This window comes from Ruegeria sp. HKCCA6837, assembly GCF_013034475.1.
Classification (GTDB): domain Bacteria; phylum Pseudomonadota; class Alphaproteobacteria; order Rhodobacterales; family Rhodobacteraceae; genus Ruegeria.
This window is the reverse complement of sequence record NZ_WQGD01000008.1, coordinates 1-115,343: the sequence shown is the minus strand read 5'-3', so window position 1 is coordinate 115,343 and position 115,343 is coordinate 1. Positions and strand designations below refer to the sequence as shown.

103 protein-coding genes (1 of these 103 running past the window's edge) are annotated in these 115,343 nt (G+C 56.2%); 36 read left to right on the top strand and 67 right to left on the bottom strand.

What is annotated here, in order from left to right; translation table 11 throughout:
- Positions 1-599, bottom strand: the 5' portion of a protein-coding gene (locus GOV91_RS12940) for a LysR substrate-binding domain-containing protein (RefSeq protein ID WP_171235820.1). It extends 298 nt beyond the left edge of the window; only the first 599 of its 897 coding nucleotides appear in the window; the start codon lies at positions 597-599; its stop codon lies beyond the left edge, outside the window.
- A gap of 221 nt (positions 600-820) precedes the next feature.
- Between GOV91_RS12940 and GOV91_RS12935 the strand changes: the two genes are divergently transcribed.
- Positions 821-2,173 carry an MmgE/PrpD family protein gene (locus tag GOV91_RS12935; RefSeq protein WP_171235819.1) on the top strand — a complete coding sequence of 451 codons (1,353 nt, stop codon included), beginning with the start codon at positions 821-823 and terminating at the stop codon, positions 2,171-2,173.
- Between the two features lie 239 nt (positions 2,174-2,412).
- Positions 2,413-3,960 (top strand): trimethylamine methyltransferase family protein, encoded by a 1,548-nt coding sequence (locus GOV91_RS12930; RefSeq protein WP_171235818.1) that lies wholly within the window; start codon positions 2,413-2,415, stop codon positions 3,958-3,960.
- A gap of 32 nt (positions 3,961-3,992) precedes the next feature.
- Here GOV91_RS12930 and GOV91_RS12925 read toward each other — a convergent pair whose 3' ends face one another.
- The 6 genes from GOV91_RS12925 to GOV91_RS12900 form a co-directional block, all read right to left on the bottom strand.
- A complete protein-coding gene (locus GOV91_RS12925; RefSeq protein ID WP_171235817.1) occupies positions 3,993-4,733 on the bottom strand; it encodes an Asp/Glu racemase in 741 nt (246 codons plus the stop codon).
- Positions 4,730-5,797: a histidinol-phosphate transaminase gene (locus GOV91_RS12920; protein ID WP_171235816.1), complete on the bottom strand. Its 1,068-nt coding sequence runs from the start codon at positions 5,795-5,797 to the stop codon at positions 4,730-4,732. The genes GOV91_RS12925 and GOV91_RS12920 overlap by 4 nt, the downstream gene beginning before the upstream one ends.
- The gene (locus tag GOV91_RS12915; RefSeq protein ID WP_171235815.1) at positions 5,794-7,461 is read right to left on the bottom strand and encodes a hydantoinase B/oxoprolinase family protein; all 1,668 of its coding nucleotides are present in this window, start codon (positions 7,459-7,461) and stop codon (positions 5,794-5,796) included. Before GOV91_RS12915 ends, GOV91_RS12920 begins: the two co-directional genes overlap by 4 nt.
- A complete protein-coding gene (locus GOV91_RS12910; RefSeq protein WP_171235814.1) occupies positions 7,458-9,554 on the bottom strand; it encodes a hydantoinase/oxoprolinase family protein in 2,097 nt (698 codons plus the stop codon). Before GOV91_RS12910 ends, GOV91_RS12915 begins: the two co-directional genes overlap by 4 nt.
- A gap of 218 nt (positions 9,555-9,772) precedes the next feature.
- Positions 9,773-10,294 (bottom strand): LuxR C-terminal-related transcriptional regulator, encoded by a 522-nt coding sequence (locus tag GOV91_RS12905; protein ID WP_171235813.1) that lies wholly within the window; start codon positions 10,292-10,294, stop codon positions 9,773-9,775.
- 55 nt (positions 10,295-10,349) lie between these two features.
- Entirely contained in the window at positions 10,350-10,625 is a 276-nt protein-coding gene (locus GOV91_RS12900) for a PepSY domain-containing protein (protein ID WP_171235812.1), read from the bottom strand.
- A 13-nt stretch (positions 10,626-10,638) separates the two neighbouring features.
- Here GOV91_RS12900 and GOV91_RS12895 point away from each other — a divergent pair, with 13 nt between their 5' ends.
- On the top strand, positions 10,639-10,839 hold the full coding sequence (locus tag GOV91_RS12895; protein ID WP_171235811.1) for a hypothetical protein: 201 nt from the start codon (positions 10,639-10,641) through the stop codon (positions 10,837-10,839).
- A 30-nt stretch (positions 10,840-10,869) separates the two neighbouring features.
- Here the strand turns inward: GOV91_RS12895 and GOV91_RS12890 are convergent, their stop codons facing one another.
- From GOV91_RS12890 to GOV91_RS12825, 14 genes are all read right to left on the bottom strand, one after another.
- The gene (locus tag GOV91_RS12890; RefSeq protein ID WP_171235810.1) at positions 10,870-11,631 is read right to left on the bottom strand and encodes a Phenylacetic acid catabolic protein; all 762 of its coding nucleotides are present in this window, start codon (positions 11,629-11,631) and stop codon (positions 10,870-10,872) included.
- Between the two features lie 13 nt (positions 11,632-11,644).
- A complete protein-coding gene (locus GOV91_RS12885) occupies positions 11,645-12,718 on the bottom strand; it encodes a 2Fe-2S iron-sulfur cluster-binding protein (protein WP_171235809.1) in 1,074 nt (357 codons plus the stop codon).
- Between the two features lie 13 nt (positions 12,719-12,731).
- Positions 12,732-13,190, bottom strand: a complete 459-nt coding sequence (gene paaD / locus GOV91_RS12880) for a 1,2-phenylacetyl-CoA epoxidase subunit PaaD (protein ID WP_171187695.1) — start codon at positions 13,188-13,190, stop codon at positions 12,732-12,734.
- Between the two features lie 6 nt (positions 13,191-13,196).
- A complete protein-coding gene (gene paaC / locus GOV91_RS12875; RefSeq protein ID WP_171235808.1) occupies positions 13,197-13,964 on the bottom strand; it encodes a 1,2-phenylacetyl-CoA epoxidase subunit PaaC in 768 nt (255 codons plus the stop codon).
- Positions 13,964-14,248: a 1,2-phenylacetyl-CoA epoxidase subunit PaaB gene (gene paaB, locus GOV91_RS12870; protein WP_170404692.1), complete on the bottom strand. Its 285-nt coding sequence runs from the start codon at positions 14,246-14,248 to the stop codon at positions 13,964-13,966. The genes paaC and paaB overlap by 1 nt, the downstream gene beginning before the upstream one ends.
- A gap of 18 nt (positions 14,249-14,266) precedes the next feature.
- The gene (paaA, locus tag GOV91_RS12865) at positions 14,267-15,244 is read right to left on the bottom strand and encodes a 1,2-phenylacetyl-CoA epoxidase subunit PaaA (protein WP_171176652.1); all 978 of its coding nucleotides are present in this window, start codon (positions 15,242-15,244) and stop codon (positions 14,267-14,269) included.
- Between the two features lie 15 nt (positions 15,245-15,259).
- Positions 15,260-16,462, bottom strand: coding sequence for a 3-oxoadipyl-CoA thiolase (gene pcaF, locus GOV91_RS12860; RefSeq protein WP_171176650.1), 1,203 nt, complete (start codon positions 16,460-16,462; stop codon positions 15,260-15,262).
- A gap of 221 nt (positions 16,463-16,683) precedes the next feature.
- Positions 16,684-17,499, bottom strand: a complete 816-nt coding sequence (locus tag GOV91_RS12855) for a PaaX family transcriptional regulator C-terminal domain-containing protein (RefSeq protein ID WP_171176648.1) — start codon at positions 17,497-17,499, stop codon at positions 16,684-16,686.
- A 61-nt stretch (positions 17,500-17,560) separates the two neighbouring features.
- A complete protein-coding gene (gene paaZ / locus GOV91_RS12850; RefSeq protein WP_171235807.1) occupies positions 17,561-19,591 on the bottom strand; it encodes a phenylacetic acid degradation bifunctional protein PaaZ in 2,031 nt (676 codons plus the stop codon).
- Positions 19,592-19,708: 117 nt separating this feature from the next.
- Entirely contained in the window at positions 19,709-20,896 is a 1,188-nt protein-coding gene (locus GOV91_RS12845) for a cytochrome P450 (protein ID WP_171235806.1), read from the bottom strand.
- The gene (locus GOV91_RS12840) at positions 20,896-22,248 is read right to left on the bottom strand and encodes a TRAP transporter large permease (RefSeq protein ID WP_171235805.1); all 1,353 of its coding nucleotides are present in this window, start codon (positions 22,246-22,248) and stop codon (positions 20,896-20,898) included. The genes GOV91_RS12845 and GOV91_RS12840 overlap by 1 nt, the downstream gene beginning before the upstream one ends.
- Positions 22,248-22,751 (bottom strand): TRAP transporter small permease, encoded by a 504-nt coding sequence (locus tag GOV91_RS12835; protein ID WP_171176640.1) that lies wholly within the window; start codon positions 22,749-22,751, stop codon positions 22,248-22,250. The genes GOV91_RS12840 and GOV91_RS12835 overlap by 1 nt, the downstream gene beginning before the upstream one ends.
- A 57-nt stretch (positions 22,752-22,808) precedes the next feature.
- On the bottom strand, positions 22,809-23,828 hold the full coding sequence (locus GOV91_RS12830) for a TRAP transporter substrate-binding protein (protein ID WP_171235804.1): 1,020 nt from the start codon (positions 23,826-23,828) through the stop codon (positions 22,809-22,811).
- Between the two features lie 70 nt (positions 23,829-23,898).
- Positions 23,899-25,932 carry a 3-hydroxyacyl-CoA dehydrogenase NAD-binding domain-containing protein gene (locus GOV91_RS12825; RefSeq protein ID WP_171235803.1) on the bottom strand — a complete coding sequence of 678 codons (2,034 nt, stop codon included), beginning with the start codon at positions 25,930-25,932 and terminating at the stop codon, positions 23,899-23,901.
- A 103-nt stretch (positions 25,933-26,035) separates the two neighbouring features.
- Between GOV91_RS12825 and paaG the strand changes: the two genes are divergently transcribed.
- From paaG to GOV91_RS12805, 4 genes are read left to right on the top strand one after another with little or no spacing between them, the layout of a single operon-like run.
- Entirely contained in the window at positions 26,036-26,821 is a 786-nt protein-coding gene (gene paaG / locus GOV91_RS12820; protein ID WP_171176634.1) for a 2-(1,2-epoxy-1,2-dihydrophenyl)acetyl-CoA isomerase PaaG, read from the top strand.
- Positions 26,822-26,823: 2 nt separating this feature from the next.
- Positions 26,824-27,249 (top strand): hydroxyphenylacetyl-CoA thioesterase PaaI, encoded by a 426-nt coding sequence (paaI, locus tag GOV91_RS12815; RefSeq protein ID WP_171176632.1) that lies wholly within the window; start codon positions 26,824-26,826, stop codon positions 27,247-27,249.
- A 24-nt stretch (positions 27,250-27,273) separates the two neighbouring features.
- Positions 27,274-28,584 carry a phenylacetate--CoA ligase PaaK gene (gene paaK / locus GOV91_RS12810; RefSeq protein ID WP_171235802.1) on the top strand — a complete coding sequence of 437 codons (1,311 nt, stop codon included), beginning with the start codon at positions 27,274-27,276 and terminating at the stop codon, positions 28,582-28,584.
- Between the two features lie 3 nt (positions 28,585-28,587).
- Positions 28,588-29,184, top strand: coding sequence for a TetR/AcrR family transcriptional regulator (locus GOV91_RS12805; protein ID WP_171235801.1), 597 nt, complete (start codon positions 28,588-28,590; stop codon positions 29,182-29,184).
- A 24-nt stretch (positions 29,185-29,208) separates the two neighbouring features.
- Here GOV91_RS12805 and GOV91_RS12800 read toward each other — a convergent pair whose 3' ends face one another.
- From GOV91_RS12800 to GOV91_RS12765, 8 genes are all read right to left on the bottom strand, one after another.
- The gene (locus GOV91_RS12800; protein ID WP_171235800.1) at positions 29,209-29,799 is read right to left on the bottom strand and encodes a hypothetical protein; all 591 of its coding nucleotides are present in this window, start codon (positions 29,797-29,799) and stop codon (positions 29,209-29,211) included.
- 252 nt (positions 29,800-30,051) lie between these two features.
- Positions 30,052-31,107 carry an aldolase/citrate lyase family protein gene (locus GOV91_RS12795; protein WP_171235799.1) on the bottom strand — a complete coding sequence of 352 codons (1,056 nt, stop codon included), beginning with the start codon at positions 31,105-31,107 and terminating at the stop codon, positions 30,052-30,054.
- An 11-nt stretch (positions 31,108-31,118) separates the two neighbouring features.
- Positions 31,119-31,919: a 2-oxo-hept-4-ene-1,7-dioate hydratase gene (gene hpaH, locus GOV91_RS12790; protein ID WP_171235798.1), complete on the bottom strand. Its 801-nt coding sequence runs from the start codon at positions 31,917-31,919 to the stop codon at positions 31,119-31,121.
- On the bottom strand, positions 31,916-32,770 hold the full coding sequence (locus tag GOV91_RS12785) for a fumarylacetoacetate hydrolase family protein (protein WP_171235797.1): 855 nt from the start codon (positions 32,768-32,770) through the stop codon (positions 31,916-31,918). The genes hpaH and GOV91_RS12785 overlap by 4 nt, the downstream gene beginning before the upstream one ends.
- Complete coding sequence (locus GOV91_RS12780) at positions 32,767-34,164, bottom strand: pyridoxal-dependent decarboxylase (protein ID WP_171235796.1); 1,398 nt, start codon at positions 34,162-34,164, stop codon at positions 32,767-32,769. Before GOV91_RS12780 ends, GOV91_RS12785 begins: the two co-directional genes overlap by 4 nt.
- Positions 34,165-34,273: 109 nt before the next feature.
- Positions 34,274-35,116: a 3,4-dihydroxyphenylacetate 2,3-dioxygenase gene (gene hpaD / locus GOV91_RS12775; protein WP_171095184.1), complete on the bottom strand. Its 843-nt coding sequence runs from the start codon at positions 35,114-35,116 to the stop codon at positions 34,274-34,276.
- A gap of 57 nt (positions 35,117-35,173) precedes the next feature.
- Complete coding sequence (gene hpaE, locus GOV91_RS12770) at positions 35,174-36,682, bottom strand: 5-carboxymethyl-2-hydroxymuconate semialdehyde dehydrogenase (RefSeq protein WP_171176615.1); 1,509 nt, start codon at positions 36,680-36,682, stop codon at positions 35,174-35,176.
- A gap of 3 nt (positions 36,683-36,685) precedes the next feature.
- On the bottom strand, positions 36,686-37,084 hold the full coding sequence (locus GOV91_RS12765; protein WP_171176613.1) for a 5-carboxymethyl-2-hydroxymuconate Delta-isomerase: 399 nt from the start codon (positions 37,082-37,084) through the stop codon (positions 36,686-36,688).
- Positions 37,085-37,189: 105 nt separating this feature from the next.
- On the opposite strand from GOV91_RS12765, the gene hpaR reads away from it, so the two are divergent.
- Positions 37,190-37,630 (top strand): homoprotocatechuate degradation operon regulator HpaR, encoded by a 441-nt coding sequence (gene hpaR, locus GOV91_RS12760; protein ID WP_171176611.1) that lies wholly within the window; start codon positions 37,190-37,192, stop codon positions 37,628-37,630.
- 33 nt (positions 37,631-37,663) lie between these two features.
- On the opposite strand, the gene GOV91_RS12755 is transcribed toward hpaR, so the two are convergent.
- Together GOV91_RS12755 and GOV91_RS12750 are read right to left on the bottom strand one after the other, a co-directional pair.
- Positions 37,664-39,016 carry an aminotransferase class III-fold pyridoxal phosphate-dependent enzyme gene (locus GOV91_RS12755; protein ID WP_171235795.1) on the bottom strand — a complete coding sequence of 451 codons (1,353 nt, stop codon included), beginning with the start codon at positions 39,014-39,016 and terminating at the stop codon, positions 37,664-37,666.
- Positions 39,017-39,050: 34 nt separating this feature from the next.
- On the bottom strand, positions 39,051-39,830 hold the full coding sequence (locus GOV91_RS12750) for an IclR family transcriptional regulator (RefSeq protein WP_171235794.1): 780 nt from the start codon (positions 39,828-39,830) through the stop codon (positions 39,051-39,053).
- A 107-nt stretch (positions 39,831-39,937) separates the two neighbouring features.
- Between GOV91_RS12750 and GOV91_RS12745 the strand changes: the two genes are divergently transcribed.
- From GOV91_RS12745 to GOV91_RS12710, 8 genes are all read left to right on the top strand, one after another.
- Entirely contained in the window at positions 39,938-40,867 is a 930-nt protein-coding gene (locus GOV91_RS12745; protein WP_171235793.1) for a tripartite tricarboxylate transporter substrate-binding protein, read from the top strand.
- A 63-nt stretch (positions 40,868-40,930) separates the two neighbouring features.
- On the top strand, positions 40,931-41,467 hold the full coding sequence (locus GOV91_RS12740; RefSeq protein WP_171235792.1) for a tripartite tricarboxylate transporter TctB family protein: 537 nt from the start codon (positions 40,931-40,933) through the stop codon (positions 41,465-41,467).
- A 7-nt stretch (positions 41,468-41,474) separates the two neighbouring features.
- Entirely contained in the window at positions 41,475-42,995 is a 1,521-nt protein-coding gene (locus GOV91_RS12735) for a tripartite tricarboxylate transporter permease (RefSeq protein ID WP_171235791.1), read from the top strand.
- A gap of 6 nt (positions 42,996-43,001) precedes the next feature.
- Positions 43,002-44,486: an aldehyde dehydrogenase gene (locus GOV91_RS12730; protein ID WP_171235790.1), complete on the top strand. Its 1,485-nt coding sequence runs from the start codon at positions 43,002-43,004 to the stop codon at positions 44,484-44,486.
- Between the two features lie 25 nt (positions 44,487-44,511).
- Complete coding sequence (locus GOV91_RS12725) at positions 44,512-45,750, top strand: Tm-1-like ATP-binding domain-containing protein (RefSeq protein ID WP_171235789.1); 1,239 nt, start codon at positions 44,512-44,514, stop codon at positions 45,748-45,750.
- 261 nt (positions 45,751-46,011) lie between these two features.
- Positions 46,012-47,430 carry a trimethylamine methyltransferase family protein gene (locus tag GOV91_RS12720; protein WP_171235788.1) on the top strand — a complete coding sequence of 473 codons (1,419 nt, stop codon included), beginning with the start codon at positions 46,012-46,014 and terminating at the stop codon, positions 47,428-47,430.
- 4 nt (positions 47,431-47,434) lie between these two features.
- Positions 47,435-49,852 (top strand): FAD-dependent oxidoreductase, encoded by a 2,418-nt coding sequence (locus tag GOV91_RS12715; RefSeq protein ID WP_171235787.1) that lies wholly within the window; start codon positions 47,435-47,437, stop codon positions 49,850-49,852.
- A 5-nt stretch (positions 49,853-49,857) separates the two neighbouring features.
- Positions 49,858-52,272 carry an FAD-dependent oxidoreductase gene (locus tag GOV91_RS12710; protein WP_171235786.1) on the top strand — a complete coding sequence of 805 codons (2,415 nt, stop codon included), beginning with the start codon at positions 49,858-49,860 and terminating at the stop codon, positions 52,270-52,272.
- A gap of 43 nt (positions 52,273-52,315) precedes the next feature.
- Here the strand turns inward: GOV91_RS12710 and GOV91_RS12705 are convergent, their stop codons facing one another.
- The 5 genes from GOV91_RS12705 to GOV91_RS12685 form a co-directional block, all read right to left on the bottom strand.
- Positions 52,316-53,575, bottom strand: a complete 1,260-nt coding sequence (locus GOV91_RS12705; RefSeq protein WP_171235785.1) for an aminotransferase class V-fold PLP-dependent enzyme — start codon at positions 53,573-53,575, stop codon at positions 52,316-52,318.
- Positions 53,576-53,594: 19 nt separating this feature from the next.
- Positions 53,595-54,608: a glutamate cyclase domain-containing protein gene (locus GOV91_RS12700; RefSeq protein WP_171235784.1), complete on the bottom strand. Its 1,014-nt coding sequence runs from the start codon at positions 54,606-54,608 to the stop codon at positions 53,595-53,597.
- Positions 54,609-55,871 (bottom strand): aminotransferase class I/II-fold pyridoxal phosphate-dependent enzyme, encoded by a 1,263-nt coding sequence (locus tag GOV91_RS12695; protein WP_171235783.1) that lies wholly within the window; start codon positions 55,869-55,871, stop codon positions 54,609-54,611.
- A complete protein-coding gene (locus tag GOV91_RS12690) occupies positions 55,868-57,352 on the bottom strand; it encodes an aldehyde dehydrogenase family protein (protein WP_171235782.1) in 1,485 nt (494 codons plus the stop codon). The genes GOV91_RS12695 and GOV91_RS12690 overlap by 4 nt, the downstream gene beginning before the upstream one ends.
- Positions 57,353-57,461: 109 nt before the next feature.
- Positions 57,462-58,838 (bottom strand): aminotransferase, encoded by a 1,377-nt coding sequence (locus GOV91_RS12685; RefSeq protein WP_171235781.1) that lies wholly within the window; start codon positions 58,836-58,838, stop codon positions 57,462-57,464.
- Positions 58,839-58,944: 106 nt separating this feature from the next.
- On the opposite strand from GOV91_RS12685, the gene GOV91_RS12680 reads away from it, so the two are divergent.
- The gene (locus GOV91_RS12680) at positions 58,945-59,871 is read left to right on the top strand and encodes a LysR family transcriptional regulator (RefSeq protein ID WP_171176579.1); all 927 of its coding nucleotides are present in this window, start codon (positions 58,945-58,947) and stop codon (positions 59,869-59,871) included.
- A gap of 11 nt (positions 59,872-59,882) precedes the next feature.
- Here GOV91_RS12680 and GOV91_RS12675 read toward each other — a convergent pair whose 3' ends face one another.
- The 4 genes from GOV91_RS12675 to GOV91_RS12660 form a co-directional block, all read right to left on the bottom strand.
- The gene (locus GOV91_RS12675; RefSeq protein ID WP_171235780.1) at positions 59,883-60,989 is read right to left on the bottom strand and encodes a Hint domain-containing protein; all 1,107 of its coding nucleotides are present in this window, start codon (positions 60,987-60,989) and stop codon (positions 59,883-59,885) included.
- 136 nt (positions 60,990-61,125) lie between these two features.
- Complete coding sequence (locus GOV91_RS12670; RefSeq protein ID WP_171235779.1) at positions 61,126-62,922, bottom strand: cobalamin-dependent protein; 1,797 nt, start codon at positions 62,920-62,922, stop codon at positions 61,126-61,128.
- A gap of 71 nt (positions 62,923-62,993) precedes the next feature.
- Entirely contained in the window at positions 62,994-64,253 is a 1,260-nt protein-coding gene (locus GOV91_RS12665) for a Xaa-Pro peptidase family protein (protein WP_171235778.1), read from the bottom strand.
- On the bottom strand, positions 64,250-65,041 hold the full coding sequence (locus GOV91_RS12660) for a 2OG-Fe(II) oxygenase (RefSeq protein WP_171235777.1): 792 nt from the start codon (positions 65,039-65,041) through the stop codon (positions 64,250-64,252). Before GOV91_RS12660 ends, GOV91_RS12665 begins: the two co-directional genes overlap by 4 nt.
- Positions 65,042-65,101: 60 nt before the next feature.
- Here GOV91_RS12660 and GOV91_RS12655 point away from each other — a divergent pair, with 60 nt between their 5' ends.
- On the top strand, positions 65,102-66,031 hold the full coding sequence (locus GOV91_RS12655; RefSeq protein ID WP_171235776.1) for a LysR family transcriptional regulator: 930 nt from the start codon (positions 65,102-65,104) through the stop codon (positions 66,029-66,031).
- A 124-nt stretch (positions 66,032-66,155) separates the two neighbouring features.
- Here the strand turns inward: GOV91_RS12655 and GOV91_RS12650 are convergent, their stop codons facing one another.
- Positions 66,156-66,971 (bottom strand): IclR family transcriptional regulator, encoded by an 816-nt coding sequence (locus tag GOV91_RS12650; protein ID WP_171235775.1) that lies wholly within the window; start codon positions 66,969-66,971, stop codon positions 66,156-66,158.
- A gap of 210 nt (positions 66,972-67,181) precedes the next feature.
- Between GOV91_RS12650 and bhcA the strand changes: the two genes are divergently transcribed.
- The 4 genes from bhcA to bhcD all read left to right on the top strand — a co-directional run bounded on the left by bhcA (position 67,182) and on the right by bhcD (position 71,603).
- Positions 67,182-68,372 (top strand): L-aspartate--glyoxylate aminotransferase BhcA, encoded by a 1,191-nt coding sequence (gene bhcA / locus GOV91_RS12645; protein ID WP_171235774.1) that lies wholly within the window; start codon positions 67,182-67,184, stop codon positions 68,370-68,372.
- A 10-nt stretch (positions 68,373-68,382) separates the two neighbouring features.
- A complete protein-coding gene (gene bhcB / locus GOV91_RS12640; protein ID WP_171235773.1) occupies positions 68,383-69,357 on the top strand; it encodes a beta-hydroxyaspartate dehydratase BhcB in 975 nt (324 codons plus the stop codon).
- Between the two features lie 12 nt (positions 69,358-69,369).
- Positions 69,370-70,533, top strand: coding sequence for a 3-hydroxy-D-aspartate aldolase BhcC (gene bhcC, locus GOV91_RS12635; RefSeq protein ID WP_171235772.1), 1,164 nt, complete (start codon positions 69,370-69,372; stop codon positions 70,531-70,533).
- An 89-nt stretch (positions 70,534-70,622) separates the two neighbouring features.
- The gene (gene bhcD, locus GOV91_RS12630; RefSeq protein WP_217352031.1) at positions 70,623-71,603 is read left to right on the top strand and encodes an iminosuccinate reductase BhcD; all 981 of its coding nucleotides are present in this window, start codon (positions 70,623-70,625) and stop codon (positions 71,601-71,603) included.
- An 11-nt stretch (positions 71,604-71,614) separates the two neighbouring features.
- On the opposite strand, the gene GOV91_RS12625 is transcribed toward bhcD, so the two are convergent.
- The 5 genes from GOV91_RS12625 to GOV91_RS12605 form a co-directional block, all read right to left on the bottom strand.
- A complete protein-coding gene (locus tag GOV91_RS12625) occupies positions 71,615-72,295 on the bottom strand; it encodes a GntR family transcriptional regulator (protein WP_171235770.1) in 681 nt (226 codons plus the stop codon).
- Positions 72,296-72,423: 128 nt separating this feature from the next.
- Entirely contained in the window at positions 72,424-73,449 is a 1,026-nt protein-coding gene (locus GOV91_RS12620; RefSeq protein ID WP_171176557.1) for a proline racemase family protein, read from the bottom strand.
- A gap of 77 nt (positions 73,450-73,526) precedes the next feature.
- A complete protein-coding gene (locus GOV91_RS12615) occupies positions 73,527-74,777 on the bottom strand; it encodes an FAD-binding oxidoreductase (protein WP_171235769.1) in 1,251 nt (416 codons plus the stop codon).
- A 66-nt stretch (positions 74,778-74,843) separates the two neighbouring features.
- Positions 74,844-75,776 carry a proline racemase family protein gene (locus GOV91_RS12610; RefSeq protein ID WP_171235768.1) on the bottom strand — a complete coding sequence of 311 codons (933 nt, stop codon included), beginning with the start codon at positions 75,774-75,776 and terminating at the stop codon, positions 74,844-74,846.
- Positions 75,767-76,726 carry a dihydrodipicolinate synthase family protein gene (locus tag GOV91_RS12605; protein ID WP_171235767.1) on the bottom strand — a complete coding sequence of 320 codons (960 nt, stop codon included), beginning with the start codon at positions 76,724-76,726 and terminating at the stop codon, positions 75,767-75,769. Before GOV91_RS12605 ends, GOV91_RS12610 begins: the two co-directional genes overlap by 10 nt.
- Positions 76,727-77,374: 648 nt before the next feature.
- On the opposite strand from GOV91_RS12605, the gene GOV91_RS12600 reads away from it, so the two are divergent.
- Complete coding sequence (locus tag GOV91_RS12600; protein ID WP_171235766.1) at positions 77,375-78,517, top strand: aminotransferase; 1,143 nt, start codon at positions 77,375-77,377, stop codon at positions 78,515-78,517.
- A 327-nt stretch (positions 78,518-78,844) separates the two neighbouring features.
- Here GOV91_RS12600 and GOV91_RS12595 read toward each other — a convergent pair whose 3' ends face one another.
- The 4 genes from GOV91_RS12595 to GOV91_RS12580 form a co-directional block, all read right to left on the bottom strand.
- A complete protein-coding gene (locus GOV91_RS12595; protein ID WP_171176548.1) occupies positions 78,845-80,362 on the bottom strand; it encodes a proline/glycine betaine ABC transporter permease in 1,518 nt (505 codons plus the stop codon).
- Positions 80,363-80,372: 10 nt separating this feature from the next.
- A complete protein-coding gene (locus GOV91_RS12590) occupies positions 80,373-81,422 on the bottom strand; it encodes a glycine betaine/L-proline ABC transporter ATP-binding protein (protein ID WP_171176546.1) in 1,050 nt (349 codons plus the stop codon).
- Between the two features lie 62 nt (positions 81,423-81,484).
- The gene (locus GOV91_RS12585; protein ID WP_171235765.1) at positions 81,485-82,453 is read right to left on the bottom strand and encodes a glycine betaine ABC transporter substrate-binding protein; all 969 of its coding nucleotides are present in this window, start codon (positions 82,451-82,453) and stop codon (positions 81,485-81,487) included.
- Between the two features lie 35 nt (positions 82,454-82,488).
- Entirely contained in the window at positions 82,489-84,789 is a 2,301-nt protein-coding gene (locus GOV91_RS12580) for an aminomethyltransferase family protein (protein WP_171235764.1), read from the bottom strand.
- On the opposite strand from GOV91_RS12580, the gene GOV91_RS12575 reads away from it, so the two are divergent.
- Together GOV91_RS12575 and GOV91_RS12570 are read left to right on the top strand one after the other, a co-directional pair.
- Positions 84,713-85,726, top strand: coding sequence for a LacI family DNA-binding transcriptional regulator (locus GOV91_RS12575; protein WP_371732317.1), 1,014 nt, complete (start codon positions 84,713-84,715; stop codon positions 85,724-85,726). The two genes, GOV91_RS12580 and GOV91_RS12575, sit on opposite strands and share 77 nt — an antisense overlap.
- Positions 85,727-86,174: 448 nt before the next feature.
- Positions 86,175-86,363 (top strand): hypothetical protein, encoded by a 189-nt coding sequence (locus GOV91_RS12570; protein WP_171176537.1) that lies wholly within the window; start codon positions 86,175-86,177, stop codon positions 86,361-86,363.
- A gap of 222 nt (positions 86,364-86,585) precedes the next feature.
- On the opposite strand, the gene GOV91_RS12565 is transcribed toward GOV91_RS12570, so the two are convergent.
- Positions 86,586-87,659, bottom strand: coding sequence for a hypothetical protein (locus GOV91_RS12565; protein WP_171235762.1), 1,074 nt, complete (start codon positions 87,657-87,659; stop codon positions 86,586-86,588).
- Positions 87,660-87,851: 192 nt separating this feature from the next.
- Between GOV91_RS12565 and GOV91_RS12560 the strand changes: the two genes are divergently transcribed.
- From GOV91_RS12560 to GOV91_RS12550, 3 genes are read left to right on the top strand one after another with little or no spacing between them, the layout of a single operon-like run.
- Entirely contained in the window at positions 87,852-88,412 is a 561-nt protein-coding gene (locus GOV91_RS12560; RefSeq protein WP_171235761.1) for a PepSY domain-containing protein, read from the top strand.
- A gap of 37 nt (positions 88,413-88,449) precedes the next feature.
- Positions 88,450-89,109 (top strand): response regulator transcription factor, encoded by a 660-nt coding sequence (locus GOV91_RS12555; protein WP_171176532.1) that lies wholly within the window; start codon positions 88,450-88,452, stop codon positions 89,107-89,109.
- A complete protein-coding gene (locus GOV91_RS12550; protein ID WP_171235760.1) occupies positions 89,109-90,437 on the top strand; it encodes a HAMP domain-containing sensor histidine kinase in 1,329 nt (442 codons plus the stop codon). The genes GOV91_RS12555 and GOV91_RS12550 overlap by 1 nt, the downstream gene beginning before the upstream one ends.
- Positions 90,438-90,788: 351 nt before the next feature.
- On the opposite strand, the gene GOV91_RS12545 is transcribed toward GOV91_RS12550, so the two are convergent.
- Positions 90,789-91,820, bottom strand: coding sequence for a LacI family DNA-binding transcriptional regulator (locus GOV91_RS12545; RefSeq protein ID WP_171176528.1), 1,032 nt, complete (start codon positions 91,818-91,820; stop codon positions 90,789-90,791).
- Positions 91,821-91,932: 112 nt separating this feature from the next.
- Between GOV91_RS12545 and GOV91_RS12540 the strand changes: the two genes are divergently transcribed.
- From GOV91_RS12540 to GOV91_RS12520, 5 genes are read left to right on the top strand one after another with little or no spacing between them, the layout of a single operon-like run.
- Positions 91,933-93,444 (top strand): tripartite tricarboxylate transporter permease, encoded by a 1,512-nt coding sequence (locus GOV91_RS12540; RefSeq protein WP_171176526.1) that lies wholly within the window; start codon positions 91,933-91,935, stop codon positions 93,442-93,444.
- A complete protein-coding gene (locus GOV91_RS12535; RefSeq protein WP_171176524.1) occupies positions 93,441-93,896 on the top strand; it encodes a tripartite tricarboxylate transporter TctB family protein in 456 nt (151 codons plus the stop codon). The genes GOV91_RS12540 and GOV91_RS12535 overlap by 4 nt, the downstream gene beginning before the upstream one ends.
- 44 nt (positions 93,897-93,940) lie before the next feature.
- Positions 93,941-94,900, top strand: a complete 960-nt coding sequence (locus GOV91_RS12530) for a tripartite tricarboxylate transporter substrate binding protein (protein ID WP_171235759.1) — start codon at positions 93,941-93,943, stop codon at positions 94,898-94,900.
- A gap of 59 nt (positions 94,901-94,959) precedes the next feature.
- A complete protein-coding gene (locus GOV91_RS12525; RefSeq protein ID WP_171235758.1) occupies positions 94,960-96,381 on the top strand; it encodes an aldehyde dehydrogenase family protein in 1,422 nt (473 codons plus the stop codon).
- A complete protein-coding gene (locus GOV91_RS12520) occupies positions 96,378-97,874 on the top strand; it encodes a class I adenylate-forming enzyme family protein (RefSeq protein WP_171235757.1) in 1,497 nt (498 codons plus the stop codon). Before GOV91_RS12525 ends, GOV91_RS12520 begins: the two co-directional genes overlap by 4 nt.
- A gap of 464 nt (positions 97,875-98,338) precedes the next feature.
- Here GOV91_RS12520 and GOV91_RS12515 read toward each other — a convergent pair whose 3' ends face one another.
- The 4 genes from GOV91_RS12515 to GOV91_RS12500 are packed head-to-tail and all read right to left on the bottom strand — an operon-like array spanning position 98,339 to position 101,809.
- Positions 98,339-98,827, bottom strand: a complete 489-nt coding sequence (locus GOV91_RS12515) for a universal stress protein (RefSeq protein ID WP_171176515.1) — start codon at positions 98,825-98,827, stop codon at positions 98,339-98,341.
- Between the two features lie 24 nt (positions 98,828-98,851).
- Complete coding sequence (locus GOV91_RS12510; RefSeq protein ID WP_171176513.1) at positions 98,852-100,192, bottom strand: TRAP transporter large permease; 1,341 nt, start codon at positions 100,190-100,192, stop codon at positions 98,852-98,854.
- On the bottom strand, positions 100,192-100,734 hold the full coding sequence (locus GOV91_RS12505) for a TRAP transporter small permease (RefSeq protein WP_171176511.1): 543 nt from the start codon (positions 100,732-100,734) through the stop codon (positions 100,192-100,194). The genes GOV91_RS12510 and GOV91_RS12505 overlap by 1 nt, the downstream gene beginning before the upstream one ends.
- A 58-nt stretch (positions 100,735-100,792) precedes the next feature.
- Positions 100,793-101,809, bottom strand: a complete 1,017-nt coding sequence (locus tag GOV91_RS12500) for a TRAP transporter substrate-binding protein (RefSeq protein ID WP_171235756.1) — start codon at positions 101,807-101,809, stop codon at positions 100,793-100,795.
- Between the two features lie 148 nt (positions 101,810-101,957).
- On the opposite strand from GOV91_RS12500, the gene GOV91_RS12495 reads away from it, so the two are divergent.
- Positions 101,958-102,875, top strand: coding sequence for a LysR family transcriptional regulator (locus GOV91_RS12495; protein ID WP_171235755.1), 918 nt, complete (start codon positions 101,958-101,960; stop codon positions 102,873-102,875).
- 379 nt (positions 102,876-103,254) lie between these two features.
- Here GOV91_RS12495 and GOV91_RS12490 read toward each other — a convergent pair whose 3' ends face one another.
- Entirely contained in the window at positions 103,255-104,103 is an 849-nt protein-coding gene (locus GOV91_RS12490; protein ID WP_171235754.1) for an alpha/beta fold hydrolase, read from the bottom strand.
- A 104-nt stretch (positions 104,104-104,207) separates the two neighbouring features.
- Here GOV91_RS12490 and GOV91_RS12485 point away from each other — a divergent pair, with 104 nt between their 5' ends.
- Together GOV91_RS12485 and GOV91_RS12480 are read left to right on the top strand one after the other, a co-directional pair.
- A complete protein-coding gene (locus GOV91_RS12485; RefSeq protein ID WP_217352029.1) occupies positions 104,208-105,083 on the top strand; it encodes a LysR family transcriptional regulator in 876 nt (291 codons plus the stop codon).
- Positions 105,046-106,242 (top strand): trimethylamine methyltransferase family protein, encoded by a 1,197-nt coding sequence (locus GOV91_RS12480; RefSeq protein ID WP_171235752.1) that lies wholly within the window; start codon positions 105,046-105,048, stop codon positions 106,240-106,242. The genes GOV91_RS12485 and GOV91_RS12480 overlap by 38 nt, the downstream gene beginning before the upstream one ends.
- A 269-nt stretch (positions 106,243-106,511) precedes the next feature.
- On the opposite strand, the gene GOV91_RS12475 is transcribed toward GOV91_RS12480, so the two are convergent.
- From GOV91_RS12475 to GOV91_RS12430, 10 genes are all read right to left on the bottom strand, one after another.
- Positions 106,512-106,970 carry a universal stress protein gene (locus GOV91_RS12475; protein WP_371732316.1) on the bottom strand — a complete coding sequence of 153 codons (459 nt, stop codon included), beginning with the start codon at positions 106,968-106,970 and terminating at the stop codon, positions 106,512-106,514.
- A gap of 654 nt (positions 106,971-107,624) precedes the next feature.
- The gene (locus GOV91_RS12470; protein WP_256369236.1) at positions 107,625-108,446 is read right to left on the bottom strand and encodes a DMT family transporter; all 822 of its coding nucleotides are present in this window, start codon (positions 108,444-108,446) and stop codon (positions 107,625-107,627) included.
- A gap of 29 nt (positions 108,447-108,475) precedes the next feature.
- A complete protein-coding gene (locus GOV91_RS12465) occupies positions 108,476-108,814 on the bottom strand; it encodes a tRNA-binding protein (RefSeq protein ID WP_171235751.1) in 339 nt (112 codons plus the stop codon).
- Positions 108,815-108,825: 11 nt separating this feature from the next.
- A complete protein-coding gene (locus tag GOV91_RS12460) occupies positions 108,826-109,890 on the bottom strand; it encodes a tartrate dehydrogenase (RefSeq protein ID WP_171235750.1) in 1,065 nt (354 codons plus the stop codon).
- A 12-nt stretch (positions 109,891-109,902) separates the two neighbouring features.
- Entirely contained in the window at positions 109,903-111,357 is a 1,455-nt protein-coding gene (locus GOV91_RS12455; protein WP_171235749.1) for an NAD-dependent succinate-semialdehyde dehydrogenase, read from the bottom strand.
- 97 nt (positions 111,358-111,454) lie between these two features.
- Positions 111,455-111,946 carry an Lrp/AsnC family transcriptional regulator gene (locus tag GOV91_RS12450; RefSeq protein ID WP_171235748.1) on the bottom strand — a complete coding sequence of 164 codons (492 nt, stop codon included), beginning with the start codon at positions 111,944-111,946 and terminating at the stop codon, positions 111,455-111,457.
- A 20-nt stretch (positions 111,947-111,966) separates the two neighbouring features.
- A complete protein-coding gene (locus GOV91_RS12445; protein WP_171235747.1) occupies positions 111,967-112,689 on the bottom strand; it encodes a haloacid dehalogenase type II in 723 nt (240 codons plus the stop codon).
- A 4-nt stretch (positions 112,690-112,693) separates the two neighbouring features.
- Entirely contained in the window at positions 112,694-114,049 is a 1,356-nt protein-coding gene (locus GOV91_RS12440) for an aminotransferase class III-fold pyridoxal phosphate-dependent enzyme (protein ID WP_171235746.1), read from the bottom strand.
- Between the two features lie 126 nt (positions 114,050-114,175).
- Complete coding sequence (locus GOV91_RS12435) at positions 114,176-114,802, bottom strand: TetR/AcrR family transcriptional regulator (RefSeq protein WP_171235745.1); 627 nt, start codon at positions 114,800-114,802, stop codon at positions 114,176-114,178.
- A 9-nt stretch (positions 114,803-114,811) separates the two neighbouring features.
- Positions 114,812-115,288, bottom strand: a complete 477-nt coding sequence (locus GOV91_RS12430) for a TRAP transporter large permease subunit (protein WP_254440662.1) — start codon at positions 115,286-115,288, stop codon at positions 114,812-114,814.
- Positions 115,289-115,343 lie beyond the last annotated feature (55 nt).

The window sequence follows — 115,343 nt, the reverse complement described above, 5'->3', positions numbered from 1 at the left end:
TCCCAATATGCCGAGCGACCCAGAATGTGGATCAGTTGCGCATCGTGTAATTGCTGGAGATCATTCAATGGTTGATTGCCCACGGTATAGCTCGGAGCGCAGACCACCGTCAGCTTTTCCACCCATAATCGTTCCAGACCTTCGGACGCGTCATCTATATGATTGATCGTAATCGAGATATCCGAAACATTTGGGTCCACATCCGTCCAGATGGTACCGTGTACAGTCACGGAAATATCCGGATGGCTTTCTGAAAATCCCTGAATGACGTTGGGCAGCCAATTTCCCGCCAGGCTAACAGGGCACGAGACGACCACGGTTTTGGTATGGGGCCGCAGCACAAGCGACTGGGTGGCAACGTCAATTTCCTGCAACGCGTGGCGCACTGAGGGCAAGTACGCTTTGCCAACATCCGTAAGGGACAGAGACCGGGGGTGGCGCACAAAGAGCGGGCGCTTCAGAAATTCTTCAAGCGACCGGACATGATTGCTGACAGCTGATTGCGTGCAGTTCAACTCTTCCGCAGCACTTGTAAAACTAAGATGGCGGGCAGCGGCCTCGAAAGAACGCAGAAACGACAGGTGCGGCAGATTCATCATATGCAAATGTCCCGGGCGATCCACCTGTCGAGTATGGCGTAACTGACCCGGCCTCTTGTTCTTTTGCGACACAAAGACTGTTACGTAAGCGACATGTTTGACTTTGGATCCACAAAAATTCCTGTACCATTGCCCAAAGATTGTTTTCGTGCCGCACAAGTGAATTGGCCTACCATTCCCACTAAGACCGGTAACAGACTTCAATTGCAAGCAGGCAAAACGTGGCGGACCGATTTCAGAAAATTGCTCACTTTACCCTTGAAACACGCGCCGAGGATATCCCGGATAGCACACTAAGGGCCGCGGCCCGGATGACGCTGGACACATTGGGTATCACAATCGGTTCCGGGCCCATGTCAGCCGGAGTAATTGCGCGCGAAAGTGCGATGGCATTGTACGGTGCGGGTGACACGGCGTACAGCGCGCGCATGATGTTTGATGGTCGTCGGGTCAGCGCCGCAGGTGCAGCTTATGCCGCCGCAACTCAGACAGACAATTTGGACGGCCATGACGGGTACAACCCAACAAAGGGCCATATTGGTGTCGTGGTCATTCCCGCACTGGCCGCAGTGGCGGAAACGATAAGAGATTTCTCGGGCCCCGAGGCACTGGCAGCAGTTACAGTCGGCTATGAGATCGCCGGACGGGCCGGGGTTTCGCTGCACAACACCGTCAGCGACTACCATACCTCGGGCGCGTGGAACGCCTTGGGCGTTGTGGCCGTCGCTGCGCGTTTGCGTGGGCTGAGTGAGGACCAGATGCGGCAGGCCATGGGGATCGCTGAGTACCACGGCCCCCGCAGCCAGATGATGCGTGAAATCGCCAATCCTACTATGTTGCATGACGGTTCTGGCTGGGGGGCACTGGTCGGGATCTCTTCGGTGGTATTGGCCGAAAAAGGCTTTACCGGCGCACCCGCCATCACCATCGAAGCGGACGATGTCGAGCCATATTGGACGGATCTGGGCCAGTTCTGGCAGATGGAGCATCAATATGTGAAGCCCTATCCGATCTGCCGGTGGGCGCACGCCCCCATCGACGCCACCCGCGCCTTGATGCGGGATCATAGTCTGTCGCACAATGATATTGCGTCGATCCGGGTCAATACCTTCCATGAAAGCGCCTGCTTGTTTCAGGAGATGCCAGACGACACATCAAAAGCGCAGTATTCTCTGCCTTTTGCCGTCGCCACCATTGCCGCCTACGGGCGGATAGGCGTCGAACACATCACTGGGGCCGGGTTGTCGGACCCTCTGGTCGCGTCGATTGTGGATCGTATTTCCGTTTGTGAAACCGAACGACACTCCAGTCGTTTCCCGAAAAACCGAATGGCAGATGTATCCATTACACTAAAAGACGGGCGGGTTCTTGAATCGGGCGATGTTCACGCCCGAGGGGGCCCGGAGTCGCCCATGGAAGATGCGGAAGTGGACGAAAAGTTCATGGAATTTGCTGCCCCTTCCCTGGGCAGCGCCCGCGCATCAGCCATCCGCGATGCCGTGTGGGGACTGTGCCAGCCGGGGTCCAAGTTCTCGCACTTTGCCGCGCTGCTCTATGATGCACCGAAAACATAGTCGAGGCTTTCTTTATGCTGTTGATGGTGGAATGGGCACGACGTTTGGATGTCGATGTGTTGAACTTCGCCTTTGCGGTTTCGGGATTTAGCATCGCCGAACCGAAAGCCCGTCAGGTGGTCTAGGAAGCGAAGAAAGAGACTGCACTGTGAAATCTCCCATTTCCATTTTGCATACCGACAATCCCGTTGCTTCCAAGGCCCTGCTGGCTGCCCGTCACCCCGAACGAGGATACTGACATGGCACGAGAAAGACGCAGCGCGCGGGGAGGCGGTCGACGCGGCAAAAGTGATCGCAGCAGTGCGGCAATTCAGCAGCTGCCCTGGCAGGCTGTAGTCAACACCTCGCCCAAAATGGAACTGCTGAGCGAAGAGCAACTGGATCAGCTGCACGCCACTTCGATGCGTATCCTCTCTGAAGCAGGCATTCGTGTCATGGGTGAAAACGTCTTGGCCCTTTTTGAACAGGCCGGAGCGTTGGTAGACCGAGACACCAAAACCATTAGGATTGACGAAAGCATCGTTAACGAGGCACTGAAAACCGTCCCGAAGACTTTTACCCTAACCGGGCGCAACCCGGACAAGAGGATCACTTTGGGTGACGACCACGTCAATTTTGGCCTCGTCGCCGGTCCCCCGAATGTACACGACTGCATCAACGGGCGACGTCCGGGCAACTATGAAGACTATTGCAACTTCATCAAGCTGGCGCATCACTTTAACGCCATCCATCTGATCGGAAATCAGGTGACCGCGCCGCAGGAAATGCCGGCCAATAACCGGCATCTGGATACCTACAACGCAAACCTCAGCTATTGCGACCTCAGTTTTCACGCCACAGCGATTGGCCGAGGGCGGGCGATAGATGGCATCAACATGATGGCCATCGCTCGGGGAATCTCGTTGGATCAGATGCGCGCCGACCCGGGGCTGATAACCATCATTTCCGTGAACTCGCCCCGCCTGTTTGACGACGCGATGGGCGACGGCCTGATCGCAATGGCCGAGCACGGCCAGCCGGTGACGATCACACCCTTCACTTTGATGGGCGCAATGACCCCTGTCACCCTGCCCGCCGCTTTGGCCCAGCAAAATGCTGAAGCGCTGTTTGGTGTGACCCTGACCCAATTGGTCAATCCCGGGACGCCGGTGATGTATGGTGCGTTCACGTCGAATGTGGACATGCGCTCGGGTGCGCCTGCCTTTGGAACACCAGAAAACACCAAGGCCAACATGATCAGCGGTCAGCTGACCCGCCGTTATGGCATTCCCTATCGAACTTCGAACGCTAACGCCTCGAACGTGGTCGATTTGCAGGCAGCCTATGAGACGATGATGGCCACCTGGGGCGCGGTTCTGGGTGGGGCCAATTTGGTCTATCATGCTGCCGGTTGGCTCGAAGGCGGCCTGACCGCGTCTTATGAGAAACTCGTGATGGATGTGGAAATCCTGCAAAACATGATGGAGTATCTGAAACCACTGAAGTTCGACGAAAGCGAGTTGGCGCTGGACGCGATCAAAGATGTGCCCACTGGTGGCCATTTCTTTGGCTCTGAACACACGATGGAACGCTATGAAACTGCATTTTATGCTCCCATGCTGTCCGACTGGCAAAACCATGGCGCGTGGGAAGCTGCGGGGTCCAAGACCGCGCTGAACCGGGCGACGGAAATCTGGCAGCAGGCTTTGCGCGAATACGAAGAACCGGTAATGGACCCCGCGATCCGTGAGGAGTTGGACGCTTATATTGCCAAGCGCAAAGAAGAAATCGGTTCCGACGAGCCCTAAAGAAAAGGCCGGGTTATCAGCCCGGCCTTTGTTTACAACAGGTCGAACAAGCGCCCCGGCAGTTTTCTTTGTCGGGGCAAGCCCAAAGCCCGCATCAGCGCAAACATCATGGCCTGATTGGACGTCACCACGGGTTTGCCCAGCGTGGCTTCGATCCGGTCAACGGCCTCGACCGCGCGCATGTCGGTACAGCTGAGCACGATGGCTTCGGCTTCGGTGTGGTCAGCCTGACAGGCCAGATTGAACACCTCGTCGGGGGTTAGTTCACCCTGTCCGTAATTCCCAAGCTCACGACCAATATCAGCGCATTTGACTGTTGTGATCTGGTTTTTCGCCAGAAAATCAACTGCCTGCGAGTTAATCTCGCCCAGATAGGGTGACGAGAACCCCACTTTGGTTACGCCCAAAGCCTTGATTGCATGGATCAATGATCCGGCGGCGGTAAAAGACAGTGCGCCTGACCCTGCCTTAATGTCCTGTGCCAATTGCTCATCAAATGACGGGCCGTGTGTCAGAGTGGCAGACGTGCAGCCATAGAGCACCACATCAGGCCGCACACCTGCTATCATCTTCAGATCATGGCTGATGTCCGAAGCCCCAAGACCCGCCATTTGATCCGAGCCCGGAATTTCATCGACGTCATACCCGCCCATGCGCTGGAAATGCACGGTCGTGTCCGGGCAACGCATCAGCATCATGTCTGCCTCAAGGTTGGTGTTGGTGAACGGCACCAGCACACCGATCTTGGCCCGTGTTCGGGTCTCATGGGTCATGACGTCACCTCTTTCAAAACGGTCAGGCACCGATCCATTACGGGTTCTTCACAAATGGTGGCGCGCAGACAATCGCCCAGACCATAGCCCCCCATGCCGCGCATCAGTAACCCTTGGGCACGCAGGGCAGCATCTGCCTTTTGCGCCATCTCCACGTCGGCAAAACGGATCAACACGAAATTCGTATGGCTCAGCGCAACCGCCAGCCCCAGAGCGCAGCACCCATTGGCAAACTGATCCCGAATGGCAGCGGTTTTGGAAACCGTATCCAGCATATGATCCTGATCCCGCATCGCTGCGGTCGCCATGGCCTGCGAAGGGATCGAGACATTGTTCGGGTTCAACAGCTTCCGCACCTCACCGGCGATAGAGTCGGGGAACAGACCCCAACCCACGCGCGCGCCCGCCAATCCGTAGGCCTTGGAAAAGGTTCGCATGACCACAGTGTCGCCGCGATCTACCAGCGCGAAGACTTCGTCCGGGTTTTGATCCTGATCGGCGAACTCGGCATAGGCCTGGTCGACCACCAACAACACGTCCGCCGGCAACGCGTTGCGCAGGCGCAGAATTTCGGCATTCGGGATCAGAGTCCCGGTGGGGTTGCCCGGGTTACAGACAAAAGCAATCCGCGTTTGAGGCGTGACAGCGGCCAATATGTCATCAACCGAAACGGTCAAATCCACCTCGCGCGCTTTCACGTAATCGGCCTGCACTTGCGCCGTTGCAGAAGCAACGTAAGCATAGCCATAATCCGTGCCCAGCACCCGATCGCCCGGCCCGGCGAATGCCCGGATCAGGCATCCGATCAACTCCATCGATCCCGCGCCGCACAGGATGTTCCCGGCCTCAACACCATGGGTTTCAGAAATTGCACTGCGCAGCTCTGGCCAGTCTGGGTCGGGGTAAAGTGGCATTTGATCCAACGCCGCCTGCCCTGCCGCAACAGCCGCGGGACTGGCGGGAAAGGCACTTTCGTTTTGGGCCAGAGACACGGTCTCGGGCCCACCCAAATCCGCCAGCGCGTAAGCTGCCATCTGGCGGACATGCTCGACTGCGCGGATCATGATGACGTGTCTCCATAGGCTTTCGCGCCTGCTTCGGTCACAAGGCCGCGTTTGAGATCCAGCGCCAAGGCCTTTGGATCCCGTTCTGACGGATCGCCAAAGCCTCCACCGCCCGGCGTGTCGAAGATCAGGTAATCATCGCCCTCCACCCGCAGTTCTCCTTTGCCGGGTATATCGTCGTTGCCATCGCGGAACCGGATGCGCCCCGGGGCACCGGGCTGGCCGCCCATTCGGCCCAAGGCTGGGAACTTCAGACGCTCGACCGAGAGGAAAACGATGAAAGGCGCGTTATTGGACGAGGTCATCTCAATCCTTTGTCCGAGACCTCCGCGATATTTACCCGCTCCACCTGAATCCGGCAGCAGTTCCCGCCGCCACATCACGACTGGTGCGACGCTTTCAGTGATCTCGACTTGCGAACCGAACACACCAGAAGGATATGCAGTTGCAGACAATCCGTCTGCGTGGGGTCGCGCGCCGGTGCCACCATTGTGGACTGGTTCGATCGCAAATTCCCGCCCTCCATTGGCCGCCACTTCGGGCGCATGACGCATGGGCAGATCGAACATGCACGATGCACCCTCGGCGGGAACCTGATCCGGCAGTGCCTGGTGCAAGCACCCCAGGACCAAATCCGGTGTCACCTGTCCCAGCGTATGGCGCATCGCAACCGGCACCGGGCGTTGCGCATTCAGGATGCAGCCCTTTGGTCCATCGACTGTGAAGGGCTCTAGCGAGCCAGCATTGTTCGGAGTGTCCGGGCCAACGATGCAGCGCAAGGCAAACACCGTGTAAGCCGTTGCATAGTTCAAAGGAACGTTGATACCTTTTTTCGAACAGCCCGATGTGCCGGTGAAATCCACGTGCATCCCGTCCTTGGTAACGGTCAGCGTGGCGTGCAACTCCAACTCATTCTCGTAGCCATCCATCCGCAGAACGTTCTTATAGACGCCTTCGGGCACCTCGGCGATGGCCTCCAGCGCGCCTTTACGCGAAGTGTCGATGATATAGCAGCCCAAAGTGTCCAGATCGTCGATCACGAACTCGTCCATCATTGCAACCAACCGGTTCACCCCGGCCTCACAACAAGCGATCAGGGCATAAATGTCGCCCTCGTTGGCAATGGGTTCGCGCGAGTTGGCACGGATGATGTCCATCAACAGCGCGTTGGGCGTGCCTTCTTCAACCAGTTTGCAGGGCGGGATCAACAGGCCCTCGTCATAGATGTCCGACCCCTCGGGGCCCATACCCAAACCGCCCAGATCCACCAGATGCGAGGTGCAGGAGGTAAAACCAACAACCTTGCCATCCTTGAACGCTGGCATCATCAGCAGGAAGTCGTTCAGGTGCCCCGAAGCCAGCCAGGGGTCATTGGTCATATAGATGTCGCCGGGTTTCATGTCCTGCACCGCAAATCGCTCGCGCAGGTGAAGAACGGCTTCGGCCATAGTGTTGATATGGCCAGGCGTACCGGTCACGGCCTGCGCCAGCATACGGCCATTGACGTCAAAGATACCGGCGGAAATGTCGCCACATTCGCGTACAATGGGCGAGAAGGCGGCACGGATCAGAGTCTGACCCTGTTCCTCGACCACCGCAAGCAGGCGGTTCCACATCACTTGCAAGCGGGCAGGAGAGAGTTTTGGGGAAAGCTCAGCGCTCATTTTGCGCCTCCTTTCTGATCCTGAATCAAGACAAGATTACCAATGGCGTCCAAATGGGCCGAGAAATCGGCAGAGACCAGCGTCGTCGTTTGCGGTTCATGAATCAGCGCTGGTCCCCGAACGCGGTCACCGGGTTTCAAATCAGCGCGGGCGACAAAAGCTGCGTCCTTCGCAGTTCCATCTACGTCGCACGTGACGGGTCGCGTTTCAGAGACTTTAAACACAGAAGGTTCAGGCGTTTCCGGAACTGGTGGAACGGAACGTTCCGGGGTGGCGACACGAACAGCCCAATTGAGAATCTCGATCTGCATACCCGGGACGGGGCGCGAGAATTGCTTGCGGTATTCTTCCTCAAACGCGGCGGTCAAAGGCGCGATATCCTCGGGCGACAGCGCGCGATCCGGTAATGAGATTTCGATCTCGTGCCCTTGTCCGTTGTAACGCATAAAGGCAGTGCGTAGGACTTCGGTCGGCGCATCACCTGCGCCTTGGGCGACAACCTCTTTTGCCTCGGCAATCATTGTGTCGAACAGAGCATTCACATCGTCCATATCCATGCTGTCTAGCAAAGAATAGCGAGAGCGGACGATCTCAAACGACACAGACGCAAACAGGAAACCAACTGCGGATCCGACCCCCGGATTGGGTGGGATCACGATACGCGACACACCGGCAGAGCGCGCAACCCGGCTGGCGTGCAGCGGCCCATTGCCACCAAAGGCAATCATCGTGCGCGGACCCAGATCTTTGCCACTTTCTACGGCATGCATTCGCCCCGCGCTGGCCATGCTCTCATCCACGATCCGACTGACTCCATCTGCGGACCCAATCGCATCCAGGTTCAACCTCTCACCAATCACGCGTTTCAGAGCCGCCTTTGAGCCCTTGGGGTCGAGCTTGATATGCCCCTCGGCAAATGTGTCCGGGACAATGTAGCCGAGTGTGATGTCGCTGTCGGTGACTGTCGGTTCTGTGCCACCGCGCATGAAGGCAACCGGCCCGGGTTCCGATCCGGCCGACTTCGGGCCAACGGTCAGGCGCCCCAGCCGATCGACGCCTGCAATCGAACCGCCGCCCGCACCGATTTCAATCATCTCGATCACCGGAATACGCACAGGCATGCCCGAACCTTTGATGAACCGCGCGGCGCGCGCGATTTCAAAGGATCTGGAGGTCTGAGGGCGCGCCTTGTCGATCAGACAAAGCTTGGCTGTGGTACCGCCTACGTCAAACGACAACACTTGGTCCAACCCGGACCGCGCCGCAATCCTAGCAGCCAGAATGGCTCCACCCGCCGGCCCGGATTCAACCAGCCGGATGGGGAAGCGTGCCGCGGTTTCCACTGTGCACATCCCTCCGCCCGCAGTCATCATCAGGATTGGGCAATTCACACCCTGAGCTGCAAACTGCTTAATAAACCGGCTCAGGTATGACTCCATCAGCGGCTGAATATACGCGTTCGCGACTGTGGTGCAGAGCCTGTCGAATTCTCGCGCTTCGGGGCTGACGTCGGACGAAATCGAGATTGTAAGATCAGGACGATGCTCGGCCAGAATATCGCGCAAGCGTTGTTCATGCGTGGGGTTGGCATAAGAGTGTATAAGGCAGATCGCCACCGCCTCTGCCCCGCTGGCGTCAAGTTCAGCCAGCAAGCGTTTTACTTGTGTCTCATCCAAAGCGACCAGGACCTCCCCTTCAGCCGACATACGTTCGCGGATCACAAAAGACCGTTCCCGCGGGACCAGAAGATTAGGTTTCTCCAAATTGATGTCGTACTGGGAATAGCGTCGCTCGTACCCGATATCGAGGATATCTCGGAACCCTTCGGTGCAAATCGTGGCTACAACCGCTCCACGCCGTTCAATCAGCGCGTTGGTCGCAAGTGTGGTTCCGTGGATAAACCCGGTGACCTCCATCAGTGACCAACCCGACTGCGCCATGACGCGTTCGGCGCCTTCCATGGCGCCTTCGGCGGGATTTTGATGCGTGGTCAGGGTTTTCGTTGACGCAAGTATCGTCTCATCCCCAGAGACCAGAACTGTGTCAGTAAACGTGCCACCAATATCGATGGCCAGGCGTAACGCGGTTGTCATTTGGTATTCCGTTGTCGTCTGAAATCATGCCGTCAGTACGCCCCACAAGGCGATTACTGGCGCGGCGTTACCAGATCACACCCGGTCGCACGGCGATCTAGTCGATTAGGAATACAAAACCGAGTCATAGTGTTTTGTCTCGTATCGACGAAGAGCATGCTAGCAAGTTTGCGACATGCGCGACCGCCAGCGACACAAACATTTTCACGTCATGAGCGTCAGCTTACATCCATCTCGCGCGCTTGGTGAGTTGGAGTCGCGACCAGGTTGTCGGCAAGCAAGTCATCAACAAAAAGGCTCAAAAGTTGAAGTCGGCCTGATACTCCGGCCTTTCGGTAAATTGAAGCACATTGTGCCTTGATCGTACCTTGTTTCGTGTCCCGGATTTTGGCGATTTCCGCAATCGCAAATCCCTTGATTGCCAGAATAGCGACATCCCGCTCTGCCTGCGTCAATGACCATGACTGAAACCGCGCCTCAAGCACCTCACCGAACGCGCCTGAGGCGACTTTCATTTGATCCTCAAGCTTGGACTGACGGTTCAGCATGCTGCGTAGCTCGAAGGTGGTGAAGGCCAAACCACCAATCAGTGCAACCGTAACCAAAAGTTCAACAAGATCACTTTCCGCCAGAAAGAACGAGGAATTGGGCCAGAAATCCAACACGATATCCAAAAGAAAATAAACGCTGCAAAGAGCTTGCACCGCGAATAAGGACCATAAGAGTGTGGCACGTGTCATAGTTTGGCTTTCGGTTTGTGCGGGGCGCGTCCAAAGCCGGACACGCCCGTTCATGTCAGCTGTCGTCTTCGTCGTCGTCTAGTTCGATTTCAATAACCGCACCGGTTTCGGGAGAAACTTCGATCTCGTAGTTCTTGCCGTTAAGGAAGGCATAGATCTCGATCTCGTCCTGTTCGGTTTCCACCTCGGAAATGGTATATCCTTGGGCCTCCAACGCCGAACGAATGTCAGCTTCTGAGGACCCAAGCACATGGCCTATATTGATCTGCGCCATCGCCAAGCCGGGAGTTACACAAGCCGCCAACACTGCCAGTTTACCAATTTTGTTCATTTGCATTCCTTTCATGGATATCAGCCACCGCGAGACTGCGGTTGCCCTGATCTGTGCGGCTTGCAGGAACAACAAAATTGGACTTTCGGAAGAATTCAACCGGCTTAGGCCAAAGGTTTATGCGAAAAATGCCCGGCCCAAGGTTACAAACACCGTTGCGAAACTTCACAAAAATATAAAAGCTATGAAAATCAAGAAAAAAGCCCCCGTTTGAAACAGGGGCCGAATTCAGGTTCGTCAAGTCTTACGCTGGGGTGGACAGACCCAGTTGTTCAACGACCGCGCTTGCGGATTTGATCCAGCGCTCGCGTAGGGCACTGTTTTGGGTGTGGCGCAAACCGATCGATGACAGAAACGCGAACCGTTTCGGATCATCGCCACCGAAAGACAGTGCAACACGCGGCCACCAATAATCCACAGCGCCTTGCATCTGCCTGGCCTCTCCGCCTTCTGCCAGCTTCATGGCACCTTCTAGCGCCAGGGTGCCGTGATGCGCTTCGACAGGGGCGATTTGACGAAAGACTTCTGCGAGAGGCTGATAAGAAACAGTCGAAAATTCGGCCAGCTGCTCAGCCACAGCGCGGCTCATCAAAAGGTTCATGATCACAGCGTCGGTCCAGCCCGAGATCGGATAATTGAACACAGCAAGGCGCATGTCATGTGCGCTGCGCGTTGCGCCGATATCGTCATCGCGATCCAGTCGCGCGGTCCATGGATGGTGCGTGGCGTATCGTTCGGTATCTGCGCCAAACTCGCCCATTATTTTAAGAACGCGATCTGCATGATCGGTTTTCTCAAGCACTATTTTTGCTGCCGCGATCCGTTCCTTGATGCCCGGCCCCTGATTGATGATATCCGCAAAACCCGCGGCGCCAGCCAATTCGCTGTCCACAAAGGTGGCCATCAGCTTCATCAGTTCGGCGCGGTAGCGTGGTGGCACGTTTGTCGGATTGGTCAGAACTCCGCCTGCGGCCAGATAGCTGTCGAGTGTCATGGCTTCGGTCATTGATCCTCTCCCTTTACTGGTCGTAGTCCACGACCACACGGTCGGTCACCGGATAAGCCTGACAGCTCAGCACATAGCCTTTTTCGACCTCGTAATCCTCGAGCGCGTGATTGGCGAGCATTTCGACTTCGCCTTCCAGAATGCGACAGCGACAGGTGGAACAAACCCCGGCCTTGCACGCGTATGGCGCGTCCATAGCGTTTTCCAAGGCTGCGTCCAAAATGGATTGATCCTTGGGTAGGGTTACTGTCTGGGTCGAACCGTCCAGAGTGATTGAAGCGCTAGTCTGGTTCGCCTGCGTGCCCGCCTCTGCTGCATTTGTCTTGCGCTTGGCCCGCCCAGGTTGGGCGCTGGCAAATAGCTCGAACTTGATCTGGCTGTCCTCAAGCCCGTGATCTCGCAGAGCGGCGGCAATCCCCAGCATCATTGGCTCTGGTCCACAGATAAAAGCCGTATCCACGTTTTTGATGTCGATCCAGTGTTCAAACAGCTCGCCGCATTTTTCCTGCGTCACAAGCCCTGTGAACAAGTCGATCTCCTGCGCGTCGGTCTCAAGAATATGGATCACGTTCAGGCGACCCATATAGAGGTTTTTCAGGTCCTCCAGCTCCTCTCGGAACATGATCGTGTTGATGCCTTTGTTGGCGTAGATCAGCGTGAAGCGGGACTTGGGTTCACGCGCCAGCGTTGTTTTCAGGATCGAAAGGACGGGTGTAATCCCCGATCCGCCAGCAAAGCCGAGATATTGTTTTTCCGCGTCCGCTTCGATTGGCACGTGAAAGCTGCCCATTGGCGGCATCGCTTGAACAACGTCACCAACGCTCAACTCTGCGTTGGCCCAGCTTGAGAAAGCGCCCCCTTCGACGCGTTTAATGCCAACTTGAAGAACGCCGTCATCCTTTCCGGCGCAGATCGAATACGAGCGGCGCAGTTCTTCGCCGTCAAAATCACGCCGGAAGGTCAGGTATTGACCCGCGGTGAAATCGAACTGTTCCGCTGCGCCATTCACAGGCTCAAGCGTCACAACAACCGCATCGCGGATGGTTTTGTGGATGTCGGTGACTTTCAGGTCATGAAAACGTGCCATCCGGTGCTCCTCCTCAGATGCACTTGAAATAGTCAAAAGGTTCCAGACAGTCGGTGCAGCGCCAATGGGCCTTGCATGGGGTCGAACCGAACTGGCTGACTTTTTCAACAGCCTTGCTGCCGCAATGCGGGCACCGTTCTGGCCCACCCGCCGGTTGCGGTGGCGCAATGCCATAGTCTTCCAGCTTGGCGCGGCCTTTTTCGCTGAGCCAATCGGTGGTCCAGGCGGGCGAAATGCTGGTTTCGATCCGTACCTCCGCGATCCCGTGGTCGCGCAGCGCGGTTTCGATATCCATGCTGATGACGGACGTCGCCGGACAGCCAGAGTACGTTGGTGTGACGGTCACAACCAGCGTTCCGGCGTCCCAACGCACATCGCGAACGATGCCCAGATCCACGACCGAGATCACCGGTATCTCGGGATCGGGCACCGCATCCAGCCAGCTCCAGATCTGATCAGTCGAGGATTGCATCCGCTCTTACCACTTGGCTCCGGGATAGGCGCGTTGCAGCCATTGCATCTGCGTCAGTAGATGACCCAGATGCTCGGTATGCATGCGCCCGTCACGCCCGCCCTTATGGGCAAACTGACTTTCGGGAATGCTAAGTGTTGCCTGAGTCAGGATCCTTCCGACCAAAGCGCCATATTCTTCGCGCAGGTCTGTCGGATTGGGTGCGATACCTGCGGCGGCCATCTGGGCGTCGACCTCGTCGCTGGCAAACATCTCACCGACATAGGGCCACAGATAATCAAGGGCTTCCTGCATTCGGGCATGGCTTTCCTCGGTTCCGTCGCCAAGCCCCACAACCGTGTCGCCTGAGCGTTCGAGGTGATAGGCAACCTCTTTGCTGGCTTTGGCAGCAATTGCAGCGACACGTTCGTCCGAGGATGCCATCAAGCGCCCCAGCATGATCGAATGCCAGGCGTCGAACAGGAACTGGCGCATCAATGTGCGGCCGAAATCTCCGTTCGGAACCTCGACCAGCAGTATATTGCGGAAATCCCAAGCGTCGCGCAGAAAGGCCAGATCGTCAGCGCTTTTGCAACCATCAATCTCGCCCGCAAGACCAAGCCACATCTGGGTCTGTCCGATCAGATCCAACGCAGTGTTGGCCAGCGCGATGTCTTCCTCCAGAACCGGCGCGTGCCCGCACCACTCGCTGACCCGGTGGCCAAGGATCAGCGTATTGTCCCCCATCCGCAGCAGGAATTGATGCAAAGCGTCGTTGGAAACAGAAACACTCATTACATCGCCCCCACTTCTTCGGGGATATCGAAGAAAGTTGGATGGCGGTACACTTTGCTTTCGCTGGGTTCGTACAGCGGGCCTTTATCACTGGGCGATGAGGCCGAGATGTTGTTTGCCTCGACAACCCAAATCGAAACACCTTCGTTGCGGCGTGTGTAAACATCGCGCGCGTTCTTGATTGCCATTTCGGCGTCCGGGGCGTGCAGCGATCCAACATGTCGGTGGCTCATACCGTGTTGGCCGCGGATAAAGATTTCCCACAGGGGCCATTCGTTGTTCATCGGGTTTCCTCCTTGGGTTTACTCTGCTGCCAGATTGCCGGATTGCTTCTTGCGGGCGTGCGCCAAAAGACCGTCACGCACCCATTTCCCGTCATCCCAGGCCTTGTTGCGGGCTGCCAGACGATCCACGTTGCACGGCCCGTTGCCTTTGATCACGTCGAAGAATTCCGACCAGTCAGGCTCTGAGAAATCGTAGTGCCCGCGTTCTTCGTTCCATTTCAGGTCTGAGTCGGGAATGGTCAGGCCCAGATACTCGGCCTGCGGCACGGTCTGGTCGACAAACTTTTGACGCAGCTCATCATTTGTATTGATCTTGATTTTCCACGCCATCGACTGGGCAGAATGAACCGAGTCCTTGTCGGACGGGCCGAACATCATCAGGGACGGATACCAGAAGCGGTTCATCGCATCCTGAGCCATCTTGCGCTGCTCGGGCGTACCTTCGGCCATTTTGCGGATCGCGTCGTAACCTTGCCGCTGATGGAAGCTCTCTTCCTTGCAGATACGGATCATGGCGCGCGAGTATGGTCCGAAAGATGTCCGCTGCAGCGGAACTTGGTTCATGATAGCCGCCCCATCCACCAGCCATCCAACAGCACCAATATCGGCCCAGTTCAACGTCGGATAGTTGAAGATCGACGAGTATTTCATACGCCCATCAAGCAGCATCTCGGTGATCTCGTCCCGGCTGACACCCAGCGTCTCAGCTGCACAGTAGAGGTAAAGTCCATGCCCGGCTTCATCCTGCACCTTGGCCAGCAGGATCGCCTTGCGCTCCAACGTCGGTGCGCGGGTGATCCAGTTGCCTTCGGGCAGTTGACCTACGATTTCAGAATGCGCGTGCTGACCGATCTGACGGATCAGGGTCTTGCGATAAGCCTGAGGCATCCAATCTTTTGGTTCGATCTTGATATCGGCATCAATCCGCGCCTGGAACTCTGCCAGTTTCTCCGGATCTTCGTTTGATGCTTCGGATTTAACCATCTGAGCATACATGTCCCGTCTCCTCCGTTACACGCGTTCAAGAATGAGGGCCGCGCCCTGCCCGACGCCCACACACATGGTGCAGAGCGCATAGCGACCCCCGGTTCGCTTCAATTGATAGGCCGCGGTCAGCACCAGACGCGCACCGCTCATGCCCAGTGGGTGGCCCAAAGCGATGGCCCCTCCATTGGGGTTCACGTGGGACGCATCGTCCGGCAGGCCCAACTCGCGCAGGGTGGCAAGGCCCTGAGAGGCAAACGCCTCATTCAACTCGATCACGTCCATCTGTTCGATGCTCAACCCTGCTCGGGCCAGAACCTTGCGGCTGGCGGGCACCGGGCCGATGCCCATGACACGCGGCGCAACACCCGCAACCGACATGCCCACCACACGGGCCATCGGGGTCAGACCATTCTTGACCGCCGCCGTCTCATTCGCCATCAGAATGGCTGCCGCGCCATCATTTACACCCGAAGCATTACCCGCTGTGACGGTCTTTTCCGGTCCGTTCACCCCTTTGAGACCCGACAGCTTTTCTGCTGTGGTTCCCGGACGCGGGTGTTCATCCGTATCCACAATGATCGGGTCGCCTTTTCGCTGTGGCACCGAAACCGGAGTGATTTCATCGCCGAAAACACCCGCCGCATGAGCGGCCGCCCACCGGGCCTGGCTGCGTGCAGCAAAGGCATCCTGATCTTCACGACTGATGCCATAGTCCTCAGCCACGTTGTCGGCAGTCTGCGGCATGGAATCCACGCCGTAGTCCTGCTTCATCTTCGGGTTCACGAAACGCCATCCGATCGTGGTGTCGTGCACCGCGTTGTTGCGAGTGAACGCCGAAGTTGCCTTGGGCATCACAAACGGTGCGCGGGACATGCTTTCCACGCCCCCCGCAATGGCCAGATCGTAATCGCCTGCCTTGATGCCACGGGCTGCCATTCCAACGGCATCCATACCGCTGGCGCAAAGACGGTTTACCGTTGTTCCCGGAACGTCGATTGGCAACCCGGCCAACAAGGCCGCCATTCGCGCAACGTTCCTGTTGCTCTCTCCGGCCTGATTGGCATCACCATAGATCACATCGTCGACACTGGCCCAATCGACCTGAGGGTTGCGTTCTTTCAACGCCGCCAGTGGCAAAGCCGCAAGATCATCCGTGCGAACCGAAGACAGCGCTCCGCCATACCGCCCAATCGGTGTACGCGTCGCGTCGCAAATGAATGCGTCCATGTCCGAGGTCTCCTGTTCGCGTCAGTATTCATTAACCGTCTGGTCGGTTTTTATTAAAGTAACCGATTCGAGGCAAGCTTTATGTTACCTTTCTTTGACCACGTTCACCATTTTTGTAACATATAAAGTCAGAACTTTATCGTTGCGATATTCGGGGCCGCCTAAGGCGGTGATCCAAACAATACTTAGCTGACCGGGCGACGCTCACGTCCCGCTCGGAATCAATCGTCTAAAACGGCTTCCAGCGACGCAAGGTTCGGGCGAGGCAACCTGTCTAACAGCTGCACCACGGACTGTCGGCACTCCGCACCTTTCCAGTCTTCTGGCAGAAAGGCAGGTGGCAAAGGGGGATGGCGTAGGATAAGCCGCCGCCACCCATGAACGATCAGAACACGCAGAACGGCAGTTTGCAGGGGGTCTTCCATCCCCTTGGTGGGCAAATGATGCTCGACGAACTGAAGAGTGGTCCAGAACTGACTGTAAGCGTCTTTCAGAGGTTCAGGCCCACACAAATCTCGCATCCAATCGGGCACTGATATGGCACTGCTTTCAATCCCCAGCAGGTCTTCCAGCCCATCAGGGGCCGGGCCCGGTGCCATGGCCGTAGAGGCATTGACTGAGATATAGTCACCAATGAGCATCAGATCTGACAGTTCTTTGCGGGAACTTTCAGAACCGCTGGCGATCAGCACATGCCAGATGTCCGGCTTGTCGGTCTCACGGGAATAGATACGCGGCGCGGCGGCGGCACTTTGGCTGCGACCAAAATCCGTCAAGCGGTGCACGCTGGTGCGCCCCACCCGCGTACTTTCGATCCAACCTTCTTTCCGCAGCCGATGTAGTGCAACACGCGTCGCCTCAGACTTGATTCCGGCCAGACTGGTGAGCGCCGTGATCAAGCTGCCACTGACCCGGTCCGATCCGCTGGGCGCCAAATCTCCAAATATCGTAACCAGCACTGACCACACCCGCTGTGTGCCGGTGTTGGTCAGTTGACTGACACAGGTTTCGAACCAATCAGGGCTGATGTCTTTCATACACGAAGTATAATCGGACCGAAGGGAATTACCATCCGGCCCATCGCAAGCATCCAAGTGGCTAGTAAGCAACCATCGTCAATAGCTCATATTCTGCGACCTGTTCGTCATCTTGCTGAGTCAGCGTGACGTGCCAACGAACTTCGCCATATTCGTCATTGCGCTTAGTTTTGGCCTTGACCGTCAGGCGCACTTTGATGCTGTCACCGGCTTCAACCGGCTTCATAAAACGCAACCCATCCAGACCGGTATTGGCCAGCACCGGCCCTTCATTTGGTTCGACAAACAATCCAGCGGCAAATGACAGCAACAAATAGCCATGGGCGACGCGACCCGGAAAGAACGGGTTCCGCTCCGCCGCCGCCTGATCCATATGGGCATAGAAGGTATCGCCTGTGAAAGTGGCGAAGTGTTCAATGTCTTCCATTGTGATGGTGCGCGGTTCCGTGTGGATGGTCTCGCCAATCGCAAGGTCATGAAACCTGCGCGTGAACGGATGGGCGGGGCCTTTGACCTCGGTCGCGCCGGGCACCCATCTGTTTCCAATCGCGGTCAAAAGATCAGGTGAGCCCTGAATGGCGGTCCGTTGCATATAGTGTTTAACACCACGCACGCCGCCCATCTCTTCGCCGCCGCCAGCGCGTCCGGGGCCGCCATGCACCATATGAGGCAAAGGTGAACCGTGACCGGTGGATTCTTTCATCGAGTCACCGTTGTTGAAGTACAAACGCCCATGATACGCCCCTGCCCCAATGGCGACCTTAAGCGCCACGTCAGGATCATGCGTGATGACCGACGCCACCAAAGATCCTTGCCCCCGGTTTGCCAGTTCAATCGCATGGTCGAGATCGCGATAGCCCATGACCGTGCTGACCGGCCCAAAAGCTTCGGTATCGTGCACACGCTGCGCCGCGTCAGGGTTGGCACAATGGTAAAGCATCGGCGGTAGGAAGGCCCCTTTTTCAGGATCTGCTCCATCGACCGCAAAATCATCCGGGTTGCCAAAGACACGCTCGGCCTCTTGGCCAATGATCGTCGCCTTTTCCAGAACGTCACGTTTCTGACCATTCGAGACCAATGCGCCCATGCGGGTGGTTTCAAGCCTTGGGTCGCCGATAACGGTTTTGGCCAGCCGCGCGGACAACGCCTCGATCACGGCTTGCACCTGCACCTCTGGCGCGATGATCCGACGGATTGCGGTACATTTCTGACCAGCCTTCGCCGTCATCTCGCGCTGGACCTCTTTGACGAAAAGGTCGAACTCAGGCGTACCCGGCTTGGCATCTGGGCCAAGTATCGAGCAATTAAGGCTATCCTGTTCCGCCACAAACCGCACAGAGTTTTCAAGGATCACGGGGTTGGATCGCAATTTCAACGCCGTATCTGCCGAGCCGGTAAAGCTGACCACATCCTGAAGGGTCAAACGGTCCAGCATGTCGCCCAAACCGCCCGACACCAACTGAAGCGCCCCGGCGGGCAAAATACCGGAATCCAACATCAACCGCACGCACAGCTCGGTCACGTAGCAAGAATTCGTCGCCGGTTTAACGATGGCCGGAACACCGGCCAACAGAGTTGGCGCCAATTTCTCCAACATTCCCCAGACCGGAAAGTTGAATGCATTGATGTGAACCGCCACACCGTGCAACGGGGTGCAGATGTGCTGGCCCAGAAAGGTCCCGTTGCGCGATAGTTGCTCAACATCACCGTCCAGGTAGACATGCCCGTCCGGCATTTCCCGGCGTCCTTTCGAGGCAAAGACAAACATCGTGCCAATGCCGCCGTCGATGTCGATCATGTGGTCCGACTGCGTCGCGCCTGTGTTGAAAGACAGATCATAGAGCGCCTGCTTGTGCTGGCCCAGATGCAGCGACACCGCCTTGAGCATCTTGGCCCGCTCATGAAAGGTCATCTTGCGCAGGGCCGGCCCACCGACGTCGCGCGCGTAGTCCAGCATTCCTTGCACATCCAGTGCCGCGTTGCCCGCAGTTGCAATCACCTCGCCCGTTACGGCGCTGGCAATATTGCGCGCCCCGGCACCAGGCGGCACCCATGCACCGGCGGCAAAGCTGGATATCTGTTGGATGGTCATGAGCGTCTCCTCATCAGTGTCTGGATCCTCACATCATCTAGTCAAACGTGCGAGGTCATATCTTTAACCGTACGGTCGGTCGTTATTTTTGCACAGCAACACCACAAACCGTACCCTTCAAACCTGCGCGGGAAGTCGCGCGAAACCCCGAAACCGGATACGGCCGCCGCGTTCAGCACCATCGGTGATACAGTAATCCGGGAAGCGGGTTAGAAACCGCCCGACCGCCACGCGGCCTTCCATGCGGGCCAGAGTCAGGCCGACGCAGGTGTGTGGCCCGCCAGCAAAGGCGTGGTGTTTATTGGGGCGTCGGTCCAACATCATTTCATCGGGCCGCTCAAACTGTCGCGGGTCGCGGTTGGCGGCTCCGATGCAAAGATGGATATCTGTTCCGGCGGGAATGGTTTGGCCGTGGAAGATGACATCCTCGGTGGTCAAACGGTTGCCGAATTGGTTGGGGCTTTCCAATCTCAGAAACTCGTCCGCGGCTGTGTTTATAAGCTCTGGGTCGGCCAGCAACTCGGCCCGCTTGTCACGGTGCCGGTCCAGCAACTCCAGCGCGTTGCCGATCAGATTGGTCGTGGTCTCATGCCCAGCATTCAGGATGAAAATGCAGTTCTGGTACAGCTCGACCTCGGTCAACCCGCCATCGGTGTCATCCTGCATCAATCGTGTCAGCACGTCCGTTGACGGGTCACCTGGATTGGCGCGACGATCATCTATGATGTGGCGCAGGAATGCCTTGAAGTCAGACACCGCGCGATTTCCCCAGTCTTCTTGTTCCTGGGTTAGCTGAGGCTCCAAAGCGCCCAAAATGGCCAGAGACCAATCCCGCAAGGGGCCGCGCTCGGATCGGGGAATGCCCAGTAAGTTGCCGATAATCTCAATCGGGATGGCCCCGGCAAAATCCTCGATCAACTCAACGGTGCCCTTGGCCTGCATCTGGTCCAGCAAGCCGTCGACCAGCTGCACCAGGCCAGGCTCCATCTGCGCCAGCGCCCGCGGGTTCATCGCACCGACCATCACCTTACGAACACGGGTGTGCAAAGGCGGATCATTGAACACCAAACTGGTCGTGTGATGTTCGTATAAAGGGCTGTCGACCCCGTATTTCGGCCCGAAAACCGCCTTCTTGTCCGAAATGAACCGTGTCGTGTCCCGATACACCAGATACAGATCGTCATAGCGCGAAAGGATGACAGACCCATCGGCTTGAAAGCAGACAGGCGTGTCTTCGCGCAGCGCGGCATAGGCCGGGTAAGGGTCCGCGTGAAAACCGGTTGGAAGTTCGGTCAGAGAGAACATCAGTGACCCATCGCTCCCATATGTTCCGGCAGAACCAGCACCAGCCATGGCACCAGAACGATCAGCGCCAGGCGGAAGATATCCGCCACCCAAAACGGCGTGACGCCCTTAAAGATGGTCCCGGTTGAGACATCCCCCACCACACCTTTCAGAATGAACACGTTCAAACCGACCGGGGGAGTGATCAAGCTGATCTCAGTCACGACAACGACAACGATGCCAAACCAGATCGGATCATAACCCAGCGATGTCACCAGCGGGAAAAAGATAGGCACTGTCAGCAGCAGCATCGACAGCGATTCAAAGACACAGCCCAGAATGATGTAGATCCCGAGGATCATCAGGATCACCATAAACGGCTCAACCTCATAGGCCGTCACCAAAGCGATCAGTGCCTCGGGAAGGCCAGCCAAGTTGATGAAGTTCGAAAAGATCTGAGCTCCGATCAGAACCGAGAACAGCGCCGCGGCGGTGAAACTGGTCTCTTTCAACACCTCAAAGGTGGAACCCAGGGTTAGCCCACCCCGAGACAGCGCAATCAGGAAGGCACCCATTGCGCCCATGCCAGCTGCCTCGGTCGGGCTGAAGGTCAGGTTCAGCGGATAGAAGTCAAACACCCCGTACAACCCGCCGATCACAAGGAAGAACAGCAGTAACACGGCCCAGACCGAGCGCAGTGCCGAAAGGCGTTCGCCCCAGCCATGCCGCTCTCCTGCTGGTCCGGCGTCGGGTCTGCGCCAAACGGTCCAACGCACCGCCAGCAGATAGAACAGGATGCCCAACACGCCGGGAATTATTCCCGCAACGAAAAGCTTGCCAATCGAGGTTTCGGTCAAAAGGCCATAGATTACCAAAATGACCGATGGCGGGATCAGAATGCCCAATGTTCCACCGGCAGCAATCGACGCCGTCGACAACTCATCCGAGTACCCATAGCGGCGCATTTCCGGCATCGCGACTTTCGACATCGTTGCCGCTGTGGCCAGCGACGAGCCACAAATGGCAGAAAACCCACCACAGGCTGCAACCGTGGCCATGGCGATGCCGCCGCGGAAATGGCCCAGGAAGGCGTTCGATACCGCATAAAGTTCACGCGCAAGGCCACCCTTGTTGACGAACAGGCCCATCAGGATGAACAGCGGCACAACAGACAGCCCGTAATCCTGCGCCGTATCAGTGATCTGGCGGCCTACCATGGACATCGCAGCCTTCAACCCACGTTCGGACAGGATGCTGCCGCCGCGTTCATATGCAAAGCCAAGCGTCCCAACGAGCCCCATCGCAAACACAATGGGCAGGCGCAGGAGCACAAGAACAAGGACAAGGGCGAAACCGATCAAAGCTGCAGTCATCAGGAGTGCTCCGACAAGGCTTGGGGGGCAAAAATGTGCAAAATCCCGGTGATGATCATCGCGATAGCAGTGATCGCGGTGAAGGCAGCGATGAACCAACCCACGTAGAAGACAGGAATCGACAGGTATTCGGTGACATCGCCATAGTCCCGCGCCCGCTCTGCCAACACCCAGACGCGCTGAATTGGCCAGATCAGCATGATGCCGGATACCAGATACACAATCGCGTCCCGCACCCGGCTCAGCCGCAGACGTGCGAAAATCCCGTCTGTCAGGTCCACGGCGATCTGTCCGCGTCCGGCCGATATTATGGGCAGGACCGAAAAGACAAGGATCGCCATCAGAATACGTGTCAGCTCAGTCGCAGCCTCGATTGGCGCGTTGAAGACAGAACGCAAGATAACGTCGAAAAAGGTCATCACCATCAGGATAAACAGCGCCACACAGGCCAGCAGCGTCGGAACGACACTGATGCGTCGCGCAAAGGTCACGAGTGAGTGCATGATTGGTCCCCGGCGGGTGAAAAGGGCTGGCGGGTCATGCCCGCCAGCCGGGCTGCATTACTGCGAAGCCATTTCATTTACGATCATGTCATAAGCGGCTTGAGCGTCGATGCCCGCGCCGTTGACTTCGTCAATGACCTTGGCGCGCACGTCGACGGCAATCGTGTTGAATTTTTCAAGATCTTCAGCAGAGGCCGCGTTGATCGCGTTGCCCTCGGTGGTTTCGGTTGCTTCGCGACCGATAGCGTCAATCTCGTCCCAGATTTTGCCAATCTCGCGGCTCAGCGGTTCACCAAAGACGTTCTCTTCCAAAGCAGCCTGCAGATCTTCGGGCAGATCGGCAAAAGTGTCTTCGTTCATGATGAAGGCAAACGATCCGCGATAGAGACCACCTGGAACTTCGTAAACATTCTGTGCCACTTCGGTCAGCTTGAAGCCCTTGCGGGATTCAAAGGGCATCACAACCCCATCAGCAGCTTTCGAGGCCAGGGTTTCATAGACTTTCGGCGCAGGGACCTGAATGCCGGTCGCACCCAGAGCCGTACCAACGTCCCCGCCTACACCACCGGGGATACGCACCTTGAGGCCCGACACCTCATCCAGCGTGGTCACAGGGCTGCTGGAATGTAACTGGGCAGGGCCATGCGTGTGCAGAGCGATCACCTTCACACCGCGATGTTCGTCTGCCTCTTTGAGGAACTTGTCATATGTGCGCCAATAAGCGACCGAGGCGTCCTCGGCCGAGCCCTCGTATCCGGGCAGTTCGATCATTTTGGTGGTGACAAAACGACCGGGTTGATAGCCATGGAAGATGATCGACGCATCAGCTGCACCATCCATGATCAAGTCCATCTGCGCCGGTGGCGGCGCAATGCCCAGCTTGAGTTCTGCCGTAACCTTACCGTCTGTCGCCTCTTCAACCATCTCCACGAATTTCGGCCACATCTTGGCGTTGATGCCATGGGTCGGCGGCGCCCAGCTTGAAATGGTCAGCGTATAATCCGCAGCCAGTGCCACTGTGCCCGAAACGGCCAACGCGGCCGACGCCAATAATGTGCTTAGCTTGGTGAATTTCATGGTTCTGTCTCCTCCCTGTGAAACATGACTCGAGAATGCGTTAATGGTCGCTTTTGTAACCATCAACATATTAAAGATCCCCCGAATGGTCCGCGATCCTCCAAGAGCCGGGGTTTTCGTTCGCAACTGTCAACATCGTTGCACGCGAAATTGCGATGCCGATTTCCTTGCTGTAGTTCATTGGCCCGCCACGCCACCGCGGGAATCCATATCCATGGATTTGCACCATATCGACAGATTCCGCGTTTTCCGCGATGCGTTCCTGAACGATTAAAGCTCCCTCGTTGGCCAGAACCGCTAGAATACGCGAGGAAATGTCCTGCTCTGTAAAGCTTCGGCGGTTTATGCCCTGTTCGGCCGAGTAGGTTTCGATCAACGCCTCAACTTCCGGGTCGCGGACCGGTTTACGGTTGCCATCTTCGTACCGGTACCATCCTTTGCCGGTACGTTGGCCAAGCCGCCCCATCTCACACAATTGGTCGGCGATGGTGACATAGCGTTCATCAGGGTTTCGTGTTTCGGCATTGCGCTTGCGATTGGCCCAGGCGATCTGAAGACCGGTCAGATCCTGCAGCTCATAAGGTCCCATAGGCATCCCAAACGCGCGCATCGCTTGATCCACCTGATAAGGCAGCGCCCCATCGGCCAGAAGATAATCAGCCTCGCGCCGATACGCCGCCAGCATGCGGTTGCCTATGAACCCATCGCAGATACCCGAAAGAACCGACACTTTCCGCAGCTTTCTGCCCAAGGCGAAACCTGTGGCCAAAACTTCGGGCGACGTATCAGGCGTATGTACGATCTCAAGCAGCTTCATCACATGGGCCGGGCTGAAGAAATGCAGGCCAATGCAACGTGCCTTGTTTTCTACGTCCTCAAAGATGTCTACCGGATCTAGGTAGGACGTATTCGTGGCCAGGATTGCATCCCGGTGCATATGGCTGGCAAGCTCCGCAAATACTGCCTGTTTGACGGGCAAGTCTTCGAACACGGCCTCGATTGCCAACTCGGCATCCGCCGCCGCGGTATAGCTATGGGCAGCCTTGAATTTGGACAGGTGGTCTCGCAGCTGCGCCTCGGACAACTTGCCCCGATTAACAGCCCCTTGAAGCAGAGATTCAACCCGCCCCTTCGCCGCCAATGCAGCCTCGGCGTCCTGCTCGATCAAAGTGACCGATAGTCCACCATTCAGGGCGGCCGTGGCAATGCCTGCGCCCATCAGCCCGCCGCCCGCAACCGCGATCCGGGTGATGTCGCGCGCAGTAATGCCCTTGATCAACGCAGGTCTCGACACGGTGCGTTCGGCAAAGAATGCGTGGCGTAACGATCGGCTTTCAGCGCTTTGGCGCAGGCCCAAATGGCGGGCGCGTTCTTTCGGTTGCCCCTCGGCGAATGGCTCAACGGACCAGCCGAGAGCGCTCAGGTTTTCCAGCGGCGACTGCTGCCCTTTGGCGCGTTTCCGCAACGCCAGACGGCTTGTTTCAAACAGATCGGGCGCAAAGTCCGGCACAGTGCGCTGATTGACAGGCAGCGGACGTTCAGGCAAGTCGGCAACAAATCCCGAAACTGCATCCAATAGGTCGTCGGCGATCAAATCAATGCCACCGAGTTCCGCCAGTGCTTCAGCTTTCATGATCTTGCCGGAACACGCCATGTCAATTGCAGCTTGCATCCCCACAAGACGCGGCAAGCGTTGCGTGCCACCTGCCCCGGGGATCAGTCCCACATTGACCTCGGGCAAACCAAAACCGGTATCCGGCGTTGCGATCCGCCACGCACAGGCCATCGCTATCTCAAACCCGCCGCCCAGCACGTTACCGTGCATACAGGCGACAAACGGCACTTTGCTGTCTTCGATCTTCTGAACAACATCCGGTAAATGCGGCTCAATCGGCGGCGCATCAAACTCGGACATGTCACCACCAGCGATGAAGGTCCTGCCAGCGCAACACAACACCGCCACGCGCGCGCCCTGAACCGCATCAACCGCGTCGGACAGCCCCTGTCGAACACCGGTCGAGGTCGCGTTCACTGGCGGGTTGTTGACCGTGACCCAAGCCACGTCACCCTTTAATTCAACACTTACCAGCGACGACTGCAACATCGACAACCCTTTTGATCGGTCCAGATTCGGTACTGGTTCATATATTGACCAACCGTTCGGTTAATGCAATGATTAAGTTGGAACGAGGCCGGAAGAGAACGTCATGAGCGATACAATACTTGTAGAAAACAACGGGAACTGGGTTGAAATTACCCTGAACCGCCCAGACAAGTTGAACGCGTTCAATGAAGACATGCACGCGGCCCTGCAAGACGCATTGAAGACCGCACGCGACAACGGGGCCCGCGCAATACTGCTGACCGGTGCCGGGCGCGGGTTCTGCGCAGGTCAAGACCTGGGCGATCGCGATCCATCCAAAATGGATGGCCCTCCGGATCTGAGCAAAACGGTACGAACGTTTTATGCGCCTCTGGTCCGGTTGATCCGGTCCTTGGAGTTCCCGGTCATCTGTGCCGTAAACGGAGTCGCCGCAGGCGCAGGTGCAAATCTTGCGTTGGCCTGTGACATGGTTGTGGCTGGGGAAAGTGCCAAATTCATTCAGAGCTTTTCCAAGGTCGGCCTGATACCGGATACGGGTGGCAGTTGGCATTTGCCGCGCCTGTTAGGTGAAGCACGCGCTAAGGGGTTGGCTCTGACCGCCCAACCCCTTTCAGCCAAACAGGCAGAGGATTGGGGACTGATCTGGAAAACACTGCCCGACGATCAACTGATGAGTGAGGCACGCACGCTTACCGCGCAGTTGGCGAACGGCCCAACACTTGGGCTGGGCCTGACAAAGCAATGCATTCAATCTGCGGCCACCACATCGCTTTCGGATCAGCTTGAGATTGAAGCGGACGCGATGAAAACCTGCGGGGAAAGCGTGGATTATGCCGAAGGCGTATCCAGTTTCCTTGAAAAACGCGCGCCAAACTTTCAGGGGCGGTGACGATGACACCAAAGGAACGCGCCGAAAAATCCGCCGCTGCAATGTGGGCAAATGACGAGGCAAGCAAATGGTTCGGCATGGAGCTTGTCGAGATTGACGAAGGCCACGCAGTTCTGGCACTGACCGTCGCCAGCCATCACTGCAATGGTCATGGCACATGCCATGGGGGCGTCACCCACGCTCTGGCCGACAGCGCCTTTGCCTTTGCCTGCAATAGCCGAAACAAGGCAACCGTCGCGCAACACACAATGATCAGCTTCCTCGCCCCCGGAAGCAAAGGCGACCGTCTGACAGCCACCGCGACAGAGGTCACTGTGTCCGGACGCAGCGGTATCTATGACGTTCGCGTCACCAACCAAGACAACACTCTGATCGCCGAGTTTCGCGGCATGTCCCGCGCAGTGGGTGGTCAGAATTTTCAAGAATAGCTTCGCGACTGGAGGAGTGACGCGATGGAAGACCTTTCCCCAAACAAAGCGGATCTTGACCCGATCGAGATCGCCTCGATCGACGAAATTCGCGCCACACAGCTTGAGCGACTCAAGTGGTCCGTACGCCACGCATACGACAACGTTGCCATGTACAAACAGCGGTTTGACGAAGCCGGTGTGCATCCCGACGATCTACAGCAACTGTCCGACCTTTCGAAGTTTCCGTTCACATACAAAAACGATCTGCGTGTCAATTACCCGTTTGGTTTGTTCGCAGTTCCGCGCAGCGAGATCATTCGTCTTCACGCGTCCTCGGGCACGACAGGCAAACCGACCGTGGTGGGTTACACCAAGAATGACATCGACAACTGGGCGGATCTGGGCGCACGCTCTCTGCGGGCTTCGGGACTGCGCAAAGGCGACATGGTCCACAATGCTTATGGTTATGGGCTGTTCACCGGCGGGCTGGGTGCCCATTATGGAATTGAACGCCTTGGCGCGACCGTTGTTCCCATGTCCGGGGGGCAAACCGAAAAGCAGGTTAACCTGATCAACGACTTTCGGCCCGACGGGATCATGGTGACGCCGTCCTATATGCTCAATATCCTTGAGCAGTTCCACAAGGCCGGTCTCGACCCCCGAGAAAGCTCTTTGAAGGTTGGTGTGTTTGGTGCTGAACCCTGGACTGATGCGATGCGGGCCGAGGTCGAAGCCGCGTTTGATATGCATGCGGTCGATATCTATGGCCTGTCCGAGATCATGGGTCCTGGGGTGGCCAATGAATGCGTTGAAACCAAAGACGGTCCGGTGATCTGGGAGGATCACTTCCTGCCGGAAATCATCGACCCCGTGTCCGGTGAGGTCCTGCCCGATGGCGAAACTGGTGAATTGGTGTTCACAACCCTGACCAAGGAAGGGCTGCCAATGATCCGTTATCGCACGCGCGACCTGACATGCCTGCTGCCGGGAACTGCACGTTCCATGCGCCGGATGGCAAAGATAACAGGTCGCAGCGACGACATGATGATCCTGCGTGGCGTCAACGTCTTCCCCAGCCAGATCGAAGAACAGGTCATGGCGACGGGGGGTCTTGCCCCGTATTATCAGATCGAATTGTATAAGTCGGGCCGCATGGATGCGATGCGTGTATTTGTTGAATCCTCAACCGATTCCACCGATGAACTCTCCAAAACTGCGGCGGCGCGAATGCTGACCAAGCGGATCAAGGACGTTGTTGGCGTTTCAACGGAAATTGTTGTAGGTGACCCCGGCGACGTCGAACGCTCTCAGGGCAAGGCGAAGCGTGTCGTCGACAATCGCGATAAGGAATAAACCGTGGCCCGAACAATCGCCAAAGACCACGACCAAAAGCGGGAGCAGATCCTGAAAATGGCGGCCAAAGTGTTTGCCGATCAGGGGTTTGATCGCGCATCGATGACATTGCTGGCCAAAGAATGCGGTATCTCGAAGGCCAACATCTACCACTACTACGACAGCAAGGATGCCATCCTGTATGACATCCTTGAAACATACCTGCGCGAGTTAAGAGATCGGATCTGTAACGTGGATCTTAGCGGTTTGAACCCCGAGCAGAAGCTGCGCACAGCGGTGCGCGAAATCCTGTTTGCTTATCAGGGCGCAGATGACGAGCACCGCGTACAGATCAGCGGCATGAGCGCGCTGACAGACGAGCAGCAGAAACTCCTGCGGGGCTATCAGCATGATTTGGTGAATTTTGTGCGCGACATCCTCAAAGAGTTGTCTCCCGAAGCTTTCGACGATGCCAAAGACAAGTTGCGCGGTGCCACGATGTCGGTCTTCGGGATGCTGAACTGGTATTATATGTGGAATACCGGCGCGGGCCCCAAAGCCCGCGAAGACTATGCCGATCTGGTCAGCACGTTGACAGTGCATGGCGTGCAAAAGCTTTAGGCGCACAACGCTGCACACAAAACGTTATGTCGCGGCTTTAGACCGATCCAGATAGGCTTGCTTTGCGATCATGACATCCTCGTCCGTCATGTCTGATCGGTTCAGTTCTAAGAAATGTTCTGCGGCCCCAACCGGTTGAACATTCAGGTTGCGGACGGGTGTCAGATCATCCGACCGTACATTCAAAATCGAAAGCACCTTGGTGACGGGAAACAAACGATCGCTCAGACCCGAGGTGTTCAGAGAGATAACGTCAGCTCGTGAAGACATATGCTCGGCGACCCGAGCCACCACGCCATCAAGGTCCGCGCCCGGGTTCAGCAGTTCAGTATATTCGCAAAGGTCTTCTTGTATTCTGTTTCCGCGAATGTTCTGCCAATACACGCTTTTGATCCAATCAGCAGTATCTCTGGTCGTGTAAAAGAATGTGATCCGCGCCTTGTTGTCTGTGAGTCTGTTGATTTCCTCACAGATAACTTCGGCAAGGATGTGCGTTTGGGCATAGGACCACACACCCTTGCGTCCCGGGATCATGCCTGCAAACTCTTCGCTGCTGATCAGCAACGGCAAGTCAGAGTGGCCATCCAACGACAGCAGAACCTGACGGAATTTCATGCGAAATTTTTCAAGCGTTCTTTCTTCCGGTACCACTGAAAAACGGCGCGCGGCAACGCCAGCGTCTTTCAAATTCCGTGGCACTAGAGCTTTGACTCGGGTCTTTAGCCGGAAACGGTTCCTGTACAGCATCGTTTGCAGGGTTCTGGTTCCGGTCTTGTGAAACCCTTGATGGACAACAACCTTCAGCATCGACCCTTTTGATCTAACCCACGCCTCACATCAGCATTTAGGGTTACCGCATCAAAAACATCAAGCTGTCCAGTCGATGCTCAGGTCTTCTCGAAACGCAAAGCGGATCAAATGCGTCTCGATCACCTGTTGCCAACGACGCAGATCGCCTCGCGGGCCGGTTGTGGCGGTCACCGTCAAAGCGGTTGCATCTGCTTTCAATGTCACCCGATCGCCATCAGGGAAAGATACGCTGCCCTGTGTTCCATCGAAGGAGATCTCGGCCTTGTGCGACCAATGTTTGCAGAGCTGCTGCAGGTATTTTGAGGCCGCGCTCGTTTGCGCAATGCCTGTTGCGGTCTGATCAGGCAACAGGCTCAGACCCGCGACAGCGGCAGACCGGATTGATTTGGCAAACAAGGTCACGTCAATGTTGGTGGCTACGAAAGTTGCGCCAAGGTCCAGACACTTGCGTTGAAGATCCGGGTTCAGTGTCAAAATCCCGGCGGCCTTGCCTGCTGCCACAATACGTTGGATTGCATTCAGCACCGCAGCAACCACATCAGGGTGGTTCGCATCCCCCAGATGGCCCATGTCAGCGGCCAGGTCGGCGGGACCGATAAACACCCCATCCACATCGGTCGCCAGAACATCGTCCAGCGCGTCCATGCCCTTGTTGTTCTCGACCTGCACAAGCAGGCAAATCTGTTCGTCGGCGGTTTTCAAATAGTCCGGGATCGCAGCAAAGCGTGACGCCCGCGCCAACGATGATCCAACACCTCGAACACCATGCGGTGGATACTGAACGGCCCGCACCAGTTCGCGCGCCTGATCGCCGCTTTCGACCATCGGCACCAGAATATTCTGAACACCGGCGTCCAGATATTGCTTGATCATCCAGGTTTCGCCGATCGGCAAGCGTGCAACCGGCACACTGCCGGACCCCTCAATCACGCGCACCTGTTCGAGGATCGATTGCAGATCGTTAGGCGCGTGTTCGCCATCAACCAGCAACCAATCGAACTGCGCTGTGGCAGCGATCTCGACCGCATAGGCATTGGCCAAACCAACCCAGCATCCGATCTGCGGAGAGCCGGCCTTTAACGCAGCCTTGAATGCATTTTGTGGCGCAGGCATTGGTATTCCTTTCAGGCGAAATTGATATCGACCGAGCCAAACGGCCCGAAATCCGCGTGAATTTTGGTGCCCGAGGGGCATTCGACGGGGCGGATGAAACTGCCGGACAAAATAGTCTGCCCCGGTTCGATGCTCTGACCATATTGCGCCATGCGACGCGCCAACCAAACCACGCTTTCAATAGGGTCATTCAACACACCGGCGCCAAGTCCGGTTTCTTCAATCTCACCATTGCGGAATGTAAGCGCCCCAACCCAACGCAGGTCAAATGCACCAACCGCGTGGCGTTCGGCACCCAAAACGATGCCTGCATTGGCGGCGTTGTCGCTGATCGTGTCAAAGACAGTGCGCGCCTTGCCGGTCTCGGAATCCACTCTTTGTATGCGAGTGTCCAGAATTTCCAGTGCAGGGGCGACGTAATCCGTGGCAGCGATGATGTCGTCGCGAGATACGTTTTCGCCACCAACGGCGGACTTCATAACAAAGGCGATCTCGGCCTCAATCCGGGGCTGAATGAAACGGCCTGCCGGAACGGTCGCGCCATTGTCAAACGCCATGTCATCAAACAAAATTCCACTGTCGGGAATGTCGATGTTCAAGGCATATTGCATCGCCTTCGAAGTCAGCCCAATCTTCCACCCGATCACCTTGCGCCCTTCGGCCAGTTTCTGGCGATAGATGGCGTTCTGAATCTCATAAGCGTCATCCATACCCATCTCGGGGTGCCGCAGGCTAAGCAGGCCGATCTGTTCGCGCCTGCGTTCGGCTTGCAACAATTCGGCGGCGGCTCGGGCGTGGTCTTCGGTCGTCATACCTGTTCGTCCTCCACCGTGTTGCGCAGGGTTCCGATACCTTCGACGGACACCTCGACAACATCTCCGGGCACCAGGTACTTCGGCGGGTCGAACCGTGCCCCTGCCCCTGTTGGTGTACCAGTGACAATAATGTCGCCGGGTTGAAGAATCATGAAGGTCGAGATGTATTCAATCTCGCGCCGGATCGGGAACATCATGCGGTTCAGAGTGTCGTCCTGCCGAAGCTCACCGTTCACGCGGGTCTGGATGCGGGCATCATCCAGTTGGGCCGCGTCCGTGAACGGCACCAACCATGGACCAATGGCCCCCGAATTGTCCCAGTTCTTACCTTGCGTGACATTGAACTTTGCGTGTCGCACCCAATCGCGAATGGTGCCTTCATTGCACAAGGTCAGCGCCGCGATGTGGTTGTATGCGTCGTCCTGTAAAATGCGGCGACCAGTCTTGCCGATCACGATGGCCACTTCACCTTCATAGTCCAGAGTGTGGTTTTCCGGTGGCCGGATCAGAGGGCGGTCATGACCGGTGAAGCCGCTAGCAAAGCGCGGAAAAAGCGACATGTACTTGGGCTGTTCGCTGCCGTCCTTGTATTCTGCATTCCGGTCAGGGAAGTTCACGCCGACACACAGGATACGGCGCGCATCTGGCATCACCATGTCATAGGTGAATTCGGTATGCGTGATGGCTTTGCCCTCAGCGGCTTTTGCAAGTCGCTCGAACGCCCCCGCGGCAATCACCTCGTAAAGGCTGTCGTGATCGGGGAACGCTTGGTTCAATGCGATCGCACCGTCGTCAGTGATTGCTCCGAAAAACCGTTCCTCACCCGCTAAGAAAGTTGCAAACTTCATTCAAGTGTCTCCCACACGTCCCGGATCACGTCGGCCGCCATCAGGACGTCATCTCGGGTTGTATCGAACTGCCCGACCTGAAAGCGGATGATCTTGCGGCCGTCGAACATGCCTTGGGTGAGATAAATCCGCCCATCATCGTTCAACGCATCGACCAACCGCTGCTGCATTGCATCGTCTCCCGGACACCGGAACGAAAACAGGCTTAAGATCGGGCCGGTCGTGATCTCGAACCCCTCCATCGCTCCGATCTGATCAGCGAGTTCCTTCGCCCACGTCACGTGATTGCGGATGCGCGTGCGGAGTCCTTCCAATCCGTATGAGCGCAACAGAAACCAGATCTTTAACGCCCGGAACCTGCGCCCCAGAGGGATCGTCCACTCCGAGTAATTCGTCACCTCTGCTCCGGTTGTCTTGAGGTATTCCGGCTCGATCTTCAGCGTGTTGAGCTGTGGTGCTGCATCCCGCAAGAACTGGATGGCGCAATCGAATTGCGCGCCCATCCATTTATGCGGGTTGAAGACAATGCTGTCATAGCGGTCAGCACCCCTCCAAAGGGCTTCGCGAAATTCGGGGCAGATCATGGCTGATCCGGCCCAAGCTGCGTCGAGATGGGTGTAAAGGTCGTGTTTTTGCGCGATATCCGCCACGGCCACCAAGTCATCACAGGCCCCAACACCGGTTCCACCTGTGATCGCAATAATACCGGCCGGAACATGACCGGCTGCGATATCGCTTTTAATGGCGGCTTCAAGTGCAGAGGCATCAATCGCAAAGTTGGAACCCAAGGTCGGCAGCTTGACCAGATTGTCCTGTCCAATCCCCGCGACCCAGCAGGCCCTGTCGATGGACGAATGCACTTGATCCGAGCAATAGATCCGCAGCGCGCCCTTGGTGTTCAAACCTTCGCGGTTGCCAGTGAAGCCCGTGGCCCTTTCCCGCATCGTCAGAACCGCCGATAAAGTGGCGGATGAGGCGCTGTCCTGTATAACCCCGGTCATACCTTCGGGCAGCCCGAGGGCCTGCCGCAACCAGTCGACCATGACACCTTCGACCTCGGTGGCGGCGGGCGAGGTTTGCCACAACATGCATTGCGCCGCGATTGTCGTGACCAGCATCTCGGCCAGCATCGACGGGGGCGCGGCATTGGCTGGAAAATAGGCAAAGAAGCGTGGGTGTTGCCAATGGGTGATACCTGGCATCACGATCCGTTCAAAATCGGCCATGATGGCATCCATCGGCTCACCCGCCTCGGGCGGGGTTGCCACAAGCTGGGCCGCAATTTCCCCCGGTGCGGTCTGCGCGCGCACGGGGCGTTCCGCAAGTGTCTTATGGTAGTCGGCCGCCCATTTCGAAATGTGCTGGCCCCAATGCGAAAACGTGTCCCAATCCATGCGTTAACCTTTTGTTGTCGCTGAAAGATCAGCCCGCCCGGTCCCCGCAAGATGCAGCACAACAACGAGCGAATTTTTTATGTTATAAAACAGTTCCGATTGTCCGATGTCAGACCGAGAAACTGACATTCGCCTGACCGGTGCCGGAACTGCCGAAATATGGGGTATAGATGTCGATTTTGCCCTTGTAGCTACCCCAACCCAGCGCTCCGAACAGCAGGGCGGTGTCGTTCATGGCGCACTCTCCGGTGCATTTCTTGGCGTAGTCAGGCAGCATTTCAAGGAACTCTTCAAAACGGCCCTGTTCCCATAATTCCAACACGCGCATGTCCATCTGGCGGTTGAACTCACCATTCACCGCGTTCAACCCTTCGACCGATCGTTCATTCGGGGTGAAATCATGGCTGAGAGACCCTGATGCCAGAACAGACACGTTGCGGTCAGAACGCCGGATGCCTTCGGCAATAGCCTCACCCCAAACCCGGTTTTCCGCAATCGATGAGAATTGATTGACGGCCACAGGCAAGACCCGCGCATTCACCCCTTCGTTGATGAAATGCATGGGCAACAGGGTTCCGTATTCCATACCCATATCTGGATGCGAATGGCCCAGCGCCCGCTCTCCACGCTCGCGCAGAACATCAAGGATCGTTTCCCCAAGTTCATGATCGCCGCGATAGTCGAACTCCATATCCGCTAACATATGCGGCAGTTCGTGGCTTATGAATCGACCCTTATGGTGCTCTTTCGTGTTCAGGTGAAAGCCCTGATTGGTGATCCAGTGGGTATCGAACACAATGAACGTCTCGACTTCGCGGTCTATCGCGTCCTGACGCAGGCGGGCATACCCATCAATGGCAGATTGCCGGATACCTTTGTATTTCGGCATCGTGTGGGACATCCAGATGCTGGGTACATGCGTTATTTTCGCGGCCTGTACGATCTTTCCCATGACGGTTCCTCCTAATGCGTTCTGGTGGTCCCAGTTCGGGGGAACCACCTGAGGCGATTATTTCCCCAATTGCATGATCTTGTGCTGACCGGTTGCGAAACCGATGTGCTTTTGTTCCATATAGAACTCAAAGCTCCAATCCCCGCCGTCGCGCCCGATTCCAGACGCTTTGACCCCGCCAAAGGGCGTAGGCAGGTGACGCACGTTTTCTGAATTCACCCAAATCATCCCAGCCTCCAGCTTGTCTGTAAAGCGCAAGGCACGGGTCAGGTCATTGGTCCAGACATAACCCGTCAAACCATAGGGCGTGTCGTTGGCAATCTGAAGCGCCTCGTCCTCGGTTGCGAAGGGGATCGAGGTCAGAACAGGGCCAAAGATCTCCTCGCGCGCGATGCGCATCTGGTTGGTGGCGTTGGTGAACAAGGTCGGACGGATAAAGTAGCCTTCATTGCCCACCTTGACCCCACCGGCAGCGACGGTTGCACCGTCCTTTTTGGCGATGTCGAAGTAGCTGGTGACTTTGTTGTAATGCTCCTCGGTCACCAATGGCCCAATCTCGGTCGCCGGGTCCAACGGGTGGCCCACCTTGATGTTGTTCACACGTTGGACCAGCTTTGCCTCGAACTCTTCTTTGATCGTATCCTGCACCAGCAACCGCGAAGATGAGGTGCAGCGCTCGCCATTGATCGAATAGATCATGAAGATCACCGCATCCAGCGCGCGATCCAGATCGGCGTCATCGAACACGATCACAGGGTTTTTTCCGCCCAACTCCAGATGGTTGCGCTTGTGCGTGTCCGCGCCTTGCTTGACGATCAGACTGCCGGTGCGGCTTTCGCCGACAAACGCAATCGCCTTGATCAGCTTATGTTCGCACAAAGCTTTGCCTGCATCAGGGCCAAACCCATTTACCGTGTTCAGCACGCCTTTGGGCAGCCCGGCCTCTTCGGCGATCTCCACCAGCAGGCGGGCCGTCAGCGGAGAGTCTTCAGCAGGCTTGTGAACCACCGTGCAGCCCGCAGCCAATGCTGGTGCGATTTTCCAGGTCGACAGCATGAACGGTGTGTTCCATGGGGTAATCACACCGACCGGGCCAATTGGAACGCGCGTGGTGACGTTCATCAGCGTCGGGGATTTCAGATGTTGCCCGTCGCGCGCCTGAACCACCTGATCTGCAAAATACCGAAAATTCTCTGCCCCGCGCAACGCGGCCTTGGACATGAAGCGAAGAGTCTGGCCCGTGTCCCAGCATTCACACAGCGCGATTTCCTCGGCCCGCGCTTCGATGGCATCAGCAACGCGCAACAAGATGCGGCGGCGTTCGGTGGCAGACATGTCGCGCCATTCAGCAAACGCGGCATGGGCGGCCTTGGCCGCCGCATCAATATCATCAGCCGTGCCATGTGCAACGTCGCAGATCACAGATTTGTCGACAGGCGAAGTGGATTGGAACACACCGCCAGACCCGTCCCGGTCTTCGCCAGCGATACGATTGAGAATGCCGGCTTCCTTGAACCGGGCCAGAAAGCTCGTCAGTTTTTCAATATTCGTATCCAGCGCACTCATATTTCAGGTCTCCTGCGAAGTCGCGGCCAGATGGTCGCGGATCGTGCCGGTCTTGGGCGAAAGCTTTGGGTCAATGTCGCGCATCTCAAGCGACAGAGCGATGGAATGCTGCGAAAGAGCCGGCGCCAGATAGGCTTTGACCGCGTCAAATATACGCCGCGTCGCGTCCTGCTTGACGTCTTCCGACCTCCCTGCACGCAGGCGGATCGAGATATCAACAAACCCATGGCCCGGATTTCCATCCGCAATTGCATAGTGGTCCACGCGCGTTGCGCGCACGCGAATGCCCGGCATCGGAAAGGTGTCGATCTCGGCAGCTGTTGCCCTTATGCATTCGCACAGGCCACCCATGTCGATCTTGCCTTCCAGGTTCCCGGAATATTCGACGTGGAAATGTGGCATGATTCCTCCTCTATTACTTAACATGTTTAGTTTTTTGCCAGCCTCACGTCAAGAGATTGCTTTGTTAATCTTTGCAATTTCCGAACCACCGCTCTAGAAGGCCGCATGACCACTCAAAGCCATACCAAAAGCACCGCCCGATCCCTTCCTATCGCGCTGCTGCGTGCCCGTGAAACCGTCATGGCCCCGATCCGGGATATGCTGCAAGGCATCCAGATAACCGAACAGAAATGGCGCATCTTGCGCGTCCTGGATGAGCTGGGCGAAGTGGAGCAAAGCACTATTGCGCACGAGGCTTGTCTGCTGCTTCCAAGCGTGACCCGCATCTTGCGCACAATGGAGGCTGATGCCCAGATCACCCGCCGCCAGGACAGTGACGACAAGCGCCGTACCATGGTCACGATCACGGATGCAGGCCGGTCGATCCTTAGGGAAAACCTGGCCACGTCACTTGCGATTTCCAGCAATATCGAGGCTCAGATGGGTCGTGAAAAGCTGGACCAATTGCTGGACCTGCTAGAGGAATTGCAGGCGGTTAAAGTCTGACCCTGCCTTCAGTCGACAGGGCAGACCTAAAGCTCAAAGAGTCGACAGACCAGTATCCAACGCTGACAAAATCTTGGACACATCGTCTGAGGTGATAACCAGCGGGGGCGACAGAATGATGTTGTTTCCGGATACTCGTACCATCACGCCATCTTCGTAAGCCGCTTTTTGAACCTGCAACGGCAGGTGCTTAGCGACGGGAGCTTTGGTCGCCCGATCGGAAACCAGTTCCAACGCGCACATTAATCCCTCGCCACCGCGTACGTCGCCGATCGCGTCGTGTTTCTCGGCCAGCTTCCGCAACCCGGCGAATAATTCACCCCCTCGCGCTGCGGCGTTTTCCCAAACCCGCAGCCGGTTGATCTCGGACAGAGCAGCCAGTGCCGCCGCTGCCCCAACCGGATGACCGGAGTAGGTGTAGCCCTGATCGACCGATGCCAGCCCCGTAGTGTCCTTTTCGAAGACTTCAGCGACAGAGCCCGAAATCATTGCCGCGCCGAACGGAAAGTACCCGTTGGTGATCGCTTTTGCTGTTGTCATGATGTCCGGCTGAACGCCCCAATGTCGCGCGCCGCTTTCGCTGCCAGTTCGACCAAATGCGGTAATGATTTCGTCCGAAATCAACAGGATACCGTGTTTGGAACACACCTCGCGCACCATGGGCATGAAGCCTTTGTGCGGTGGGATCACACCCCCTGCCCCCAGAACCGGCTCCATGATAAACGCCGCAACCGTGTTCGCCCCTTGAAAGGCGATCTCGGCCTCTAACGCCTTGACGCAAAGTTGCGCCAGACGCTCGGGGTCCGCCTCATCAAACGGGTTGCGATAGGTCCAGGGTGCAGGCACGTGAAAACAACCCGGCATCATCGGCTCATAGACCGCGCGAAACTTTTGGTTGCCGTTGACCGAGGCGGCCGCGAAATGGGTGCCGTGATAGCCCTGCTTGAGGCTGATGAACTTGGTGCGACCAGCATCGCCCCTCACCTTGTGATATTGCCGTGCAAGCTTCAGCGCAATTTCGACAGAGTCCGATCCACCCGACGTAAAGAACGCGCGGGTCAAACCGTCAGGTGCGAAAAACTGCGCCAGCTCATAAGACAGTTCAATGGCTTTGTCATTGCTGGTTCCGCGAAAGGTCGAGTAATAAGGCAACGCGTTCAGCTGATCGGCAATGGCCTGTTTCACCGGTTCGCAGGAATAGCCCAAATTGACGTTCCACAGCCCCCCCACGGCATCCAGCGCTTTGTGACCATCAACATCAATAATGCTGACACCCTCACCGCCATTCAAAATGGTCGGTGGGTTCTTTTGACTGTCGGCAGGATGCGCCATCGGGTGCCAGAAATAACGGGCGTTGTTTTCCTTCAGAAAGTTCGAGTCTTTCATGGTGCGGGCCTCCGGAAGTATCGTTCACCCTCGGTCACGGGTGGAATTCAGTTGGAAAAGTGTCGGGCAACTGACCGCCAAAATCGGCGGTCAGGTCCGTCGAAAGTGCGTGCAATGCAGACAGAATGGATGGCAGGCGGTCGTCGGTGGCGCGGCCTTCGGGCACAGCAATTGCGATGGTCCCCAGAGCGACTTGATCAATGCCAAAGATTGGCGCGGCGTATCCAAAGACGCCCTCTTCATAGCTGCCGTTGCTGTTGGCCCAACCCGAGACACTGATCTGCGCAACACGTTCTTTGATGAGTTCAGGATCAATGAGCGTGGCGTCTGTGAAGCGGACCTGCTCGTTGTGATCCAAATCTTCCATAAGACTGGTCGGGCCAAAACTGAGCATACAAAGACCCGAAGCCGTTGCATTGATCGGCAGGATCTCACTGGGGTCAAGGCTGACGCGCACGCTGTGCCGCGTTGTTTCAACCACCAATGCGGTTTGCAGCCCGGTCTTTTCCAACAGTGACAGATGCAGGCTTTCCCCAACGTGCTGCATCGCTATTTGCATTTTCTGACGCGCACTTTCGATGCCCGGCCGTGCGATTTCACGCAGCGCTGCCAGACGCAAGGCTGCAGGTCCGATAGCATAAGACTTGGTCATGGGATTCTGCTCGATCAGACCGTACTCTTCAAGCGCACGTAGGTGACGCAGCGCGGTTGCCTTGTTCAAACCGGACAATCGCGCAAAGTGACTCAGCCCGATTTCTGGTCGCGCGCTTGAAAAGTAATCCAGCATTTTTAAGGCATTAAGGGCTGTTCCCATGTGTTTCACTTCCTCTTACTCAGGGAATACTTGACAGAACTAACTTAACAAAGCAACATTATTATTGTTAACGAGGTTCAATTAATGAACCATCTTGGGAGGAGTCAATGAAGAAATTTCTTACAGCTGCGGCTTTAGTGGCATCTGCAACCGCCGCTCTGGCGGAGTACCCTGAAAAGCCGGTCAGCTTTGTGGTGCCGTGGCCTCCGGGCGATCTGGAAGATGTTCTGACGCGGATGATCGCCGATGAATTTCAAGCCATGTATAGCGTTCCAGCCGCCGTCGTAAACAAACCCGGCGGTGGCGGTGGCCCGTTCCCCGGTGCTGTGGAGGTGGCAACCGCCCCCGCAGATGGCTACACCATCGGGTCTTTTGTCATCGGTGTGCCGGTCATTGGTCCCGAAATCGGCATCCCCGAGCTCAACCCCAACCCGTTTGATCCCATCGGGATCTTCCTGACCTATCCCTTCGTGATCGCAGCCAGCAAGGATGCGCCTTTCTCAAGCTGGGAGGAGCTGGCGGAACACGGCAAGGAAAACGACGTCGCACTTGGCCATTTCGGTTCCGTTTTGCCACCGACCCAGGTGACCTTTGCCGCTGCCGTCAGCAGCGGGTTCGACTTTGCCAGCGAAGCGGCGTTTGACGCGCTGGACTGCAACACTCTGGCATCCGGCGATGTCGACGTAATCAACACCACCCTTCAGCTCATCCTGCCGTGTTTGGATCAGGTGAACGTACTTGCCAGCATCGGCGGCGAGCGGATTTCGCTGGTGCCCGAAACACCGACAATCGTGGAACTGAACCCGGATCTGCCTTTGGCCCTGTGGAACGGGTTGTTTGTCCACAAGGACACCCCAGCAGACGCCCGTGAAAAGATTTCGGCGGCGGCACAAAAGGCGCTGAGCTCTGACAGGGCCAAACAATTGGCAGAGGAGACCGGCGCTCTCATTTACTGGCAGGATCCTGATGCCTCCAATGCTCAGATCGAGCAGGACAAGGCCTCTTTTGCCAAGATCGAAGCAATCTTGGGTGAATAAAGCCGAACGGGCCCGGCTATTGCGAAAGACTGCCGGGCCCTTTCTTTCAAGTAGGAGGCCACGATGATTGCAAAGACCTTGCAAGACATGTTCCGGCGCTATCGACGCCCCGGGGACATCGTGTTTGCCACTATGTTCTTTGTGTTCTCGCTGTTCCTCCTCAGCCAGCTCGGCTCTGAAACACAAGTCGTCAAAAGAACAAAGTGGTTTGCGCAGCCTGCTTTGTGGCCAACCATTGCGATCTGGGGCATGGTTGTGTTCAGCGGTCTGCATTTGCTGAGCTCATTCCTGTCACCACGTATTCCCGGCCGATTGCGAGAGATCACGTTTTGGCTGAAGTCGCTCGAATACGTTGTCTATTTTCTGATTTACGTTGTTACGGTTCCATGGCTTGGATACCTGCCCTCGACCATGCTGTTTGCAGCCCTTCTGACGGTACGTTTGGGGTTTCGTTTACCAGGTGCCTTTTGCATTGCCCTTGTCTTTGGCGCTGTGGTCGCAATCGTCTTTCGGGCGCTGCTGCAGGTGAACATCCCCGCGGGTCGCGTTTATGAATACCTGCCCGACGGGCTGCGCGCCTTTGCGCTGACCTATCTATGAGGCCGCAATGGACGATCTGATTTCCGGCTTTGCAATTCTGGCCCAATGGCAGGTCATGGTGGCGCTGATCATCGGCTCTGTCGGGGGCGTCATCATTGGCGCATTGCCCGGCGTGGGCGCCGCCGTGGCCATCGCGATCCTGTTGCCTGCTACATTTGCTTTCGAACCTATCGTTGGGCTGACCCTTCTGCTGGGCATCTACGGGTCGTCCATGTATGGTGGCGCAATCCCGGCCATTCTGATCAACACCCCTGGCACGGCCGTGAACGCCCTGACCACCTATGACGGCTATCCCATGACCAAACGTGGCGAAGGCCATCGGGCCTTGTCGCTGGCCTATTCAGCTTCGTTCTTTGGTGGTATTTTCTCGATCCTTTGCCTGATCGTCCTTTCACCCGTTCTGGCCTGGGTCGCCCCGCATTTCGGCAGTCGCGAGATTTTTCTGGCCGCTTTCATGGGTATTTTGCTGGTGATCCTGGCCCATCGCGGGCAGACTTTTTCCGCTGCGATGCTGGCGTTTTTTGGCATCTTCCTGAACACAGTGGGGCTGGAGCCTGTCAAATACACGCGACGCTTCACGTTTGAACAAACCTGGCTGTCGTCGGGCGTCGATCTTATCGTTGTCGTATTGGGTCTGTTTGCAATCAGCCAGGCACTGCTTTTGCTGGTCGACAAGGAACACGCCCCCGGCGAAGCACATGTTCGCGGCAATATATTTACCGGCTTGAAAGAGCTTTTAGGCCTGAAGCGCATCGCCACTGTGTCGTCATCACTGGGCGTTCTCATGGGCATGGTACCGGGCACCGGCGAATTCACGTCCCAGTTCCTGTCTTACACTTACGCTCAGAAGAGCTCAAAGGACCCTGATGCGTTTGGCAAAGGATCGCCCGAAGGTCTGGTGGCGTCTGAGGCCGCCAACAATGCTGTTCCGGGGGCTGCAATGATCCCGCTTTTGGCGCTGGGTATTCCGGGTGAGGCTCTGACCGCGATGATGCTGTCGGTTTTCTACGTCCACAACGTGATACCCGGCCCGCAACTGTTTGCGGAACAGATGGATTTTGTCATGGCGCTGTATATGGCGCTGATCCTTCTGAACGTGGTCGTTCTGATCTTTCTGCTGTTTTCGACCAATCTGCTGCTGAAACTCATTCAGATTCCAACCCGCTTTCTGGGCATTATGATCCTGACCCTTTCTTTTGTGGGCGTGTACAGCCTGCGAAACTCGATCACGGATTGCGCGATTGCTGCCGGGTTCGGTGTTTTCGGCCTGGTCCTGAAACGCCTGAACCTGCCGATCGTGCCCATCATTTTGGGTATGGTTCTGGGTGGGATCATGGAGGTCAAACTGCGCAGCGCCATGGCTCGGGTGAAATCACCGCTTGATTTCATCGACCGGCCCATCGCGGCAATCCTGTTTGTGATGATCCTGGGGATCATCCTGTTGCACATCCGCTCTCTGATCCAGGAACACAAAGACCGCGTCAAACCGCAACCGGTTCTCGACGAAGACACGACACAGCAAGGATAACGCCTCATGGATCAATCCTCGATTGACGCGCTGCGCACTCAGGAAATCACTCCGCGCGGACATTTCATAAACGGCCGCTTTCAGGATGGTAAAACCGGTGCTCAGCATCAAGCTCATTCACCGATCAACGGTCAGCCGCTGGCGCTGATCGCCGAAGGCAGTGCCACAGATGTCGACGCCGCCGTACGCGCGGCGCGGGTGTCGTTTGAAGATGGGCGCTGGTCACGAATGGCCCCTGCGGGCCGTAAGAAAGTGCTGCTGAAGCTTGCCGATCTGATCGAAGCCCAAGCGCTGAAGATTGCTGTTCTGGGTGTTCGCGACAACGGGACCGAGATCAACATGGCCTATAAAGCAGAGGCGCTCTCGGCTGCGGCAACGTTCCGGTATTATGCCGAAGCCATCGACAAACTGTACGGCCAGATCGCTCCCACGGGCGATGAGGTTCTGGGTCTGATACATCACGCACCCGTAGGCGTTGTCGGCGCGATTGTGCCGTGGAATTTCCCTTTGATGATCGGTAGCTGGAAAATTGCCCCGGCGTTGGCGGCAGGCAACTCCGTGGTCTTGAAACCCGCAGAAAGCGCTTCGCTCAGCCTGTTGAAAATCGCCGAACTGGCAGCTGAGGCCGGGGTGCCAGACGGCGTGTTCAACGTGGTGACGGGGCGCGGGCCAATTGTGGGCGAAGCGTTGGCGCTGTCGATGGATGTCGACATAATTGTCTTCACCGGGTCCGGCGCGACAGGAAGGCGGCTTTTGGAATATTCCGCACGCTCCAACCTAAAGCGTTGTTATTTGGAACTGGGGGGCAAATCGCCGAACATCGTCTTTGCCGATGCCCCGGACCTTGCCGAAGCGGCCAAGGTTTCAGCCGCTGGTATATTCCGCAATTCGGGCCAGGTCTGCGTCGCCGGATCGCGCCTGTTGGTCCAACAGGAAATTTACGAGGACTTCGTCTCCGAAATCACCCACCACGCCTCAGCCTTTCGCGTTGGCGATCCGTTGGACCTGAACATCCAGATCGGCGCGGTTCACAGCCTGTCCGAGTTGCAGGCCAATCTGGATTTCGTGACCAAAGCCGAAGCGGAAGGCGCTGAGCGCCGCACAGGTGGCGCCCGTATTCTGACCGAGACTGGTGGTTATTACATGGCGCCGACCGTCATGGCCGGGGTGAAAGAAACTGACACGCTGTTCCAAAACGAAGTCTTTGGCCCTGTTCTGGCCGTCACGCCCTTCAAGGACGAAGAAGACGCGATCCGTCTGGCAAACGCGACCGTTTACGGGTTGGCTGGTGGGGTCTGGACCTCGAACTTGGGCCGCGCACATCGCATGGTCGCAGGCATTCGTGCCGGGGTTGTCCATGTGAACACCTATGGTGGCGCAGACCTGAGTGTTCCCCTTGGTGGCGTGCGCCAATCCGGCAACGGACACGACAAGTCGCTGCACGCGATCGAAAAATACTTCGACCTGAAAACCGCCTGGATCAAACTCTGATCGCTGAGGGGTAAGGGAGGCACAAATGACAAATAAGACTATCCTGTTGATCGGCACCTATGACACCAAAGAACCCGAAATGCGGTTCATCGAAGAGGCAATTCAAACGCAGGGTGCCGATGTGTTGACGATGGATGTGTCCGTTCTGGGAGACCCCTCTGCGCCAGTTGACATCTCAAAACATGACGTGGCCGCGGCTGGTGACATGACAATTGATGAGGTCATCGCCCAGGGAGACGAAAACAAAGCCTTCCGCATCATGTCTGCCGGGGCCGCTAAAGTGGTTGCGCGGGCCTATGCCGACGGACGGTTTGACGGGATGCTGGCCACCGGTGGCACAATGGGCACCGACCTTGCGCTGGATTGTGCGCAGGCGCTGCCGATGGGTGTGCCGAAATACATCGTCTCAACCGTCAGCTTCTCACCGCTTATCCCACCACATCGGCTGGCCCCCGATATTCAGATGATCCTTTGGGCGGGCGGCCTCTACGGCATGAATTCAATCTGTCAATCTTCGCTCAGTCAGGCGGCTGGAGCCGTGGTCGGCGCGGCAAAGGCTGCCATCGTACCGGACCGTAGCAAGCCGCTGGTTGGCATGACCAGCCTGGGATCATCCTGTCTTCGGTACATGAAGACCCTCAAACCAGCACTGGAAGAGCGCGGTTTTGAAGTGGCCGTGTTCCATTCCACAGGGATGGGCGGCATGGCCTTTGAAAAACTGGCCAGCGAAGGCGCGTTCGCCTGTGTGATGGATTTCTGCATGCAGGAATTCGGAAACCTGATGGCGGGTTCTGTCGTGTCCAGCGGTGAGGACCGGGTTACCAATGCCGGGCGCATGGGTATCCCGCAGATGGTCGCCCCCGGCGCGCTGGACTTGCTGGATTTTGCGGGCTGGCAGGACATCCCCGAACACTATGCCGATCGCCCTTTTCATGAACACAACCGGTTGATCAAAAGCTCGGTCTTCAACGGCGCCGAACGGCGTGCCTGGATTCGGGAACTTGCCAATCGATTGGGTGCGGCCAAGGGGCCTGTGCATTTCTTTTTGCCGCTGCAAGGCATCGAGGCCTGGGACAAGAAAGGCGAAGAGGCGCATGACCCACAGGCCCTGGCGGAAATGATCGACGAAGCTCGCCAAGTGATGCCGGATCAGGTGCCAATGACTGAACTGGAAGCCCATATCAACGATACGGCGTTCTGCGACGCCGTTTTGGCGCTTTTCGATGAGTGGGTCGAACGTGGCATCGTGACATCCTCGCCTTAGCCTTCACGACCAACGCAAGTGCCTAGACCACTGGTTTGATGCAGTTACTCTGGCGATCAGACCCTTAAAGCACGCGCCTACTTTGCATGAAATTCATTCACAAAAATCGGCCAATAATGGAATTGAGCTAAAACTTGACCCTTTCTAAGATGCGCGGGAAAACACCTTATCTAGGACGCGCTTATGCGGCGAACACGATCAAGAAGGGCCCCCGGTTCCGAAACTCCAAAGCTGACAACGCCGCCCGTCGGAGGGCGGTTCATGCCACTGGACAACAGCAAACTGGCCCATATCAACGATACGGCGTTTGATATTCTGGAACGGATTGGTGTGTCCGGTGCGCCGGAGGACATTCGCGTATTGGCGTTGGAGCATAGCGCAACGGAACGGGACGACGGGCGCATCACCTTTTCGCGCTCTTTGGTTGAAGACATAATCGCGGGGGCGTGTAAACGCGTAGAACTGCCCGGTTTCATTCGGGATCGCGGGATCGAGATTGGAGGCGGCCGCGTCCATATCGGTACCGGCGGTGCAGCGGTACAGGTGCTGGACGCCGCTACAAATACGTTTCGCGACAGCACGTTGCAGGACTTGCACAGCCTGATGCGCATCGTTGATGCCTGCGACAACATCCATTATTCCCTGCGTCCCGTTGTGGCGCGAGATCTGGAAGACCCGCTGACGCTGGACATCAACACAGCTTTTGCCGCGATGAAGGCAACCTCAAAACCCATCGGCACAAGCTTTTTCGAGCCCGCCAATGTGACCCCCGTGGTTGAGATGTTTAACGCGGCTTTGGGCGGTGAGGGGACGTTCAAGGCGCAACCCTTCTGCTTTGCGTCCGTCTGTCACGTGGTGCCACCGCTGACACTGGCCGAGGAAGCCTGCGGGGTAATGCGTGAATGCGTGCGGTTGGGGATGCCGTTGCAAATCTGCTCTGCGGCGCAGGCCGGGGCCACAAGCCCGGCCGCGCTGGCTGGCGCCTTGGCGCAGGGTTTGGCGGAATCCTTGGCCGGTCTGGTGCTGGTCAACATGATGCAACCGGGCTTTCCATGCATTCTGGCTTTTCTGCCCTTCATTTCCGATCTGCGCACCGGTGCGATGACCGGCGGGTCGGGCGAGGCTGCGGTCGCCAACGCTGCTGCGGCGCAGTTGCTTTTGAACCTTGGCCTGCCTTCGACCGTGTCTGCAGGTATGACAGATGCCAAGACAGCCGATACACAATCGGGCTATGAAAAGGGATACACTATCGCGCTCGCGGCACAGAGCGGGGCCGATATGATCAACCTGTCTGTTGGTATGCTGGGCTCGATCATGGCCGCCAGCAATGAAGCACTGGTCATAGACAACGACATGTGCGGGGCCATCCTGCGATCGGTGCGCGGCGTGGAAATGTTCGAAGGCTCGATTGATCTGGACATGATCGAACAGGTAGTGACCGGCGAGGGGCACTTCCTCGGCACTGCTCAGACCCTGGATCTGATGACCAAGGAATACGTCTATCCGTCTTTGGGCGACCGCCAGAGCGTCAATGACTGGCTTGAAAGTGGTGCGCAAACTGTCTGGGACAAGGCCATAGCCCGCGTTGCCGAGATCGAAGCACAGCCCGCACCGTCCCATCTGCCCGCCGACATCGAGGCCGCCCTGCGCGCCCGCATGCCTATCCATTTGAAAGACTAAGCACATGAAAAGCCAAGCCAAAGTTGTGATCATCGGGGGCGGCGCGGTTGGTGTCTCGACTCTTTATCATCTGGCCAAAGCCGGTCTGACCGACGCGCTATTGATCGAAAAGAACGAACTGACCAGCGGCTCGACCTGGCACGCGGCGGGCAATATACCGACCTATGCCAACAGCTGGGGCGGCATGCGCGCGGGCAATTATGCTTGGCGGCTGTATAAGGATCTGGCGGAAGAGGTCGATTATCCGATCACCTACCGCCACACCGGCGCGTTCTGGCCCGCCCACACACCCGAACGCATGGACCTGTTCCGCCATCTTGTCGGCATCTCGAAAGGCTTGGGCTATGACATGGCGATGCTCACCCCGTCCGAAATGGATGACATGCACCCTTATTTCAGCTCGGGCGACAGCATCATGGGCGGCATCCTTGATCCCTATGAAGGCGATGTGGATCCTTCGCAAGTGACCCAGGCTCTGGCCAAAGGCGCTCGGGATAAGGGCGCGGCGATTGCGCGGTTCACCACGGTCACCGGCATTGAACGCCGCGCTTCCGGTGAGTGGGAGGTGCAGACCAACAAGGGCAATGTGGTCTGCGATATCGTGATCAACGCAGGCGGGTATTACGGTCGCCAGGTGGGTGAGATGGTCGGCCAGAAACTGCCCGTCGTAACGCTGGAACACCAATATTTGGTCACCGAAAGCCTGCCGGAACTGGAAGCGAACCTGGAAAACTTCCCCCTCGTCCGCGACCCGGACATCATGTATTACCTGCGGCGCGAGCGGAACGGGTTGCTGCTGGGCTCATATGGCCACGAAGGGCGGCCCGCATGGCTGGACGGGATGCCCGATTGCTTTGCCAACCAGCTTTATCCCGACAGCGTCGACGACATCGCCGAAATCCTCGAAGCCGCGCTGGAACATGTGCCGTTATTGGGCGAGGCCGGGGTCAGCCGCTTCGTGAACGGCCCGATACCTTACAGCCCCGATGGCGCGCCGCTCTGTGGTCCGGCCTTTGGTCTGCCGAATTTCTACCACGCTTGCTGTTTCCCGGTGGGTATCACCCACTCAGCAGCAGCGGCGAAAACCCTGACCGAGTGGATTACCGAGGGCGAAACCGAATGGGACATGTCCTTCTGGGATCCCCGTCGTTTTGGCGAGGAATGGGCGACGTTCGACTACACCGTCAAACGATCAAGTGAGTTGTACGAGCATCAATACGCGATCCCTTATCCGCATCGCTTGTGGAAATCGGGCCGTCCCGTGCAGACCACCCCGTTGTATGACAAGCTCAAGGCTAAGGGCGCGGTATTCGGACAGGTCGCCGGGTGGGAGCGCGCCTTCTGGTTTGAAACGGACCAAATCAAGGATGATAGCCAGCTAAGCTTCCATCACGAGGTCTGGCACGATGCGGTCAAAGCTGAATGCGAAGGCGTGCGCGACCGGGTTGGTGTGATGGATAACGGCGGCTTCACCCGGTATGAGGTTGAAGGACCAAAGGCCACCGAGTTCCTCAATCATGTTTTCTGTGGCGCAATGCCCGCCGTGGGCCGCGTCAAGCTGTCCTATATGCTGACCCCCAAGGGCAAGATTTGGTCCGAGGCCACGATTGCACGGCTGGATGAGAACAAATACCTGCTCTGCGGCCCGACTCTGGCCGATCAGCGCGATCACGACTGGATGTCGAAATTCCTGCCGGACGAGGGCGTGACCCTGACCCGAGGCTCTGAGTTTGACGCTGCCTTGATGATCATGGGACCAAAATCCCGAGACGTGCTGCAACCGCTGACCAAGGATGATCTGTCCAAAGAAAACGCCCCTTGGATGTCGGTGCGCGAGATCACCATTGCAGGTGCACCGGTCATCGCGCTGCGGGTATCTTATGTCGGTGAGTTGGGCTGGGAACTGCACATGCGCAGCGCCGATCTGGTCAGTGTGTATACCGCCATCATGGAACAAGGTGCTGATCACGGCATTGTCGAGTTCGGCTCTTACGGGCTGAACGCCATGCGGCTTGAGAAAGGCTATCACGGCTGGGGCGCTGATTTCGGCATCGAATATACTGCCTTTGACGCCGGTCTGGATCGCTTTGTCAGCAAGAAGAAAAGCAGCTTTGTCGGGCGCGACGCGTTTCTGGCGCAGGCTGAGCAGCCGAAAGACTATCACTTCACCGCCTTCGTACTCGACGGCCACGGCGCCGACGCGCTGTCTTCCGACCCCATCTGCCGGGATGGAAAGCCGGTGGGCTATGTCAGCTCGGGCGGCACCGGCTTCCGCATCGGCAAGCGGATCACTCTGGGCTATTTGACCGAGGCGGCGCAGCCCGGTGATTTATACCAGATCGAAGTGCTTGGCGTTCCGGTCAATGCGACTGTATCGACGGTGCCGTTCTACGATCCTGAAAACGACCGGTTGCGGGGATAAGACCCATGGCGAAATCTCTTCCGACGGACGTTCAGGTCGCTATCATTGGTGGCGGCATTGTCGGCTGCGCGACCGCTTATCATCTCGCCAAGGCAGGCTGGTCCGCCGCCTTGTTCGAGCGTAAGAAACTTACCAGCGGAACGACATGGCACGCCGCAGGTCTGGTCAGCGAAACGCAGGGGGTTCCGGTCATGTCGGCGCTGGCGAAGTATGGCCTCGACCTGATGGAAAGCCTTGAGGATGAGACCGGGCAGAAAACCGGTTTCAAGCGCAACGGCTCGATGACCGTGGCGCTTTCCGAGGCGCGTATGGAGGAGTTGCGGCGCAAGGTCGACTATGCCCATGGATGCGGGTTGCGCGCAGAAGAGATCAGCCTGACCGAGGCGCAGGATCGCTGGCCTCTGCTGTCCGTCGACGGTGCAAAGGGCGCGTTCTGGTTTCCCGGCGACGGCTATACCAATCCCATCGACACGACGATGGCTCTGGCCAAGGGCGCGCGGGCCCACGGCGCGCAGGTTTTTGAAGATACCAAGGTCACCCGCGTTGTGATCGAAGGCGGTCGCGTTGTCGGCGTTGAAACCGCCGAAAGTCTGGTCCGCGCCGAACATGTGGTCAACGCCACCGGCATGTGGGCGCGCGAGTTTGGCCTGACTAATGGGGTGCAGATTCCGCTGCATTACACCAACCATTACTACGTTGTGACCGACCCGATTGAGGGCGTGACCGGTGACTTGCCTGTCCTGCGAGTGATGGATGAATACGCCTATTACAAGGAAGAGGCGGGCAAGCTTCTGATCGGTTGTTCCGAGCCAAACGCAACACCGTGGCTGCCCAAGGACGGTTTGCCCGAGACGTTCGAATTCGACGAACTGCCCTGCGATGAGGAACACCTTTTTCCCATCCTTGAAGCCGCGATGGAGCGGGTTCCAGCCTTGGCTGAGTCCGGTATCCGCAAGTTTTTCAACGGGCCGGAGTGCTTTACCCCCGACGCCAAACACTATCTGGGCCCGGTTCCGGATGCGGCGGGCTATTGGGTCGCCGCGGGTTTCAACTCAACCGGAATCCAGAACGGCCCCGGCGCGGGCATGGCGCTGGCCGAATGGATCATGGCCGGTCACATGACCATGGACCTGACCGATGTGGACAGCCGCCGCATCGTGCCGGGCCTGAACGCGCGCAGCTACACCGCGACCAAGGCGGCCGAAACGCTCGGCCATGCTTATGCGATGCATTGGCCCTACTTGCGCAAAACACAGGCGCGCGGTCTACGCCGGACGCCTTACTACACCCACCTGCGCGACGTGGGCGCACAATTCGGCAGCGCCAATGGCTGGGAACGTCCGCTCTACTATGGGCGCGAGATGACGGATGGGTTCGGATGCGAGCCGTGGTTCGACGATTGGCAGGCTGAACATCAGGCTCTGCGCACCGATCTGGGCTGCATCGACCTGACCTTTGGGCGGTTCATCGTCGACGGGCAGGATGCCGAGTCACAGATGCAGCGGCTCTGCGGGGCTAATATGGCCGTGACGCCGGGCGCGCTGGTCTACACCCATATGTTCAACCCGCAAGGCGGGATCGAGGCAGACGTAACCGTCGCACGCCTGAATGCAAACCGCTACATGGTCATGGCCTCGGCCGGGGCTGAGCCGCAGACGGACTACTGGCTGAATACGCAGCTGGCAGGTACGGATGTATCCGTGGTCAACGTGACCTCGTCCGAGGCAACACTGGCCCTGATGGGACCGCGCGCGCGGGACTTTTTAGCCAAGCTGACCGATGCCGATTTGTCGAACGACACGTTCCCTTTCGGAGCATGGCAGGCATTGTATGTCGGTCATGCTCCGATCCGGGCACAGCGGATCACCTATGTGGGTGAGCTGGGATGGGAGTTGCACATCCCTGCCGAGTTCGCCCAGCAGGTGTTCGAAACAATCATGGCTGCGCCCGATGCACCGCGCTTATGTGGCGGCATGTCAGTTGACTCATGCCGCATCGAAAAGGGCTTTCGCCACTGGGGCCACGACATCGGACCACATGACAGCCCGGTCGAAAGCGGCCTTACCTTTGCCTGTGACTTCGCGACCGAGTTCACCGGCAAAGCTGCCATCGAAGCCCGCAAATCTGCGGGGTCTACAAGCCGGTTGCTGTCTTTCCAGTTGGAAAACCCAGGGGCGCTGGTCTTTGGTAAGGAGCCGATACTGTGCGACGGCCAGATTGTCGGGCGTTTGACCTCGGCCAGCTATGGGTGGACCGTAGGCGGTGCAATTGGCATGGGCTATGTCACACGTCCCGACGGGATGGCTATGAAAGAGCTTGCCACACGCAGCTATCAAATCATGGTTGCAGGAAAAACCATCGCCACAACGGCGAGCCTGCGCGCACTTTATGATCCCGGAAACGAAAAGATGCGCGGTTAAGGAACCGCGCATCTCCAATATCTAACGCTGTAAACCTGTGGGGTCAGCCGTCCTGACCCATCTCTTTTACGGCAGCCAGAAGGCGCGCGATCTCTTGTTCGGTGTTGTAATGGCAGAACGAGATGCGGATACAATCCGGCAAACCCAGCGGATTCAGGACGTTGCCGGAATAATGATCGGCCTTGCGCACATGGGTTCGGATACCCTTCGCGTTCAGAGTGGCGACCACATCCTCGGATGAATGGCCATCAACAACGATCGACACCAGACCTTCGCGGGCAGGGTTGTCCGCTCCGGCCAGAATTGTGACGTGATCCATATCGCGCAGACCTGGCAGGTTGCCAGTGCCATTGATGGCAGTGTTGGTCAGATGCGTTTCGTAGGCATGGATGGCTCGACCCGCAGCCTCGATCCGTTTGCGGGGTTCGGTTTCATCCGAAACCTCTCCACCCAGCCAGTCGAAATACGACACGACATCAGAAACAGTAGCATAAGAGCCGGTGTCTCGTGTGCCGAACTCCCAACCGGTTGCAGGAGCGTCGATCAACATGTCGTGCGGAACAGCACTTAGCTTGTTGGAAATCCAAGCAATGCCATAGCCATGGCGTGAGAACACTTTGTACGGTGAAATCGCGTAGCCATCGACATTGTAGGCATCCAGATCCAGCTGCCCATGGGCTGCGTGCTGAATGCCATCCACAATTATCAGACAATCGGGGGCCACCGCACGAACGGCGGCCGAGATTGCGGCAACGTCCATACCCATACCGGTCACGGGCGAGGCATGCAGGATCGTTGCTACCGCCACGTCCGGAGTCATGAGTGCAGCATAGTCCTCGGGCGTGACCAAACCGGTATCGTCGTCATGTGCAACATTGACATAGTCCAGCCCGGCGATCCCGGCCCACCGGCGCGCAGAACTGCGAGTGGCGGGGTGTTCGATGGACGACCCGATCACCTTTGCCCCCTTTGGAGCGGTCAAACAGGCGGTTCGGATCAAGCGGAACAAAAGTTCTGTCCCGCTTTCCCCTGCAAAGAACTGACCCGATGACGCGTTCATGAAGACGGTCAGGTCTTGCTTGGCCTTGTTGATCACGTTCTGGGTGCCCTGCCCCGCCGGGTTGATGCGACCTGGGTTGTCGGGGATTGCGGCATAAAAGGCTGAGGTTTCAACCACGGATTTCAATGTCAGCGCACCACCAGCGTTTTCGAAGAAAATGCGCTCGCCCTGAAACGGGCAGCTGTCGACATGAGCAAAACGGTCACGGATTGCGTCGATAAGGGCGGGATTGTCTTGGATCATAGTTTAGTCCTGTGAGTTGTCAGAGCGCGCGGCTCACGATCGTGCGGCAAAGCTCGGCCACCGCGACATGGCTTTGGCGGGGAAACCCATCGACGCTGTCGTCGACGATCCCTTGGGTTGAATTGATCAGGCCGTTGGCGACCATTGTGTCGAGCAGAAGGGTTTCTCGGTTTGGTGTGTGCAGCAGTTTGGCGTTGCCCGCACGCGCTGCCATGGCAGCAGCAATCGCGGTACAGCCCCAATTGGAACAGGCAGCCGTCACCAATACATCACAGCCTGTCACAGCGCCGATCCCACCACCGCAACCACATTGGCATGTGTCTCCGTAGGGGACATGTGCCTTCACATGGTCGGCGACCTTACCCATCCCGATTTCGTTGCCACCATCGCCAACCGCCACTACTGCGATGCCGCGCTCAAGTGCCAGATCGAACAGGAAATCGACACGCGCGCGACCCATGCCATAGTCGATACCGCGCATTGAGTGATAGACGCCAAATTCATTGCGCCCGACACGCTCGGTCGAGAACAACTGATCAGGGTTCAGCTTGGCCAGAAGGGTCTCGGCCTGCGCCTTCCCGTCCGCATCATCGGTGGCGTAGGGAAGCATAACAATCGTGGCAAGGCTTTTGTCTGCCTTCGCAATCGCCGCCTGTTCCAGCGTGACGGGGAAAAGCCCGGCAGCCTGACAGGTGTTCTGGATCGCAGGCAGCAGAGTTTCCTCGCACAGCATGACGCAGGTCACATTGCGGGCCAGTACCAGCGCACGCGCAATCGCTGCCGCACCCGAGGGGCCATCGTTTTCACCCAGATCAGGCGTGATCCAGGCCCGCGAGACCGATCCGGTAGTCAACACAACTGTTCCACCCTCTGGCACCGCCATCAGCGCATCCGCAGCCGCCCCAACCAGCGACCGGCCTTCCAGCGCACGGGCTGCCTCGAACAGGTGCTCAACGCCGCGTTCGCCCATATCGATGTTCACAAGCTGGTCCAGTCGATTATCCAGCCGGGTGATCAAAGCCGTATCGGCCATTCACGTGTCTCCAAACAGTGTTGCCGCAAACCATGTCTTGTCGTGCAAATGCCGCGCAGTCTGGCGCATTGCCGACATCAAACAGTCAGCCACCGCCATTGCACCTCCAGCCCTCGCCACAGCACCCGATGTCGGTTTGAGCCGAATCGAGACACGCCCGCCGGGTTGCCCATGGGTGTTAACCGTGACAATCCCTTTGCTCTGCAGCATTAACATACCAATGGCCGCGGTCACCTCGGCTGGCACCAATTCTGACCTGTCGGCCCCGGCCATGCCCAGAACAATCTCCATCGCGTCCTGTTCATCGATCTTTGGACCAAGAGCCGACCGGGTGATGCGCCCTTCCCGCAGCACGCTGTCCAGCGCTTCGGCCAGGTCCTGACCATCCCGCGCCTCTTGCAGCAACAGATCGGGGGTAAAGCCTTGCAGACTACGCATTGCACCCACGGCGACGGGGGCACGAGCCTCCATCCCAAGCTCACTCGCTTTCGCTTGCACAGGAACCAGCGCCGCAGCCTCACCACACAGGACACCAGCGCGCGGGCCAGACAGGCCAGCCTTGTCTGCATTGGTGATAACCAGATCAGCCCCAAAGGACAGCGACGCTCCACCGCCGTACAGCACCGGGCGGAACCGCGCGCCATAGGCGTCATCCAGGAACGTGACACAGCCCGCCTTGTTCCCAGCCGTAACGGCATCGCGGATCAGATCATCGCCCAGCATCGACAGTTCCGAGGTGACAGGCGTGATCACGAATAGCGCCGGGTTGTCTTCGGCAAGGGCCTTTTGCACTGCGTCCAGATCATGAACCTCACGCACCGGCACCCCAGCCAGCCGTGCCCCGCGCAGAACCGAGGCATGGCTGCGGTCGCCTGCGGCCACTAAAGAAAGCACCGGGTTGCTCCCGGAATGCGCCAGCACAGTCGCCACGATCCCCGCGCTGGTGCGGTTGATCACTGCCGCCGCCTCATGCCCCTGTCCACCCAGATGCGCGATAGCAGCCTTGCGCAGCTCTTCCCCGAACAGGCCAGGACCAATCCACTCCTCACACAGCAGGCTCAGATCGTCCGGTGTGGCGGGATAAAATCGCAGGTTACCGGTACAGATAGCGATCTTGTCGATGCCTTCGCGGACCACGAAATCTCTGGCCACGCGACCGGCCTGCGCCAACCTGCGCACCTCATCCCCCGAGCCCCGAAGCAGCGCCCCCCGAGCATATCCCACGCCCGGGTCAATTGCATTGCCGAACCGGTCCGTGCTCACGCGCCACCCTCTATATTGATTGTGACGCATTTGCGGTATGTATATGCCTCTAGCGCTCCCTCAATCGAGTATTCGCTACCCATGCCCGATTGCTTTGTGCCGCCATAAGACATGCCAGGGATTTGCCCGCCGCCCTGATTTACCTGAATCCAGCCTGCATCGATAGCGCGCGTCAGGCGCGTTATGCGGCTGACGTCATGGGTGAACAGGAAGGCAGCAAGGCCGTAATGAGTGTCATTTGCCATGGCGATCACCTCCTCTTCGGTCTCGAAGGGGATCGCAACCATCACAGGGCCGAACACCTCTTCACGGGAGATGCGCCAATTGTTATCAACCCCGGTGATGATGGTGGGGTTCGGGCAGAAACCAGCCGGGTCTTCCGCTGGCGTTTCGCCGATGAGGAAGGTGGCCCCTTCTGCCTCAGCCTCGGCCACAAAAGCGCGGATTTCGCCATAGCGTTCAGCGTTGACTACCGCGCCCATATCCACGTCTGGATCCAGCGCATCACCCACTTTCAAAGCTGCCGATTTCTCGGCCACCTTCGGCATCAACTCATCCCAGATATCCTTGTGCACAAACAGGCGCGATCCGGCGGTACAACTTTGGCCCTGCCGCATGAACCGCATCGCATTTGCCACCTGCTGCGCGGTGCTGTCCAGACGGCCATTGGCGATGGCGTCAGGGAAGACGATGGTCGGGGATTTGCCACCCAATTCCAACGTCAGCTTGGCGATGCGGTCGGCGGCGGCATGGCCGATTAACTTGCCCACATCGCTTGAACCGGTAAAGGACACCTTGTCGACACCCGGATGCGAAGCAAGCGCTGCACCAGCTTCCTCTCCCAACCCAGTGACCACATTAAAAACACCCGGTGGAAACAGGCCATCCGCAAGTTCAGCCAGTTTCAGGATTGCCAGGGGCGCATCTTCGGCAGGTTTCAACACCAGGCAGTTGCCGGTGGCAAGCGCCATCGAAATCTTCACCGCACCAAGCTGCAATGGAGAATTCCAAGGGATGATCGAGCCCACAACCCCATGTGGCTCGCGCGTCGAATAGCTCAGCAATCCAGGGCCGAGCGGCAGGGTTTCGCCCTTTTGCTCAACCGCCACACCACCATAATACTTCAGAACGCCCGCCGAGCCCAATGCCTCTCCGCGTGACTGGGTTTTGATCGCATTCCCGCTTTCAGCAGCCAGCACGCGGGCGACTTCTTCGGCGTTCTCTTCCAGGCGACGGCCGAGTTCGGTCAACAGTTTGCCACGCTCGCTTGCCGCCAAAACGCGCCACGCTGGGAGCGCGGCACGGGCGGCTTCGACGGCCAAGTCGACCTCGGTTGACGTGCCACGACCAACCTCGCAGATGGGTGCGCGACGCGAGGGATTTTCGACCACTAATCGCCCTTCGGGCCAGTGCCATGCCCCGTTGATATAGCTTCCGGCCAAACCCGCTTCGGGCAGTTTCGGTTCCAGGTGTGTCGTCATCCCTGTTCTCCTTGGTAGGCTAGAGGTATTTCAGAATAAGTCGCGCCGCCTGGAGGGGGTTCAGCGGCGCAGCGACCGGGTGAGAGCTTGGATCTGACCCTAAAGCAAATCAGATCTTGGTGCGGACCACGGCCCACGCGTCGTCCAACGCGCCCTTGAACCGTTCAGTCGCAACATCAATCTCATCCTCATTGATGATCAGCGGCGGCATAAAGCTCATCCGGTCGCCAATCGCCCGCAAGTACAGACCCCAATCATGGGCAAAGTTCTGCACAAGTTCGCCCACTTTCCAAGAGGGATCGAAAGGTTCGCGGGTTTTGGCATCCTTCATCAGTTCGAAACCGCAGAACAGGCCAACACCCCGCACCTCGGCCACAAGCGGGTGATCCGCCATAGCGTGGCATTTTTCCAGGAACCGGGTCGAGACCCTGCGGACATGGCCGACCAGATCCATCTCGTCGTATATATCCAACGCCTCAAGCCCTACGGCAGCACCTACCGGGTGTCCGGCATATGTGTAGCCATGACCGAACGTGCCAACCTCATCCGAGTTCTTCATCATGTCGGCGTACATCTCATCCTTGAACATCAGCGCCGAGATCGGGAAAAACGCCGCCGACAGCGCTTTGGCACACGAGATCATGTCAGGCTCTAACCCCCAGGTCTGCGAGCCCCACATATTGCCGGTGCGACCAAAGCCGCAAACGACCTCGTCGGCCAGGAACTTGATGTCGTATTTACGCAGAACCGCCTGCATTTCTCGCCAATAGCCTTCGGGCGGCATCAGTGCACCACCGCCTGAGATGGCCGGTTCGGCAAAGAATGCCGCCACGGTTTCAGGGCCTTCCGCTAAAATCAGCTCTTGAAACTTGGCCGCCATTCTGGCCGAGAACTCTTCTTCGCTCTCACCGTCGATGTGGAAGCGGTAGTAGTTTGGCAATTCGGTGTGCTTGAACTCGGGCAGCGGCAGGCCGAATTTGGCATGCATATGCGGTTGGCCCGACAAGGACACGGTGGCTATCGTATTGCCATGATAGCCGCGCGCGCGGCCAATGATCTTGCGGCGATTGGGCTCGCCTTTGGCGGTGTTGGTGTACCACAACAGTTTGATTGCGGTGTCATTCGCCTCGGACCCCGAACACTGGAACATCACCCGGTCCATGTCGACCGGAGCCATGCCAATCAGGCGCTCACCCAATTCCGCAACACGTGGGTGCGAACGGTTGTAGAAGGTGGGCGCAAAAGGCAGAACATCCATCTGGCGTTTGGCCGCGTTGGACAGGCGCTCGTTATGGTAACCCAACGAGACGCAACCCAGCCCGGAAAACCCGTCGATGATCTCATGCCCTTCGCTGTCGTAGATGAAGACACCCTTACCATGGGTGATCATGGTCGGGCCATTCTCGGCATGCTGACGCAAATTAGACTGCGGATGGACGTGATGCGCCCTGTCCTGTTCGATCGCGCGTCGGGCGTCAACGTTCATGGGGGATGCTCCAAAAGAAAACCTGCCGGGACTTCACCTTGTTATTGACTGAATTTCAATTTCGAAGTTTTTTGGTTTTTGTGAATGTTTTTCAGGCTAAAAACACATGAAACCTCTCCTCGATCTGCGCCACCTGCAATTGATCCAAGCCATCAATGAAACTGGCCGGATCACTGATGCCGCCAAAAAGCTGGGCGTGACACCTTCGGCCCTGTCGCATCGCCTGCGAGAGGCCGAGCGCAGACTGGATGTGCCCCTGTTCACCCGAATGCACAAGAAACTGCGCCGGACGCCCGCTGCCGACTACATGGCAATCGTGGCCGAGCGCATCCTGACCGATCTGAGCCGCGCGGAAGAGGACGTGCGGCGCATGAATGCCAACGTACAACATGTCGTACGCCTGTCGGTTGAAGCCTACAGCAACTATCGCTGGCTGCCCTCGTTCATCAAGTTCATGAAGGCGCGCACCGACGGGATTGATATCCAAATCATGGCTGGCGCGCGCAGCGACCCGCTGAGCGGGCTACTAAACCGGCATCTGGACATCGCGATTACCTCTGGCACGGTCTCGCAAGCCGGGCTCAGCAGCATCAAACTGTTTGACGACCCTTTGCTTTACATCATGCCACCGTCACATCGTCTGGCGGATCACCCATATGTGGAAGGGTCTGATATCGTAGGTGAGCCATTTATCACCTATACCAAGATCCCAGAGCCTGACCGCGAATTCGCGCTGTTGTTCCGCCCGACGGACAGCTACCCGAAATGGGCTGCAACTGTCGAATTGCCCGAAGCGATTGTCGAGTTGGTTGCCTCGGATCTGGGTACCAGTGTGCTTTCGAACTGGGCGCTTCAGTCAGCGCTCAAGGAAGGCCGCATCGTTGGCGCTCAGGTTACTCGGGACGGTATTTCCGTGCCGTGGCACGCAGTATTAAGGTCAGAGGATATGGAAGATGGTGATCCGATTTTACAAATCGCCAAGTTGTTGTCGGAATGGTGCAGCCTGCCTGACTGTGGGTTTCACATAACCTGACCGCAATAGGTCTAAAGTGCGATGTCAGCTAATGACACAAGGGGTTTCTCGTTCTTGACATGACGGTCAATGAGTTTCCGTTGCTGTTTGCCCGTCGGGATGAACCCGGCAGGCTCTGGCAACACATCCGTTTGTTTCAGTTCTGGGAACAGCACGAAAATCTCTTCTCGCGCCTCAGCGCTAATCGCCTTGAGCGCTTCGGGCCCGGTAAACAGGCTCTCTGACGGCGCGCCTTCAGCAAAGATGATCTCGTGCCGGTCAAACAGCAGGTGGAAGTATTCGACTTCCTGGACAGTCTTGTCCACGTAAACCCCAGGAAGGCTTGTCAATTTGATAGCCGGGACAAGAACCTCTGGGACGCCAAACATGCGTTCGGCAATGGACGAGCGGACAAGCATTCGATGCTGCCGCGATATCAACAGATCCCTCTGCGGAAATCCGTTTCCCAGAGACCCGGAAAGAATTCGAACCGGGTATAGCTTTGGGTTGGCATGAAGCTCTGATTCAGCGACCCGCCGTCTGCCGATCCATCGCACAGGCTGAGGGCCATGTTGACGTGTAAGGACCAGATCCGACAGTGTAATCTGTTCGACCCGCTCTGGCCCGGTCGTCGTTGAAATCAATGTTGACCCGGTGAAACAAGGTACCAGACTACTCTCATCGACAGGCGGCTGTCCCGAAGACCCTGGCCCTTCTGCGGATGAGATAACCTCCAGTGGAACTCCGCGCGGTGGGAAACTGCCAACAAAGGCCAGCCCTTCGGTTGTGCCAAACGAAGGTGAGGAATTGTTAATGTTGACACCAAGAACCTGATAGGTTTGCCCGGTGCTGTTGTCACGCAGCGTGATGCTGTATTCAGCCTCGATACGCGTCCCATCGGCATAGGTCGTACCATCAAAGCTCTGAGCACCGTTTAAGCGCTGGTTCCCGTCATTGTCGTCAAAATCGGAGTCCGATCCGGCGTCTGACACGTTTAGATCCGTCAGCGGGCCATTGCCGATCGTTATAAATTGACCGACAAGGTTTGACCCATCACCCTGGGTGATACCGCTCAGGCTTTCACCTCCAGTGATCGAGACCTGGCTGGCAGCCAAAGCGTGTACGATATAGTCAGCCATGTCCCCTCAGCTCACTTGCGGAACGCTTTTTCAGGCTAAAGGATTGTCGGCTTCTTGCAAACAGGCACAACAGATAAACATTGACGGATTCGCTATTGACGGACATTTCGCCCAAAGCAGCGCTACGTGAAAAGAGTTACAATCCACGGTCTGGTATGCTGCGGGCAAGCACATTCTCCAGCGCCTCAGCGGCAGCCTCCAGATTAGTGCAGGCAATGACCCCGATCTCGGTCAGCTGATCGGTCACATCCACAGGCAGGCTTGTATTCGTGCCTTCTGGTATCTCGTTCAACCGACCGCCGATCAGAACCGGCACATCCAACCCGGCCTCTTCCAACTTTTGCAACAGTGTTTTTGAGTACCGCAACGCCACGCCATTATACGTGCTAAGTGCAATGGCATCGGCCGCGTTTTGTTTGACCAAGGCCACAATGTGATCCGGGTCGCTTGAAACGCCACCATCTATGACAACAAATCCTGCTTTGCCGAACACGAGATCCAAAAGCATCTTCCCATGCTCGTGCACATCTGTGGTTGCAGTCAGAATACGGGCAGAAGACTTGGCCAAATGGGCCACTGCCCGACCGGCTTCAGAGGACATGAAACGCGCGGCGGCTTCTTCTAGTTCGCGATATGTTGTAGCGCTTACAATGGGAGTTCTGCGACGCGGCGCATCTGGCTTTTCTTCACCTCCGCCAAAGGCTTGCTCCAAAGCGCGCCCACCGATGCGACGCAGGGCCAGCAGCATCTCAAAGGGATCGTCTGTATTGATGCCACCTTTTGACAATCCCGCAAGAACCCGATCTGCAAAACGCTGACTTTCGCGTAGCAGCATATCGCTGATCCGATCAATCTCGGTCATGTCAAACAGGGGCAGATACCCCTCTGCCAGCTCGGTCAACCTGCTCAAATGACATTGTGCGTCGCAAATCTCGGTCACGTCGGGGATGCGCTCATTCTCGCTTACTGGAACCGGGTTCAGCGCGTGCCCGCTTGGTCGCAACCGCTGCGCCACAATATCGGACAAAAGATACGAGGACAGCCCTGCATAGTTTTCGGCACGCGATCCTTTGTAAAGCACCGTTGCGCCATAGATCTGCGACCCCGGAACCCCATCGCTGATCTGCGCCAAGGCGCGTTGAAATGCCAGACGCGTCAGGGGTTCGGTAAAATGATGGCCATAGCAAACAGCATAAGGCGCTCCGATCAGCCCGTTTACAATGTGCTTCTCAAGCAAAGCCTGACCCAAGACCGAGGTCAGGTCCTCGAATACTGCGGCGTATCCGTCATCCAGATTTGAGTGCACCAATACAGGAACAGGTTGCGCGGCAATCAGGCCAAGCGCCTTAACGGTGGCTTTTGTGGTCTCTATATCGTCTTGGTAGCCCGGCAGACGAAACGTGAAATGCTGCCCCAGATTGCCGATCGTTGTGGCCCCAGCCGCAAGTGCAGCGCATGTGTTTTCCAAAGCTGCCGGAAACCCCAGCATGAAATCACCGAAATGCATCGCCGCGGGGCTGGCTTGTGTCAGACGCGCAAACGCGTCCGCGTCCTTTAGGATAACACCTGTTCCACGCACGATTTCGGTTCTTTGATGTCTCGGAAACCCCATCGACCAATCCAGACACATACCAAAGCGATCAACCCGTGCACCGCGCTGGGCGCAGGTATCATACACCCTTCGGATGGCATCAATACTGTGGGACACGTCCCGAAATCCAAGATGCGCATGCTGCATAACCTGCCCGGACCGGATCATGGACTTCTTGTAGTCAATCTCGTTCTTGTACCCGGTCGCGACCTGGAAAGCACTGCTGCCGACACGCCAGTCCGACACCATTTTTTTACCACAGCTCAACAGCTCTGGGCCGCTGATCAGGTCCTGCTCTGGCAGAAGCGCCGCTCTGTCAATTCTGAGGTTTCGATCGTCCATTTCGCCACAATGGCCAATTCAGTGCAGCAGGCAAGTCTATTAACCCCAGCGATTTCCGGTGACGAAGGCACCTAGATACTCTCCCAAGGGAAACTGTCCAACCGTTCAATCCCTGTTTCGGTTACCAGCACCTGAGTTTCCAGTTTGACACTTTCCGACCCCTCCTCCCCAACAAGACTTTCGACGCAGACGACCATTCCCGGCTCGATTACTCCCGACATGGCGGTCTCATCGAAATCGACATGCAACGGGATGACAGGCCATTCATCTGCCATGCCCACGCCATGGACCGCCAGCGAATATCGATAGTCAACATGCCGTTCAGGAATGCGCCAGCTTCTTTCGTTAAACTCGGCAAATGTCATCCCCGGCTTCAACACATCCAGGTTATGGTAGATCTGATCGAGAGCCGTCGCATAGATCCGCCGCTGGGTATCCGTCATCGGGGTATAACCACAGGTCCAACTGCGGCTGAGGTCCGCGCAGTAACCGTACGGGCCAATCATATCTGTATCAAACGATATCATTTCACCCAATCGGCATACCCGGTCCGAACATTCTTTGTACCAAGGGTTTGTATTAGGACCGCAGGTCAAAAGCTTGGTTTCAAGCCAATCTCCGCCCGAACGTGCATTCTCAAAATGAAGATGGGCCCATAGCTCGCGTTCGGTTACGCCGGGAACTGAATGTTCGTAGATACGTGCCATCCCAGCTTCGCAGACGCGAATGGTCCAACGCATCAGTTCGATTTCGTCAGGGGACTTGATCGAGCGCGCGCGCTCCGTCAATTCACCCCCTTCCACGAAAGTTAGACCGCGCTTTTGAAGCGCGTGAAGTCCCGGGCCGTCCAGCCTGTCTGCAGCAAAGCGGCGATTGCCACCACCATGTTGGCGGATTACGTCAGCTATTTCATCAGCCCAACCTTCAACGCCAACAGGGGCTTTGTCGCCCTTTGTCATGAACATCCATGACACGGCGGTTCGAATTTCGTCGATACCGGGCAAACCATTGTTCAGGTGTTCACAGCCCTTGAACTCCCACAGGATTGCTGGGCCGCCCGCCAGGATCATCGCATAACGAACCGGATTGTGGCCCGTCCAAATCTGCATGTTCGAGCTGTCGACCGCATAGCGGATATTAATCGGATCATAGAGCAACAGACCTGCCACATCATGCTGTGCCATCTGCTGTCGCAATCGGGCCAATCGATAGGCACGGGCCGCATCCAGAGTGGCCTGTGGGACTGGGCTGATCAGCGGCTTATCCGCACCGTCGCGGTTCAGGTAGGTTAGCTTGCGCTCATCCTTGAAGGCAGGGCGCACCTGAGTCATGACACGGAACGCCCATAGAAACCAATTTGTTCTTCGGCGGAAAAATAAACGCCAGGGGTCTCATAAAACGAGAAAATCGCGATCACGCGTTCGGTGTCGCCTTGAACAGGTACAACACGGTGCGGTGTATTCACCCCACGGAACACATTAAGCGCGCCGGGCAACGGCATGATCCGTTTTACTTCCGGGTCCTTCCCGGCCAGAACAGCGACAACACCTTCATAGTTTTGGTCATCCGGCGTGCGCAGGTCTTTGCGATACTCAAGCTCACCGCCCACCTCAGGGGCCTGCAACAAGATCGTCGTCGTGAATTCCGAGCGGTCGAAATGCCAGTTCAACCCTTCGCCATCCCGTGTTGCCTGCACGTTCACACGCGCCATGGGGTCATCCATCTGATACAGCTTTTCTTTGCCCATTGTTGCAGCCAGAAAGTCGGCGAAGGGTTGCCATTCGTATACATCGATCACCGGGTTGCCCTCTAGCTGATCGGCGCACAGCGTGTGGTTGACAGTTTTCGATTTGACCATCGCCGGATGCGCATCGTCGATGCCGGGCATATCATCTTTGAAGTAGACGTTGTGTTTGCGCGCATGCCTGAATGAGACTGTGTCCAACGCGGGTTTCGCCGCATCTGCAGCTTGCTGTGCGATGCCAGGCTTAAAAAATCCTGGCAGGTTGAACATGCCGTCAGATGCCAGGTCTGCCCGACACTTTTTCACCAGTTTCTCGTATTCCCGGCTGTCAGGTCTGTGCAAAGGGTATTTTTCAAGATCCAGCAAGTGCTTCATGGCGCGTCCTCCTTTACTTCATTGAAGTTCAGTTTATGACAAAAGCAACCAGGAAAATTATTGGGTATCATAAGTTTTACTATGGGCTATGGGCGCACTCTTCCGCCTCTGACCGCGTTGCGCGCCTTTGAAGCCGCAGCCCGATGTGGCAGTTTCGTATTGGCTGGGAAAGAACTGAGCGTCAGCTCGGCCGCAATCAGTTTACAGATCAAAACCCTTGAGGATCATCTCGGCAAAAAACTGTTTGTCCGCAAAGGCAACCGGATTTCGCTGACGGATGCGGGTGAAATGATGTACCCCAAACTCGCCCGCGCCTTTGAGGAAATGTCTGAAGCCGCTCGGATCGTACGCAGCGATACGTCAACCCGGCAGTTGGTTGTCAGCGTGCTGCCGGCATTGGCTGAGTTGTGGTTTCTGCCCAAAGCCATCACGTTTACCGAAAAAACCGGAATATCGCTGGATGTTCGCGTTCAAGAAGACCCGATCGACTTTGAACGTGAAGCCATCGACATACGTCTGACCTATGGCACGGCGCTTTATCCGGGTTACCGGGAAACTCGCCTGTTTTCAGATGTTGCGATACCGGTCTGCGCCCCCTGGTTCTGTGAAGCATATCCAAACATGGATGAAGCACTGACAAATGTCCCGGACAACAAATTCATCCACAACAAATGGGGCTCAAACTATGCAAGCGAGCCACTTTGGTCGGATTGGAGGCGCCAGGTCGAGTCTGATGCAACGCCGTTTTCTGATGCGGGTTTGACGATCAACGATTTGACCTTCGCCATCGCAACAGCCAAGCGGGGGGCCGGTATCGCGTTGGTGCCTTCCGTCCTTGCCAAAACGGACCTTGCATCGAGGCTACTCGTTATCCCGTCGAAACATGCCTTGAAAATGAAAAAGGACTATGTTTGCGTGATCCCGCATGCGCGTTTCGATACCTCTGCCGTCCGTCAGTTCAGCGCGTATCTGGCACTGAATTGGGCATGAGCGAGCACCGGCACACCGTTAGTTAATCAACGCTTGATCGCTTAGATGATGGTCTTTGCCCAGGGCAAGTCCCTGAGTATTTGTTTCGAATGTCACGTTCATAGCGCACAAAGGCAGAGGCTGCTCAGCGCGGCTGACCACCGATTGCCAATGTAATTTCGTGCGCCGCCTCAAGGACCATTTCGCCAAAGTAAGCAGCGTTCGCTTTGTTGATCCGCGCAGTTGGGCCCGACACGGAAATACCCGCACATGCGACGCCAAACTGGTTTTGAATTGCCGCTCCGGTGCAGGACATACCGTCGTAACGCTCCTCATCATCGAAGGACCAACCGCGTTGTCGGATCAGCGTTAGATCTTCAAACAGCGAAACCGCTGATCTATGCGTGCGATCTGTGTAAGGCTCAAACGTAAGGTCCGATGTCAGCCTGCCCAAGGCATCCTGGCTAAGCTCGGCCAGCAATGCCTTTCCGGTCCCCGACGCGTACATCGGCGTCCGCGCGCCGGGCGGAAAAAAGGCCCTGATCGGATTGCTGGTTTCGATCTGATTGACGAATACCACATAGCTTCCATCTGGCATTGCCATGTTCGCCGTCTCACCCGAGTCGCGCATAAGCCTGCGCAGGATAGGTCGACCAATCTCAACCACGCTGTTGCGGTTCAGATAAGACGCACCGGTCCGATACGCCTCGATCCCGATCATCCATTCCTGGCGTTGCTCATCAAAACTGACATAGCCGCGGTTGGACAGCGTCGTCAGTATGCGATGCGTCGTAGCCGTTGGCACGCCCGTCTCACGGCTGAGGTCGCTCAGCGTGCAGCGTTCCAGCGTCGCCAGGGTTGTCAATGTCTCCAAAGCCCGGTCGAGGGATTGCAGTGTTCCGGCCGAACTTTCCTTGAACAGTGACTTGGGCCTGCCGCGCGGCTTTTTGTGATTCTCCATGGGGATTTTCCTATGTGGTCCACAGGTTACTTTTAGGCTTCGCTGCGGATTTTTTCAAATTTGAAAAATTTCCTTTCCAAAGTGAAAAACGATCTTACCCATGTGTTTCAATGTGCTAAGTAGTTTTTTCGCTATATGAAAAACTTTTTCGAGAAAATTGCAAACCCCAAGCATTGGTAACATCATATTACCAAAGAGGAGGGGCAAGCCATGTCTCAACAAAACCCAGTATTCATCCCGGGGCCCACAAATATCCCCGATCGTCTGCGTCTTGCGATGCAGGTTCAGACACAGGACCATCGTGCGCCCGATTTTGTTGAAACGTTTGCCCCTGTGTTGGAAGACACCAAGCGGGTATTTGGTACGACAAGCGGTCAGATCATCACCTTCCCGGCCAGCGGGACGGGGGGATGGGAAGCAGCCGTCACCAACACGCTTAGCCCCGGTGATACGGTTCTGGTTGCGCGCTATGGCATGTTCAGCCATCGCTGGATCGACCTGTGTCAGCGTCACGGGCTGGATGTGCGGATCATCGAATGCGCGTGGGGCAGCGGTGCGCCGGCAGACAAGTTTGCCAAGGCTCTGGAGGCCGACAAGGCCCATGAGATCAAGGCGGTTTTGGTCACCCATAATGAGACGGCGACTGGCGTACGTTCGGATATTGCACCGGTACGTAGGGCGATGGATGCCAGCACTCATCCGGCGATGCTGTTTGTGGATTGCGTCAGCTCGTTGGCCTCGATGCCCTTCGCGTTTGACGACTGGGGCGTTGATATCGCGGTCTCGGGCTCGCAGAAGGGCTTCATGCTGGCCACCGGTATGGCGATCTTGTGTGTCAGCCCCAAGGCGCTGGCGGCAATGGAGACGGCACAGCTGCCGCGTACCTTCTTTGACTTCCGCGACATGATGAATGCCAACGCATCGGGCGGCTTTCCTTACACCCCGCCGCTGCAGATGATCTATGGCATGCGCGAAAGCCTGAAGATGCTGTTCGAGGAAGGCTTGGACAATGTCTATGCCCGCCACTTCCGCCTGGCCGAAGGCGTGCGCAAGGCCACTTCGGCCTGGGGTCTGGAGCTGGTGGCGCAGTCGCCGGATCTCTACTCGGACACCGTCAGCGCGATCTATGTGCCCGACGGGTTCGACAGCAATGCGCTGACGGATCACGCCTTCAACGCATATGGTGTCAGCTTTGGCATCGGGTTGGGCGAGATGAACGGCAAGGCCTTCCGCATCGGCCATCTGGGCAGCCTGACGGACGTGATGGTTCTGTCCGGTCTGGCCACGATCGAAATGGCCATGGCCGATCTGGACTATCCGATCGAGCTGGGCCGCGGTGTGGCCGCAGCGCAGGAATACTTCCGCACGGGCCGTGCCACACCCATGCAATCTGCAGCGTAAGGAGGCTCTGATGTTGGATGCAATGACCACAGCCGATTGCCTGACCATCGCCGATATGCGCGAGGCGCATGAGCGGATCAAACCCCATATCAACCGCACCCCCGTGTTGCGGTCGGAGTATCTGGACGATCTGACCGGCGCGCAGCTGTTCTTCAAGTGCGAGAACTTCCAGGAGGCGGGCGCTTTCAAAGTGCGCGGGGCCTGCAATGCGGTCTTTGGCCTGAATGACGAGGCCGCCGAGCGCGGCGTCTGCACGCATTCTTCCGGCAACCATGCGCTCAGCCTGTCTTATGCGGCGGGCCGCCGGGGCATTCCCTGCAACGTGGTGATGCCGCGCACGGCACCGCAGGCCAAGAAGGACGCGGTGCGCCGTTATGGCGGGATCATCACCGAATGCGAGCCTTCGACCACATCGCGCGAGGCAGTGTTTGCCGAAGTGCAGGCTCGTACGGGTGGTGAATTTGTGCACCCCTACAACGACCCGCGCGTGATTGCGGGGCAAGCGACCTGCTCGGCGGAATTGCTGGAACAGACCGAGGGGCTGGACGCGGTGGTTGCCCCCATTGGCGGCGGCGGCATGATTTCGGGCACCTGCCTGACCTTGTCGAACCTGGCGCCCGAGGTTCAGATCTATGCCTCAGAACCGGAACGGGCCGACGATGCCTATCGCAGCTTCAAGGCCGGTCACATCATCGCCGATGACGCGCCAGTCACCATCGCCGACGGTCTGAAAGTGCCGCTGAAAGAAAACACCTGGCACTTTGTGTCGAACTTCGTGCGCGACATCCACACCGCCAGCGAGGACGAGATCATCGCGGCGATGAAGATCACCTGGAAATACCTGCGCATCGTGATGGAGCCCAGCTGCGCCGTGCCGCTGGCCACCATTCTGAAGCACCCCGAAGCCTTCAAAGACAAACGCGTCGGCGTGATCATCACCGGCGGCAATGTGGATCTGGACAAACTGCCCTGGACCTTGGGCTGAGGAGGAAGAGAGATGAATATGCCTGTAAACATCGAGCAACTCGAAGTCGGCTACGACATTCCCGCCGCCATCGGCATGGACGCATCCGAGATCCAGACCCCGGCACTGGTGCTGGATCTGGACGCGCTGGAACGCAACATCCAGAAGATGGGCGATTACGCCAAGGCCCACGGCATGCGCCACCGGGTGCATGGCAAGATGCACAAATCCGTCGACGTGGCGCAGCTGCAGGTCGAACTGGGCGGCGCCTGTGGCATTTGCTGCCAAAAGGTCTCGGAGGCCGAGGTGTTTGCCCGTGGAGGTATCAAGGATGTTCTGGTCTCCAACCAGGTGCGTGACCCGGCCAAGATTGATCGGCTGGCGCGGATGCCCAAGCTGGGTGCGCGCACGATCTGCTGTGTGGATGACATCGACAATGTCAGCGATCTGTCCGAAGCGGCTGAGCGCCACGGCACCCAGATCGAATGTCTGGTCGAGATCGACTGCGGCGCGGGTCGCTGCGGCGTGACCACCACGCCCGAGGTCATCGCCATCGCCAAGGCCATCGACGCGGCCCCGGGGCTGAAGTTTGCCGGTATCCAGGCCTATCAGGGCGCGATGCAGCACATGGATCTGTATGAGGATCGCAAAGCCAAGATCGACATCGCCGTGGCGCAAGTCAAAGACGCCGTGGACGGGTTGAAGGCCCAAGGGCTGGACTGTGACATCGTCGGCGGCGGCGGCACCGGGTCGTATTACTTCGAAAGTACCTCGGGCGTGTACAATGAACTGCAATGCGGCTCTTACGCCTTCATGGACGCCGATTATGGCCGCATCCTTGATGAAAACGGCAACCGCATCGACCGGGGAGAGTGGGAGAACGCCTTCTTCATCCTCACCAGCGTCATGAGCCATGCCAAGGCCGACAAGGCCATCGTGGACGCGGGCCTCAAGGCCCAATCCGTGGACAGCGGCCTGCCGGTGATCTTCGGGCGCACGGATGTGGAATATGTCAAATGCTCGGACGAGCACGGCGTGGTCGCCGACCCCGACGGTGTTCTCAAGGTCAATGACAAGCTTCATCTGGTGCCCGGTCACTGTGACCCGACCGCCAATGTGCATGATTGGTATGTGGGTGTTCGGAACGGCAAAGTTGAAGCGCTTTGGCCGGTCTCCGCGCGCGGCAAGGCTTACTAGCCGCCGCACATGCGTCCCGGGCGGCAGTTATCCCTTCCCTTGCCGCCCGGACCTGCACCCCAAAGCTCAAGGAAAAGGTCATGAAAGATATGACAGACAAACCCCTGCTGATCGTTGGAGAAGACCTCTGCCAGCAACTGGTCGGACGCCGCGAGGCCTTCGACGCGGTTCAGGACGTCTTTGCCGCCATGGCGCGTGGCGACGCCTATAACTTCCCCGTCATTCGTGAGGCAATCGGATATGCTGATGCGCTTTATGGCTTCAAATCCGGCTTTGACCGAGCCGGTCAGGTGCTGGGTGTCAAATCCGGCGGCTACTGGCCCGGCAACATGGACAAGGGCTTGACCAATCACCAGTCCACCGTCTTCCTGTTCGACCCCGATACCGGGCGGCTCTCGGCACTGGTCGGCGGCAATTACCTGACCGCCGTGCGCACCGCTGCATCCTCGGCCGTGTCGATTGCCCATCTGGCGCGCAAGGATGCCAAGGTGCTGGGCATGGTCGGCGCAGGCCACCAGTCGACCTTCCAGCTGCGCGCCGCCGCCGAGCAGCGCGACTTTGAAAAAGTCGTCGCCTGGAACCCACACCCCGAGATGCTGCCCCGCCTGGGCGCGGTCGCAACCGAGCTGGGTCTGGAGTTCGAGGCCGTCAGCCCAGAGGACCTGGGTGCACAGGCGGATGTCATCATCACCATCACCTCGGCCTTCGAGCCACTGCTGATGAAAGACTGGATCAAACCCGGCACCCACCTAGCCTGCATGGGCACCGACACCAAAGGCAAACAAGAGGTCGACGCCGCGCTGGTCGCAGCCGCCACAGTCTTCACCGACGAGGTCGCACAGTCCATCACCATCGGCGAGGCCCAGCACGCTATTAAGGACGGCACTCTTGCCGAAGACCGGATCACCTCCATAGGTGCGGTCATCAACAATGATCATCCCGGAAGAACTTTCGAAAACGAAGTCACCCTTTTCGATGGCACTGGCGTCGGACTACAAGACCTCGCCGTCGCCAATGTCGCAGCTCGGATGGCGGAAGAGACAGGAAACGTAACACGCGTGGTACTTTGAAATAGGCCCGATTACGCCTCTTCAGCCGCGCGTTTCGAGGCGATCATGTCCAAAAGTTGTTCTTTGGTTCGCCGTATGTGGCGGACCAAAACATCGCAGGCTTCATCAGTTTTGCCTTCTTGCGCCAACTGCAGCAGGTCGCGGTGGTCCTTCTTTGCCGGTTCACGCTGTTTCATCACACTCAGATGCATACGAACATAACGGTCAGATTGAAGATTGATGCGGTCCAACAATTCATTGGTCAGTTTACGTTGCGAGGCGGCGTAAAGCGCCGAATGGTATTTGTAATTCAAAATGCCCCACTTACCCACGTCGTTTTCGTCATAAGACGCTTCCATCTGGGTCAAAATCTCATCGCACCGCGCGAAATCAGCGGATGTCATATTCGGAATGGCACGGCGAAACAGATCCACTTCGATCAGGATGCGCAAATCGAAAATCTCGCCTATTTCACTGAGGGAATGCTTGGTGACTGAACCGCCTCGGTTGTTGGCCCATTGCACCAGACCTTCGGCATTCAGACGTTTAAGCGCTTCACGGATCGGCATCCGTGAAACATCATATTCTTCGGCCAGAGCTTCTTGCCGGATCGTTTCACCCTCGGAGAGCTCACCGCTCAGGATGCGTTCACGCAGGTCATTTGCAATAACCTCCGGTAAGCTCTGCTTGGTGATTGCGCGTTTACCTGCCATTTCAGATTTTGCCCTGCAGTATTTCAGATAGGGGTACCCATTTTTTGCAGCCTCTCCAAGCCGAACCAAAGAACTGGCATCGGCGGGACGAATCCGCGTGAACGGATACGGGATCGGAGATTGCGCATTCAAACACCCCAGGTATCCGACAAACGATACCCGCCTGGCCACGGGTCGTCGGGATCAAGCATGTGCTGATGAATACCAGTGATCCAACCGCGCCCGCTGATCTCTGGTATGATCGCCGCGCGATCCCCAACCTGCGCCGTGCCGACGATCCGCCCGGTGAAGCGCGACCCGATGATCGAGACCGCTTCGAAACTCTGACCAGGCTTCATCAGCCCTTTCGCCGCCATCAGCGCCATCCGCGCCGACACCGCTGTTCCCGTGGGCGAGCGGTCAACCTTACCCGGCTGGATCGCCACCGCAGACTTTCCGGAGAGGCCCGTTTCGATTTCACTGAGCGGGCCGCAAAAGGCGCAGAACGAGATATGGTCCCAATCCGGGTTCTCGGGATGCGAAAACCCAAGCTGTTCATTTGCGGCATTGGTGATCTTTACGCCCAACCGGGCGATATCGCGGGCTTCGTGCTCAGCGATTTCAAATCCCAGCGCCTTTGCGTCGACAACTGCGAAACTGTCGCCGCCATAGGCTGTATCCACGATGATCGTGCCCATCCCCGGCACCTCAAGCGGGACCGACAGTTTGTCGGCGAAACTGGGCAGGTTCTGCACGAAAATGCGCTGCGCCTTGCCGTTGCTGCATTCCGCCCGCACCCGGACCAATCCACCCGGGGCCTCAAGCACCATGTGCGTTTCGGGTTCCTGCATCGGGATGATCCCGCCATCCAGCAACACAGTCGAGACACAGATCGAGTTCGATCCGGACATGGGTGGTGTGTCTTCGGGTTCCATGATGATCCACGCAGCGTCAGCTTCTGGATGTTTCGGGGGCACCAGCAGATTGACATGGCGGAACACACCACCCCGCGGTTCGTTCAGCACAAAGTTGCGCAGGGTTTGGTCCTGCGCAATGAAACTGCGTTGCGCCCAAACCGTGTCGCCGGGTGGCGGGCTGACGCCCCCAACAATCACATCCCCCACTTCGCCTTCAGCATGAGCCGAGATCACATGTATCGTTTTGCTGCTACGCATTTGGTTCCTCAGTCATGGTATGCGACAGGCGCTCGGCGCCTCGAATTCGATTTGACGGCAATCGCCCATCTTCCGGGTCAAAACCGTGTGGATGCATAAGGCGTCACATCAAGCGCCAGTTTCCTATCAATGGCCAGATCTGCAATCAGTTCAGCCGTGCCTGCGGACTGTGTAAGCCCCAGATGGCCATGGCCGAAAGCATAAAGGACCTGCGGTGCCCGCGCCGTGCGGTCGATAACCGGCAGGCTGTCAGGCAGAGACGGACGAAAACCCATCCATTGCTTGCCCCCTTCCAAGTTGAGCTTGGGCAGGAACCGTCCGGCTTTGGCCAGCAACGTGTCGGCGCGTTTGTAATTCGGGGCGAGTTTCAACCCTCCGAGTTCGACCGCACCGCCGACACGCACACCGTCGTTTATCCGTGTCACAACAAATCCGTGCCCGCCAAACGTTAGATGCGTACGCAGGTCAAAGGCTCCTTTGGGCAGGGTGGTATTATACCCGCGCTCTGTCTCAAGAGGAATGTGATCCCCTAGCGTCTTGGCCAATTGATGTGACCACGCCCCTGCCGCCACGATCACCTGATTGGCTGAAACTTCACCGCTGGCAGTTGTCAGGCGAACCCCCGCTTCGGTTGGCGTCAGAGAAGTGACACCTGCAATCTCAACACGACCTCCTCTCGCGGTGAACTTCGCCGCCAGATGGCTGGTCCAAAGGGCCGGATCGACCGTGTTCATCCAGGTGGGCGTAAAACCTGCATGGGTAAACCGATGATCAAGACCGGGCTGAATCTCGGCAATTGCATCCAGACTGTCCAACAGATCAAAGGGAATGCCATGGTCCCGGCGCAAGTCCCAAGTGGGCAAGCTGGCACGGAACTCGGCTTCGCCTTCGAACAGCTGCAACTGACCATCGCGCTGCATCAGCGCCTCGCCATCCACGTCTTTGATCTGACGCTCCAGCGCCGCCCGGCAATAGTCCATCAGCGCAGCTTGCGCCGACAGCGACGCGGCGTAGTGGTCCCGACAACTGGCTCGCCAGAACCTCAGCATCCAGGGTGCGATATTCAATGCATAAGCGGGCGGCACCGACAGCGGACCCAAAGGATCGAGCAGCCATTTCGGCGCTTTGCGCATGATCCCGGGCGTGGCAAGCGGCACGATATCTGTAAAGGCAAACGCCCCGGCATTGCCTTTCGACGCCCCTGCCCCGATACCTTCGCGGTCCAGCACCAGAACCTGCTTGCCGCGCTTTTGCAGCTCCAGCGCAGCGCTGATTCCGACGATACCCGCGCCGATTACAACAATATCCGCTTTTGTGTCTTGCTGCATGGCCAGATGTTCTCAAATCTTGCTTCATGTCCGGGGACCGAATTACACCGGTCCCCGGTTTTTATGTCACAGGTAGATCCCAGCGCAGAACGGATCGTTGCGCGCGAAGATCAATTTACCCTCAGCCATGACATGGGCCTGCCCCGTCAGGGTTGGGATGACTCCACCGTTAGGACCGGGCTGATAGCTCAGCCGGTAGGGGGTGCCGATCACACTTTCCTGTATGATCTCCTCCCCCGGAGCCAGCACCCCATCAGCAGCCAAACAGGCCAGACGCGCCGAACTGCCCGTGCCGCATGGGGACCGGTCGTATTCATCGTCCGGGCACAGCACAAAGTTGCGGCTGTGAATACCTTGCGATTGGGATTTGCCCTGCAAGATCACGTGATCCACGTCTTCTCCGTTCTCGCCGGTCACACCCTGCGCGATACAGGCTTCGCGGATGGCAATGGTCAGATCCGTCAGGGCGCGGATGTTGCCGGTCTCAACCGCAATCGGGCTGGGGTCGACAATAAAGAACCAGTTTCCGCCATAAGCCAGATCACCCGTCACCTGCCCGTGGCCTTCAACTTCAATCGAAACCGACGCCCGAACTCGGCGGCTTTCAATATTGGTGACGCGTACAGTATTGGCGTCCAGCAGTTCGACCGAGATCAGACCCGCCGGAGTTTCGATCCTGAGCGTGCCCGGCGCAATCCGACCCAGATGCGCCAGCGTCACCCCCAGTCCGATGGTGCCATGTCCGCACATGCCTAAAACCGCGTCGGCATCGAAATAGATCACACCGGTTTCACAGTTCGGGTCTTCGGGGGGCACCAGAAGCGCGCCCACCATTCCGGGTTGTCCGCGTGGCTCCAGCAGAACCGATTTATAGAACGCCTCATGCTCGGTGGCCAACAGACGGGCACGCTCGGCCAGCGGCCCCGATCCCAGATCAGGGCCACCATCCAAAATCACCCGTGTGGGCATCCCACCGGTGTGGCTGTCGATCACATGCATTCAGCAATCACCCCACCCTGGCTTGACCAGTCGGCAAACCAGGTGCGGAAAAGGTTGTATTGCTGTTCGCAATAATTGCGCTGCGCATCCGACAATTCATCGGTTTCAACAAAATGCAGGCGGTATTCCTCTTCCCCGTTTAGAACCAGCAGATGTTTGTAATACAGCACCAGATCAGTGCCCTCGTCAAAGCTGGCCAACACACCAAAGGCTTCTTCCAACTCGCGCGCACGCTGACGGGCGTCGGCATGACCGGCCGCTGCTTTCTGGCACAAGGCGGCCAACAGCAAGGCCTCTTTCGGCAGCGCCGTTCCAATCCCGGTGATCGAGCCGGTGGCCCCGCAATTTACAAAGCCGTGATAGACTTCAGTGTCTACACCCACCATCAGCGTGACCTGATCGTCTTGCGAGGTGATATGCTCTGCCGCATAGCGCAGGTCATCCTTGCCACCGAATTCCTTGAACCCTACTAGGTTAGGATGTTCGGCCCGCAGGGCAAAAAACAGATCGACCCTTGTGGCAAATCCATAGACCGGGCTGTTGTAAATGATGGCCGGAACGTCGGGTGCTGCGGACAGTATGGCCTTGAAATGATTGCGCTGTGCCGCGACAGAGGACCCACGTGACAGTACGCGGGGGATAACCATAAGCCCCGCCGCGCCCACCTTTTGCGCGTGCGCTGCCAGTGCCACGGCGGATTTCGAGTTGATCGCGCCTGTGCCGACAACCACCGGCAGACCGGCGTCGACCAAACGTTCCACGCCTTCCATCCGTTCAACATCCGACAGCAAGGGCCAGTCACCCATTGAGCCGCAATACACCACGGCAGACATGCCTGCCGCAATCATTTCCTTACCCTTTTTAACGAGGCTATCGAAATCCGGTGTTCGATCCGTTTTGCACGGGGTCATTAGGGCGGGCATGGTACCAGTGAAGATGTTTTGAGACATGAAGATAACGTTCCTCAAGGTTGTAGGGGTGTGAGCGCTTTGCGCGTGTATGCTTGGTGTTTACAGGTGGCTGAGAAATTTCCCGTGGGTTTCATTGGCTCAAGCGAAATGTAAAATGCGACCCCTTTCGAATATGCCCGAAGGCTCGGAATTTGTGACACAAGTCTTGGGTCACTATAGACGCAGGGTTTCAAACGCAGTCCTCCTGAATCATCTGGCAGTGATGCTGTATCGGATTTTGTATCCAAAATCCAGTTCTGTTTGACCGAAGGAAGCCACATCCTGGAAATCAGCACAGGTAAGCACGTTGCGTTTCGTGAACAGGCTTGGGGCAGTCATTGTAATTAAGCCCATGGCTGCCCATTAAGTTCTGCAACCAGCGCCCCGTGCACCCGAATAGTCAGTTCCGACGGACTGGAAAAAATGCCGCCCATCTGCAACAGGCTTTTTTTGTCGGTGAACTCCGTAACGCGACATGGACAGCATCAGGCAAATAATGAGACAACACCGCAAACCGGTACCTAAGACAATCCACCTGGCAAAAGCCTGTGTTCTTTCGGCTTTGTCGGATTGGTCCCAAAGATACCTTTTGTGGAGCGCGCCATCCAAAACGCGGCTTCGGATGAATTGACATTGAAGGAGAGACCGATGGAAATCAGGCCTTTCGGCGTTGAGATGTGGATGAATGAGTTCGAAACCAAGTGCGATCTCAACCTGGCAGAAACCTGTGTGGAGTCTATCACACTAGGTGAGCTGTTTGAGATGGTTGGCCAGCATAATCATATTCTGAATGATCTGTCGGCCCTAAAGATGACATATGGCGCAATCGAAGGATCTCATCGTTTGCGTGACGCTATCTGCAGTCTGTATGAAAATCAGACCCGCGACAATATTCTGACGACCCATGGAACAATCGGGGCCAATTCACTGGTACATCAAACATTGGTTTCGCGCAGTGATCATGTGATTTCGGTGATCCCAACCTATCAGCAACATTACTCGATCCCTGAAAGCATCGGCGCTGATATCGAACTCTTGCACCTGACACCGGAAAACGCGTTTCTGCCCGATCTCGACAAGCTGCGCGCTATGGTTCGGCATGACACGCGGTTGATTGCAATCAATAATCCGAACAACCCGACCGGCGCTTTGATGGACCGCACCATGCTGGAACAGATTGTCGAAATAGCGCGCAGCGTCGGTGCGTGGCTCTTATGCGACGAGGTGTATCGCGGCACCGATCAGAAGGGTGATGGATTTACGGCCGCCATAGCCGATCTTTATGAAAGAGGGATCAGCACGGCGGGTATGTCCAAGGCGTATTCGTTGGCAGGGTTGCGGGTCGGTTGGATCGCGGGACCGAAAGAGATGCTGCATGACGTGATGATCCATCGCGACTACAACACTATCTCGGTTGGGAAGGTTGACGAATTGCTCGCGGCCATGGCGCTTGAGAACCGTGACAAGATTCTGGCCCGTGCCCGACGGATCACCCGTGAGAACCTGCGTATCGTAGAAAATTGGATCGCAAACGAACCATTGCTGAGTTGGGTACCGCCAAAATCAGGTACCACCGCGCTACTCAAGTACGACCTGCCGATGTCTTCACGCGACTTGTGTGTTACGCTTTTAGAAGAAGAAGGCGTGATGCTGACACCTGGCAGCGCGATGGATATGGAGGGCTGGCTGCGGCTTGGCTACTCCAATCCGACGGCGGATCTTAAAGCAGGGCTGGAAAAGTTCTCAGGCTTTTTGGCGCGCCACAGCACGGCGAAAGATGCAGGGCACTGACGGCGCTTGGCATGGCTGGCTGTTCGGCGACCCCTGGATAGTACGCCCCGACGCATTCAGCTTTCGGACTTCCTGGCGCTTTTGCCGACGGAATTCCCCGGAGCGATAGAGAAAAGCTGGCGGCAACGTGGTCTTAGCGCAACTCGCTCATTAGCCGTTGTTGCATCGCCAAGCCGATCATTTTCGGCCCATTTCGCATTCCTGCTGGTGTCCAGGCGATGCAACTGTTTCGATCGCCTAGACACGTTACTCGGGTTGTAACGAGCCAAATGCTTAAGCAACAAGCCCATCGGCCCGGTTGCACAAAGCCCGCCCTCAAGCTCAGCGTTACCGTTTACCCGCAACAATGCGATCCAAGATCAGCGCACAGAACAAGATTGCAAGGCCAGCAAGAATACCCTGTCCCGCCGCCGCGTATTGCAAGGCTTCCAATACGTCTTCGCCCAAGCCCTTTGCCCCGATCAGGGAAGCAACGACAACCATGGCAAGTGACATCAGAATGGTTTGGTTAACACCAGCCATGATCGTTTTGTGGGCCAGCGGCAAATCCACACGCCAAAGCAGGTAGCGAGGCGTTGCGCCAAACGCCAGCGCTGCTTCTCGAACAGTTTCTGGGACCTGCTGAAGACCCAGCACTGTAAAGCGGATAACCGGTGGGCTACCGAAGATCATGGTTGCAACAACGCCCGCGGGCTTGCCCGATCCGATGAAGGCCACAACTGGGATCAGATAAACGAAGGATGGCATCGACTGCATGAAATCCAGAATGGGACGAACGATGGCAAAGGCACGTGGGCGACGAGCGCAATAAATGCCCAATGGAATTCCCAGGGTAATCGAGATCAGCGCCGCCGCGCCCAGCAGGGCAATCGTGGTCATCGCTTTTTCCCAAAAATCCAACAGACCCAGATAGGCAAGTGCAGCACCGGTAAAGATGGCGACCCGGGGACCGGCTGACAGGTACGCCAGCATGATGATCACCAGCGCGACCACCGGCCAGGGGGTATCAACCAGTACAACCTCGATCCAATCCAGAAGGGTGCGCATTCCATAGGTCAGTCCATCGAAAAAGCCGCGCCCGGCGGTTTTGGTCCATTCGAACACCGCCTGCACCCCGTCACCCACGTTCAAACGCCAGTCGCGATTGGTCGGGAAGGTCTTGAGCACAGCCAACGCGTCCGGCTGGGCAAATTTGATCATCGACAAAATCACAACCACAGCGGTCAGTGCCGTGGCAACAATCAAACGTGTACCAGACCAACCATGCGCCACGCTGGGATCAGAACGCCATCGTGCAAATTGCCCCTCCAATGTCCAGTTGGCTAACGACGCGGCAAGAAACTTGACGGCCAACAGAAGGACGACCCCGATAATCAAGTAAGTTATACCGGTCGAATCCGCCGTGCGTGCCGCCTCCTGCGCATTCGCAAGAGCCCCTTCAAGAGATTCCGATGCCCGTTTCAGGGAGTCCAGCGAGGCCGAGCCGGATTGTTCTGCCGCAGCAATCTGCTGGCGGCGCAGTTCCAGCGTCTGCTCGATCTGTTGCGCGCGCTCGCGGAAGTCCCGTCCGAGATCGCCAAAAAGTCCAAGCCCGATCTGGATAAATGCCAGCGTTTCCAGCACCAAGAACCCCAGAAACCACGACCAAAGGCCGCGTGCCCCAAACCAGATAGGACCCAGAATCGCTGCCGCTTTGTTCAGCGTGAAACGATAACCGGGGGCCTGCATCATATAGGCAAATGTCTTTTGGTAATAGGACTGCCCCTGCCCTACAAAATCGCCGATCAGAGCGTTCAGACGGTCGGCGGTTTCCGGTTGGATCTGTTGCACATCAACATGTTTCATATCGGTCCCCTTATGCCTGACTGTCCTGAATCGCGCGGATCAGACCCGCACGGTTGATTACGCCCACGGTCTTGCCATCCTGCGTTACGGCCACAACGCCGTGGCCGTCGACACATAGGTTCATCAGATCGGAAAGGTCCATGTCTGGATGCGCTTCTTTGGCGTCGTTGGGAATTTCGCCGTGATGCGCCTCGAACTCGTCCACAGGTTTCATCACCGCATGGGCGAAGATCATGTTGAGCTTGGAAATCCCCGCCACAAAGTCCGCTACATAGTCGTCAGCTGGGTTTAAGATAATCTCTTCTGGCGTGCCGATCTGAACGATGCGCCCGTCCTTCATAATCGCGATGCGGTGTCCGATGCGGATCGCTTCGTCAAGGTCATGAGTGATGAACATCGTGGTCTTGTTGAGCTTATGGCTGAGCTCCATGAACTGATCCTGCAACTGCTTTCGGATCAGCGGATCAAGGGCCGAAAACGGTTCGTCCATCAACAGGATTTCCGGGTCTGCAGCGATGGCGCGGGCCAGACCCACGCGTTGCTGCATCCCGCCCGAAAGCTCGTGCGCGTATTTATCTTCCCAGCCGTTCAACTCGACCAGTTCGAGCACCCGGTCCGCCTCTTCCCAGCGACGGGCCTTGCCGGTGCCCCGGATTTCCAGCGGCATCGCCACATTGTCGCGGACAGTGCGGTGAGGCATTAGGCCAAAGTTCTGAAACACCATCGCGACGCGCCGGTTGCGCAGATCGCGCAGGCCCTCGTCATTCAAGCCCATCACGTCTTCGCCATCCAGATAGATATGGCCGTCAGTGGGTTCCAGAAGGCGGTTCACATGGCGCACAAGGGTCGATTTGCCCGAGCCCGACAGGCCCATGACGCAGAACAGCTCACCCCGCTCGATCTCGAAGCTGGCATCGGCCACGCCGACAACGCAGTTGAAGCGCTCCAGTACCTCGGCCTTGCTCAGCCCTTCGCTGTGGATGGCGTTTAACGCCTCCTGCGAGCGTGCACCAAACACTTTCCACACGCCTTTTGCGTCGATTGCAATATCCGCTGTCATATTGGCCTCACCGCTGTAGATTGTGTTGAATGGCGCCCCTGCAAAACAGGGGCGCACAGGCTTCAGTTGGTAGCCAGTCCCAACCAGCTGTCGACAGTATCGCCGTTTGCCGCGATCCATTCTGCCACGACCTCATCTGTGTCGCGACCCTTGACCACGACCTCATAGGTCAGAGCGCTCAGTTGCCCTGCATCCATGTCGATATTGGCAAGGAAAGATGCCGCTGCTGGGTTGCGCTCTTCCAGTGATTTTGAATGCGCCACGGTCACGGTTTTGACCGGCTCGCCCGTGCTGACATGGGATTTGTTATACCAGTCGGCATCTTGATCGGGCTGCACCATTTTATAGGTGGCCGCGTCATGTTCTGGCTCTTCCAAGATGGTCACATCGTAGAGCGCATGGACGTAGTGCGGCGCATAACAATAAAAGGCTGCACCTTTCTTCTGGTCAATCTGATCCTTCAGTCGCGAATAGAACACAGTTTCGTCTTCGGTGGTCGGCGTCAGGAAAGTCTCAATCCCGTAATCCCGAACCCGCACTTTAAAGGTGTTGGTCGAGGCCCATCCCGAAGCACCAACCCAAACCTCGCCCAGGCCGTCGCCATCCGAGTCGAACAGTTCTTGCGCTGCGGGTGTGGCCAAATCGAAGATTGAGCGGATGTTGTGATCCTCAACCATGTAATTCGGCACGCAAATCCCGGCACGACCCTCATAGCTGCCCGAAGACAGTGCGACAGTGCCCTTTTGATCCACGTATTCGTCCGTGAATGAGGATTGGTTCGGCAGCCAGACATCCGGGTGAACGTCGATATCGCCACGTCCGCCATCCATGGCCGCAAAGATCACCGCGTTGGCACCGGGGGCATAGCCAGCCTCTCCTCCCAGACGAGTTTCGATCACCTGCCCGATCACCCGGCTCATGATTTTGGCGCCAGGCCAACTGGGCTCACCCACCATGACCTTTTCCTGCGCCATCGCAGTTGTTGCACCCAGCGCCAGCGCCAAGGTTGCGGTAAATGTCAGTTTCTTCATGTCTATTCTCCCCTTGCTGTGAGTTACTTACACCGTCAGGCGCGCGCCCGCTTTCGTTGCGGGTCTAAGAAAGGTGTGTCCGAGACAGTGGCGCGCAGTCGTTTCATCCGCCCGTCAAGCTGGCCAACATCCAATTGAGTGCCGTTGTCCGCGTGTTCAACGGAAAGCCGTGCCATCGCGATCGCGTGTTCCAACATCGGCGAACGTGTCGCTGAGGTGACCACGCCCACTTGTCGCTCGCCCGCATAGATGGGTGCACCGTGGGCGGGCACATCATCACAGCCGATCAACAGCCCCTTGAGCACTCGGCGTGGTTCGCGGGCATTGCGTTCCAGTGCGGCCTTGCCGGTGAATTCGGTTTTGGTCAGATCGACGGCAAAGCCCAAGCCTGCCTCGAACGCATCTACACCCGGTGCAAATTCTGCGTTGGCAGCAGCCAGCCCCGCCTCGATCCGAATGATATCCAACGCCGCAGAACCCATCGGGGTGATCCCGAATTCTTCGCCGGCGGCCATCACCGCATCCCAAATCGCGACCGCATCGGATTTGGTACAAAAAATCTCGTACCCCAATTCGCCGGTATAACCCGATCGCGACAGCATGAAAGGCGCGCCCTCACGGTCATTCAGACGCGCAATGGTGACACCAAACCATTTCAGATGATCCAGGCTTGGCACATGCGGCTGTGTGAAGGCGATCTTGCGCAGCAGGTCGCGGGATTTCGGGCCTTGAATGGCGAGGTTCGGCATCGCACCACGCAGCGCATGAACCCGTACTTGCAATCCACGTGAATCTGCCAGTTCCTGCAACACGCGCCCGCTTTCCTCTGATCCACAGCACCAGCGGAAAATTTCAGGCGCGAGGCGGAACAAGGTGCCATCGTCGATGACCGAACCGCTCTCGTCACACATCAGCGTGTAAGAGCCGCGCCAGACCGGCAGCTTCGCCACGTTGCGTGTCGTGGCCAATTGCATCAAAGCCTCAGCATCTGGGCCGACAATGTCGAATTTGCGCAGACCGCTCATGTCCTGCACAGTCACGGCCTCACGACAGGCCCAGTATTCACCCAAGCTGCCATAAGCGGGGTAACTGACGGGTGCCCACAGATCACGCGCCGGGGCGAAATGCTGTGTCAGCGGGGATAGCCGCTCGTGAAAGGCGGATTCCTGACTGATCGACATGGGGGCGTCTTCCTTTTCGCGATAAGCAACCGCTCGGCGGATCGGTGTTTCAGGGCGGTATATACGCACGTGCACGTCCGTTGGGTTCCAGCCATTGATCGGATCGATATCATCAGGGCAGGCCGTCGAAACACAGACCAAGTCCTCAAGCGCCCGCAATGCAACATAGTCACCTGAGCGCGAGTGAGATTCTTCGGTCAGAATGTGATGTGTGACCGGATCAATCCACGTGTTCCAAAAGAAATTGATCGCAGGCCAAGCCGCCCGGCGCGCCACCCCATATGGCGCCAGCGCATTTGTCATGTTGTCCGAGCAATTAAGATGGCCGGGGAAGCCTCGCTCTTCATAGCCGCGTGCGGTGCAAGCCAACCCGAAGGTATCGTGCCGCCCACACGTGTCTTGAAGCACATTAAGCAACGGACGCATTTCACGGTCAAAAAACTTGTCCAGCAATCCCGGCCCCGGATAAGACCGCCGCACCATCGATCGGGTCGCGGTCGAGTCGATCATCCACTCGTGTCCACGTTCCAACCCATCAGCTCGCAGCGCCATGAAATCAGAGCATTGCTGACCTTCGACATCAATGATCTGAACAAATTCCCCGGCATGAAGCTCATAAGCAATCGCGCTGCCGCTCGGCACAGTGAATTCATCCCGTGTGTCCCCCAACAAAGGCGGCAACTGCGGCGTTTGGACTTTCGCAACTTTATGTAGAACCGTAATGCTTCCGGTCGCCCTGCCCTGGATCAGTTCGTCGATGTCAGAGGCGTGAATCACCCAAAGCGTAATCGCGTGATCCGCTCGTAGAATCAGGCAATCCGACGTCTTGTCCAACCGGCAGCAAGGAACCCGCTCGTCTCCGCCTCGTGCAGCGATCCAGCCTGCAAGTTGAGCGCTGTCAAATGCACCCCAGTTGACCGCCCCGTTCTGTGTCAGGTTTAGCGCCGCCAACATCGGTTGCCCATCAACAGCGAGGGCCACTACGTCCAAAGGCTGTGACGGCCCAAGCCCTTCTATCGAAAGCAAATCTCCTGGCTTCACAATCAGGCGGACAGCCTTGCGCGGGGCAAGTGTATATGTGCAAGCATCAGAGGCTTTTGGAAAACCCGGAAACCTCAGAGATGTGGCAAAGGCTGCGGGCGTGTCTGTTGCCACAGTGTCTCGCGTCTTGAATGAACCAGGCTTGGTTAAAAAGGACACATTAGAGAAAGTTCAGGCTGCCATTTCCACGCTGAAATTCGTTCCCAGCGCCGCTGCCCGAGCAATCAATTCCGGCCGAACCCGATTTGTCGGCGCTCTGATCCCCACGCTGGACAATGCGATCTTTGCCCGGTTTCTTGCGGCACTTGAACGAAAGCTGTCGGAGCACCAATTATCGTTGGTCGTGGCAACAACAGATTCGAATCCCGACACCGAGGCAGAGAAAGCAAAAAGTCTGATCGATATCGGAGCGGAAGGCTTAATTGTCACCGGCGCTACGCATTGCGCAGCTATGCACGACTTGCTCGAGCGTACTATGATTCCGACCATCATCACGTCTTTCTATGATTCAGATAACGCCCTGCCAACGATCGGATACGACAACGCGGCCGCAGCGCAACTTGCATTGCATCACCTGGCCGAACTTGGGCACAAAGACATCGCTGTAGTCCACGGGCCAGTTCGCTACAACGACCGAACAAGAGCGCGCCTTGATGGCCTTAAGACCTATGTGTTTGACGGCAAGCTAACAACGTTTGAAACTCAGATCAGCCATCAGGGCGGGGCGAACGTTGCCGATCACATTTGCAGCTTACCTCGTCTGCCGGACGCCATCTTATGCCTTTCCGATGTTGTGGCATTAGGGGTATTGCTCGGCCTGCAAGCCAGCAAGATTTCAGTTCCAGAGCAGGTTTCGATGATTGGCATCGACGACCTACCAACCTCGGCTGTCACGGTACCACCTTTGACCAGCGTGCACCTGCCCGTGTCCCAGATGGGTGAACGTGCTGCAGATGGATTGGCGCAATGGATCACAACGCAACAAGCGCCTCATTCCGAAAAACTGCATGCCCGCCTCATCGTCAGGAACTCCACCCGGTCCCTGCTCTGACTAGCTTCAATGCCACTGTGCCATTCGGTCAGATCTAGCAGCCCTAAAAGCGGCGTCTTTTTGTTCAAGTTCTGTTCAATTCGCGAATTAAACGCCTGCGCGCCGATAGTCTAAAGGCAGCACCTTGCGACGCAGTTGTTTGGATAGCTCAACCCGGTGTGGAGACGGTCTGAGAACCAGGGGTTACGGTTTATAGAGAAGTCACTTCTTCTCTAGCCGCGGCGCATTTCAGCGCCAGTTTTCACGCAGGGTCAATACAGCACAAACGCTCTGTGAGTGCGTTGAGGGTATCAGCCTGCACGGCTCAACGTTTGATAGTTCTTGTTTCGCGAACAACGTTAACCGAACATGAACAATGTATTCTCAGTGTGTTCAACCAAGATTAGGCATAGTGACCATGTTGGATCGAACGAAGTGTGTTTCGTTTGGTTGAAATAAGGGGAACAGCATGAATAAGCCTGCCTTTATGACTGAAGACTGTGGCGCAACAGCTGCGATGCAGACTTCTGGCAAATACGCTGAAGAACGTCTGCAAACCAAGATGAAACCGAGCAATGGTCGCTTCCCTCCTATTGAAAATGCACTAACAGAAATCATAAAAAACAAGCGGCTATCCGAGGCTCATAGCGCCGTCTGAAGGCAAGTCAGCTGGCGCCCCCGAACAATTCTCGATATTCGTCCTAAAGATCAGAATTGTAATCGAAATCCCGCCCCATTTTGGGGCGGGATTATTTTTTGAAAACCGCAATGATCGAAACGGCAGATCAATTTAATTTGGGCCAGCCGCGTTCACGTCGGTGATACGGCTGGCCCAGCTTCAATACGTCCGCGAGTGGTCGATAGCGCGTGAAGCCTAATATTAAAGTCCCAGAAGCGATTTTACTTTTTCTTCGACCTCGTCAGTGACAGGCTTGTTGGCTGCAGCTTCAAGCGCTTCTCGCTCAGCCAAATCTTGTTCTTCAACACGCTCCGCCAGTTCTCCCAAGTCTTCGACGGCCTCGTTGTAGTCGATAGCAGCCTGTTTTTCGTCATTCAGATCTTTAGCCGCATCAACTGAGGTATCCAGGTCCGCTTGCGCCTCTTCCAGGTCTGCTTCTATGTCTGGGTCCATGCCACCGGCGTCTTCCAACGCCTGCTCAAGCTCTTGAACCCTATCGCGATTGTCCTGAACTTCACCCAAAGCGGCCTCCAAATCATTCTCGATTTCCGACAACGTTCGCTCTGGCGGATCCAAATCTTCAAGTTCCTCCAGTTGTTCGGCCAAATCCTCACGCAAGGCCTCTCCGGCAAGTACAGTGTCCCGATAGGCGGCAATTCTGCCGACTCGGGAATTCGGAGCGGCATTTTCCAGCGCAGTCGGGCTTGCATGGGCCGCATTCAGTGCACCCAGTTCAGAGGGATGAGCTTCAAGCTCTTCTTCGACATGGTAACGTTTGGGGCGGGTGACCGGGCGCACGGACTCTTCCACACTCGTGGACCGATGAGCCGTCTTGGTGTTGTGCGTGCCGCTTGTTGTTACACGTTTTGGCGAAGACGCCGATTTGCGCTTGGTCCCTTTTCCAGTGAACAGGCCCTTCAAGGAAAACCCGCCACCCTTTTTTTGTCCGGAGTGGGCAGATTGCGATTTTGATTTGCCATTCCCAGATTTCCCGGCTCTGTTGCTGCCACGGTTTGAGTCGGCTTTGTTCCCGCGGCTGCTGTTTCCGGCCGCGCTGCGATCACCGTTATCTCCTTTCGCGCCGTTACCATTGCCGCCGCCGTTGCCACCACCATTACCGTTGCCTTTTCCGCCACCGTTACCGCCGCCATTTCCTTTGCCTTCCTTGGCATAGGCAAAATCAGGAGCTGCGACTGTGGCAACAACGGCCGTGGAGCCCAATAGGGCAATCGCGACTGTGGAAGCCTTAAGCAATCCGCGACTGGTGGTTTTCATGACAATCTCCTCAAGTCATGTGCGAACAGCTTACCAAGGCTGGCCGCCGCATTCTATTAGCTCGAACCGCAATCGAATCACTGATCGTTCTTGCCATTTGACTTGAATGCACTTGAACGCAGGGCTAACTGCTTGTTCATCATCGGTTCACGTCCACCCATGTAATCTCGTTCGAAACTGTTTGAGAGTCCGATGCAGACCAGAGCTATAATGTTGGTAGCGGCGTTACTAACCGCTTTATCCGCCGGGAAAGCGGCTGCTGACGCACGCGAACTCAAACAGGCCGAGTTGCGTAAGGCGACGTTGTCAGGAAACGCGATCCGACTGAAGCGTGTCATCAAGGGTGTGGAAAGTGCATTCGGCGGAACGCCAGTTGACGCGCGAGCGTTCAAATCAGGCGACATATACTACCGCATTCTGGTGAAGAAACCGGGCGGAAAGATCGTGAGTGTAATCGTAAATGCCCGGACCGGCACGGTGGTCTCGAACCGCTCGAGTGTTGGCCAACAGATCTCTGAGGCCGCGCGCTCCAGTTCTACCAGAACCAAAGGCAGCCAGAGCACTTCTACCACCCGTGGAAACAGCGAAAACCGTGGTAACGGTGGTGGTAATGGCAATGGGGGTAATGGCGGCGGCAACGGTGGCGGCAACGGTGGCGGCAACGGTGGCGGCAATGGCGGCGGCAACGGTGGCGGCAACGGTGGCGGCAACGGTGGCGGCAACGGTGGCGGCAACGGTGGCGGCAGAAAATAGTGTGATTTCGATATCAGATTGGCTGTAGTCTCTGGTTATGCGAATCCTTCTTGCTGAAGATGAACCCCAGCTTTGCGAGCAAATCAAAAAGCTATTAGTGGCGGAAAGCCACGTTGTGGATGTAGCCCATAATGGTTCCGACGCCCTGCATCTGGGAGCGACTGAACCCTACGACATGATCATACTGGATATTGGCCTGCCAGAGCGTGACGGTATCTCGGTACTCCGCGAATGGCGCAGCGCAGGCGTTACGACTCCTGTATTGATCCTGACTGCCCGAGATGGCTGGAGCGAACGCGTGGACGGCTTGGACGCAGGCGCGGATGATTACATGACCAAGCCCTTTCACATGCCGGAATTGGCCGCACGGGTTCGAGCAATCCTGCGGCGGCAAAGTGGCCAGTTGAACCCGGTGATCGAAATGGGCGATGTGTCTCTGGATACGCGGAACGGCAGGGTCAGTATCGGGGGCATACCTGTCGATTTGACCGCGCAGGAAATCGCGGTTCTGACCTATCTGGCGCATAACATCGGTCGTATGGTGTCGCGCACCGAATTGTCCGAACACATCTACGAATATGACGGGGACAGGGATTCCAACACAATCGCAGTATTCGTCACCCGCCTACGCAAGAAACTGAGGCCAGATTTGATCACAACTGTCCGAGGGCGTGGCTACATGATTGATACGGCCTGATGCTATCGCTTCGTCAACGTGCGTTGCTAGGTGGCCTTGCATCCGGCGCGTTGTCCGTGGGTGTTGGTACCCTGGTTGTTTTCTCATACATCAACACGCGCGTTCTGGATCAGTTTGACGGTGCGTTGCGAGACCGGCATACCCAGCTTGTCGTTGGTCTCAGCGCCACTACAGATGACCCCGAATCTTTGCGCGAATTGATATTCGACCCGGCTTATAGCACCCCGTATTCTGGCAGATATTGGCAAGTGACAGACGGCGACGGAGCCGCTTTCACCTCAGCCTCGCTTTTCGACGAAACGATTGCAGAGCCTTCACAGACCAGCGACGAGGCAACAGTTTGGAATACCACGGGCCCGGACAATGAGGGCGTTCGCAGCGTCTATCAGAAGATCACATTCGAAGACGGAACAGAATGGGGCGTAACCGTCGCCGAAAGCAGGCAGGTACTCATCAACGAACGCAAAGATGCGCAAAGCAACTTGCTTCCGGTTTTTGGGTTGGTCGGCTTGATCGGAGTGGCCAGTTCCCTTTTGCTGATGTCGGCCATCGTCGGCCCCCTCAGAAAGCTGCGCGCGGATGTGGCCCATCGCTGGGACGAGGGCGACGACCTGACCCCCGAAGATTATCCGGAAGAGGTTTCGCCGCTGGTAGAAGACCTGAATCAATTGCTGCACAGAAACCGAGAGATTGTCTCCAGTTCCCGACGGCAGGCGGCGGATCTTGCGCATGCGCTCAAGACACCCACGGCCATTCTGCGCAACGAGCTGACGGACTTATCTCAAAGCGGTGCACAAACCGAACCCGCGGAAGAGGCACTCAGCAGAATTGACGCTCAGCTTAGCCGGTCGCTTGCACGCATGCGCGCAGCAAATACCGGAGAGTTGACGCATTCCCGAACAGATCTTTCAAACTCGGTCGAACGCTTGTGCAGGTTGTTTTCATCCATGGCAGAGCGGGAGGGAAAAACGCTCACTTCGGAGTGCGAGGCTGGACTTCGTGTGCGAATGGATCCCCAGGATATTGAAGAAGTGATCGGAAATCTTCTCGACAATGCCCTCAAGTGGTGTCGCACAACCTTTCAAATCTCTGCACAGCGGACCGAAAATGGCATCGAAATTCGCGTCGAGGACGATGGACCCGGAATTCCAGAAGACGCCCGACCAGAGGCCATTCGCTCCGGTAGCCGACTGGATACTTCTGTGGGCGGAACCGGTTTGGGCCTGGCGATTTCCGTCGATTTGCTGAACGCTTATGATGGACATCTGGAATTGGGGGCTTCTGAAAGCCTTGGTGGTTTGTCCTGCAGAGTTCTGATCGGCGCTTAAAAATGCCGTATGCCCAGGCCATCGGAGTACTGAACATTCACCATTCTCCGCGGCATGCGCCGGGTTTGTGAGTGTTGGAAACTGGTTTTGCTAATGGCGCTGCCACGAAGGAGAGCGGAACACGCATTATCAGATGACACTCTGGGAGTTGGAAATATTGGTTTTACCACCAGAACCTACCGGAAACCAACCACTGCCGAATAGGCAACACGACTTCGTTCAATAATATCAAACGAACCCTCGAATCGTTTGAAATCCAGTCAATTTTCATACCAAAACGATTGACCTATGCGTTTCGGATAACGTCCGACCCCTGATTATTCCGCAAGGAAAATGACGTATTTGCGTTGACTAAAAGACCGCAACCGGACCCGTTGTTCCTCTGACGATGCGCTCTAATTCGCAGCAGATTCTAAAAGGCTCAGGATCATCTGAGGTAATGTAATCGGTAAACCTCTCACCAGCGAGTTTTCCAATGGTTTCTGCTGGGATGCGAATGGTGGTGAGCCCAGGTTCAACATCCGCAGATCCTTTGAAGTCTCCTATGCCGATGATGGATAGGTCGTCGGGAACCTTCAAGCCAAGACTTTGGGCTGCAAACAATCCACCCTGCGCAATAACGTCATTTCCGCAAAGCAGCGCCGTCGGGCGAGCATGTTCAGTTAAAAGAGACATGGCGGCCTGCTTAGCCTGAGAAACACTGTAGGGAGCTTCAGACTCATGTTCGCTGGGAACGGAAATACCTTTTTCGTTAAGCGCTTCGCGGACGGCAGAAAGCCGATTTTGAGCCCGATCGTTGCCTGTGGTTTTCGGAAAGATCAACCCAATGTGACGGTGGCCCAAGGCCAATAGGTGCTCGGCTGCAAGGTGCCCTGCCAATCGATTGTCAGCCCCAACACAGGGCAGCGGACAGTCCTCCGAGTAGTTCCATATGGCTAGCGCTGGTGTTTTCTGCTGCTCGATCAGCCGGGTCGTAGCGTCGGAATGCTCCAATCCTACCAGCGCTACTCCGTCCACGCGATGCTCTAAAAACTTGCGGACCATCGCGTATTCACGATCGAGGTCATAACTATGGGACGCCAATAGCAAGCTGAACCCGGCTCTATCGATGGTCTCCGAAAAGGCCTGAATGACTTCGGCAAAAATGGCGTGGTTAATCGTCGGGACAACAAGACCGATTGTACCGGATCGTTTGCCATGCATCGTCTGCGCCGCCCGGTTTCGAATATACCCCAGCTTCTGCACTGCTCGGTTGATCTTTTTCCGAGTCGCGGGACTGACCAAATTCGGGTGATTGAAGGTGCGTGACACCGTGGACGGTGACACTTTTGCAGCCTTTGCAACCGCCACTATATCCACCTTACCCTTCTGATAATTATCCATTATCTTCTTCCGATTGGTCGAATTTATGAAAACATTTGCAATACTATTTTCATCGCCTAACCTGATTTGTCAACAAAGGTAAAGTTTGGCCCAACGGGTTGGGAGGCCCTGAATGGAGTTCATATATTATTTCGGAGAAGTGTTCACGCCGCTGTCGTTTTTGCTGCTTTTGGGCGGCACGATCGGAGGGCTGATCCTGGGCGCGACGCCCGGCTTGTCACCCACAATGGCGGTCGCATTGCTGATTCCGTTCACCTTCCAACTTGAAGCGGCGCAGGGGTTGATCCTCCTGGGTGCTGCCTACACCTCAACTGTAGCAGGTGGTGCGGTCAGTGCAATTTTGCTCAAGATCCCTGGTGCACCAGCCAATATTGCGACAACTTTGGACGGGCACACCATGGCCAAGCAAGGTCAGGGAGCACGGGCATTGCAGCTGTCATTCCTCGCCTCGGCCGTGGGCGGCGTCTTTGGTGTTCTGCTGTTGATCTTCTTGACCCCGGTTCTAGCAAAATGGGCCTTGGCCTTCGGCCCCTCGCACCTGTTCTGGCTGGCCATTTTGGGTGTGACAGTGATCGGGACGTTGGATTCCCCCTCGGTGGTCAAAGGTTTGCTGTCAGGCTGTATCGGGTTGTGGCTGGCTACCATTGGATTTGACGACATCATGGGAGCACAGCGCTTTATCTTTCACCCCGCTTTGGGCGGAGGCATCAATATCATTGCCGCGCTGATTGGCCTGTTTGCGATCCCTCAGGTATTGACGATGTTTGCGAAGGGTCGCCACAACAAGGGTGCCGAAGTCATCGAGGTTCAGCGCCATTCGATCCTGGCCGCGATTCGAGAACTGACCAGCCGAACCCGTGCACTTGGCATCGGCACATTGACCGGTTCGATCATCGGCCTGATACCCGGTGTTGGCGGACAAATCGCTGGGTTGGTCGCCTATGATCAAACAAAGAAGTTTTCAGCTGAAAAAGACAAGTTTGGCACAGGGCATTCCGAGGGTGTGATCGCTGCGGAATCCGCCAATAACGCGATGGTCGGCCCGTCTCTGGTGCCGCTGCTGACCTTGTCGATCCCGGGCAGTCCAACCGCTGCGGTTTTGCTGGGTGGGTTGCTGATCCACGGGATTTTTCCAGGCTCGGACCTGTTCGACAATCACCCGGACGTAGCGTGGACTTTCATCAACTCGATGCTGATCGGACAAGTCCTAATGTGCATTTTTGGTCTCTATGTTGCCGGTCTGGCCGCACGTGTCGCGCAGGTACCGCAGTCGGTCATGGCGGCCATCGTTCTGGCGCTATCGGTCTTCGGCGCCTATTCGGTTCAGGGCTCAATGGGTGATGTCTATGTCATGGCCTGTCTTGGCATTAGCATGTTTTTCTTGGAACGTTTTGGCTTTTCTGCCGCTCCTCTTGTTCTGGGTCTGATCCTGGGACCCATCGCCGAGGCCAACTTCATTCAAGGCGGGATGATCGCCGACGCGACGGTGGGCAAAGCTTCGTATTTCCTGACCGGTGGATTGAACCTGCTGCTGATCGCGGTGGTGCTGGCTTCAGTAGCTTACTCGGTTTGGATGGAACTGCTCCATCGTCGCTACACCACCAAAGAGGAGGCGCAGGCATGAACCGTTCGCAGCATGTAATTGGGTCTGGTGTGGTCTTTGCAGTAGGTCTTTGGGTGACCTGGGTCAGCTATACACAGCAACCCGCCGAAGCGTTCTTGTTTCCACGTCTTATCGCATCGGTCTTTGTGGTTCTGGCTGGCTGGACTTTTGGTAAGGCAGTCATGGGACTGTCCAAGGTCGGAAACGGCATGACACGGACGATGTTTATTAACATGATGCCGGGGCTGATCGTGACGCTGATCTACGTCTTTTGGGCGGCCAAGTCATTGGGCTTTTACACAGCGACCGCAATCACGTTTTTTGCTCTACTGTCGATCTACGATCCAGCCTCACATTCCGAAGCCAAAACCTGGGTCAAACGCGGCGCCATCACAGCGATCTTTGTGACCGTGATGTACGGCCTCTTTGCCATGCTTCTGAACGTCTACACACCAAGGGAAATTCTGTTCTGACCGCACGAGAGATGCGGGTGGACTAAAACAAGGAGGAAATGCAAATGAAACGAATGATTGCAGGGATAGCCTTGGCTCTTATGAGCCTGACGGGCCCGGTGGTGGCCGAGGAATTCCCCGAGCGACCGATCATGATGATGGTTAGCTATGGCGCAGGTGGCGCTACAGATTTTCAGGCGCGGATTGTCACAATGACGTCCGGAAACGAGGACGCGTTGGGGATGCCCATCGCCATCATCAACAAGCCCGGCGCAGGTGGACGCGTGGGCTGGAACTGGTTTGCGACGCAAGCTGAGGCTGATGGCTATACGTTGGCGGCCTATAACGTACCACATTTTATCGCACAGTCGATCAAGGGCGGTGTTGAGTACTCAACCGACAGCTTCGAACCCATCGCAAACTGGGGTGCCGACCCGGCAGTGTTTGTGGTTGGGGCAGACAGTCAATTCAATTCGATGGAAGATGTCGTCGCCTATGCCAAGGAAAACCCTGGCAAGTTGACTGTTTCCGGTGCAGGCCTTTTCGTGGGCCACCACATCGCAGCCTTGCAGATTGATAAGGCTGCGGGAACCAAGATGGCCTACATCCCAACCAAAGGCGGCGGGGCCGCAGCCATGAAAGCAGTGATTGCAGGTGAAGTCATGGGAGGCATCAACAACCTGTCGGATGCGTTCAGGGCACAAGAGGCGGGCAACGTCAAAATCCTTGGTGTCGCTGATCTTGAGCGCAGTTCCTTCCTGCCGGACGTTCCGACAATGATGGAGCAAGGGCTGGACGTCGACAATTCATCGGTCAACTTCCGGGGTGTGATGGTGCCCAAGGGGACACCGCAAGACGTAATCGACAAACTTGCAGCAACGGTCCCAGAAATGTTCGCCAACGACCGTGTGACCAAAAAGATGAAAGCCGGTGGATCACCGATGCACATCATGACGCGCGATGAAGTGAAAGAGATGTGGGTGCAACGCCAGCAAACTCTGAACGAATTGCTGGCCGGTCTGTGATCTGAACAACATTTACGGGGCGGAACTGGTCCGCCCCGAACAAAAAATTGAGGACCAAGATGAACGCTCGGGACGGGATTTACCCAGAAATCGCTGAAGTGGATCGTATCGTGGCGCGCGCGCGAACGGCTCAGGCAGTTTACGAAAAAAGCGGCTGTCAGGCTCTTTATGACAAAGCAGCGTTGGCGGCTGGTTGGGCAATTATGGAACCTACCCGCAATCGGGCGCTTGCTGAGATCGCGGTGGAAACAACCGGTCTGGGCAATGTGCCCGACAAGATCACAAAAAACCACCGCAAGACATTGGGCCTGCTGCGAGATATAGCCAAGGTGAAAACCTACGGTGTCATCAATGACAATCCGGCGACCGGTATGACCGAAATCGCTCGTCCCATCGGCGTAATAGGCGCAGTCGTGCCGTCGACCAACCCTGCTGCGACGCCCGCCAACAACATCATAAACGCACTTAAAGGCGGCAACTCCATCGTGGTGGCGCCATCGCCTAAAGGCGTGGCGCCTTGCGAGATGCTGATTGGTTACATCCACACTGAATTCGACAAGCTGGGCTTGGATCGTAACTTGGTTCAAATGATTCCTGCTCCGGGTTCAAAGGCCAAAACCCAGCGACTGATGGAATCTGTTGATCGGGTGATATGCACCGGTAGTCAAAACAACGTTCATCGCGCGCAGTCCTGTGGCACGCCAGCTGTCGCAGTTGGTGCTGGCAATGTGACTGTGATTGTGGATGAAAGTGCAGACTTGCAAGCAGCTGCAGCCAAAATCACGGCCTCGAAATGTTTCGACAACGCGACGTCCTGCTCGTCTGAAAATGCTCTGGTCGTGGTGGATGCGATCTATGACGCGTTCGTGGCCGCAATGGCCGCTGAAGGCGGTGCCTTAGTGCCTCATTCCGAAGCAAGTGGCATCATCGCCAGGCTTTGGCCCGATGGTCATCTCAACCGTTCAGCCATAGCGCAAGATGCGGACAAGATGCTCGAAGCTTTGGGAATGGCGGGAAAAGTGCCCGAAGGGACCAAGTTTTTGGCGGTAGAAACCGATGGCATAGGGCCCGATCATCCATTATCCGGCGAAAAACTCAGCCGAGTTTTGGCGCTGTACCGCGCGGCTGATTTTGAAGAGGCCAAGGTTATTGCCACACGTATTCTGGAACATCAGGGGGCCGGGCATTCCGTCGGTATTCACACCAAGCACGACATACGCGCCGTTGGATTGGGACGTGACTTGCCCACCTGTCGGGTCATTGTGAATCAGGCGCATACCTTCGCAACTGGCGGCAGTTTTTCAAATGGCTTGCCGTTTTCACTCTCAATGGGTTGCGGCAGCTGGGGCGGCAATGCCATCGACACCAACCTGCACTGGAGACATTTCGTCCAGACCACCAAAATTGTGCGGGAAACACCCCCGATTGAGCCCGGACTAGAGGAAATTTTCTGCGATTACTGGTCGGAGGTCGGCCAATGATGGAACCACCCAAGGGAACCGTCCGTGATTGGTTGGACCTAAGAGCAAGCCAGGGGGGAACTGGTTTCGTTTTCCCGGACGGGGCACCCGATCTGAGCTGGAGTGAACTGCGCGAAACGGCCCAACGTATTGCTGTTATGCTAACGGGAATGGGTGTGGCAAAAGGCGAGAGCATTGCGATCCTCTATCCCAATTGCCGCGAAGCGCTTGAGGTCTTGTTCGGTGTTCTCTACGGAGGATTCCGCGCAACGATGATTAACCTTGTCGCCGGTGACAGCGCCATCGCTTATGCACTGGAGCACAGTGGCTCACGCTATGGCTTTGTGCACTCCAGCCAAACGGAATTGTTCGAACGAACAGCCGATCCCAACAGAATTACCCGGTTGCAGGTTACAGATGCCGCCGATCCCAAAGTCGAGCTTCACAGCGTTTCGCCCGACAGCCATGCGCTGTTAATGTACACGTCAGGAACCACCGGGCGCCCCAAAGGTGTAGTTCACACACATTCCAGCCTACTGGCAGGCGGCTGGACGACGGCGGTTGCTCATGAGTTGTCCGAGGTCGATCGCGGATTTTGCGTATTGCCGATCTACCATATCAACGGGCTCTGTGTGACCGTCATGGGAACGCTTGTTTCAGGTGGTTCGTTGGCCATGTCCGAACGGTTTTCGGCCAGTCGGTTCTGGGACAGTCTGAGCAAGTCTCAAGCGACCTGGTTTTCAGTTGTACCTACCATCATTTCTCACTTGTTGCACTCAGACACTAAGCCGGATGCGTGCACTCGTCAGCGCGTGCGTTTTGGTCGTTCCGCATCTTCGGCTTTGGCACCAGATGTACAGCGGGCCTTTGAAGACCGTTTCGAAATCGCGATTGTGGAAACGATGGGATTGACTGAAACCGCTGCTCAAATTTTGTCCAACCCCTTGCCACCCGGTGTGCGTAAGATTGGTTCACCAGGTATCCCCTATGGAAACGAGGCCGCCATTTTTGATGCGAACATGCAGCCCGTTCCGCGTGGGACAGAGGGCGAACTGGTCATTCGCGGGCCAAATGTGATGCTGGAATACCTCAACGACTGCGACGCAACCGCAGGCACGTTCAGTTCTGACGGATGGTTAAGAACAGGTGATCTCGCACGGATGGATGACGACGGATATGTTTTTGTCACTGGTCGACTGAAAGAACTGATCATCAAAGGTGGTGAAAATATTGCGCCGCGTGAGATAGACGAAGCGCTCTATTCTCATCCCGATGTCGTCGAGGCCGCAGCGTTTGCCCGACCCTGTGACAGCTACGGGGAAACTGTCGAGGCAGCCGTGAAAATTCGCGAAGGTTCTCAGCTAACACCGCTGGGTTTGTTACAACTATGCGAAGTCCGATTGGGCCGATTCAAGTCACCCGACGCAGTTCACATCTTGTCTGACCTTCCAAAGGGGCCATCTGGGAAAATCCAGAGAAACCGAATCCTCGAAATCGTTGACGAGGAGGCATGACTTTGGGATGTGACTGCCCTTGCCTTCAGATCGATTGAATGCCCAACAGCCGTTTTTTTAAGGAACGCCACAGCAAAGCAAGCCTAGCTTGCGCGGCACGACAAAATTGAGAAACCTGACGCCGAAAGCACAAGATCCATTCGTCACATCAGACACCTATCAAAACACCGTACATGTCTAAGGGTCGAGTCAAACAGCAGTGATGTCACACGGACTTAAGTAGTAAGTGATAATATTGGGGCTGACCGCCTTGTCACGGTCAGTCTCTGCCGTCACGCTCCGCCCCTGAAGCATTGCTTCAATGTGTTTCTACCGGTTCCTCACGGATCACCGGACTTCCCCAAACTTCTCGCATTGTGAAGCATTGAAAAAGTGTGGCACCTCGTCTCGAATCATCCTGAAATGGCCTAACGTCAGACCATACGGACGACCCGTTCAACGAAGTGCCACCGGGGGAGAACACCCTATAGTTGGCTCGGCACCACAAGGACTGGAATAGTGGATCTGCGCAACACCCTTTTCACAACAGTGCCTAGGAATGTATGTGACGTGCCATGCTCGTGCGACCCCATCACGACCAAGTCGCAATTCAGGTCTCTGGCGCGTTTCAGAATCGATTCCGCAGGATGCCCATCGATCAATTCCACTGAAGTCACGGCAGAGTAGTTCTCTTGATCTTCAGGGGTCAGAGACTTCAGGAAATCATGCTGATTGTCCGTGAGCAGCGATTTAACCGCTGCATGCCGGTCCTTGATGGCCTGCTTGCGGGACTTATCGTCCTGGATGAACATCCTCATGGTGACGATGGCATCCTGCGACAACGGTTCGGTAACATGCAGCACATGGGCTTTGGCCCCATGTGCTATTGCAATGCTCAATGCGTGCCGAAGCGCGTTGTCTGCGTTTTCCGAAAGGTCCGTCGCAACCAGAATGTTCTGTATTTTGGGTAACATTGTCTTCTTCCTCCGTTTCGCGGATCAGTACCCAAAGAACCTTGGGAGCCACAACGCTATTTCAGGCACAAACGCGATGATGAAGATCGCCACAGTGTTGATGAAGGCAAACGGTAGAGCCGCCACTGAAATGCGTTCGATCGAGATATTGGAAATACCTGACGCGATAAACAGGTTCTCACCCAAAGGCGGCGTCTGGAAACCGATGCCCAGCGTACAGACCATGACAACACCAAAGTGAATCGGATCGATCCCCATACTGTAGGCCACTGGTAGCATCACCGGAACCAGGATCAGAATGGTTGCCAGTGTCTCCATGAACATGCCGACGAACAGCAGGAACAGGATCACCAACGTCCAGATGATGTAGATGTTGTCGGTGATCGACAGCATCCCGTCTGCAATGATGGCAGGGATCTGATTTTCAACCAGCAAGCGGCCAAACACCGTCGCCGTGAACATGATCAGCAGCACGCGGCCGGTCAGCCAGGTTGTCGTCTCCAGCGAGGTGAAAAGCTTTTCCCAGGTCAGTTCACGATAAATGAACGCACCCACGATCAGCGTGTAGAAGATGGCTACGATCGCAGCTTCAGTCGGAGTGAAGAAACCCGAATAGATGCCGCCCAGAATGACCAGCGGAGCCATAAGCGCCCAAAAACCCCGATACAATTCGCACCAGATATGGCGGGCAGACCAACCTTCCGTGGTACCTTTGTAGCCGTGCTTTCGGGCCAAAATATAGTTCATGATCAGTAGGCTACCGGCAATCAGGAAAGCCGGGAGAAAGCCCGCGATAAACAGTTTCGGGATCGACACAGTTTGGAAAGTGCCATGTTCAGCCACCGCCTCGGGTGGGGGCGGCATGCCGAGGGCCGCGATGCCGAAGATGATCAGCGGAATCGATGGCGGGATCACGATGCCCAAACCACCGGATGAGGCCGTGATAGCCGACGCATAGTCTCGGCTGTAGTTACGCTGGATCATCGCAGGGATCATCAGCATGCCCACCGCCGCTGTTGTCGCAGGACCTGAGCCTGAGATTGCACCGAAGAACAGACAGGCAAAGACCGCTGCGGCAGACATGCCACCAGTGAACGGGCCAGCAAAACTTTCGGCTACGTTGATCAGCCTGCGGGACAGTCCCGACGCCTCCATCAATGCACCAGCCAGAATGAACGCGGGTAGCGCCATCAGCGGGAATGAGCCCACCGAAGTAAAGGCAATCTGCACGAACTTGATTGGGTTTTCATCCAGTACAAGGAAGGTAACCAGCGTAGAAACGCCCAACGCAACTGTAATCGGCGCGCCGATGAACAGCAGCAGAAGAAACCCGCCGAACAGGATATAGATGATTTCGGTGCCCATTACTTGCCCCCTTCTTCACCGAGCTCAGCGCGGACCTCGTCCAGATCAACCTTGTCCGGATCTTTTAGATCTTCGCCGAGAATGATTTTTTTGTAGTTCACCTGAATGATGCGAACGGTCATCAGGGCAAACGCGATGGGCAGAACGATGTAAACCCAACTAAGGTGAAACCCTAGCGTCTGTGACGACTGAAACTTGTTCATCCGGTTGAAGATGAAGTCCAGCGCCAGATAGACGAAATACAGGTTGAAGCAGATCCAGAACAGATCGGCGAACGCTTCGATATATTTGATCGCACGGTCCGGCAGGAATTTGAACTGAAACGTCACCCGGTTGTGGGCGCCCATCTTGGCCGCATAGCTCGCACCGAAAAACACGAACCAGACGAACATGTAGATAGACAGTTCTTCCACCCAGGAAAACGAGAAATTGAACACTGTTCGGACGACAACCTGTAGGAACAACAAGCAGACAAACGTCGCAAGCAGAAAGCGGCATAGGTAGCTTTCTATGTTGTTGAGTATCCCTAAAAAGGTTTTCATATGCCCCTCCCTAGAAGTGAGAGAGCGCCACTCGGGCGCTCTCTTGTTTTTGTTTTATTTATTCGGAAACCGGGTCGCGACCGATTGCAGCCAGAACGGCGTTCAGCTTTTCAACGCCGCCGATGCTTTCATAGAACTTCGGCCAAACAGCTGTGGTTGCCAGCTCGATGAACTCGGCCTCGTCGTTTTCAGGAACGTGGATTTCCATGCCCTTTTCGACCAGCAGTTCTTTGATCTCGGCTTCCTTGTCACGCAGGAACTGAGCCGAGGCTTTGGTGGCGTATTCACCGGCTTCCAGAATCATGGCCTGATCTTCAGCCGACAGACCCTGGAACACCTGCTCGGACACGATCAGAGGCTCGATCGAGAAGATATAGCGGATCTCGGTGACGTAGTCCTGAACTTCGTAGAACTTCATCGCGTTGATGGTGGTGTAGGGGTTGTCCTGACCGTCCACAACTTTGGTCTGCAGACCGGCAAAAGTTTCCGACCATGCCATCGGGGTCGGGCTGATGCCCCACGCCTTGTAGGTGTCGATCATGATCTCGTTCTTGGGAACGCGGATGACCAGACCCTCAAGGTCAGCAACCGACTTCACAGGTTTCTTCGAGTTCGTCAGAACGCGGAAGCCTGTGTAGGTCCATGCGATGATGCGAACGCCAGCGTCGTTGATGGTGTTCTCGGTCAGTTCCTGGCCAATCGGACCTTGGGTCAGCGTTTCCGCGTCTTCCAGGCTGAGAATCACGTAAGGCAGCGTGAATACGCCAACCGTTGGCGAGAACGGAGTGACGTTGTTGATCGCCAGCAGCGACATATCCAACGTGCCGATTGCTGCTTCGTTGACGGTGTCCTGCTCTGAGCCGAGCTGACCATTCAGGAACAGTGTCGCGGTGTGCTTGCCGCCTGACAGCTCTTCAAGTTTCTCCTTGAATGCAAGGCCTGTTGCTTCCTGGCTGGAACCGCCGCTGTCACCGACAGCGATCTTAAAGTTCTTGGCGCTTGCCGGTGCGGCCAATGCCAATGCGCCGAGCGACGCAACCGCCGCAAATGTTTTGATACTTTTGAGCAGAGTCATAAAACCTCCTCCTGTTCGTTGGTTTTGGAAAGTGTTCCGACATGAACAATTGCCCACCAGACCCACTTCGCACGAACACTAGGTTGTTTGGGTTGTGCAATTAATATAAAGTAGTCGAAGTAAAGGTGCAGAAAAATACACGTAAAAAATGCCGCAGAAAAAAGCAATCACCAACATCTCTGACGTCGATATAAGGCTCCTTCAGGTCTTCCGTACGGTCGTTTCGTGTGGTGGCTTTACAGCCGCAGAGTTTGAACTCAACATCAGCCGATCAACAATCAGCAAGCATATTGCCGATCTTGAAACGCGGCTGGGCACAAAACTTTGCCACCGCGGCGCGGCAGGCTTTTCTCTGACATCGGACGGCAAACATGTGCTTGAAGCGTCGAACGAATTGTTCTTGGCCATAGACAAATTTCAGAACGGATTAGGTGATGTTCGGTCGGAATTGACCGGTAAATTAAGGATAGCACTATTTGATCATTCCACTTCAAATGAGGAATCCAACCTCGATGAAGCGATCAAACGATTCATCGACAAAGCGCCCGGCGTGACACTGGACATATCCATGGAACCGCCGAACATTATCGAAGAAGGCGTGATTAATGGGCGCTTCAACCTCGGTATCGTACCCTTGCACCGACAGTCACCGATGCTGTCTTACTCAGAACTTTATGTCGAAAGAATGCGGTTGTTCTGCGGTCGGGACCACGATTTGTTTCAGTCTGCGTCTGACGACGTCCCTCTAAGTAAACTTCGGCGGTACAATTATGTCGGACTTAGCTTCAACTCACCCAACATGGCTGTTCACCAAAAGTTGATGCTCAGGAAATCCGCATTTGTACAAAACGAAGAGTCTTTGATGCTTTTGATTCTATCCGGCCGGTACTTGGGATTCGTGCCAACGCATAAAGCCCGCACTTTGGTTAAAGAGGGGCACCTCAAACAGATCAATTGCCCTGAAGCCGAGTTTTCTTCGACCATGGCTGCGATTGTAAGGAAGAGCGCATCAAAAGGTCGTCGTACGAACTTGTTTTTGGATGTTCTGCGTTCGTCTCACGGCTGACAGAAGTGTTTTGTCGACGCACTCAGGTTTGTTTTCAGCTCTGGAATATCGAAGCGTAGCGATCCCTTGGTGCGCTTCTCGCTTTGTGAAGCAGGCAATCGTTTTCTGTACTGCGTGAGACCGGGCAACGTAAGCCTTTGCGTTTCGTTAAGATAATGCCGCTGAACTGCACTGCCTGTGAGCGAGATGCTTTCCGTCGGATTTCGAGAAGATGGCCACAGAAAGCTGGAAGAAGTAACGCGGTTCAGTGCACGTTTTTCAAAAGCACGGATAACGCCGCAACGCGGGCCTCAATGTCGCCTAAACCTAAGTACTTTGCTGATCAGCCGAGTAAGTAGCAAACTTTCGCCTTTGCTGGGCCGGTGTGTCCCCGCATTGATTAGCTGTTGCGTTTTAGGAAGTCTGCGAGCAGGTCCGAGATTTTTTCAGGTTGATCTTCCATTGCGAAGTGACCGCAGTCTTCGAGAACATGCAGTTCCGAGCCTGGGATTGCTTCGTTCAGTTTGTGGGCCCATGCAACCACTTGCCATGCGTCATCGGCACCCCAGATCAGCTGCACGGGGCGTTCACCCAGTTCGGCGTAACGTGGCGCCACTTCATCCGTGTGCTTGGGGTCATAATGCATGACCTGATGCTGGAAAAAGCTGCCCTGACCAACCGGGCCGCAAATGAAATCCAGGTAGGTTTCCATCGAGGTTTCGGCCAGACGGTCTTTGTTCTGCACAGTGGAATAGAGCCACTCGCGGAAGTGTTCGCGGTGCTCGGCGTCCGGTGCCTTGATCAGTTTTTCAAGACCCGCCTGCATTTGTTCATGGGTGCGCTTTGACGGCCAGCTGTCGTAGCTTACGACGTCAATCATGGTCAGCGTACTTACACGCTCGGGCGAGAAGATACCGAAACGCTGCGCGACACCGCCACCGATGTCGTGGGCGACGACATGCAGGCTGTCGATGCCCCAGATGTCCAGAAGACCTTCCAGGATCGGCACCTGACCGGTGACTGAAGTGTCAGTCGCCGGATCGCGCGGGCGCTCTGACAGGCCATAGCCCAACAGGTCGAAGACATGCACCTTGTAACCGGCATCGACCAGCGTGGGCAGGACATTGCGCCAGATGTAGGACGACGACGGCGTGCCGTGGATGAGCACAACGGGCTCTCCTTCGCCATGCACGCCATGGGCGATACGATTGCCGTTGATGATAGCGTATTGATTCACGAGATGAGTCATTAGGAACTCCCAGAATTGACTTTCCAAGAAAGTACTTCCGAGGTAACATATGAAGCAAATGAATGTTTGTCATGATATGATAAAAATCTAGAATGAGTGAACTGATGACCGAGAGACTTGATATTGATGGTTTGCGTGCCCTCTTGGCGATCTCAACTCATGGCGGCGTAACGCGTGCAGCCGAACACCTTGCGCTTTCACAGCCCGCTGTCAGCCATAAAATCAAACGGTTAGAGAAAGCACTGGACTGCAACCTCTTGGCTCGACGTGCTGGAGCACCGCAGTTCACAGAAGACGGGCAAAGGCTTCTGGAATACGCGAAACGCATGATAGACATTCATGACGAAGCCTTGGCCGCGTTAGGTAAAAAAGTGCTGTCTGGGATGATAAAACTGGGCATGACGGAAGATACGACAAGCAGTGGCTTGGCCCGAATCCTAGGTCGTTTTACCCGTTTATATCCCGAAATAAGCGTCCGAACTAAAATAAGTCAAAGCTTGATTCTGGCAGAACAGCTTGAAGCAGGCGAGATCGACATCGCCGTCATGCAGATTTTCAAGCGCGACGCAAAGCCAAGCGATCTTGTAATCTATGAAGACAGTTTGCACTGGATAAAATCGCACGACTTTCCTTTGGAAACATCCTCTCAAGTTCCCTATCTGGCCTTTGACAATCAGTGTTTTTACAAGCAGTGGGTCAAAACCGAAGGAACCGAGTCAGGACATTCGTTTGAGACCGTCCTAGAGTGCCCAAGCGCAGCAGGCGTGTTGTCTGCAGCGCGTTCTGGCCTAGGAGTCGCAGTAATCAACGGTCTGCATCTGACGCGCGATGTTGATGTTATTGAAGGCGAATTCCCTGAACCCCCGCCCATAGTCTACATCGCACGCACCCGCCCCAAAGAAAGAAACGACGCTGTACGCGCCCTAGTTCAGGAAATCTCTCGTGAAGTCAGAAATGCAATCCCACTACGCGTTGCTTGATGAAACCGCCCTGACGACGATCGAGGCACAGGCCGCGCAGATTCTGGATGAGGTTGGGGTCGAGCTTCAGGGTGATCCTCAAAGCCTGGACGCAATGGCCTCTGTTGGCGCCCGGATTGAAGGCGAAAGAGTGCGCGCAGATGCGGATGTTCTGCGCCAATTGATTAGTCAGGCTCCTTCATCGTTTGTCTGGCGCGGAAAAACAGATGAAGCGTCGGTACGGGTGGGTGGCGGCGAGCCCGTATTTGTTCCCTTCTACGGCCCGCCCAACGTGCGTAACCATGACGGGGACCTAGCCCTGGGCCAGCTGGAAGACTACAGGCAGATCGTGCGCCTTTGCGATCAGTCCAGAATTCTGGACAGCACCGGCTTTCAGCTTTGCATCGCCCATCGTGGTGAAGAACTGATGCCTTACACTGAGTTAGCGCAAGCTCATCTGGAGCTGTCCGACAAACCCATGATGGGCACCGTCGTCTCTGAAGAAGCCTTGCGTGATGTCGCAAACCTGGCGGGTCACCAGGACGGTTGCCGGTTGCTCCACCTGATCAACCTCACGCCACCACTAGTCTATCAACCGAATCCGCTGCGCTGTCTGCGCGCCTCATCTGAACTGGGCCAGGCAAGTTTGGTTGCCTCCTACATGATGATGGGGGCGACAGCGCCAGTAACAGTTGCCGGAGCGCTGGCGCAAGGGTTGGCCGAAATTATGGTGGGTCTGTCGCTGACGCAAATCTATCGCGCCGGTTGCCCGGTGGTTGGCGGGCTCTTTGCCACGCCATTTTCCATGCAGTTCATGGGCCCGGTTTTTGGCACACCCGAGTCCCAGCTGGCGCAAATCGCCGGTTGCCAACTGGTGAAACGACTGGGCATCCCCTGTCGCGGAGATGGCTTGGTGACGTCGTCCAAGCTGAACGACGCCCAGGCCGGATATGAAGGCGCCGGTGCTGTCAGCGCTTCACTGTTAGGGGGGGCCGACCTCATACTCCATTCCGCAGGCTGGCTCGAATTTGGGCGCACCATCGGAATGGAAAAGCTCGTGTCAGACGAGGCACTCATAGCCACGAACCCCTATCTCAGGAAAATACCTGCGTCACGAAAAGCCAACATGACGGAAATTCCAGTTTCCACTGAAAGATGTCATGTCAGTTCCCGCCTTTGACCCGAAAAAGACGCGGTGGGCCAACTGTCTTTGCCCCCTAGAGTTGGGCCACTACTTTTGCCGAGAAGCCGTACCAAAGACGCCATGAACACAAGAATTGTGGGCCATCTGCGGCTGCCAAGGTACGACAGATGCCCAAAGATCATCTTGCCTGCAATCGCTCTCGCAGCCCTTGGAACCTATTGGTTTAAGCCCAACAGATCAAAAGCGGGCCGGAATTTCTGGCAAACTTTTCAGGGGGTTTGAGAAGAGCAGTACTCAGGCGTCGATCAAACGCGCAAAACGTGAACTGAGCAATGCGCGTGCCGAACCACCAGAGACGCAGTAGAACCCAAAAAGAACTCTTTTGCACCAGGAAGATGTGAGGCAATTACGATGCAGTCTGCCCCGTGCGTGTTTGCGTATTCAACAATGGTACGCCCAGCTGATTGGCCTTCAAGTAAAACTGGTGTCACACCTTTCTCATCTTTGGTTCGCGCAATCAGCTTTTCTTTCGCTTCTTGGCGGGATTTTTTCACAGTCTCTTCGTCGAGGTATAGAAGTATCGAACTATTTGGCGGCTCATGAACATGGGCGGCAGTTATCATTCCGCCATCGGAAACCAGAGCACGCGCGGCGTTCAAAGCCTGAGCACTGATGCCATGCTCGAGGGACAAAGCGACAAGGATGTTGTTATACATTGAGTACTCCAATTGTGGTTTATTGCCGAGCTTATTCGTGGATTGCAAAAGCTGGTATCTCTCATCTTGCTGTCGCCGTCACGGGAACACAAAAAAGGACGTACGAGCTCGGTGTTTTGTTTCTTTTTTACTAGCGCTCAATGACCCGAGGCACACCGAACCGCAGCTTCGTCAAAGAACGTTTTGAAGTTTCCGCAAGCGTTCAAATCCTCATCAGATCTACTTACGCCATCAATTTCTCCCTCCTTAATTCCACTTATAGAATAGATGGATAGATCCGGGACATTGTGCTGTATTTAGCCTGATAACGAGCGATAATTTCGTGGCTCAATTCTAAACTAAGCTAATGATTTGCTTGGTCCTCTGGATAGCTTAAGGCCCCACGATCAGTCCTGAATTGCAATCGCTTGATTGATGCCTGCAAGTCTTGGTGAACAGCGCGATTGAAGATGAGCGACACCTCAAAAGACAATGACGAACTAAACTTCAAAGAGTTTGTGGGGAAGCTAGCAAGGCGAGACATGATAGTAGTTTGGGTAATTGCCGGCTCAGTTTGGGTTGCTTGCCTTGGATATGGGTGGTCGGTAGGCAGAATTAGATGACCCTGAGGAACCTAAAGAGACAATGGGCAAGCGACCGTGGCAAGGTTCACGACACGCGGATTGTTCGACGCTAGTAAATTGGCCAGAAGCGATTGGCCAACTAACTTCTGGAACCCTTTTGAACTACGATCCCTCCAAGCGTTATTAGACCGATCGCAACGAACACCGCCCAACCGGCCGAACCGAGACCAAGCAACAGCATCAGTACTGTCGAAAAAACCGGCGCTGAGTAGCCCATTATGCCAAGCAAAGCTACATGCCCGTGGCGCATACCCAAGTCCCATAAGAAAAAGGCACCACCAGCAGGACCAAGGCCAAGAGCAAGAATGACCCATGGGTCCAGAGGTTGAAAGTCTGGCCAAGTTGCCCCATTAGCCACCCACCACAAGCCGCATATGAGGGCAGCTATTGCGCAGATGGTTGTCATAGCAGTTATGGAATCACCGGTTTCTCCGCGCCGGAGGTTCGAATAAAGTGCCCAGAGAATGGCGCCTACAAAAGCCAAAGCGTATCCCAAAATATCGCTCCATTTCAGCGCAAACCCGTCTTGCCCAATCAAGATCAGAACGCCTGCAAAGCCGATTGCAGCACCTAGATAACCAGCCCATCCGCTTTTAAGATCAAAAAAAGCATTTCCCAGAATGATCAAACAGGCTGGCCACAAGTAGTTAATTAACGAAACTGGGTTCGGCGCAGCATGATGAAACGCTTCCAAATAGACTAAATGATAGGCCGCAATTAGGATTGCAAACATCCAGATACGGCGTGAGCCTGCAGATTCTGGTGATTTCTGGCTCGCCCAACATAGGCACAGCCCAAGTGCAGCCGCTATTCCGAAACAAAACGTTAACACCAGGTATGGGGGCAAATTCGACGAAAGTGCCCCCAATGCCCCCAACGTTCCCCAGGAAAGAACTGCCAAAACGCCGAGAAACGTGTGACGGCGAGATATCAAAAAACCTCGCTCCCGATGACTGCGTCATGTGAAGGTTGCAAAAGGATGGTTTCACCCTTTTCGTTGGGCACGCCCATGATCAGTATTTCGGACTTAAACCCTGCGATGTTGCGTGGCGGCATGTTGACCACACACACGACACGGCGCCCGGTCAGCTCTTCTTCCGAGTAGTTTTTGATCTGAGCGCTGGACCATCTTTGACCCAGTTCCCCAAAGTCTACGCAAACCTTGTAAGAGGGATTGCGCGCACGAGGAAAATCTTTGACCTCGACAATCTCGCCAAGCCTCATTTCGACTTTGACGAAGTCGTCATAAACAATCTCATCTTTTTGCATTTTTTTGATCCTTACTGTAGCGCCGCGAGGATAGCAGCCGCTGAACCCGCGGTGTCGGCGGTACCCCCAAGATCACGTGTTTTGGTTTCGGCACTTTCAAGTGACACCTCAATGGCGCGCTCGATTTCTGCCGCAGCCTCGCGCTCGCCAAGATGTTCTAGCATCATCGCACCAGTCCACACGGCAGCGACTGGGTTGGCGATGCCCTTCCCGGCAATGTCTGGGGCCGAACCGTGGACGGGCTCAAACATTGAGGGAAACTTGCCCTCAGGGTTTATATTTGCCGAAGGGGCAATTCCGATCGATCCAGCGACAGCCGGGCCGAGATCCGAAAGAATGTCACCGAAAAGGTTCGAAGCAACAACGACGTCGAACCAGTCAGGGTGCAGAACGAAGTGGGCCGTCATGATATCGATATGGAATTGTGAGGTTTCGATACCCGGATGCCGTTCTGAAGCTGCGGCAAAGCGTTCGTCCCAGAACGGCATAGTGTGAATGATGCCATTCGATTTGGTCGCCGATGCAACTTGCTTGCGAGGGCGCGTCTTCGCCAAATCAAATGCGTAATCCATGATCCGGTCCGTGCCGCGGCGTGTCAGGATGCTTTCCTGGATCGCTGCTTCATGTTCGGTTCCCTGGTATACGCGCCCGCCGATCTCAGAGTATTCGCCTTCAACGTTCTCGCGAACTACGATGAAGTCAATATCCTCTGCCCCCCGACCTGCAAGCGGAGAGGTGATCCCTTTCAAAAGCCGCACTGGACGCACATTGGCGTATTGATCCAGCTCTCTGCGCAATGGGATCAGCAGACCCCAGAGAGAGACGTGATCGGGAACTCCCGGATACCCGACCGCGCCCAGATAGATGCTATCGAACGATTTGATCTGTTCGATGCCATCTTCTGGCATCATGCGCCCGGTCTCGTGATAACGTTCACAGGACCAGTCGAATTCAGTCCATTCCACGTTAAAGCCAAACTTGCTTGCAACCGCGTCTACGGCGCGCTGTCCGATCGGCAACACTTCTTTGCCGATTCCATCTCCAGGAATGGCGGCAAGGCGGTACGTTTTTGTCATTTCAACCTTTCCTCACGCGATGCCGCCGATATGCAGTGTTTTGACCTCAAGGTATTCATCGATGCCGTGATGCGCGCCCTCGCGCCCAAGACCGCTTTCCTTGATGCCCCCGAAAGGCGCAACTTCGGTTGCGAACCCACCAACATTGATACCGATCATTCCGGTTTCCAGCTCTTCGCTGACCCGGAATGTACGCGTCAGATCATTCGTGTAGAAATAGGCGGCAAGGCCGTAAGGCGTGGCATTGGCTGCTGCAAGAGCCTCGTCTTCCGTATCGAATTTGAACAACGGTGCTACCGGACCAAAGGTTTCTTCGTCGGCTACAAGCATATCTGTCGTAACTCCGGTCACAACGGCCGGGTTTATGAAACGTGTGCTCGCGTCCGCCTGATCACCCCCAACGATGATTTTGCCCCCTTTGGATGTGGCATCATCCAAGTGAGATTTGATTTTCGCAATCGCTGCTTCATTGATCATCGGGCCGATGTCGACACCATCTTCGAAACCGTCACCCAGTTTCATGTTACCGACAACTGCCGCGAGCTTTTCAGCAAACGCATCGTAAACACCGGCTTGGACAAAGATCCGGTTTGCACAAACGCAGGTCTGACCCCCATTACGGAATTTCGACGCCATGACACCTTCGACGGCAAGATCCAGATCGGCATCGTCAAAGATGATAAAGGGTGCGTTGCCGCCAAGCTCCAGGCTCAAACGCTTCATCGTTCCAGCGCATTGCTCCATCAGCAGTTTGCCAACCCGAGTTGACCCGGTGAATGACAGTTTGCGGACATCAGAGCTGCCGGTCAAAGCCCCGCCTACTCCAACAGGATCACCTGTGACGATATTCACCGCGCCGGCAGGGAAGCCCGCGCGTTCAGCGAGAACACCCAATGCTAGAGCTGTGAACGGAGTAAACTCTGATGGCTTGATCACAACAGGGCAACCTGCAGCCAGAGCCGGAGCAATCTTCCGAGTGATCATCGCGGCTGGAAAATTCCAGGGCGTGATGATGGCACAAACGCCAACCGGTTGTTTTTGAACGATTATGCGTCGATCTTGGACCGGGCTTGGGATGGTTTCGCCGTAAACGCGCTTCCCTTCTTCTGCAAACCACTTCACGAATGACGCGGCATAAGCAATCTCACCCTTTGCTTCGGCATAGGGTTTGCCCTGCTCCAAGGTCATAAGCGTCGCCAAGTCGTCCTGAGCTTCCATGATCAGCTCGAACCATTTCTCCAAGAGAGATCCGCGATGAGCTGCGGTGGTCTTGCGAAACGTTGCAAAGCAGGCTTCAGCACCTGATATAGCACGCTCTGTTTCCGTTGATCCACAATTTGGGACTGTTCCGATTGCAGAAAGCGTCGAAGGGTTATCCACCTCAATTGTCTTTCCGTCGTCGGCGTTAACCCACTCACCCGCGATCAAGTTTTGTTCACGGAACAGGGATTTGTCTGTCAGTTTCATTTTCGTGTTCCTTTCTGGGCACATCGGCACGACGCTAGAGCCGAACCAGACTCCTCCCGTCCATGCTAGCCAAAGTATTGATCTATCGGCGTTCGTGTCAGTTCCGCTCTACAAGGTCGCGTATGGGCAGAGCCTGGCGGCTGGTAACTGGCTTGATCGCAATGTAGGAAAAGTACTTGTCGATCCCGAGGTTTCGGTCCAAGAGCTCTTCCATAATCTCCTGGTATTGCGAGACCCCTCGAGCAACAAACTTTACCAAATAGTCGTAACCACCACTCAGCAAATGACACTCCATCACGTTCGGGTGTTTTCGAATTTCCACTTCGAACTTGGTAAAGTCCTTTGTGCGATGGTCGGATAGCGTGACCTCAGTAAAAACCACCACATGTTCTGCAAGTTTTTTGAGATTGATCACAGCCCGATAACCTTCAACGTATCCCGCTTTTTCAAGTCGTTTGACACGTTGAAGGCATGGGCTGGGTGACAGGCCAACTGCATCGGCGAGGGCAACGTTGGTTATATTGCCTTGCTCCTGCAGCGTAGACAGAATGTTTATATCGATCCGGTCAAGCTTTGCATTGCCTGTCATGATGTCGTCTCCTGAGCGTTCTACTCAGCCAATTCTGCTTGATGGGCCTTGGCCATGTCGATCATGCTGTTGAACTGGAAGTCGTACTTTGGCATTTCACCGGGGTGCATGGTTGCGCCAAAGCCTTTCTTGTCATGCCGACGATAGATCCAGCAATTCGCCAACCCAAATTTGTTTGCGGGGGCGTGATCATGGAACATGCTTTCTGCGGTATGCAGAATTTCATGCTTTTGAATGCCCTGACGAGCCAGCATTTCGATCATGTAGTCAAAGTTCCGATCAAAAGGTTTGTAGCTCCCTACGTCCTCTGCTGTATAAACACCGTCAAAATGCACGCCAAGACGGGTGTTTGCTGCGGCAAAGGTCGTATTGTCCGTGTTGGTCAGAACAACCAGTTTGTAGTGCTTTTTGAGATACTGCAGCGCTTCGACAGTGTCGTCAAACGCTTTCCAGTGACGCGCATGTTCGCCATACGCAACGCACTGCTCCCAAGTTACCTCAACGCCCCACTCTTCGGCCAAACGGCGATAAACGGTTGGCAGCAATTCGTGATACTTCTTCGCGGGTGTGTACCGTTGCGAAGTGCTCTCGTAGAATGCATGAGCCTCAAGGATTTCGTCGCGCGTCAGGTCCCGGCTCACCCGATCAGTGAGTGTTTTCAGGCCATCGATCATGCCGCCTTCCCAATCGAGAAGCGTTCCATACACATCGAATGTCAGGGCTTTGTAATCGCTAAGTTTCATCGGTTTATCCTTCCATATCCGATACTGCATCCAGAGTTGCGCGAAGCCGGTCAACCAAAAGGTCTACTTCGCTCTCGGTTATGCAAATAGGTGGTGCCAGGCCAATGACATCGTCCGCAAACGCACGGAAAATGATGCCATTCTCGTAACCTGCAGCAGCCAGTCGCGCTGCAATGTTCATGTCCTTTGTCGGCTTTGTCTTATTCGCTTTGTCCGTGACGATTTCGACGGCAGCCAACAGCCCTTTTGCCCGAACATCACCAACGATTGGATGATCCAGCAGGGTTTTCAACTGCTCTTCGAAATACTTGCCAACTTTTTTCGAGTTCTCGATCATCCCGTTTTCGTACAGTTTGATCACTTCGAGCGCGACAACCGCACTAACCGGGTGCCCGGAATATGTGAAGCCATGCCCGAAAGGCACCCCCGCAGGCGCCGCATCTGCAATGGTTTGGTAAATCTTGTCCGAAACGAACACAGCCCCCATAGGCGCATAACCCGATGTCAGACCTTTGGCGGTGGTCATGAAATCAGGTGTCAAACCCTCGTGCTCACAGCCGAACATGGGGCCAGTGCGTCCAAAACCTGTGATGACCTCATCGACAATGAACAATATGCCAAGTTCACGACAGGTGTCCTGCATCGCCTTTGCGTAACCCTCGGGCGGGACAATAACTCCCCCCGAACCCTGGACCAATTCCATGATGAACGCGGCAACATTTTCTGCTCCGAGTTCGTTCACCTTTGCCTTCAAGTTGGCGACGCCCTGAGCGATGATTTCTTCGTCAGTCTTCGCTTCGTTGCGATAAGGGTAAGGAGACGGGATGTGATGCTGCCACTGTGCCGGCAAATCAAATTTGTCATGGAACACCGGCAGTGCAGTCAGTCCTGCACCATTCGAGCTGGACCCGTGATAGCCTTTCTCAAGTGCAATAAACTGCTTCTTGGATGATTCACCCTTGGCGTTGAAATAGTAGCGCACCATACGAATGACGGTGTCGACTGAATCCGAGCCGCCGAGCGTGAAGAAGATGTGATCCAGATCACCAGGGGAAAGCTCTGCCAGTTTGGCGGCTAGTTCGATCGCTGGCTCGCTTCCAAAATGGAAATAGCCAGTCGCGTAAGGCAAGCGGCGCATTTGTTCAGCAGCGGCGTCCACGACAGCGTCATGGCCGTACCCTGCGTTGACACACCACAATCCGGCGAAGCCGTCCAACAGCTCATTGCCTTCGATGTCGGTCAGGAAAACACCCTTCCCCGACTGCATGATTGTCACACCACGCTCTTCATGAGCGCGAATGGGGATCACTGGATGGAAATAATGGGCGCGATCTTTTTCAATTAGGGAGTTCGACAGCATTGGAATCGGTTCCTTGATTGGCTTTGCTCTATCTTAGTGAATTTGATCAGCCAGAAAGTGCGTTGCGAAACAAAGTTCGGCACAATCTGCCGAACTTTACCCGCCCCCCAGCATTTCGTGCCTCTGCTACTTGCTTGGAATCTTGGGGATAAGTATAGAATGTGCTCTGCTTCGCCAGTCGCGCAGCATTTTCTGGAAGTATTTTGAATCTTTGCGCCACTGGCTCTGAAAGGCCATTCCGCGAATAAGGCACATGAATTCATTAATCAGGTCTTGCCGAGTGCCAGAATCGCACCCAAAAGCCGCCAGTTCAACATGCCATACGTCGTTTAGTGCATCATTGAATCTTTGTGATTCTTCAGACACATACCGTAACTCTTCTGCATCAACTCTGGCTTCCGAGATATAATCCATCGAAATCTGAAACACGCCGGTCTGGTAGCGCTCCCAGATGAACTCGGTAAGCGCCCGCAAGCGATCTGTTTCAGGTTCAAGGTTTCGAGCAAATTCGCGTACCAAATCAGCTTCATGTTTCAAAACATCGGCGTATGTCGCCTGAATAAGCGCACGTCTTGTCGGGAAATGGTGCAGCATCGCACCCCTAGAGACTTGAGCTTGGCGTGCAATGTCTTGCGTTGACGTATGTGAAAGGCCTCGCTGCGCAATCAACTGCCGGGCGGCCTCAAGCACTTTGGTTTTTGTTTTGGCCGATCTTTCCGCCTGTGTCCGTCGAGGTTTGATAGATTGATCCATAACTCATAATCACCCCAAAGCTGCAGGAAGCCAAAGCGCTATTTGAGGAAACACGACCATCAACAGAGCAGCCAAGCCCATTAGAAGAAAGAACGGAGTCGCATAGGCCGCTACGCGATGGATAGGTTCTCCTGATATACTCTGAATTACGAACAAGTTGAATCCAACAGGCGGTGTCATTAGCCCCAGTTCGATCATGATAACAAGGAAAATCCCAAACCATATCGGGTCAAACCCTGCAGCAAACACGATCGGCAGAGTAATTGGAAGGCTCATCACGATAATAGATATTCCATCCAGAAAAAACCCAAGCACAACATAAAACAGCGCCAGTAGAGCTATTAAGACGAACGGAGACAGGTTTAGTGCCTCGATAGCCAACGCAATATTGCGCGGGATGTGCATGTAGCCAATCGACGAAGACAAAAATGCTGCACACATCAAAATGGCGCACACCATACAGGACGTCTTGAGCGCGTTCGTCATTGTCTAGCCCCCGTGTTCTGGGCCATTTCGGACTAGAGTTTCGGGGACTGGTGGG

What these genes read in the sequence shown, in the direction of transcription:
- GOV91_RS12930 (WP_171235818.1), top strand. Translation starts at nt 2,413, where the DNA reads ATGGCACGAGAAAGACGCAGCGCGCGGGGAGGCGGTCGACGCGGCAAA.
- GOV91_RS12925 (WP_171235817.1), bottom strand. Translation starts at nt 4,733, where the DNA reads ATGACCCATGAGACCCGAACACGGGCCAAGATCGGTGTGCTGGTGCCG.
- GOV91_RS12920 (WP_171235816.1), bottom strand. Translation starts at nt 5,797, where the DNA reads ATGATCCGCGCAGTCGAGCATGTCCGCCAGATGGCAGCTTACGCGCTG.
- GOV91_RS12915 (WP_171235815.1), bottom strand. Translation starts at nt 7,461, where the DNA reads ATGAGCGCTGAGCTTTCCCCAAAACTCTCTCCTGCCCGCTTGCAAGTG.
- GOV91_RS12910 (WP_171235814.1), bottom strand. Translation starts at nt 9,554, where the DNA reads ATGACAACCGCGTTACGCCTGGCCATCGATATTGGTGGCACGTTTACT.
- GOV91_RS12905 (WP_171235813.1), bottom strand. Translation starts at nt 10,294, where the DNA reads ATGACACGTGCCACACTCTTATGGTCCTTATTCGCGGTGCAAGCTCTT.
- GOV91_RS12900 (WP_171235812.1), bottom strand. Translation starts at nt 10,625, where the DNA reads ATGAACAAAATTGGTAAACTGGCAGTGTTGGCGGCTTGTGTAACTCCC.
- GOV91_RS12895 (WP_171235811.1), top strand. Translation starts at nt 10,639, where the DNA reads ATGGATATCAGCCACCGCGAGACTGCGGTTGCCCTGATCTGTGCGGCT.
- GOV91_RS12890 (WP_171235810.1), bottom strand. Translation starts at nt 11,631, where the DNA reads ATGACCGAAGCCATGACACTCGACAGCTATCTGGCCGCAGGCGGAGTT.
- GOV91_RS12885 (WP_171235809.1), bottom strand. Translation starts at nt 12,718, where the DNA reads ATGGCACGTTTTCATGACCTGAAAGTCACCGACATCCACAAAACCATC.
- paaD (WP_171187695.1), bottom strand. Translation starts at nt 13,190, where the DNA reads ATGCAATCCTCGACTGATCAGATCTGGAGCTGGCTGGATGCGGTGCCC.
- paaC (WP_171235808.1), bottom strand. Translation starts at nt 13,964, where the DNA reads ATGAGTGTTTCTGTTTCCAACGACGCTTTGCATCAATTCCTGCTGCGG.
- paaB (WP_170404692.1), bottom strand. Translation starts at nt 14,248, where the DNA reads ATGAACAACGAATGGCCCCTGTGGGAAATCTTTATCCGCGGCCAACAC.
- paaA (WP_171176652.1), bottom strand. Translation starts at nt 15,244, where the DNA reads ATGTATGCTCAGATGGTTAAATCCGAAGCATCAAACGAAGATCCGGAG.
- pcaF (WP_171176650.1), bottom strand. Translation starts at nt 16,462, where the DNA reads ATGGACGCATTCATTTGCGACGCGACGCGTACACCGATTGGGCGGTAT.
- GOV91_RS12855 (WP_171176648.1), bottom strand. Translation starts at nt 17,499, where the DNA reads ATGAAAGACATCAGCCCTGATTGGTTCGAAACCTGTGTCAGTCAACTG.
- paaZ (WP_171235807.1), bottom strand. Translation starts at nt 19,591, where the DNA reads ATGACCATCCAACAGATATCCAGCTTTGCCGCCGGTGCATGGGTGCCG.
- GOV91_RS12845 (WP_171235806.1), bottom strand. Translation starts at nt 20,896, where the DNA reads ATGTTCTCTCTGACCGAACTTCCAACCGGTTTTCACGCGGACCCTTAC.
- GOV91_RS12840 (WP_171235805.1), bottom strand. Translation starts at nt 22,248, where the DNA reads ATGACTGCAGCTTTGATCGGTTTCGCCCTTGTCCTTGTTCTTGTGCTC.
- GOV91_RS12835 (WP_171176640.1), bottom strand. Translation starts at nt 22,751, where the DNA reads ATGCACTCACTCGTGACCTTTGCGCGACGCATCAGTGTCGTTCCGACG.
- GOV91_RS12830 (WP_171235804.1), bottom strand. Translation starts at nt 23,828, where the DNA reads ATGAAATTCACCAAGCTAAGCACATTATTGGCGTCGGCCGCGTTGGCC.
- GOV91_RS12825 (WP_171235803.1), bottom strand. Translation starts at nt 25,932, where the DNA reads ATGTTGCAGTCGTCGCTGGTAAGTGTTGAATTAAAGGGTGACGTGGCT.
- paaG (WP_171176634.1), top strand. Translation starts at nt 26,036, where the DNA reads ATGAGCGATACAATACTTGTAGAAAACAACGGGAACTGGGTTGAAATT.
- paaI (WP_171176632.1), top strand. Translation starts at nt 26,824, where the DNA reads ATGACACCAAAGGAACGCGCCGAAAAATCCGCCGCTGCAATGTGGGCA.
- paaK (WP_171235802.1), top strand. Translation starts at nt 27,274, where the DNA reads ATGGAAGACCTTTCCCCAAACAAAGCGGATCTTGACCCGATCGAGATC.
- GOV91_RS12800 (WP_171235800.1), bottom strand. Translation starts at nt 29,799, where the DNA reads ATGAAATTCCGTCAGGTTCTGCTGTCGTTGGATGGCCACTCTGACTTG.
- GOV91_RS12795 (WP_171235799.1), bottom strand. Translation starts at nt 31,107, where the DNA reads ATGCCTGCGCCACAAAATGCATTCAAGGCTGCGTTAAAGGCCGGCTCT.
- hpaH (WP_171235798.1), bottom strand. Translation starts at nt 31,919, where the DNA reads ATGACGACCGAAGACCACGCCCGAGCCGCCGCCGAATTGTTGCAAGCC.
- GOV91_RS12785 (WP_171235797.1), bottom strand. Translation starts at nt 32,770, where the DNA reads ATGAAGTTTGCAACTTTCTTAGCGGGTGAGGAACGGTTTTTCGGAGCA.
- GOV91_RS12780 (WP_171235796.1), bottom strand. Translation starts at nt 34,164, where the DNA reads ATGGATTGGGACACGTTTTCGCATTGGGGCCAGCACATTTCGAAATGG.
- hpaD (WP_171095184.1), bottom strand. Translation starts at nt 35,116, where the DNA reads ATGGGAAAGATCGTACAGGCCGCGAAAATAACGCATGTACCCAGCATC.
- hpaE (WP_171176615.1), bottom strand. Translation starts at nt 36,682, where the DNA reads ATGAGTGCGCTGGATACGAATATTGAAAAACTGACGAGCTTTCTGGCC.
- GOV91_RS12765 (WP_171176613.1), bottom strand. Translation starts at nt 37,084, where the DNA reads ATGCCACATTTCCACGTCGAATATTCCGGGAACCTGGAAGGCAAGATC.
- hpaR (WP_171176611.1), top strand. Translation starts at nt 37,190, where the DNA reads ATGACCACTCAAAGCCATACCAAAAGCACCGCCCGATCCCTTCCTATC.
- GOV91_RS12755 (WP_171235795.1), bottom strand. Translation starts at nt 39,016, where the DNA reads ATGAAAGACTCGAACTTTCTGAAGGAAAACAACGCCCGTTATTTCTGG.
- GOV91_RS12750 (WP_171235794.1), bottom strand. Translation starts at nt 39,830, where the DNA reads ATGGGAACAGCCCTTAATGCCTTAAAAATGCTGGATTACTTTTCAAGC.
- GOV91_RS12745 (WP_171235793.1), top strand. Translation starts at nt 39,938, where the DNA reads ATGAAGAAATTTCTTACAGCTGCGGCTTTAGTGGCATCTGCAACCGCC.
- GOV91_RS12740 (WP_171235792.1), top strand. Translation starts at nt 40,931, where the DNA reads ATGATTGCAAAGACCTTGCAAGACATGTTCCGGCGCTATCGACGCCCC.
- GOV91_RS12735 (WP_171235791.1), top strand. Translation starts at nt 41,475, where the DNA reads ATGGACGATCTGATTTCCGGCTTTGCAATTCTGGCCCAATGGCAGGTC.
- GOV91_RS12730 (WP_171235790.1), top strand. Translation starts at nt 43,002, where the DNA reads ATGGATCAATCCTCGATTGACGCGCTGCGCACTCAGGAAATCACTCCG.
- GOV91_RS12725 (WP_171235789.1), top strand. Translation starts at nt 44,512, where the DNA reads ATGACAAATAAGACTATCCTGTTGATCGGCACCTATGACACCAAAGAA.
- GOV91_RS12720 (WP_171235788.1), top strand. Translation starts at nt 46,012, where the DNA reads ATGCCACTGGACAACAGCAAACTGGCCCATATCAACGATACGGCGTTT.
- GOV91_RS12715 (WP_171235787.1), top strand. Translation starts at nt 47,435, where the DNA reads ATGAAAAGCCAAGCCAAAGTTGTGATCATCGGGGGCGGCGCGGTTGGT.
- GOV91_RS12710 (WP_171235786.1), top strand. Translation starts at nt 49,858, where the DNA reads ATGGCGAAATCTCTTCCGACGGACGTTCAGGTCGCTATCATTGGTGGC.
- GOV91_RS12705 (WP_171235785.1), bottom strand. Translation starts at nt 53,575, where the DNA reads ATGATCCAAGACAATCCCGCCCTTATCGACGCAATCCGTGACCGTTTT.
- GOV91_RS12700 (WP_171235784.1), bottom strand. Translation starts at nt 54,608, where the DNA reads ATGGCCGATACGGCTTTGATCACCCGGCTGGATAATCGACTGGACCAG.
- GOV91_RS12690 (WP_171235782.1), bottom strand. Translation starts at nt 57,352, where the DNA reads ATGACGACACACCTGGAACCGAAACTGCCCGAAGCGGGTTTGGCCGGA.
- GOV91_RS12685 (WP_171235781.1), bottom strand. Translation starts at nt 58,838, where the DNA reads ATGAACGTTGACGCCCGACGCGCGATCGAACAGGACAGGGCGCATCAC.
- GOV91_RS12680 (WP_171176579.1), top strand. Translation starts at nt 58,945, where the DNA reads ATGAAACCTCTCCTCGATCTGCGCCACCTGCAATTGATCCAAGCCATC.
- GOV91_RS12675 (WP_171235780.1), bottom strand. Translation starts at nt 60,989, where the DNA reads ATGGCTGACTATATCGTACACGCTTTGGCTGCCAGCCAGGTCTCGATC.
- GOV91_RS12670 (WP_171235779.1), bottom strand. Translation starts at nt 62,922, where the DNA reads ATGGACGATCGAAACCTCAGAATTGACAGAGCGGCGCTTCTGCCAGAG.
- GOV91_RS12665 (WP_171235778.1), bottom strand. Translation starts at nt 64,253, where the DNA reads ATGACTCAGGTGCGCCCTGCCTTCAAGGATGAGCGCAAGCTAACCTAC.
- GOV91_RS12660 (WP_171235777.1), bottom strand. Translation starts at nt 65,041, where the DNA reads ATGAAGCACTTGCTGGATCTTGAAAAATACCCTTTGCACAGACCTGAC.
- GOV91_RS12650 (WP_171235775.1), bottom strand. Translation starts at nt 66,971, where the DNA reads ATGGAGAATCACAAAAAGCCGCGCGGCAGGCCCAAGTCACTGTTCAAG.
- bhcA (WP_171235774.1), top strand. Translation starts at nt 67,182, where the DNA reads ATGTCTCAACAAAACCCAGTATTCATCCCGGGGCCCACAAATATCCCC.
- bhcB (WP_171235773.1), top strand. Translation starts at nt 68,383, where the DNA reads ATGTTGGATGCAATGACCACAGCCGATTGCCTGACCATCGCCGATATG.
- bhcC (WP_171235772.1), top strand. Translation starts at nt 69,370, where the DNA reads ATGAATATGCCTGTAAACATCGAGCAACTCGAAGTCGGCTACGACATT.
- bhcD (WP_217352031.1), top strand. Translation starts at nt 70,623, where the DNA reads ATGACAGACAAACCCCTGCTGATCGTTGGAGAAGACCTCTGCCAGCAA.
- GOV91_RS12625 (WP_171235770.1), bottom strand. Translation starts at nt 72,295, where the DNA reads ATGGCAGGTAAACGCGCAATCACCAAGCAGAGCTTACCGGAGGTTATT.
- GOV91_RS12620 (WP_171176557.1), bottom strand. Translation starts at nt 73,449, where the DNA reads ATGCGTAGCAGCAAAACGATACATGTGATCTCGGCTCATGCTGAAGGC.
- GOV91_RS12615 (WP_171235769.1), bottom strand. Translation starts at nt 74,777, where the DNA reads ATGCAGCAAGACACAAAAGCGGATATTGTTGTAATCGGCGCGGGTATC.
- GOV91_RS12610 (WP_171235768.1), bottom strand. Translation starts at nt 75,776, where the DNA reads ATGCATGTGATCGACAGCCACACCGGTGGGATGCCCACACGGGTGATT.
- GOV91_RS12605 (WP_171235767.1), bottom strand. Translation starts at nt 76,726, where the DNA reads ATGTCTCAAAACATCTTCACTGGTACCATGCCCGCCCTAATGACCCCG.
- GOV91_RS12600 (WP_171235766.1), top strand. Translation starts at nt 77,375, where the DNA reads ATGGAAATCAGGCCTTTCGGCGTTGAGATGTGGATGAATGAGTTCGAA.
- GOV91_RS12595 (WP_171176548.1), bottom strand. Translation starts at nt 80,362, where the DNA reads ATGAAACATGTTGATGTGCAACAGATCCAACCGGAAACCGCCGACCGT.
- GOV91_RS12590 (WP_171176546.1), bottom strand. Translation starts at nt 81,422, where the DNA reads ATGACAGCGGATATTGCAATCGACGCAAAAGGCGTGTGGAAAGTGTTT.
- GOV91_RS12585 (WP_171235765.1), bottom strand. Translation starts at nt 82,453, where the DNA reads ATGAAGAAACTGACATTTACCGCAACCTTGGCGCTGGCGCTGGGTGCA.
- GOV91_RS12570 (WP_171176537.1), top strand. Translation starts at nt 86,175, where the DNA reads ATGAATAAGCCTGCCTTTATGACTGAAGACTGTGGCGCAACAGCTGCG.
- GOV91_RS12565 (WP_171235762.1), bottom strand. Translation starts at nt 87,659, where the DNA reads ATGAAAACCACCAGTCGCGGATTGCTTAAGGCTTCCACAGTCGCGATT.
- GOV91_RS12560 (WP_171235761.1), top strand. Translation starts at nt 87,852, where the DNA reads ATGCAGACCAGAGCTATAATGTTGGTAGCGGCGTTACTAACCGCTTTA.
- GOV91_RS12555 (WP_171176532.1), top strand. Translation starts at nt 88,450, where the DNA reads ATGCGAATCCTTCTTGCTGAAGATGAACCCCAGCTTTGCGAGCAAATC.
- GOV91_RS12550 (WP_171235760.1), top strand. Translation starts at nt 89,109, where the DNA reads ATGCTATCGCTTCGTCAACGTGCGTTGCTAGGTGGCCTTGCATCCGGC.
- GOV91_RS12545 (WP_171176528.1), bottom strand. Translation starts at nt 91,820, where the DNA reads ATGGATAATTATCAGAAGGGTAAGGTGGATATAGTGGCGGTTGCAAAG.
- GOV91_RS12540 (WP_171176526.1), top strand. Translation starts at nt 91,933, where the DNA reads ATGGAGTTCATATATTATTTCGGAGAAGTGTTCACGCCGCTGTCGTTT.
- GOV91_RS12535 (WP_171176524.1), top strand. Translation starts at nt 93,441, where the DNA reads ATGAACCGTTCGCAGCATGTAATTGGGTCTGGTGTGGTCTTTGCAGTA.
- GOV91_RS12530 (WP_171235759.1), top strand. Translation starts at nt 93,941, where the DNA reads ATGAAACGAATGATTGCAGGGATAGCCTTGGCTCTTATGAGCCTGACG.
- GOV91_RS12525 (WP_171235758.1), top strand. Translation starts at nt 94,960, where the DNA reads ATGAACGCTCGGGACGGGATTTACCCAGAAATCGCTGAAGTGGATCGT.
- GOV91_RS12520 (WP_171235757.1), top strand. Translation starts at nt 96,378, where the DNA reads ATGATGGAACCACCCAAGGGAACCGTCCGTGATTGGTTGGACCTAAGA.
- GOV91_RS12515 (WP_171176515.1), bottom strand. Translation starts at nt 98,827, where the DNA reads ATGTTACCCAAAATACAGAACATTCTGGTTGCGACGGACCTTTCGGAA.
- GOV91_RS12510 (WP_171176513.1), bottom strand. Translation starts at nt 100,192, where the DNA reads ATGGGCACCGAAATCATCTATATCCTGTTCGGCGGGTTTCTTCTGCTG.
- GOV91_RS12505 (WP_171176511.1), bottom strand. Translation starts at nt 100,734, where the DNA reads ATGAAAACCTTTTTAGGGATACTCAACAACATAGAAAGCTACCTATGC.
- GOV91_RS12500 (WP_171235756.1), bottom strand. Translation starts at nt 101,809, where the DNA reads ATGACTCTGCTCAAAAGTATCAAAACATTTGCGGCGGTTGCGTCGCTC.
- GOV91_RS12495 (WP_171235755.1), top strand. Translation starts at nt 101,958, where the DNA reads ATGCCGCAGAAAAAAGCAATCACCAACATCTCTGACGTCGATATAAGG.
- GOV91_RS12490 (WP_171235754.1), bottom strand. Translation starts at nt 104,103, where the DNA reads ATGACTCATCTCGTGAATCAATACGCTATCATCAACGGCAATCGTATC.
- GOV91_RS12485 (WP_217352029.1), top strand. Translation starts at nt 104,208, where the DNA reads ATGACCGAGAGACTTGATATTGATGGTTTGCGTGCCCTCTTGGCGATC.
- GOV91_RS12465 (WP_171235751.1), bottom strand. Translation starts at nt 108,814, where the DNA reads ATGCAAAAAGATGAGATTGTTTATGACGACTTCGTCAAAGTCGAAATG.
- GOV91_RS12460 (WP_171235750.1), bottom strand. Translation starts at nt 109,890, where the DNA reads ATGACAAAAACGTACCGCCTTGCCGCCATTCCTGGAGATGGAATCGGC.
- GOV91_RS12455 (WP_171235749.1), bottom strand. Translation starts at nt 111,357, where the DNA reads ATGAAACTGACAGACAAATCCCTGTTCCGTGAACAAAACTTGATCGCG.
- GOV91_RS12450 (WP_171235748.1), bottom strand. Translation starts at nt 111,946, where the DNA reads ATGACAGGCAATGCAAAGCTTGACCGGATCGATATAAACATTCTGTCT.
- GOV91_RS12445 (WP_171235747.1), bottom strand. Translation starts at nt 112,689, where the DNA reads ATGAAACTTAGCGATTACAAAGCCCTGACATTCGATGTGTATGGAACG.
- GOV91_RS12440 (WP_171235746.1), bottom strand. Translation starts at nt 114,049, where the DNA reads ATGCTGTCGAACTCCCTAATTGAAAAAGATCGCGCCCATTATTTCCAT.
- GOV91_RS12435 (WP_171235745.1), bottom strand. Translation starts at nt 114,802, where the DNA reads ATGGATCAATCTATCAAACCTCGACGGACACAGGCGGAAAGATCGGCC.
- GOV91_RS12430 (WP_254440662.1), bottom strand. Translation starts at nt 115,288, where the DNA reads ATGACGAACGCGCTCAAGACGTCCTGTATGGTGTGCGCCATTTTGATG.